This window comes from Lederbergia sp. NSJ-179, from assembly GCF_022867885.1.
Classification (GTDB): Bacteria; Bacillota; Bacilli; order Bacillales; family Bacillaceae_C; genus Lederbergia.
In genome coordinates this window covers 1-90,947 of sequence record NZ_JALIFP010000015.1, presented here as the reverse complement: position 1 = coordinate 90,947, position 90,947 = coordinate 1, and the positions used below count along the sequence as shown (strand labels likewise).

The following is a 90,947-nucleotide window of genomic DNA, read 5'->3' as shown; positions in this document are numbered from 1 at the left end:
GCTTCCTTCAGATTCACACCTCACGATGGACACCCTTGCCTTTGGCTAACAGTTCCTACTGCCAAGCCTGTAGTGGACTTTCACCACCAAGTTATAGCCCATGCCGGGCGCACCTAAAACAAAAGACGACCTCAATGTCGTCTTTTGTTGATCTAGGATGCGTATTTGTTCTTAACACGGGCTGGAGCTTTGCTTGCTAATCCATAAAAGGAAAGGGAGGCAAGAAAAGCGGCGGAAAAAATAACGATGCCCATGGGTCGAGCTGAATATTCTCCTGCAATTCCAACAAGGGGAGCGGAAACGGAACCGAGAACAAATGGAAGTAATCCTAGTAAAGCCGCTGCACTGCCGGCAATATGTCCCTGTGTCTCCATAGCCAGTGAGAAGGAGGACGTTGAAATAATCCCAATGGATGAAACGAAAAAGAAAATCGGAATCACAATTGTGACAAGGGGTCCCTTAAAAAATACAGCTAAAAGTAATGCGCTACTTGCAAGCAACGCCATCGATAAACCAATTTTTAAAAAGCGTGTTTCCGATATCTTATCAGCAAAACGTCCCACTACCTGTGTCCCGATCATAATGCCAATGCCATTCATCGCAAATAAGACACTGAATAATTGTGGGGAGGCTCCATAAATATTTTGATACACAAAAGGTGTTCCAGAAACATAGGCGAAAATGCCAGCCGTAATAAATCCTTGTGTAAGCGCAAAGCCTAAAAACTTGCGATCCATTATAAGAGAGAGAAAATTTTTAAAGGTTTGCCCCACATTACTCGGGACCCTATTTTCCTCAGGTAAAGTCTCATTTAATTTTAATAAAACAAACGTAACAAGGAGAATCCCGACCAATCCAAGGACAAGAAATACTCCAGTCCAATTTGTGAACATTAAAATACTGCTGCCAGCGACTGGAGCCAGAATGGGTGCTAAATTATTAATCAGCATTAGCAAAGCGAAAAATTTTGTTAATTCCCGACCATGATACAGATCGCGGACGATCGCACGTGAAATCACAATACCGCCTGCAGCCGCAAAACCTTGGGTAAAGCGTGCCAAAATAAATACCGAAATAGTTGGTGCAAATGCGCAGAAAATGGAAGCAACAAAATACAAAAATAGAAAGAGTAATAATGGTTTTCTTCTTCCTTGTACATCACTCATTGGACCAACAATAACCTGACCTAATCCTAGTCCTAGTAAACAAGCAGTTAAGCTAAACTGCACAAGCGAAGCATTTGTGTGAAAGTCATTTACGATGGTTGGAAATGAAGGTAAATACATATCGATGGTGAGTGGCCCTAAGGCTGCCAGTGAACCAAGCAATAAAGCTAATTTCACTCTTGAACTTTTTTCGAAACGTTTCAAATTATAAACACCTTTCCTTCAAAAAAAATATAGATACTTTTAACCATAAAAAAAGAGACATTCCTTAGCAATAAAAGATCCTTGACAGCTAAAAAATTGTTAGCATCAAGGATCTTCCTTATGATGATTCTGACTGGTCTCGAACCAGCGACCTCTACCCTGTCAAGGTAGCGCTCTCCCAGCTGAGCTACAGAATCAAAAAATATAAGGGTTCAACGTATGTAAACCACTTTCTTATTCAATTGACAATATTAATTATATAGTGGTCGCAGGGAAAAGTAAAGTGGTTTTAGTTTTTTCTATATTTTTGTGATGATTCAAGTACTCAAACAAGATATTCTCAGTAGCGGTTTAGTGGTCTAATATTTTCTCCATGTGTTTGAGATGACCAAAAGTTAAAAAACAACAGATTGTTCGATTTCAACAAACGCTGGAACCCTTGATATATATGGTTTTGTGAGAAAAACTGTAATTTGTTTAATATGATAGGGATATAGAAATGAGAAAAAATCAAGAAGGTAGCGAAATAGAAAAACCCTGTAACCATTGATGTCACTGGGTTCATAAGGAAAACTGTAATTTGCTTAATATGATAGAGAGTAGTAAATGTTAGCATTTAGAAAAAACGTCGCATCCTTACTCTCCCAAGGGATTCAGCCATTTTTTCTAAAAAGTTCATTTTAACAAAAACGCCACACCCTTACTCCCCCAAGGGATTCAGCCATTTTTTAAAATTTGAGATAATCGTCTTTAAAGGCGGTACAAAACGTGGACAGTTAGAAAAAACGTCGCATCTCTACTCTCCCAAGGGATTGGGGTAGTTTTTTTAAAAAAGTGAGTTTTCTAAAAAACACTTAGTTAACCCTTATTTTAAAAGGGTTTAGTGAAGCAATTTTGTACTTTGAGATAATCGTCTACAAAGGCGGACATTCCGTCTTTTATATATTTTTACCATTATTTGTTTTCTTCTAGGGGGATTTAGAATCGTCCCCCTTTATTTTTTTGTTTATTAATTCAGTTTTTATATAACTATTTAAGTAAAGGTGGTCAGCACATGGCTAACATCAACGAATATGGGTATCAGTCGATTCGGCAGTATGTCATTGACAGTTGGAAATTTGTGGAACTACAAGATGAAGATGGAGAAACAGTAAAACGTTTTATGGAAAAAAGAGTGAAGGTTGGAACAGATGGAATGGGTAGACCCATCTATGAGACGGAGCCAGGCGCAACAATCTCAGGTGACCCTACTACGCAGACAATAACGCTTACAGTCGTGGCTAGTGGTGATGAATTTACAGGGAAGACAGTTGCTAAAGTTGCATTGTTTGATGTTGATACAGGCGGAAAACCAATCGCTAGTGAATCTCTCTCTAACAGTTTTACATTCGAAAGCGCAGAAGATGAACTAACAGTCAACTTTAACTTACAAATTCCGAAGGTAAACTAACATGGCACAAGAAACGGTAACTATTACATCATTTGCAAAACCTTTTCAGAGTGTCTTAGAGCGTTCTGGGCGCAAGTTGGAGGTTATCCTAGATTTTATAGACGATATTGTTTGTGGCGTTGAAGCATTAGGAGAGAGAGTAGAAACAACTAACGTAGAAACGCATGAGATTGATTTTTACATCAATGAAATCAGTTTAAATGTAAATCATTCAGGCGTGAACAAAAAAATCCGGGCAACTCAGTTAGTAAAAACTACTATAGATCAATTTTGGACGTCAATAGATACATCCATTTCTGTAGCACCCAAAAAGCCAGTGTACTGTTTCGTGTATCTTATGGAAAATCAATCTAATACAAATAAAAAAGAAAACGCAACAGAAATGAGCGTGATTTAATGTACGCAAAAGATACAGTTCGACTTTGTGTTGAATTCAAAGATTTTGATGGAAATCCCATCAATCCAGAAAATGTTAAATTGACTATTTATGATACCAATCAGGCAGTCATCGAAAAAATCACAGATGGAATAGTCGATAACGAAACTGGACAATATTTTTACGATTATATAGCCGCTGATTCAGATTTTATTTTTGAATTTAGTGGTTTTTATTTTGATAAACCTGTCCTCTCTCGTCAATTGGTACAGGTTAAATTTAATTAAAAAGGAGAATCAAAATGGAAAAAGAACAAGCAGTAAATCAAGAAAGCCAAAAGGAAGAAACAGTGGAGGAAGTCAAAGAATCAGTTGAAGAAAAAACTGAAACAATCGAGGAAATCGATGAGAAAACACATCAAGAGGAAATCGCTGAAAGAATGCGAGAACTTGAACAAATGAAGAAAGATTTTTTTCAACGTGATGTTGAATGGACACTCAAAAAAAATGGGCTTGAAGCATTTGCGGAGATTATTCACGTAGAGGATGATGCGCAACTAGATCACGTGGTCAAACAATTAACTAAAATTGTTAATGACATTAAATTGTCCGTTGGTTACGTACCGAAAGAAAACGCAAAGCAAGATGACTATGATCTACATACCAAAAACAAAGACACTAAATCTATGATTGGTTCAAAACTTTCAAGAATTTTTAAATAAGGTGGATATTTTATCTACCAAAAGAATAAACTAATAGAAATGGAGATTAAAAATATATGTTCGAATCTACTAATTTTACAAACGCAGAAAAAATTTCATTAAGTCAAGAAATCGCATTGGTCGGGGTGCAAGCTACACCTTTCACTTCTTTACTAATGGCAAAAGGAAATATTGAAAAAGCACTATCTACAGTATATACATGGAGAGAAAAAACTTTAGACAACGCAGATGACATTTCAGCGGTTGAAGGTTCAGATGACATTGTGTTCTATGAATCTGCTAGAGCCGAATTGTCTAACATTCTTGAAATCTTCAAAAAGGGTGCAAGTATTTCTGGAACAGCAGTCGCAATGAAATCTGCTCAATTTGCAGAGGAAGTCAACGATCGCCTACTGGAATTGAAAATCAATATGGAAAAGAAACTCATCAATGGAATCAAAAAGGATGGTTCCGCTACTCCATTCAAACGTCAAATGAGTGGCTTGATTGAGTTTGCAGACAAAGGAAACGCTGTTGCTGTAACAGGCAATATTACAGAAGATAACATTAAACAAGCTATGCGCAAACTTTGGAACAATGATTTAGCAGAAGGTCAAGTATATGCTTTCCTTAATGCTGATTTGAAAGAGCAAGTTGACGCTATCTACAAAGATAAATATGGCTATACTCATGCTACTACTTCTTTTGGATTGCTAGTTGATGAGATCAATACTAACTATGGAGCAGTTAAATTTGTGCTTTCTAAGCATGTTCCTGCTGATAAGATTGTATTCTTTAATGATTCATACGTTGATTTAGCTTATTTGCGTGAACCAATTTTTGAACCACTTGCAAAATCTGGCGATAGCATTAAAGGTCAAGTGATTGCGGAAGCTACACTAAAAGTTGGTAGTCCAAAAGCTGTAGCGGTTCTTTCCGTAGGCAAAGACAAAGAATAAATTATATCCTCACGTCTTTTGGCGTGGGGATACTTTAATACACTAAAGGAAATCACATAAGAGAAGGAGTTGAAAAAATGAACAATACAGGTTAATCCTTTTTCTCTATCAAACTAGGCATTTGCCTGTTTCTTGGTTTATAGAAACCATGTGAGAAAAAGGAATAAAAGGAAGTAACAAACATTTGAAAAAGGAATGACAAGTATGTTCATTCGCAATGAAAAAAGATTTATTAGAAAAATACCCATCTTGGGTACACGAATTAAAGAGCATAAACAGAAATTTAACTTTAACAAACGATTTGGATTCGTTGATTAGTTGTTCCCTTTTGAGTCATCTATTTGGTTTAAAAATAAACTATTTTTATTCGTTCAATAAAATATCTCAACTGAATCAATCAGATCAACGTCAATCAATTGGTGTGGATTGTGCTTTAAAACAAGGATTATGTTTCGATAACCATGTCACAATGCTTGACTTTACAAGCTATATTAATCCCCTATCAGCAAACATTAACGCCATTGAGAGTGTAAATAGAAACCGTTACACAGACAAATTTGCCATGAGTACACTCATTCAATTGTGGAGCTTATATAATCTTCCTCTACCTTCTACTCTTGAAGGAAAAATGATTCTACTATGTATTGACGTGGGATTTAAGGCATATTATGACGAAGAATTTAGACCTATCTTTCTATCATATCTTGAGCAATTAGAAATGATGGAATTGGCTGAGGTGCTTGAATCGCATATTAGAGATCAAATGTATGATTTTATGTTAAACCATGAATTGGACAGTGGAATCATTATGAGAAATTCTGGCGAGCTTTCTATATATACCACTGGAAACAATCCTAACTCCTTTTTGTACGGGCTTGATCTCAAATGGATAGGTAAACATCTAGGATTTAATATCGAGCTACCACAAGGCGTATTTGACGTTATAGAGCGTTTTGAAACTAGAACAATAGATTGGCATGAATTGAACCAGAAAACAATTGACAGAGCGTTTAGTTACGCTTTTATTAACAAAAATAAAATTATGATTTCATTAAAGGAGAATCGGCATGAAGGAAATTGAAAACTTAAATAGCAGTCACTTATTTTTTTGTTATACGAAGTCCCTTTCTTTATTTTTAAAGGACAAAGGTATTCCGTACATACTAAAAGCTAAAAGTATTAAAGATGATAATATTTTTACTTTGTATGCCAAAGGCGAAAAATTACAGCAGGCATTAGATGAATTTAATTCCAAAAATAAATCATTAATCAAAGAATAAAGGTTGTCCGAAAAGTGTATCATTTTTAGTACAGATTTCGGACAGTTTACAGATAAACACTATATAAAGATAAACACATAAGTAAGTGGTTATGAAACTTTCTATAAGAACAGGAGAATGATACATGAGAATCAAAAAAAAACCACCATACATAATGATTAGCGACAGATTAATTACAGAGGATAATGAATTTCATCTAAATGAAAAGGAATTATATTTGTATTCTCTTTTAAAAAGAAAGATGAATTATGAGGAACTTACAGAAACAAGTATGTCATTTTTAAATTTAACGTCTCCAATTAATTTTGGTTCTAACCCAACGAGAGCCAATGAAACAATCAAACGAACTCTATTAGATTTAATTAATAGAGGATTGATTAGAGTTATGAATCCTGATGGCGAGATAATCAATGACTTTAAGCCAAGTGATCTACTAATCATCCAATTTGCTGAATCGGACATCAAAGGACACACAGAAATTCCTTTTAGCAAGTTTAATAATTTTCAATCCATGACTGATTATTATATTTATGTTGCTACGGCTAGATGGTTTAATAGTGGTGATGGTTCATTTAATTGCTCATATAGTAGATGGGCTAAATTGCTAGGTGTATCAGAGTCCACAGCAAAAGAAAAAATAAAAGATGCAGTCAAAAAGAAAGTCATCTATAAAAATATTGGTGACTACATAGAGGACGAAAAGAAACAAAGAATTAATTCCTACCGTATTACTCCCTACAAAGGAGAAGAAAAATCCTTTATGACCAAAAGGGAGGAGTCAGGAGTTAATAATCCTAATGGAAAGTTTCATTCTCAGTTCCATGAGAAAGATTTGCAAGATGTCACTACCATTTTTTCCACCTTTAAGGATTCAAATGGGAATAACGTATTCCCCATTGCTGAGGATTATGCTTTTTATATGGAAGTTAAAAAAGATATTGAGCACAGACAACCGAGCGAACTAGAAAATAAGCTTATCCTTGCAGCAGAAAAGCGAATTAACATTTTGAAGAAAGCTAACACTTCTAAATTTCAAGTGGAATGGCGAAAAGGGATAGAGATGTTTGAATGTCAAGATACTGAAAGTATGCATGAAGTACATAAATCGCAAGATGAGCCAGAAAATGTAGCTTCATTATTCTAGAGAGTGAGATACGTAGTCACTCTCAAACTAGGACAGAATGGTCTAGGTGATGTTGCAGAAACTATCGGAGAAACTGAGCGTAGTTTTTAAAGGAGTATTGGGGCGTTCAACGAGGTAATTTTTATGGCAATCAGGTAAAGGACAAAATGTCCAACACCAAAACCACAGCAGACATTGCGGAAACTATCGGAGAAACTGAACGGACAACTAAGCGTATTCTCAAACTAAACGACCTAATCCCGGAAATCCAGTCGCTCATATCGGAAGGTTCAAGCTAGTACATTAAGATTGGGAGGTGTCACATTTGACCCTCCCTTTTTTGCGTTCAATAACAATCAAAAGGAGAAGATAAAATGGACATTTACGAAGAATTAAAAAAGTTAAGTTACAAAAAGCAGACATATTTTAGATGGAGACACGATCTCGAATACGACAAACGGAAAGAAAAGCATAGTGAGCAAGAGTTATGCAGGATTTTAGGCGTTAAGACGCTGAATGAATACATTAAGTGGGAACAATCAGCACAATATCGTGAGTTAGTAAATTTAGTATTAGAAACCAAATTTGCAAATGATCTTGAAGAAGTTTATAAAGTGACATCAGAAAAAGCGCGCCAGGGTGATGAAAAAGCAATCAAACTACTTTTGGACTTGCAGAAAAGGATTAGTGAGGTTAACAAAGCCAACAGATCGAAACAGAATAATAAGTCAGATGAACAAGAATCAGCGTTTAATGACTTGGAGTTGTGATCTAAATGGCTAAAAAGAAGATGACAGCAGAAGAAAAGATAAAAAAAGTATTATCAGATTTTGAATTATTCTCCAAGAACTTCCTTTACATAACCGACAACGAAAATCAGGTCATTAAATTTGAATTAAATGAAGCCCAGATTGAAATTGATAAACTAATGAATAAGAATCGTTTTATCATCATTGGTAAAGCACGTCAGTCAGGAATATCTACATTTGTTCTAGGTAAAGCATTGTGGAGAGCATTGACGAAACCAAATGAAAATATCCTTATTGTAAGCTATAAAGGTGATTCTGCTAAAGCATTATTCGAGAAATTGAAGCAGATGAATGATTACATACCTAGAGATAAATTTAAGGGGATTTTCCCTACTGTTCGCAGAGATAACCGCTCAGAATTGTTCTTTTCAAACGGTTCAAGGATTAGTTCTGTGACAGCAGGTTCAAAGTCCATTGGGCGTGGTTCTACATTTACATACATTCATTTGTCGGAGTTCGCTTTCTATCAAAATCAAGAATCACAATTGCTATCGGTTGAGCAATCACTTGCAAAAGGTGAATCCTCTCAATTAACAATTGAAACCACATCTAACGGAACTTCTAACCATTTCTATCGCTTATATATGCAAGCCATGAAGGGAAAATCTAAGTATGTTCCCTACTTTATTCCTTTCTATCATAAATTGTATAAAAAACAGTTTGCCCATGATTATAATGAGGCGGAAGAATGGTATAAAGCTACTCACAAAGGAGTTAGGTTAAACAAAGAGGATTTAGATGATGCAGAAAAGATTCTATATGATGCAGGGGCAAATTTGAAGCAATTGATGTGGCGATCATGGAAGATCATGGATATGGAGAATGAACAACAATTTATGCAGGAATATCCTTCTACACCTTTAGAATCATTTATAAGCACAGGTAGGAGCGTGTTTGACCAGCAGAGAGTGTTACAACGTATGTCTCATTTGATTGAACCATTAACCAAAGATGAGCTTACAGGAGAGCTACCAGACCATTTGATTAAGTATGTTGGAAAAGGATTAGATATATTCCATTTACCGCAAAGAGGAATGAAATATTATGGTGGAGCTGATACGAGTTCAGGAAGCGGAAATGACTATTCAGCTTTAACTATATTTGATAGTGACGGACAGCAAGTTATGAGTTTTTATCATAATAAAGTTGCTGTCTATTTATTTGCCGAAATATTAAATGATCTAGGAAGATATTATAATTATGCCTTTTTGACGGTTGAAAGAAACAGTTATGGATTGCCTGTGATTGAGCGGTTGCGAAAGGATTATGAATACATGAATTTGTTCAAAATGAAAACCTTTGATGAACGTGGTAGAAAGAAATTGCAGTTAGGATTCACAACAAGCGAAAAGACGAAAGCAATCATGATTAGTGATTTTAAGGAGCAGTTTGAAAAAGGACTTATAAATATCGAATGTAAAACAACTCTCCAACAAATGCAAATGTTTGTTGAGACAAATGGACGAATGGGAAACAGGCGAGGAAATAGTGATCTACACCATGATGACAGCGTTATTAGTTCTGCTTTGGCTGTACAGGGAATGAAAGCCAACAAGTGGTATGTAGATGTAGATTGAACTTCTTTGTATATGGAGAACTAAATTTCGTTTCCCTTGTTGTAGTGTCAAATTTGCCCCTAGTCAAATTAAACACAGGGGGATTAGGAAAGGAATTAGAAAATGGACTTAGAACAATACATAAAAATTAAGCATGATAATGATCCTCATTGGTTTTTTGAGGAAATTGGGACAGTGTCCAATCAACAGAGAATCCAAAAGATATTGGACAACAAAGATTATCTTGAAGGCAACCATAAAATATTAAAACGACCAAATTATATATATAATGGAGAGACAGTTGAGTCCAGGAGGATTGTATTGCAAACCGCAAAGACGTTGCTTCAATTCCAAGTGGAATATTTATTGAAAAATGAGATTCAGTTAACTGGAAAAGAAAAAGTTGTAGATACATTTGCTACTGTAAATAAGATGGGTAGATATTCCTTTGTCAACAAGGAGATTTTAGACAAAATGCTCAAATTCGGTCAATGTGCTGAATATGTCTATTTGGATAAAGGGAAAATTAAATCAAAGATTCTAGACCCATCAGAATTTACCGCAGTTTATAATAAAAATAATGAAATTATGGCTGTGGTAGAACATTTTGTTTATGATGCAATTTCCTATTATACAATTTATACTGAAAATATGGTACAGGAATATAGCAACGAAGGCGGAGAAATAAAATTAGTTGCTCAATATGCCAATCTAAGTGGACTACCAATTGTTTATTCAACCCAAGATGAATATGGTAGCATTGAGGGAAGAAGTGAGCTAGAGGACTGGAAAGGCATTCTAGACAACATGGAAGATTTACTTAGCAAAACTATGGATGCAACTTACAAAGCAATCACAGGGATTCCGGTAACCATAGGACAGCAATTAAAGGGTTCACTTCCTGCCGATATTGTAGGTGGTGGAATTAATTTAGATGATGGTGCATCATTTAGCTTTCAGGCCAACAAGACAGATATTAAGTCATTCGAGAAGTTGTACGATACTTTGAATCAGAGTTTGTTGGATATATCTATGACACCTGCTGTAAGTATGAATAAGACAGACATTAGTAATCTTAGTGAAGTAAGTATCAAGTTGCTATTTTCTTTAGCAAATGTTAAAGCAGGATTGAATGAAAGCTATTTAAAGCGTGGATTAATTGAACGATACGAGAAGATTAGGAAGCTATTAGAGTATCGTGATGTAAAGATGACAGATGATGAGTTCTATTCATTGGACTTTGTGTTCACATACAACCAACCGAGCAACGAGACCGAGACGATCAACAACTTAAAGACGCTTAGAGAGATGAACGCTGTGAGCATGGAGACAATGTTAGAAAGAAGTCCTTATACAACGGATGCTATTCAAGAGATGGAAAGGTTAAATAGTGAAGGCGTGAATGTGAGTGCTGAAAGCGGAGAAGAAGTACAATAGACACTTTAGTTGATTAAAGCGAAATTAGAGTGTAAGTTAGGAAGGTTGATTTTGTGGGGAATAGCATTGGAATAGAAAAATATGGGAAAATGATTATACGAAAAAATTTTCGCTGTTATAAATAATGCGGTGAGCCATCAAAAAAAAAAAGAGACAGAAAAAGCCAGTGATAATCTCCCTTCGCTGTTAAGACGAAAATCCAGTGACAACAAGGGTTGCTGTAATATACAATAAAAGCAAAATTTTATCTCAATTTTGTACTGAAAATTATGGAAATTATATGGATAAATATACATATCCTAAAAACGTTGATATTATAGGGTTTTCAATTTATATCGAGTCCACTATATTGGTAGTATAATGACTATTATGTTACGATCATTGACAAATATCAGTAAAATATAGAATAAATATACAACAATATGCATGATTACCCCTAAAATGAAAGTGAAGCCGCTACCTTACCACTTTTTTCACGAACAGAAAAATATTTTCAGTTGGCGCTATCTTTTTACCCATCCCCCTTATTAATTATGGTAAAATATGCCTAATTAAATTTTAAGGGAGGAGAAAAGTAATTGTTAAATTCCAACAAATTATTTTTATTGTTGTTATTGCTACCCCTGATGGTTGCCTGTTCTAATAATTCTATAGAGACAAATACTAAACAAGATGCAAAAAGTAAGATTGAAGAAGTGTCTGAACAAAGAGAACTTACCGAAGAAGATCAAAAGTACATACAATTACTAAAAGAAGAAAAATATGACAAAGTAATAGAAGAAACAAAAGAATTAAATGATGATGATTTGTTAAAAGATTATTATTTCTTAGCTGTAGCATTTGATACAGCAGACAAGATTGATATGAAAATACAAGATGTTGATAGCGAATTAGTGGTCGCTTCAATACTCCAAAACCAATACGGAAATATTAAAGATTCAATAGAAAATGTTTCTTTCATACCAGACGAGTTAAAAAAGAAAGTTAATGAACTGAACGAACTAGCAACAAGTAAATATACCTATTATACTGATGCTACTGAAGAGCAAATGAATGAAGCTAAAGATAAGTTTGCAGAAGAAGAAAAAATAAAAGAAGAAATAGAATCCGCTAATAAACCTAGAACTGTGAGAATAGGAATGACTGAAGAAGAAGTAATAAATGAAGGTTGGGGCGTACCCAAAAAGAAAAATAGAACCACAAATAAATATGGTACTAGCGAACAATGGGTTTATGACGGAAATAACTATCTCTATTTTGAAGATGGTATTTTAACTACCATTCAAAATTAAAAGGAATTTCCTCCTACATGTCGAAATAGGTAGATATGGGGGAGGTAAGTGTGATGGACATTAAAAACGAAGAACGAGAAGCACAATTGAAAGTAGCAGAAGTGAGACGTGAGCTAAGAGATTTTTCCAAGAAGTGGGAGAAGAGCAAAGAGCCAGCTTTTGCGCACCAAAAAGATGTTGATGAGTTGAAAGAAGTTGTATCAAAAGTAAATAAGATTGCAGCAGAGTTCGAAGCAAGTTTTAATAAGTATCAAAAACTAAAAAAACTAAGAAAATCTGAGGATAGAATGAACAATCACAAAATAAATGCAGAAAGTGCTATTGCTCTTAACAAAATTTTTAATGAGCTTAACAAAACAAACGGGGCATTTGATGAAGGTTATGATTACATCGAAGATAGATTTAAAACTATCGGATCAATGAACGAACTGTTTAATATGCCAGCGCTTGTAGAAAACATGAGGAAATTCCTCGAGGTAGCAGACAAGTCACATTCTTAGGAGTGTGGCTTTTTTATTGCCAATTTCATCATATGGAGGTGTTCATCATAGAAAAAATAATTTTAATCTGCTCATTCCTCCTATCCTCCATTTCCTTTCTAATTGGAACGTGGCACATCTCATTGACAGTCCTAGCTGTCTTCATGGCAATTGACATTATAACAGGTATATTTAAAGGAATTGTCACAAAGAAAATGGATTCTAAAGTTGGCTATAGGGGATTTATCCGCAAAGCAGGGATTATGTTAGTTATAATTATCGCAAACTTATTAGATTTGCTAACTGGTGCAGAGTTCCTATTCCGCTCAATGGCTGTCCTTTTCTACATTGGCTTAGAATCCTTATCAATCATAGAAAACTTAGGACATATTGGTGTTCCGTTGCCACAACAGATCAAAAAGTATTTAAAACAACTCTCAGAGGAAGGGAAGGATAAAAATAATGAATAACTTGCAACATGTTGAGATGGAGACAAAAGGTATTGAATTATCTCAGCAGGAACTAATAGTTTACCTTCAAGAGAATGGATTGAATCCACATGAAGCATATCAAGCTGATTCTCATAGTTCTAAAAAAGCTATCTGTCAAACAGCTCTATCAATTCTTGAATCAGTCGCAAATAACCCTGAATTAATGAAGAATATCAAATTAGATGACATGACAGTGAGCGAATTTCACGACAATTTAACGAAAAGAATTGACCAATTGACAAGAAAGATCAGGGGAATGCGCACAGATAAAGCACAATCTGACATTTTCTTTTTGTTTAGATAAGGCGGTGAATATAGATGAAGCTATTCGATAAAACACTTATTGCTGATACTTTTAATTCCATTTCTAAACCTGTCTTATTTAATAATACAGGGGGTCAAGGATATTATTTGGATGTAGTTATTTCAAATGCTCATTTGGGAATGCATGAAAGGCGGCATATTCATTCTCTTTCTAAATTTAATCAGGGTGATATGGTACATTACGCAGATGCCACTTATCTTGTAATGGAGGATGTTGTTTCGGGTCGAGGTGGAAAATTTAAGTCCACAATGGAATATTGCAATTATACAATCATTATGCCACCAATTGAAGAAAAAGTAAAAGTTGGTACAGATGATTTTGGTAGACCTATCTATGAGACGATCTATTTTCCTAATAGGGATGTTCCTGCAATTGTCAAGTATAAAGACATTGCTGTAGTGGGACAGTATTCCATTTCCTTTGCCTACAAAACAATGAATGTATGGATTCAAGACAACGCAAAAAACAGACGTGATTTTAAAGTTAACTATGTATTTGAAATGTTTGGTCGCAATTATAAGGTGACAAATGTTGATATTGTCAGGAATGGATTGTTGGAAATATATGTTACCACATCTGAAACATCTCTACCTGAGCTACCTGAATTTGAGCCACCAGGCGATTTAGTACCAGAAGTTCCAGAAGATAAAGATAAAAAATAAAAAAGGTTGGACAATAAGCCCAACCTTGAAATTTGATACTATAAATCCATATTGTTAAGTGGATTAAATTTATTGTTTTGATCTCTCAATGCTGTTCCCCAGATGGCTAAATACTTTTCTGTCATAGAGAGTTTTTTATGTCTTAACATCCTTTGTAAAGTGAATACATCTCCACCATTCATTAAAAATCTGTGGGCAAATGTATGACGGAATGTATGAGCCGATAGACGAACATCTTTAAAATTCATCACTTTTGATAGACGTTTGAAAATATTTTGTACAGCATTTTCGGTTAATTTTTTATTGTAGGCATTAACAAAAACAAAGTCGCTGATTTGATTGAAGTTTCGTTCACAAAATATCTTGTATTCGACTAATTCTTTGATTAATTTTTCTGTAACAGGAATTGTTTGTTGCTCTCTACCTTTACCGAAAACGGCAATAGCGTAGTTATCAAAATCAATACTTGACCATTTGAGATTGCAAAGTTCGCCTAAACGAATGCCCGTTCCCAACAGTGTAATGATTATGGTATGATCTCTAAAAGCATAGAATGTTTTATCTCGATTTTTTAGACGTCTGTAATAGCTTAACATTTGCCTAATATGATTATCGTTAAACACTTCAATTTTGACGTCTGTTTTTAATGCTTCAATTTTTTTGCAGGGGCTTGTCTTGATATATTCGCAATCAACCATAAAATTAAAGAATACTCTCAAATTCTTTAACTTAGTATTTACAGTGTTAGGACTGTTTTCCCTTTCTTTTTTGCAATACAGCAAATATTTTTTAACAAAATTTGTGGTTATTTCATCGACATCTACAATATCCCTTTCAATACAATATTCGTGAAATTCTTTGAGCGTAATCATATACGCTTCAATTGTTCTGTCAGATAAATTTTGGAACTCTTTTTCATCCTTAAATTCTTGAAGTGCAAATTTGAACAACATAAAAAAACCACTCCTTTTTAATATGTTTATCAAATAAGAAAGTGGTTTGAAGTGTTCGTTTTATTTGTCATTACGACAACTATACTATTTTACGTGAAAACCCAGTATTATCAACGATTCAAGCTAACTGGTTGATTTCCTTAACTGTCAAGGTAGCGCTCTCCCAGCTGAGCTACAGAATCAAAAAATATATCAGAACAATTATTAATATACATGAAAATGGGCTTCCAGTCAATTACTTTTCAGGCTAAAAAATCGGTGCCACAAAATATATAAATTTTGTAGGCAGAGCTATTGGGGTTTTAGAATTAGCCAATCCGGAGAATGATAGAAAGGAAAGTGGGAACAGAAAAAATGAGGCCTATTGACGTGCTGTACTTTCTCACAAGCCTCATAGTATAATGATAAAATAGGGAATTTTCGTACAATAAGGGGATAAGTAAAATGGGAATAAGAAATTCGGACGAAGACAAATCAGGGTTGAATGGTTAAAGCTGTCAGAATTATTGGATTATAGACTGTACCCGCAAACCATGCGGAAGTATATCATTGATTATTTGACAGGTAAGGAACTTCCAGTTTATTTGGGGGATATAAATTACATACATAGTCGGGGAGGGAGATAGCAAATGCAAAAGATTGCTATTATTGGATCAGGAGGTTCAGGGAAGTCTACCTTTGCAAGGAGATTAGGAGAATTATTGCAGATTGAGGTATATCATTTGGATGCTTTATTTTGGAAACCTGGGTGGGTTGGCGTTTCTAAACAAGAACAGAGATTAGTTCAAAATGAATTAGTAGAAAAAGAAAAATGGATTATTGATGGAAATTACGGGGGGACCATGGACATTCGCTTGAATAAAGCGGATACAATCATTTTTCTTGATATTCCTCGAATAATTTGTGCTTACCGAGTAATAAAACGGTGGATTCAATACAGAAATACGACTCGACCTGATATGGGAGAAGGATGTGAAGAAAGGATTTCGATTGAATTTCTAAAATGGGTATGGGAATATCCCAAAACTAAGAAACCTAAGATATTGAAAAAATTGGACTTACTTTCAAAGGGGAGAGAGGTTATTATTTTAAAATCTTCCAAAGAAGTAGAGCAATTTTTGAGTAAAATAAATGATTCTCAACTCCTATTTGCTGAGAAAAGCAAATAGGATGTTTTATTTCCATTTATAATTTTCAAGCATTTTACTTAAAAGCTTAATAGATGAATTGTCATTGTTTTTTAGCCATACTAAACACATATCTAGATAAACATTCTCAGAATTAAGGTCAACGAAAACAATATTAGGGTTGTCAGCTTGTTTAAAAGAGCGAGGAAAAAAGCTAATTCCAAGTCCAGAAGCTACTAACGCTAACGCATTTTCATAACTGGATACATAATGGATTTTTTTTGTATCAAAACCTGCGATTGAAAGCCGCTCACTGATTTTCTTTAAACAAATTGGAGCAGATTCATTATTAGTCATGATCAGATTTTCATTATATAGCTGCTCAGGGTTCACGTTGTTTTTTAATGATAGTTTGCTATTATCTGGTACTGCTACACAAACAAGATCGCGAAATAGTTGCTGGATTTCAAGTTGTGGAATATGTTCTACTTCTGACTTTTCAATAAATATTACATCAAGGGAGTTATTTAAAATTTGTGAAACAAGAGTTCCCCAACCGTTAATATTTACTTCTAAATGAATATAAGGATACTGTTTTTTAAAATCCCTAAAAATATTGGGAATATAAGCCCAATTTACAGGTCCGTGATAGCCAACCCTCAGGTTACTATTTACTTGTGAGGAAATGTGTTGAGCTCTCCATATAGCTTCTTTATAGTTGTCTAAAAGTTTAATGAAATCTGTTTCTAAACTTTTTCCAGCTTCGGTTAATCGAACGGATCTTTTATCACGTATAAAAAGTTTTACCCCTAATTCTTCTTCCAACTTATTGATATGCATCGTCATCGTCGATTGAGACACATATTGTTCTTCGGCAGCTCTTGTAAAGTTTAAACATTTAGCTAAACTTAAAAAACATTCCATTCTGTGTATATCCAAGGCGCTTCACCTCTTTATAATCCATATGTTAATTTCATTGATAGGAATTTGTACTTTCGTATACTGGTTAGAAAACGATAGCCAGTTTTTGTGTGAAAGTTGGGTTGATAAATAGTATGGGTAATTACTTTTTGCAAACATGAAACCGTTCTAAGATGTTTGGTGAATCGCTTGTGAAGTTCTTCACTTAATTATACGCTATTTCTTTTTCCTAATTCAAGTTAGGTTTCAAAAACATTAGAAGCTCATCATTTATTCATTGTATTAATCATCTTTTTCGATTACTTCATCTGTTTTTTGAATTTCCGATTATTGTTGTTGTAGATTACAATAAAGTAGTACTAAAAATAGAAGGGAATGAGTTGAATGAACCTAGATGAAAATAAAATGAGTGTATGGGCTATAGCTCCTGACCCCATTAAAGAAGCAGAAATTAGTTCCAGTTTAAATACAGAAGTACTGGTGGTAGGTGCAGGAAATGCTGGATTTTTTGCCGCAATTGCTGCTGCGGAAAAAGGTGCAAAAACAACTCTGATTGAAAGAGAGAGCCACCTTAGTTTAATCAGAACTTATATTGGTGGTGTAAAAACAAAAGCCCAGAAAAGGGCTGGGATTGAAATAGATAAATACGAACTAGTAGAAGAAATTTGTCGATATGCCTCACATAGAGTAGACCAAAGATTAATTAAGCTATGGGCGGATAAAAGTGGTGAAGTTATTGATTGGTTAGAGGAAGAAATATTAAAACCAAATGGAGCATATCTTCATGCAGAATCTGATACTGGCAACCCAAATGATTTTTATAAAGCATATCCGACACAGCATGATGCGCAAACAGATGCAGATGGTTTTTCATTTGCACCATGCCTTGAAGATAAGGCTTATAAGTTGGGTGTCGATATAAGATATAATACACCAATGGTACAACTTATTAGATCAAAATCTGATGAACGAATTACAGGGGTTATTGCAAAGGATGAGGATGGAAACTATATTAAAATCAATGCATCCAAAGGGGTTATCCTTTGTACTGGTGGATATGCAAATAATGTAGAGATGTTAAAAGAAATAAACCCTATTGCCTATAAAGAAAATGTTTATTGTGATGCTCCAGCTAACTATGGAGAAGGTATCTCAGCAGCTACTTGGGTAGGTGCAGATAAAGATGAAGTTCCTACTGTTTTGGTATTTGACCGTGGAATTGTTCCTCCGGGTACAAAAGCAAGTGAAACCTATATTCAGCAGCCCTTTAAAAACTTTTTCTGGTTTGGAAGTCAGCCGTTCTTAAAAGTTAATTTAAGGGGAGAACGATTTGCGAACGAATCTGTTCCTTATGATTGGATTGTTAATGCTGCAGGTTTGCAACCTGGAGATCTGTATTGTCAAATTTGGGATTCAAACTGGAAAGAGGATGTTGCTCGCTTCCAAACTCTTGGGTGTTCAAGAATCCAATATCCTAGCCCAACAGGAGGCTTGCAATCAAAAGTATCAGTGCGGGGTTATGAGGGCGCAGAAAGAGATATTGAAAAGTATGTAAACATGGGATATGTTAAAAAAGCAGATACAATTGAAGAATTGGCTGAAAAACTACAAATCCCTGCCGACTCTTTAAAAGCAACCGTTGGACGTTATAATGAATTAGCTGAAAAGGGGATTGATGAAGACTTTGGAAAAGAAAAACACCGTTTATCTAAAGTAGCAAAAGCTCCTTTCTACGGATGTGTATTAGGAGGGAGAATTCTATGCACACTTGATGGTTTACGGATTAATACAAATATGCAAGTATTAGATAAAGAATCAAATCCAATTGAAGGTTTATACGCGGCAGGAAATGATAGTGGCGGTTTCTTTGGGGTCAGTTATCCTGAACATATACCTGGACTTGCTTGTAGCCGTGCTTTTACATTTGGTCGTCTTGCAGGTCAAAAGGTTGCTTCACATTAATTTGATCCAACTCAAGAACGAAAAATGAATTTTATCAAAGATAGAAAGAAATTCACCTATATTTGTGAAAATAACCACTAACGACTCGTTGTATTAAGACATTTAATAGATTAATTTTTTTAGCTATACTTGTGAAAATAATCACATGAATGAAACGGATTGATTTAATATAGGGTGTTAGGTTGAGAACATCGTCCAACTCGTCTAACACCTCTATTTAACAATCAATCACTGTAGGAGGACCGTATAATGGATGATCGTCAATTTAGAAATGCAATGGGGAAATTTGCAACAAGTGTAACAGTAATCGCAACAGAGGTAGAAGGACAGATTCATGGGATGACAGCAAATGCATTTATGTCTATATCAATGAATCCAAAACTTATCGTCATCTCAGTTAGAAAGCAATCAAGTATGCTAGATCTGTTAAAACAAAGCAAGTTCTTTTCGGTTAATGTATTAGCGTCCAATCAAAAAGATGTTTCGGCGTATTTTGCAAACCAATTAAAAGAATTAGAAGTAGAGTTCGCTCGACTGGATGGAAAACCAGTAATCAAAGGGGCAATTGCTCAAGTATCATGTGAGATAGCTGGGGAACATGTGGAAGGTGATCATACGTTAATAATTGGGAATGTAACAGATGTTCATCTTGAAGATGAAGCACCTCTGATTTTCTACGAAGGTAAGTATTGTACTTTAGCTAAGGAAACATTAGTTTAACAAAAAGGGAAGGTGATACTGTGTGGAAACCATTTATTTAAACCGGGAGAATTTGCCTTTTTGGCATGAAAAGGCAAAACTAAATGTTGTCGCGTTAGGTTTCTTTGACGGTATTCACAAAGGGCATTGTAAAGTAATCAAGTCAGCTGCACAAATAGCCAAAAGTAAAAATCTTTCTCTTTCCGTTATGAGTTTTTTTCCTCATCCAAAAACTGTTCTTTCAAATGGAAAAAAACAAGTAAACTATTTAATGCCACTCTCCAAAAAAGAGGAGGCACTTCAGAAGCTAGGTATCGATACCTTTTATATTGTTGAATTTGACAAAGAGTTTGCTTCTCTTCAGCCTGGCCAATTTGTTGTGCAATATTTGCTTAATCTTGGGGTTGTTCATGCAGTAGCTGGTTTTGATTATTCTTATGGCTATAAAGGTGTGGGAAGTATGGATCGCCTAAAAAGTGATTCCGGTGGGCTGATTGAGGTAACGAAAATAGAAAAATTTGAGTTGAATGGAGAGAAAGTAAGTTCTACCTTTATTCGGGAAAAGCTTTTAAATGGGGATGTGGATGAATTGAGCACATTCCTAGGCCATCCATATGAAGTGGAATGTGATTGGAATGGCCATGCATTAAAAGTTCAACCTTATTACACACTTCCTGCACCAGGGATTTACGATGTTACACTTAAAGGAAAATTCGGTTCGATTAAGACTTTGATGATTGTAATGGAAAGTGGAGAAGGTCATTCGTTGCATTGTTTAAGTAAAGTCCCAAAATATTTTACGGGTACACTATCTATAGTGTGGCATCGTCCCGTAAAAAAAGTCTACGCCCAGAAGTCGACAAAAAAATTAGTAGGAACTATTTAATAGAAAGATTCAAGAATATCTCCATATGAATTTTTCTGCGATCAGGTTTGACGAGGGGGTGTAGGGTCAAAGCCCTTTCCCTTTATATAGAGGTCAATGTTTATAACCATAAGGAAATTGGAAAGGTGAGCAATACCGCGAGCGGGGATAACGCTCAGTTAGAATGGAAGGGTCTTGAAAAAGGGACGACGTATAACTGGTATGCCATCGCTGAAGATCAGTACGGCGGTCGAACGGTTTCTGATATTTGGCAGTTTTCCACAGAAGCGCCAATTGATGCAGCGTTGATAAAATCTCTAGTCGAGAAACTAGAAACAGATGGGGAATTCGAGAACGAACAAGCGGCGCATGCCCTCACACTCCATTTGACGACTGTCGATCACTACGAAAAGAAAAACGCGGCCGACAAGGTGATCAAGCATATGAACAGTTTTCTACAATTGCTCGATCATCAGAGGAACGAGAAGTTGATTTCCGAGAAAGCCTATAACACGCTCAAGACAAAAGCAGATCAATTGATTCAAAAATGGCAACAATAATGCTGGCAATCTAGCACTGAATTTCACGAAAATCTCTTCACCCCAGTAATTCGAGGTGAAGAGATTTTGTTTAATGGAAATATGAGGTTTGGGGTATTTACTGTTGCTGTAGAGTTAATTCAAGAAGTTTTTCCTCATGCTGAGCTACCTTGCTTAGTAAAAAATTCGTGGTTTTCTGTGTATCCGTTACGTCCAAACGCACTCCATCAACCTTTTTTTCCAACCGATCGAAACGCTTGTCCATCTGCTTAAACCTTTGATCAATCTGCTCAAATCTTTGATCAATCTGTTCAAACTTTTGATCAATTTTTTCAAACCTTTGATCCATATGTTCGGCATGAAGTTTGAGTGCATTTAATATTTCCTTTAGTATTGTTTCTTGTTCCACGCTTTTCACCTCCTTACGTATAGTATAAAGGAAAAGGGAAAAATGACAAGTGAAGAAATGGAGGAAAAATTCTAAATGAGTCTTAATTGGATTTAGTCAAAGTGGGAATCTACATCAGCTTATGGATTTTGGGCAGGACTTCATCTTGTGAGACGACTTCAGTTGTTGCCAGCCACGGCAAAATCCACCAGGGTATCTCTAGGACTTGCCTCTAATGATAGAATTGCAGCCGTTTACATAGAGATGACGATAGAGAAGTCAGGCTCTTTAACTACTCTTTCCTGTCTAATAGGCACGGTTCTAGCTGCAAATAAATCCACAATCAAAAGCCCCCTTTCAAAAAGAGGCTTTTGATTGATTGGTCTTAATCATGAATGACTTTCCAATTATGATTGACAGTTGCGGTAACTGTTTTCTTCTCAAGGAAATAATTGGCAATGAGCTCAGACACATCAATAGGAATATCTTTTATCACTGGCTTTCCTTTATACATAAAGTATTCTCCACCACCGCCTGCACGGTAATTATTCATTACAACATTGTATTCGGCATCCGGATCAATCTTAGCGCTTTGATACTCAAGCTTCACAATCCGTTCTCCTTCAGGCCTTGATATATTCATTAAATAATCAATACCTTCCCACATATCATAGTTATAGTGCTGCGGTTTAGGAGTGGTAAAAGCGGGATTCACTTTAATTTTTTCTCCATCATACTGCATAAAATAAGCGGCCGAACGCTCAAGGGCAGCTTTCATGTCATGTCCGGTAATGCGGATTACTTTTAACGTATTGGGATAAATATAATTTGAGACAACATCTCGCATTGTGACGTTTTCAGGAAAACCCGGTGATTGATTGTCAAAAAGGGCTGTATTTGATATATCGACACCGGCGGCTTCCATTTGAACACGATTAATAAATTCGATTAAAGGATTATCCCCTAATCTGATTTCTAGAGGATCCTTTACAATCATATCCCCTTTAATCTTGCCTATCGGCTGATCCAGCCATTTTTGTGTATTTTTTTCGTATCTCTCTACTTTCTTCAATAAGCTCCTATCTTCCTTTATTCCTTCTACGGAAATCAACTCAGACTGCTTGCTCACAACTTGCCACGACCCGCTCTGATCGTTAAGATCCAATGTTACCTTACCAAGTACACGTCCGTTGTTCCCAGGTTGAACAACAATGACACCATTTATTTCTTTTCCGAAAATTTGCCGATGCTGATGCCCTGTCAATAAGACATCTACTCCCTCTACTTCCTGACAAATTTGATAACCCTGATTTTCGCCTGTTAGTGTTTCTGTTGGTTCTCCTGTGTCCAAATCTCGTTCAAATCCTCCATGATAAGCAACAATCACCACATCTACTTTTTCCTTTTCTTTTAAAATACGAACCCACTTCTGCGCCGCTTCCACCGCATCTTCAAAATGCATGCCTTCAATATGTTCAGGTTGTTCCCAATTAGGAATATACGGTGTTGTAAGGCCCAAGATACCAACTTTAAGGCCTGCTTCCATTTCTTTAATAAAATAAGGGTTGCCATAATACGGATTCCCTGTTTTCACATCTAAAATATTCGCCGACAACCATGGAAATTGGGATTCAGAAACGGCTGCTTTCAATAGTTCCTTCCCATAATTAAATTCATGGTTGCCGAAAACAGCAGCATCATATTTAAGCTCATTGGCAAGAATAATCATTGGATTATCCTGTTGTTCCTTCATTATTCGTGCATAGTGATAGGATAATGGCGTCCCTTGAATTAAATCACCGTTATCAAGTAAAATGATATTTTCGTTATGAGAGCGTTCTTTTTTAATAAGAGTAGCAATTTTCCCTAAACCCACGTCAGCCTTTCCGTTCGTTCCATAGTTAATCGGAAAGATACTCCCATGAATATCGCTTGTTTCTAAGATGACAAGTTTCATTTTTTTCATCATATGGTCCTTTCAAGTTTTTTAATAAGTATATACAAAAAAATTTAGTATTATTTTCTATTATGTTATATGATATAAGAGGTTTCTTCAAAATTCTACATCTGGAGGTAAATATATGTTTAAAAAATTTGCATCACTATTTTTGGCCCTTGGCGTAGCTGTCCTTATAATCTCGGGTTGCGGCAAAGGAGAGAGCACAAAAGAATTTGTTCCAACTGAACTAAAAATAGGCTTCGTGCCATCGCAAAACGCTGAAACATTGGAAGCAAGAGCGAAACCACTTGCACAGCTGCTTGAAAAAGAACTTGGCATTAAAGTAAATGTTCAAGTAACAACGGATTATAATGGCGTGGTAGAAGCAATGGGATCGAAAAAACTTGATCTTGGATTTTTGCCGCCGACAGATTATGTTTTGGCGCATGAAAAAGGTTATGCAGATGTACTTCTTCAAGCACTACGTTACGGAGTAAACCCAGAAAACGGTGAAGAAACGGATGAGCTTGCTGAATATTATTACTCAGGAATTCTCGTTAAAAAAGATTCGGGGATTAAGACCCTTGCTGATTTGAAAGGCAAAAAAATCGGTTGGCAAGCACCAACTTCTTCTGCAGGCTATGTATGGGCTGCTGTTGAAATGAAAAAAGAAGGAATTGACGCTCTAAACGATATGGAAGGTGTTACCCTTCAAGGGCATGACAAAGGAGTGTTGGGAGTCATCAATAATGACTTCGATGCAGCAGCTACATTTGTTGATGCTCGGAATATCGTAAAAAATGACTACCCAGACATTTTCGACACGACTACTTATATGTACTTAACGGATAAAATTCCAAATGACACGATCAGTGTTCGCCCAGACATGTCGGCTGAGTGGAAAGAAAAAATTGCCGATGCTTTCATTAAAATCGGCGAAGATCCTGAAGGTCAAAAAATCATTAAGGAGATCTATACTCATGTGGGATACAAAAAATCCGATGATGCTAACTTCGACATCGTTCGTGAATACGCTGATGAAGTAAAAGAAGTCGGTAAATAATAATAGCTACTAGAGTTAGACGTAGTAAGGGAGTTCTCATAAGCTTAGCTTACGGAACCCCCTTTTTCTATACTAGTCTTTTTCTTATCGAGCTTGAAATTAAATCAATGACCGTAACCATCACAATAATTCCTAAGAGTATGATTCCAACTCGGTCCCAAGAATGGCCATTTAAGGCAAAGATTAGTGGAGCACCGATTCCCCCTGCACCGACGATCCCTAGAATGGATGCAGAACGGACACTGATTTCAAAACGGTATAATGTATAGGACATAAACTCCGGCAAAACCTGCGGGATGACCGCAAACCAGATTGTCTGTATTTTGTTTGCGCCAGTTGCTGTTAAGGCTTCGGTCGCACTAAAATCCATATTCTCTATGGCTTCCCCAAAAAGCTTCCCGAGCATTCCAATCGAGTGAAATCCGAGTGCTAATATACCGGCAAACGGACCAAGACCTACAGCTTTGATAAAAAGAAGTGCCATTATCAACTCAGGGAATACACGGATTGAACTTAATGTGACTTTTCCTGAACTAGAGAGCCAGCGATATTTGCTCATATTTCTGGCCGCCCAAAATGCAAATGGTATGCAAAAAATAGCCGAGATGAATGTACCAAGAACAGCAATCGCCAAAGTTTCTAGAAGTGCACGAAGTAAATCTTCACCATCTGGATGATAAATATAGCTCCAATCTGGATGGAGGAATCCGTTTATGATCCCTTTCATTGCTTGGTGAGCCGTGTCCTTAAAAACGATTTGTTCCGCTCCGGCGAATGCCCAGACGTAAATAGCCAAAACAATCACAAGTATGGTCCATTTTTTAATCCTTTTTACAAGTGGTTTTTTAACTGTCATAGCAATTTCTCCCGTATCCGATTACTTATGCCATCTACAATAATAACGACAATAAACGTATAAATAATAATGGTTAGGACTCGATCATATTGGAAAAATCCGAGTGCGTTATTCAAGTATAAACCAATCCCGCCAGCACCGACATAACCCAATATTGCAGCTGCGCGAATGTTTATTTCAAAGCTATATAGAAAATAAGACATAAAGTGTGCTGTTACTTGCGGAACAACCCCGAAGAAAATCCATTGAATTTTGTTTGCCCCGACAGCAGTCATAGCTTCCAATGGACCATTATCAATTGCCTCGATCGATTCATACAAAAGTTTACCGATTATCCCAAAAGAGAATATAGTAATGGCTAAAATACCTGCAACCTCACCTATTCCAAAAATTGGAACGAACAAGGCGGCAAGAAGGAGTTCTGGAATCGTTCGAATGGTATTCATGATAAATCTAGATAGCTGATAAAAGAAGGGGACTTTGACAACGTTGCTCGATGACATAAGGGCTACTGGGATTGCAATAATCCCGCCAAACGTTGTCCCAAGCACTGCCATCCTTATGGTGACAAGCATTGGATCTGTGACCGACCAAAAATACCCCCAATCAGGCGGGAACATCTCGGCAAGAAGCGCCCCCATATTCGGCAATCCTTGAATAAGATCACCAAGCGAGACTCCTGTCTGGACTGCGCTCCCCCATAAGATTAAAAGAAGGAATATAATCGTCAAATATGTTTTTAGACGTGACGGCTTTTTTAAAGTGACAGTTTCCATTATTCTGCTTCTCCCAACAATTCATCATCTTTAATTTCGCGGCCATAAATTTGCGAGAACACTTCATCTGTTGCTTCTTCAACCGGACCATCAAAGACGATTTCTCCAGCTCTAATCCCAATGATTCTCGTTGCATATTGCCTTGCTAGATCAACAAAGTGAAGATTTACGACAGTGGTGATCCCAAGCTCTTGATTAATTCTTTTTAAGTCATCCATGACCTGAATCGTCGTAAGTGGGTCCAGAGATGCAACCGGTTCATCGGCCAAAATTATTTTTGCCTCCTGAGCCAGTGCTCTTGCGATGGAGACACGCTGCTGTTGCCCACCAGATAGCTCATCTGCACGTGAGTATGCTTTTTCTTTAATATTAACTCGATCTAAGGCGTTTAACGCCAGCTCCACGTCCTCTTTCGGAAAAAGTCCGAGAATGGTTCGAATCGTTGAATGATAAGCCACCCTGCCAGAAAGTACGTTGCGAATGACAGAGGAACGTTTTACAAGATTGAAGTTTTGAAAGATCATCCCGATATCGCGGCGGGCCAGCAAAAGCTCCTTGCCCCGAGCTGCGGTTATTGACTTCCCATCAATGATTATTTCTCCATTCGTAATTTCATGAAGCCTGTTAATGGAGCGGAGAAAAGTCGACTTACCTGCGCCTGAAAGACCTACGATTACAACAAAGTCACCTTTATTTATCGTAACGTTAATATTGTTCAAGCCACGTGTCCCATTTGGGTATACTTTTGAGACGTTTTTAAATTCAATCATAGTTCATTTAATTTCTCCTTTATGAGTAGTTACAGACAATATATTTTGCCAAAAAGGGACCTCATTCATCATTAACTGTACCAGTCTCCCTTTATACATTCAAGACAGATGAAGAAAAATATCGAAAAATATATTGCTGAAAGCCGCAATCAAAATTGCAGGATGGTTGTGAAAATATAAAAAATGGCGCTTAACCCTAGTTTTGCAGCTCATTCAATTAAAATATTAACCCGGACTCATTGGTTTTATTAATGAATTCGGGTATTTTATTTTAATTCCTTGTCATATCTTCTAACACTTCTAATCTACTTCCTGCTAGTTATAATCCAACAGGAGTGGGTATCGTCTTTCTTTGTGATTATGATTTTGGCTAAGCAATTGTTAATAGTGCTGCTGAAGTGGAGTCTGTAAAGTGGATGGCAGCTCAACAAGTATATGAACACCCGACAGTTCCCAACTATTTAAAAAAGAACTTTAGTTGTGCTGAGGATAGAAAGTAATAAAATCTTCCGTTTAATGTTAATCTGGAAAAAGAAAAGAGCAGTTGGCCTTGTAAACTAAATTCAATCAATTCAAGGCAATCTAGTAAAAAGCTTTTAGTGGTAAGAGGTGGTAAGATTATGCCTTGTTGCAAAAGAAATATACTATTTTATTAACTTTTGAAATAACGAAAAGGACTTTGCGGAAATCCGCTAACAACATTACGGTGATACCGCAACAATTTATGATAACATGGATAAAAGTATAGCTAAGGAGATTGACTTATAGAATTCAGGAGGAAAGCAACTGATGGCCATAGCATCCGAAAGAATCAAAAAATCAGTTGATACTATTATCAGTGATGGGATAAAACAAAGCGAATTGAAAGAAAAGCTTTTAGCATTTGTTGATTTTCAAGCGAAAAAAGGCTTTCCTTTTGGAGAATTGCTTATGTTGCATTACAAAATATTTAACGGATCCGAAACGGAAGATATTTATTTGGCCGCAGCCGCGGTAGAAATTTTAATATTATCTTTTGATATATTAGATGATTTTGAGGATGGCGATATAATGGAAAGACCGTGGTCAGCCGAATCTCATTTATCATTAAATGCTACGACAGCACTCCTTTTTTTATCAACAGATGTGTTGAGGAAAACACTTTTTAAGAACAAGGATAGAGGCGTTTCTATTCTAATAAAATATGCTCTTCAATCGATCAACGGACAGCATAAAGATCTCTTAAATATTTGTAGAAATGAAGCCGATTACATAGAGATGACGATAGAGAAGTCAGGCTCGTTAACTGTTCTTTCATGTCTAATAGGCGCGGTTCTAGCGACAAATGACTGTTCAGCTCAAGTGGAATAATATTCTACCTATATCGGTTTGATTGGGCAAATAAATAATGATTTAGCAGATATACAATCATGGGAGGAAAAAAATGATATAATCAATAAAAAATATACTCTTCCTATCATCTTTTTATTGAATAACCTAGATGAAGAAATCATGTTTATTAATGAATATTATAACAACAAGATCGAGAAAAATGTGATCTTAAAGAACCAAGGGCTGATTTCGAAAAAGTTTGTTGAGACAGGAGCAATACTATATACTAAAGTCATTAAGAGGTTCTACCAAAACAAAGTGTTAGCTGAACTAAAGGGGATTCATATTGAACCATGTTATATGGATCAATTATTAAAATATATTAAATAAATAGTATATTAAGAGGGAAAAGAAAAATGCAGAATATGATTCAGTTTTTAAGTCATAATTCCGAGGTTCTAAACAAGGTGAAAGAGGGGACAGCGAGTTTACTTGGAATTAACCCAGAAGAGAAAAAAGCCATTTTGGATGTGTTTTTTGATGGGGGAACGACTCCTGAAGATTATTATTGGAAATAAACACTGTTAACCATCTTTTAGCTAGTGATTGCTTTCGGAGTATTGTACAATCGGGATGATCATCCCGGTTTTTTAAAGGAGTTAAAATGGAAAAGTTTAGTAAAACAAATGTGATTGGCTTACTTCCGATTTTAATCATAATAGGGTTAGCCGCTTACTTTACATCCATTGTCGTGAAATTTCCATTAATTGGAATGAAAGTAACGGAAGAGCAAAACCAATGGATTGTAAAAAAAGTATACGATAAGGGTTGGGCTGCCAATCACCCGATTGAAAAAGGCGATATCGTAAAGCTTGTCAACGGAAAAAAAACAGAACAGCATTTAACCGTTATTCTGTTTAACCGGGTAGAAATGGCAGACTCTATAACAATTTTAGATAAAAACTCAAATACTAACTCTTTTTCGATTTCTTATAGTGATTTGGACACGCAGTATGTCATCTATTTGCTATCACCATTTCTACTTACTATGACAACATTAGTATTAAGTGTTTTCCTTTATCAGAAGAAAAAGGGTGACAAGTCTGCTATAATCCTTATCTACTTTTTAATGGCAATCGGCGTTAGTTATTTAAGTGCGTCTGCTTCTGCTCGAGGGGATGTAGTTGGAAGAGTAGTAAATACGATTACGTTCCCAGGCTCTGTCATTCTCTTTGTACATTTTATAAGAAGTTATCTATGGAGATCGGGTTTAATATTTATAAAAAGTAGATCACTGATCGTATTGTATTTACTTAATGTGATTGTTTTATTAATTATGGCCAGCAATCTTTTATTTTATAAATGGGACTTCCATAGTGAAATCATTGAGATCATCATCTTCTTATTATTAATAAGTTATTTGCTTTTTCTTTTAATTCGAGTTTATTTAAAATATAACAACTCTGAGGTAAAAAGCGTTTTAAAAATTCTTTTATTCACAATATTTTTAGCTTTCAGTCCTTTTATCTTTTTATCTGTGCTTCCAGATCTTTTTTTTCGCAAAGAAATAATTTCAACGGAAATCACTGCTCTATTTTTAATTTTTATTCCTATCTCATTTGCTTATTTGCAGCTGGCTGAAAGGTTATTTGATATTGAATTTGTATTGAACCGTTTACAGTATTATACTTTACTTGCACTTCCCTTTGCGGTTATAAATGTTCTAATCTTAAGTATTGGCATTCACTTTCCAGTTGTTTCTCATCAGGCATTTATCACTTTTTTGCTTTTATTTATTTGTGCAATATTGTTTTTATTTGCGAAGGAATCTTTAGATTACAAATTTAGGTATCATTTATTCTCACCTAAATATAATTTTGAAACCAGCCTATACGCTTTTTTTCAAAGAGCAAAGTACGAGTCCAAAGTCTCTAGTTTGCTTAGACTACTTGAGAATGAGATTAAACATGTGTTAATGGTAAAACAAGTTGTTGCAGTTGAGCTATTTACTGAAAATAATGGGAACAACTGGAAAGTTAAAAATGGTAATCCTTCTGTTGGTTGTAGTTTTCTAGAAAAAATTGATTGGTCACATCAACGAATAGGTTCTTTGCTTGAGGGAAAGGATGGATTTGGAATCGTCGTAGAGGAAAGTAGTGAACATAAAACACTAATCCTCTCTACTATGAAAAAGTCAAAAACAAAACTAAATATCCAAGAAAAAATATGGTTGGAGACTTTGGCCTATTTTTCAAGTGTTTTGCTTGAAAACTTTCTAGTAATTGAAGAACTCTTTGAGGAAATTGAAAATTATAAAGATGATAAAAAATTCCCAACTTGGTTTTCAAGATTAATGTTTTCTATTTCGGAAAAAGAAAGGGCTACTTTATCCATTGACTTACATGATTCCGTACTTCAAGATCAATTACAATTTCTTAGAGATATTGAAACGATAAGCGGAAAAATTGTAAATAGCCCAGTTAAAAAAGACTTATTTTATCTCAAGGAAAAAGTACTGGATAATATCCATCTAATAAGAGAAACGTGTAATGAACTTCGTCCCCCTTTTTTGCATGAATTAGGGATTGTACAGTCTGTTCAAAACTTAATTGAGCAAACAAAACTACGTTGTGATTTTATTTTAGATACTGATCTGGATCCGCAGATCAAATGGCTTGACCAAAACTCTGAATTAGCTTTATATCGTGTTGTTCAGGAACTATTAAACAATGCAATGAAACATTCCGAAGCCTCAAAAGTAGTCATATCCCTACAACATCACAAAGAAAGTATATCATTAATATACTCGGATGATGGGATCGGGTTGGATGTAGAGAAACTTAATGACTCGTTTAAAACAATGGGGATTATCGGGATGAAAGAACGAATAAAAAGTTTAGGAGGAACAATGACCATTCAATCCACGTTGGGAAAAGGAACGAAAATATCGATTGAAATCGGGAGAGAGCAAAATGATACATGTGTTAATAGTCGATGATCATCCTGTCGTTAGTGAAGGAACGGAAAGCATGATTGAACAAGAGGAAGATATGCAGGCGCATATTATTTTAGAAGCGGATAAGGTTTTAGACCTACTAACTGAAAACAAATATGAAATTTATCTTATCGACTTATACATGCCAAAGTTAAACGGGATTGAATTAACCAAACTAATTTTAAAAGTGGATCCTGAGGCTATTATTCTGATATATACTGGATTTGATATATTGCCACATTATAATTTATTAATAGAGGCAGGTGTATCAGGATTTATTAGCAAAACTGCCACACAAGAACAAGTGATCAGCTCAATCAGATGCGCATTAAGAGAAGAAGTCGTGATTCCGCTTCAATTATTAAAGCAACTCAGGAGAGTTAATGCTGGACCGTCAACTGATGAGGGAAAACAGAATTTAGGGGATATTACCCTAACAAGTAAAGAACAAGAAATACTACTTGGCGTATCAAAAGGTTTAACAAATAAAGCGTTGGCGGTAGAGTTATACATGAGCCAACGTACGATTGAATATCACTTAACAAAAATTTTTTCAAAACTTAAGGTAGGTTCTAGGACCGAAGCCCTCTTAAAAGCAAAAGAATTTGGATTGATATCTCAGGAAATAGTTAATAATTAATAGCTACTCTTCTTAGTGATTGTAGAAGAAATTGATATATTTCGAAGAAGCAGTTTATCGTTATTATTTTAAAAATATCAGATACAAAAAGGTCGATTGCGGTACAACGCAACTGGATTAGCGGTGAAAGTAGGGAGAAAGTATGTAAGAATTATAGTTAAGATTCATTTAAGAGGGTGTTCCTAGTCATAAGAAGGGAGGGACATGTTTAAAAGAAGGAAATATTTTTATATTACCTTTTAGAGGTAATATGTAATCGCTAAAAACTAAGAGAAGATGGAACCGCTAGTTTATGTAGCAAATCCAAAGGAATACACCTTTTAAAAGTAAATGAATCTTGAGAAAATATGAGGGGAGAGTATAATGCAAAAGAGTAGGCTGCAGAAAAAATCTTTGACACTTTTTGCTTTGGTATCGTTCGTTACTATCATGTTATCTAGTCAAGTTTTAGCAACTTGGTATACTAGCACAATTACATTACCTCGTAACGGTTGGTGGTACACTGTTGATAGACCTGCTACATCAAATGTACAAAAAACCAAAGTAACGAATCCCACATACGATGTTGTTTCGAATATTGTCAGTTTGAAAAATGTACAATTATCTACAAATAAAACACATAAAAAAAATCAGAACTCTATACAAAATCATAATACTGGTGCTAGAGGGGCAAATGTAAAAGCGGCTTTTCGATCATCTCTTGTTAATCAACATACAAACAAAGTAAACCTAGGTTGGGAGCCTTAATTAACCGCGAAAAAGCATTCGAGGGTGTTTGAATGCTTTTTCGTTTCCTTGATAAATTACAATAAGGAGAATGCATATGGTTTATACTTTAATCCAAGAAGATTTAAAGAGATTGTTCGTGAAGAAGTTTACATGGATGGCGATTATACTCTATTTGCTTATCGCTGTGGCAAATCTAATGTTTATTCGTAGCGAAGAGCCCGTTGGTAACCCTGATTTTACACCTACTCCGGCATTTGAATATTTTGTCATGATCCAAGGTGGAGGGTCTGGTGTTTTAATGATTTTTTTGCCTTTGCTGGTCACATTAGCCACGGGAGACTTCTTTATCAAAGAGAGACGCTCTAGTCTATTATCGTATAGTTTAATGAGGGCGAGCATGCGGCAATATATTTGCTGTAAACTCGCATCAATTGGCGTCATCAGTTTTTTATTCCTATTTTTGTGTCAACTCCTTTTGTTTATTGGTTTGCTAACGGTTTTTCCATTAACGAAACCTAGTGTAGATAATGTTTTTTATGCAACCGATTTATTTTTACATAGTCCATGGATGTATTGCATACTCATTATCTTTAACAGTGCCCTCATGGCTTTTTTCTATAGCTGTTTAACGATTATTGTAGGGATTGTTTTTCGGAACTTCTATGTTTCTATCATGCTTCCGTATGTTTCTTTCATCGGATTATCAGAAGTTTTTATGTCACTCCCGCTTTTGATTGACGGTCAACTGGGAGGACTGTTCTATGATCTCGCGCCAATGTCTATGGCTGGAGAGTACATCACAAACACATTCTATTGGGCTGTTATCCCTCTATATTGGATTGTTCTAGGAGGTCTAAGCTTTCTATTAGCGATCTGGTTGTTTGAATGGAAATTTCAAAGGGAAAAGCTTTTGTTACTGTAAAAGGAGAAGATATGAATGGCAGCAGAGAAAAGAATTGTCTTTCACCAGGTTGATAAACGTATAGGCGAACAATCGATTTTAAAAGACGTTACATTTGACGTGCGAGTTGGAGAAGTGGTGGGGATTATTGGCGCGAATGGCTCTGGAAAAACAACGATCCTTCGACTAGCTGCAGGGTTAAGTTATCCATCAGCAGGAGACATTATTATAAACGAAAAACGTGTCCAACCAGGATTAGTAGGGAATTTACCAGGCGGGATAGGGGTGCTTATTGAATCCCCGACATTTTTAGACAATTTAACTGGTTTTGATAATCTTTATTATTTGTCAAAAATTAGAAAACAAATTAATAAAGATGATATTTATCAAACACTCAAACAAGTCGGACTTGATCCAAATAATAAAAAGAAGGTGAAGGCATACTCATTAGGAATGAAGCAACGTTTGGGAATAGCTCAGGCAATTATGGAGAGACCGGACATTATTTTATTTGATGAGCCGACAAATGCGCTAGATCGGGAGGGAATATCATTATTCGGAAACATCATTGACGAGTGTAAAAAAAGAGGAACAAGCTTTTTATTTGTCTCTCATAGTATGGAGGATATTCAAAATTATTGTGATCGTGTTTTTAAGATTGAAAATCAGACCGTTGTCTCACAAGAAAACATTCGTTATTACGCAGTGATGCTAAAAAAATTAGAAGATGTAGAGACAGTGTTACGAATGAAGGCTGACGCCCGTATCGGTGAAAGACTGGATGGAAATCCGGTTATTCGCATCCCTTTTGAAGCAGAAAAAAAGATACATTTGTTTTTTGATGATTTGCAAATGGACTATCGTATATTAAAGGATGAATGATTGTGTTGTTTCTATTTGAAGTCACAAAATATTTAAATAACCATTGGAAACGACTTTCCGTTATCACAGGCATACTTATACTTACAGCCATTTTTAGTAAGAAAAATGTATATGTTCTTTTAGAACTATATGATTTAGTCCCAGAGGGAGCTATTCTAACTGTACAGGATTATTTAGTTGGTCTTTTTAATTCCGCACAATTTGTGATGTTTTTTATATTTCCTGTTTTGTTTGCGGTGTTAATCGCTGATTTAATCACGGTAGATTTTGATGATGGATTTATTCATATGATTCTTGCAAGGGCGGAAAGTAGGTTTCATTATATTATAACAAAATGCGGTGTTATTTTGATGATGGCGGTCCTCTTTACATGCTTAGTTATTGCTACTGCGCTCTTGGTAGCGACTGTTTTTCGTATCCCTTTTTCAGGGGATCGATATCACTATCTTTTTTTAGCAGACCACAATGCCAGTTCTCTCTTTATATATTTCATTATTTTAAGTTCGTTTATACTTGGCCTAACCTTTATTGGAATGTTGACCTTAGTTCTCTCCGTTTATACGAGAGGTGCTGGGGTTGCGGTAGGTGTGATGATCCTATTAGGATTTATTCACAACGTTTTTTATGTAATCGATAGTCCTTTTTTACTTTGGCTACCCTTTACACAGTATGTTGTAGGAATACATGAAGCTTATGCTCCATTTGGAATTCCGGTTTCTTATTTTACCAGCGCATTCTCTAGTCTATATTTGCTAATTGGGATCATTTTCACCTTTGGACTATTGATGGGAAAAATGCGTTCATGCGATATAAACAGAGTGAGGTCTAGTGAATGAAAGCACTCATCCATTTACAATTTAGGTCCGTATTTACGAAACAAACGTGTTTAGTAACGCTGCTTTTTTTCATTCTTTTTGCTTTTTTGCAGGGATTCCGATTGCGGCAATATTTCCTTGTCTACGAATTAGCAGGAAACGTATTAGACTTTCTATTGTTTACGGTTGGGGGTTGGCAAAATCCGACGGTATTTATGTTTATCTTATCATGGATACTTCTCATGTTTGTTTTTCTTTATTTCTCCCTTCTGTCCGCAACCTGCGTCGATCAGTTATTTAACTACGTGTTGACCCGGTTGCAAAAACGCGGGAATGTGTGGATTGCCAACTGTGTTATGCAATGTATCTTAAGTGTCCTGTTTTTCCTATTATTTGCTTTGCTCCATCTATTGATCGGTTGGATGTTATTTGAGAACAACTGGAGCTTTAGTGAATATAGTTTGGAGTTTTATCCAGAATGGGTGAATCCTTCTCTATCTATACAAACCATTTTATACCGGATTAGTCTCATATTTATTAGCGGATTATATGCGCTATTTATGATGTTCCAAATGATTTTACTTTTACCATTTAACAAAACCTATATGTACCTCAGTTTTGTTCTACTTTTAATGGGCACAAGTGTGGCATATGTATATGCGCGTATACCGAGAATTTTTGTCCCATTCTTTTATTCTAGTACAATATCTTTACAAGCAGACCAAGCAGCTTTTATCTCGGCCTTTATAAGCAATATTTTTATTCTCATTTTTTGTGGGTTGATGGGATACTTCCTGTGGAGGAAACGGGAGATACGGAATTAAGGAATAGAATATTTCAAGGGTTATATTGTTGAAGGCTAATGCAAAGTAGAGAATTTTAACTAAGATCAGATATAAACATGACAACCATAAAAACAGATATTCAAATAAACGGGAAGCTCTTTTACTGCTAATATTATATGATATGGCGATGAAAACGAGAGATCAACCATTGAAATACGATACAAGCGGTAAAAAAGTAACAAGTTTTAATAAGGTATCTCCAAAACATAGCACTGGTCTTCTACTTGGACATTCAGTAATACACAAACATATTGGACTTCTAAGAAAAATACGAAGCAGGCTCAGGCTTATTCACAAGCAAAATTTGTTTTAGGTGTTGCAACGGATAAATTTTCGATTGGAGTTCAAAGTACAACAGAAGGTATTACATCAACTGGAAAACCTTAGACTGAATTGAAACAAACAATATATATTATTAAGCTGCCATACTTATTAATATAGATTGTTTTACACTTATTTATAGAATAAAGATACTAGGGTGAGACGTTATGTCAGAACAAATTATAAAAGTGGAACGTTTAGAAAAAAAGTATAAAAAAAGAATAGCATTAAATGATATTAATATAGAAGTTAAAAAAGGAAAAGTTGTCGGCTTGTTAGGTAAAAATGGAGCAGGCAAAACAACCCTTAATCGTTTAATCGCGGGACTTATCTTTCCTACATCAGGTAATATAAAAGTATTCGGTGAAAATCCAAAAGGTGGTCAAAGAAAAATAGGTTTTTTATCGGAGAATATTTCGTTATATCCTAACTTAACTGCAAGAGAAAATTTAGAAGTAGTCATTTTGCAAGAAGGAAAAACCCCTGACAGAGAGAAAATACAAAAGATTTTAGAAACAGTGGCGATAGAAGATAGTAGGAAAAAGGTAAAGGATTTTTCCCTCGGAATGAAGCGCAGATTGCAAATTGCAATGACGATGCTAGCAAACAATCGTGAACTCCTTATACTTGATGAACCAACAAATGGTCTAGACCTAGATGGCGTTTTATGGCTAAAAAATATGATTTTGCAATTAAAAAATGAAGGAAAAACAATTTTACTTTCAAGTCACTCTATTTTACAAATGGAAGATATATTAACAGATTATCTAATTTTGAACAAAGGTAAAATTGCTGATTATGGAAATATATCTAGAATAATTGAGGAAGTTTTACATACTAAATTAAATTATGAGGACATAGAGAAGGCGAAATCTTTATTAACTACAAATAATGTAGAATTTAGACAGATTGACAATGAAATGATCATTACATTGGATGAAGAGTACTCACATTACTTACAGATTCTAAATAACTGTGGCATATATCCTATTTCTTACGATGTCAAGAAAAAATCTCTTGTAGATAGATTTCATAAATACACAGGGCGGTGATGGATATATTTAAGCAAATTCGAGGGGAGTATTTAAAGCTTAAAAGATTACCAGATTTAATACTAATTTTGTCTTTGTTTTTCGCCTTTTTAATACTCATGTTTTTCCAAAAAGGTATAAATGGTTCATCAGGTTTTTACACTCCTGAGTTATTGTCTGTGCAGTATTTAATCTCATTTAATTTACTCTTATTATCATTAGTTGGATTTATACCTAGTGCAGTTATCGGGGCCTATATTTCTGGTGTGGATTATAAAAATAATACAAACGTATACATGATTACAAATTATGGACGAATTCAATCGATTATGATCAAGTTAATCGCTTTATGCACTTTTTTACTAATATTTGTCAGTTTTGTTGTATTCCTAAGTGCTGTAGAAGCTTTGGCCATTAATGGTCAAAACTCTCTACTTTTTAAATGGAAAATGATCATTCCGCAGTTCTTTTCAAGCTACATGATCTTATTAGTAACGGCTAGTATAGGTTTTATGGGAGCAACACTAATGAAAAAAGTTTATGGCGGTATTGTCATTGCAATCATTTTACCTTTATTACTTGAGCAACTAACTACTATTGTATCAATACTTAACAATATAACCCTAAGCCAATGGACATCTTCGCTTATTGCCCATTCATTCCAAAATATTGAAAACGATCCACAAGTTCAATTTAGTCAGGTAACAACACAATCATTTACAAGTATCGTATTTACAATATTTGCGTTCCTGTTAATTATGTACTTTTTAACACTCTTAATTACTATAAAAAGAGACTTCAAGTCTTAGGAGATTCTATATGAAAAAAATAATAATAGTAATATGTTCAATTTTAATTGTTGTTTTTATTGCACTTAATCTTATTCCAAACACTAATAATGCTACAAATACAGATGGCTTAGAAATTAATACATCGTATCTAGATGATTCAACTAAATTTGTAAGTGACATGGAATTTAAGGGGAATTTACAAAATAAAAAAAGATTAAATATAAAAACAATTTTACAGCCAAATAATACAATCACGATAGAAAACACATATTCAGAAAGCGGAATGGACGTAATTATAACGGATAAAAGTGGAGAGAAGGTACTCTCAGAAGCTGTTAAAGGGTGTAAAGAGCTATCATTCGAATCTCAACCTGGAGAAGGCACTGTCGAATTGCTATTAAATATTGGGAAACACGAAACCAACATCAAAATTAATGAAGGCGTTCAAAATGATTAAATGGATAAAGGGAGAAACATTAAAGGTAAATGGTAATATCTCCCTTAGGATTAGTTTATTGCTACCTTTTTTGTTTATGATATTTATTACATTTGATCCATTTCCATATATGGAACTTCAAATTCCAAGTTATTTTAGTTCAACTTTCTTACTGTCATTAACAATTTTTGGAATTATACCCTGTATTGTTTTGGGAGCTTTACTAGCGTATGGGGAGGTAGATTCAAATACTCTTCATTTGCTGATTAACTCTGTTGGTAGAATCCGTTTATTTTATTATAAAACGATATTCATTTTTTTAGCTTCATTTTTATTAATATTGGTAACGACATTGTTTGGTATTGCAGTCCATTTATTTGTCGGGGCCCCTGGACAAATATTCAATATGGAGACACTGGGACAAATATTTATAGTGAGCATTATTTGTTTTTGTTGGGGAGAACTCGCTTTTATTTTTTCTCTCATTACGAAAAATCTTATGTACAGTGTAATAATTCTCTTTATGATTAGTTATTTTGAACCAATTCTTTATCCCTATATAAATGAAAATATGTTGAAATATTTAATGGTTTTTAACCAAAAGGCAATACTGTCACCTTTCTTCCCAAATTTAATTGAAGGAAGTTACATCATTGTTCCTGATCTAGATTTCCCTAGTATAATGTGGAGTAGTGTTTATTTATTTGTACTAATCGCAGGCATCATTTTATTGGGAGATCAATATATTAGAAAATGTTCAATTATTAGCTAATCTTCGTACGTGGTCGGTGATTATGCGTGTTAAGAAAAATGTCGTATTCTGCATGAAGATGTTGACCGAAAATCAGCACTAAACCATTGACACCTGTTTCAGAAGCATGTCATAATATAATATATTTATTTTTAACCATTATCTAAAACATATTTTCATTTAAGTGAGTGTTCAAAAAGGAGGATAAAAAGGACCCGTCGGCCAAAGGCGCTGACACTAGCACATCCTGTGCGTCGAAAGTTCGAGGCGGCGCAGTTTCGAGTAGCAGAATGTATGCTTTTAAATACATGAGCAGCGGAGAAACAAGCCAACGAAGAAATTCGCTTATGTCTTTTTACCGGACTTTATGAACATCCTCTTTAAAATAAATTGTGGAGGTTCGCATTATGACGACAAGCGCAGATCCGGGAAAATATACAGTAAACTCAACCATCTCGTTGAAAGGCATTGTAAAAGCTATTTTCAAAGATACTGTTCATGTCCAAATAGGCGGAAAGATTATTACCCTACCTCTTTCCAAAATTAATAAAGAGCTAAACTAAATAGGTCATGGTCAGGAGCCCAAGGATTTTGGGTTCTTTTTTTATGTTATGAAAAAATGTTAAAAGTCTTTGGTGGATCTTTGAGGAAATGGTATTCTTAATGGTAATGAAATAGTTTACTATTATTTAATCGTTAACGAGGAGTGATTGGTATGGATGTGTATGTGATTACCGGTGCGTCAAAAGGAATTGGCTTTGCCTTAAGTAAACAATTATTACAGAAAAATCATCGACTGATTTGTGTTGCTCGTACAAAAAATACAGGATTATTACAGATAGCAAAAGAGAGACATTGTCCATTGTTATATATTGAGCAAGATTTAGCCCAAACGGAAAAGCTTCCACAGCTCATGGAACAAATCTTTGCAGCTGTTCCAGAGGAGTTTCAATCAATCACCTTGATTAATAATGCAGGTTTGATTGAACCGATTGGTAAGGTGGAAAATCTGTCGCCTGAAGCGATTGCGACAAATATAGCTGTTAATTTGACCGCTCCAATGGTGCTAACTTCACTATTTATCAAAAGACTAGAAAAGTTTGCTGTGACGAAGAAGATTATCAATCTTTCATCTGGTGCAGGGCGGACCCCCTATAGTGGCTGGAGTAGTTATTGTGCCGGAAAAGCTGGGCTCGATCATTTTACAAGAGTGGTATCAGTAGAGCAAGCGAATGAAAAATATGGGGTGAAGGTGATCTCCATTGCCCCCGGGATTATTGATACTGGCATGCAGGAAAAAATACGATCCAGTAAGAGAGATGAATTTGCATTGGTTGATCAGTTTATCGACTATAAAGAAAAGAACCTGCTGCAGTCGGCCGATCAAACAGCGGAAAGACTAATAAAAGTAATCCAACATCGATCATTTTTTAAGTTGGAGCCTGTTTTGGACATACGGAATCTATAGAGCCAGTAGCTGTGTTGTACTAGTTACTCTTTTTCTAAGAGAAAATAATTAGTATTTGTCGAAATTTATTTCAAGTCATTGTAAAATGGAGGAAGGGTCCCTTTGCTTTCAAATTTGTTGATTATTTTTACAGAAATTATTTTGCCGGTTTTTGTCTTGATCATCATTGGGGTTATTTTGCAAAGAAAATTCAAACTGGATTTGTATACGCTTGCCAAAATTAATATTTATTATTTAAGTCCTGCTCTCATTTTTATAAAGCTATATGAAAGTGTGTTTTCTCCCACGGTTTTTTTCGGTGTTATTTTATTTTGTTTGTTGTTTGTTACAATAATTTATATGTTAAGTTCTTTAGTTGCAAAATTATGGAAGATGGAAAAGTCGAAAAAACTAACATTCACCAATAGTACTGTTTTTTATAATTCAGCAAATTACGGGATTCCAGTAAATGATTTGGTTTTTAAGCATGATCCGTTTGCCATGTCCATTCAAGTTATTGTTGCGGCCTTCCAAAATACCTTGGTATTCTCCTATGGGGTCGTTTCAATGAAATCGATGACGATTGGAAAATGGAGAGCCATTTTAGATTATTTTAAAATGCCTTTGTTTTATGCAATGACGATGGGCATATTGCTGAATATATTACATGTTTCTCTGCCTGACTTTTTATTAACACCGATTACCTATATATCTGATGCTTTGATCGCTATTGCCCTGTTAACATTAGGTGCCCAGATTGCTCATATTCGAATTTCATTTGCTTATATGCCGTTGTATTTAAGTATGGTTTTTCGGTTGTTGATTGGACCGGCTATCGCATTAGCAGGATTGTGGATTGCAGGTATAGACGGAGTGATTGCGCAAGCATTGCTTATTTCTACAGCCATGCCAACATCTGTCAATAGCTCGATTATTGCCCAGGAATATAATAATGAACCTGAATTTGCGGCACAAACTGTTGTTGCGTCAACCTTATTAAGTTCATTTACTTTAACACTGGTGATTTATATTGCCTTAAACGTTTTTTGAAGAGGGAGAGAGAAGGGATTAGATGAAAAGACCACTACGGGAGATTTTATCCGAAATGTCCACGAAGGAAAAAATGAATTACATATGGGAGTATTATAAGTATTTTATTATTGGTTTTATTGTGTTGGTTATTTTTATTGTATATACAGTTTATAGCATCGCGAATAAAAAAGAGGATATCTTAAACATTGTTTTGATCACGGATTATGCGAGCCCGGAGCAAGTTGAACAGGTGAAAGAAAATTTGTATCATAACTTTTTAACAGACGAAGAACGGGATACCTCCAATATTATTATCCAAACACTTAGGCTGAAGAGTGAAGATATGCAAGCAGGAGTGGAAATGCAAAAATTAGCTGCGCAGCTGTCGGCTGGAGATATTGACTTTTTTATTGCGGATCAAGATTTTTTTGAGCAGATGAATCAAGAAGGGCAGTTATTATCCTTCCAAGAGCTTGAAGGAATAGATGATCTTCCGTTTCAAAAAGAGCAATTATTTTATGCGGATGATAATGATCAGAAAGTAACTGGGGTTAACATTTCTTCTAATCCCGTTTTTCAAGACCTTATTCAGAAAGAGGAAGAAAAAATCCTTTTTATTCCAATCAATGTAAAAAATAAAGAGGTCATTTCGCGTTTTGTTCAGTTTTTAATTGAGAATGAATAAGTGATATTATGAAAGGAATGAAGAAAATGAACCTTCAAGCGAATAGTAAGGAAATTTTTTTGCTGATTAAGAATTTAGTGTCGATTCCAAGTCCTTCGGGTCATACGAGGAAAGTGATCGATTATTGTGAACAATATTTGCAAGGTCTTCAGCTTGAAATGAAACGGAATCGAAAAGGCGGACTGCTGATTACCATACCAGGAAAAGTAACCAATCAGCACCGGATGTTAACGGCCCATGTCGATACTTTAGGGGCAATGGTAAAAGAAATTAAACCAAATGGAAGATTGAAATTATCAATGATTGGGGGCTATCGCTGGAACTCGGTTGAAGGGGAATACTGCGAAATTGAAACAGAAACCGGAAAAACGTATACCGGTACGATTTTAATGAAACAAACTTCCGTGCACGTCTATAAAGATGCTGGAGATGCCAAGCGAAATGAAGACAATATCGAGGTTAGAATCGATGAAAGAACGGAATCAGCTGAAGAGACTAGCAAGCTCGGCATCAATGTCGGCGATTTTGTTTCTTTTGACCCACGGGTTCAAGTGACGGAAAGTGGTTATATCAAGTCCCGACACTTAGATGATAAGGCAAGCACCGCGATTTTATTACGTTTGATAAAATGGATCCAAGAGAATGGAGTGGAGCTGCCCTATACGACTCATTTCCTTATTTCTAATAATGAAGAAATTGGCTATGGCGGCAATGCCAGTATTTCACCAGAAACGGTTGAATATTTGGCAGTGGATATGGGGGCATTAGGGGAAGGCCAAGCTTCAGATGAGTATACTGTTTCTATCTGTGCCAAGGATTCTAGCGGTCCTTATCATTATGGTTTGCGAAAGCATCTTGTCCAACTAGCCCGTGAAAACAAGATTGATTATAAAGTGGATATTTATCCTTATTACGGCTCTGATGCCTCCGCCGCCATTCGGTCTGGTTTTGATATTGTTCATGGATTGGTTGGACCAGGAATAGAGGCTTCCCATGCATTCGAGCGAACGCATGAAACCTCGCTAATCAATACGGAAAAGCTCCTTTATGCGTATCTGCTTTCCCCTATTACGACAATATGATAAGGAAATATATTATCGCATTCGCTTCACATTAATCGTACCCGGAACGCTGTAAAAGCGCAAAAGAGTAACAGCGAAGGGCTTGGCCGTGCCCGAAATCGCTGTAAAAGCGGAAAAAGGTAACAGCGAAGGGGTTGGCCGTGCCCGAAATCGCGATAAAAGCGCAAAAGGGTAACAGCGAAGGGCTTGGCCATGCCCGAAATCGCAATAAAAGTGCAAAAGGGTAACGGCGAAGGGGTTGGCCGTACCCGGAACGCTGTAAAAGCGCAAAAGGGTAACAGCGAAGGGATTGGCTGTGCCCGAAATCGCGATAAAAGCGCAAAAGGGTAACAGCGAAGGGGTTGGCCGTGCCCGAAATCGCTGTAAAAGCGGAAAAAGGTAACAGCGAAGGGGTTGGCCGTGCCCGAAATCGCTGTAAAAGCGGAAAAGGGTAACGGCGAAGGGGTTGGCCGTGCCCGAAATCGCGATAAAAGCGCAAAAGGGTAACAGCGAAGGGGTTGGCCGTGCCCGAAATCGCGATAAAAGCGCAAAAGGCTAACGGCGGAGAGGTTGGCCATACCCGGACTCGCTGTCAAAAGCACAAAAAGGTAACAGCGAAGCCCTTGGTCGTGCCCGAAATCACGTCTAAGGCCCAAAATGGAATTTCTAATGATTATTCTGTCGTTAGGAATTCCATTTTTGCATTGAAATTCTATCCCTAAGGGAATATGATAATACAAGACTGAATTTGGAAGGATAATGAGAATGAAGAAACGATCTTTAAAGGAAGAAATAGAATCAAGAAGAACATTTGCCATCATTTCTCACCCGGATGCTGGGAAAACAACGATGACGGAAAAACTTTTATATTTTGGCGGAGCCATCCGTGATGCCGGAACTGTTAAGGGAAAGAAAACGGGAAAATATGCGACGTCAGATTGGATGGCCATTGAAAAACAACGGGGAATTTCTGTCACTTCCTCTGTGATGCAATTTGATTATCATGATGTGCGGATAAATATCCTTGATACACCTGGACACCAGGATTTTAGTGAAGATACGTATCGAACGTTAATGGCGGTTGACAGTGCTGTCATGATCATTGATTCGGCCAAAGGGATTGAAGAACAGACATTGAAATTGTTTAAAGTTTGTCGAATGCGGGGCATCCCGATTTTCACCTTTATTAATAAATTAGATCGTCAAGGTCGGACTCCGCTTGAATTGTTAGCGGAATTAGAGGAAGTATTGGGAATTGAATCCTATCCAATGAATTGGCCGATTGGGATGGGAAAAGAATTTTACGGAATTTATGATCGCTATCACAAACGAGTTGAACAATTTCGGGTAGAAGAGGAAGAGAGATTTCTAAAATTGGATGAATCGGGAGATATTATTGGGGATCATCCAATCAAAGAAACCTCCTTGTATCAGCAAGTATTAGAAGATGTGCTGCTTTTGGATGAAGCGGGAAATGAGTTTTCTACTGAAAAAATTAAAAACGGTACATTAACACCGGTATTTTTCGGAAGTGCCTTAACGAATTTCGGGGTACAAACATTTCTCGAAAGTTATTTAGAATTTGCTCCAGCTCCACAGCCACGCCAAAGTACGGAAGGACTGGTCCCTCCTTCCTCTGATCAGTTTTCTGGGTTTATTTTCAAAATTCAAGCGAATATGAATCCAGCTCATAGAGACCGGATTGCTTTTCTGAGGATTTGTTCCGGACAATTTGAAAGAGGAATGAATGTAACGTTAGCTAGGACCGGAAAACCGATCAAATTATCGCAATCCACCCAGTTCTTAGCAGATGATCGGAGCACGGTCAATACAGCAGTGAGTGGAGATATTATTGGTCTATATGATACGGGAACCTATCAAATTGGCGATACGCTTTTCGAAGGAAAGCAAATGATTCAATATGAAAAATTACCACAATTTACACCAGAGCTTTTCGTTCGAGTCACCCCGAAAAATGTAATGAAACAAAAGAGCTATCATAAGGGGATCGAGCAGCTTGTGCAAGAGGGCGCGATTCAATTATATCGAACATTTCGGACAGATGATTATATCCTTGGGGCTGTTGGTCAGTTGCAGTTTGAGGTATTTGAACATCGGATGAAAAATGAATACAATTCTGATGTAGTCATGGAATCAATGGGTACAAAGATTGCCAGATGGATTGAAAATGACAAAATAGATGAATCTCTCTCAAGCGGAAGGAGTATGCTTGTCAAAGATCGTTATGATCGTCCACTATTTTTATTTGAAAATGAATTTGCCCTTCGTTGGTTCCAAGATAAAAACCCAGATGTGATCTTAAGCAACCCGATGGATGCCCATGAATAATTTTGCCATCCCCCTGCTCATCCTATTAGATGGGCAGAGGGATTTTTTTAAAGAAAATAAACGAACTTCAGTCCCAAAAATGTTAAAGTGAAAGGGAATCTTGCTATAATAGATGAACCAACCATGAATGAAAGGGGGCCTTGTAGTGAATGTAAGTCATTTTTCGATTAGAAGACCGGTGTTTACAGTGGTGACGATGTTTCTTGTCATCATCCTTGGAATCGTCTCTGTCATGAAAATACCATTAACCCTTATTCCGGATATGAATCCTCCGATTGCCGTTGTCGTGACGTCTTATCAGGGAGCAAATCCAGATGAAGTCGTAGAAAAGGTCACGAAACCCCTTGAGGCTAGTTTATCCACCTTACCAGGTATCAAAAATGTTCAATCTTTTTCAGAAGAGGGCTCGAGTCTCGTTCTTCTTGAATTTTCTTGGACAACCTCAATCGATGATATTCAGAATGATGTGCTACAGCGAATCGATATGACACCTGTTCCCGCGGATGCAGATAAACCGAAATTTATGAAATTTGATCCAGCCCAATTTCCAGTTATTCAATTGTCACTAAAATCAAATCAAGGGGAAAAGAGTTTACGCCTCATAACGGATGATTTGGTCAATGAGTTGAAAAAGGTGGACGGAGTTGCAAATGTGAATGTATCAGGGACATTAATGGATCAAATTAGGGTTACTTTAGATCAAGATCAATTAAAGAGAAAAAATCTAACTCAAGCTGATATTGTTCAGGCCATTCAGGCAAATCATATCTCTATGCCAGGTGATACGGTTCTAACTGATGAACAAGAACTGACAACAAGAGTCATGAGTACGCTTCATTCTGCAGAAGAAATTGCCGATATTCCTATTACCCGGAACCCCTTGACAAGGGATAAAGTTTTAATAAAAGATGTGGCGGAAGTGAAAAAGCAGCCGCAGAGGTCCACTAGTATCACACGGACAAATGAACAACCATCTGTCTTATTAAGTGTTTTACAAGAAAGCGATGCCAATACAGCCAATGTGTCGAAAGCATTTCAAAGAGAATTAGACGCACTTTTGCAGAAAGATCAATTTCAACCTATTCAGGCTGATGTTTTATTTGATCAAGGAGATTATATTCAATTAGCCGTTGGAAACATTGCTTCTTCTCTTATCATCGGTGGATTATTAGCCATGCTTGTTTTATTTTTGTTTTTACGGAATGTGAAAAGTCCGATTATTATTGGGATAGCAATACCCTATTCTGTTATTGTCACCTTTGTATTAATGTATTTTGCCGATTTTGCCCTTAATATCATGACATTAGGTGGATTGGCTTTAGGTGTGGGGATGCTGGTCGATAATGCCATTGTTGTCATTGAAAACATTTATCGGCACTTATCCATGGGGAAAGATCCAAAACAAGCCGCACGAGATGGCGCAAAAGAGGTTGCTGGTGCGATTACCGCATCTACTTTAACGACTGTCGCTGTGTTTCTACCTGTTGTATTTATTAGTGGGATACTAGGCCAGCTATTTAAAGAATTTGCTTTTACCATATCCTTTAGCTTGGTAGCTTCTTTGTTTGTTGCCTTGACCGTTGTTCCCATGATTGCGAGTAGATGGCTGAAAACACCTAAAGGAGATTATGAGGCAAAAAGGCGTCGTTCCAAGTCCTTGAATAGATTGGATCGTTCTATTCGCTGGGCATTACACCACCGGTTCATTGTGATCCTCATTTCCTTGGTTCTCTTTGGTGGAGGAATCGTAGGAATGAGTCGATTAGGTACACAGTTTTTACCCCCTACAGATGAAGGTTTTTTTAGTATCAATGTACAATTAGAAAATGGCGCAGCATTAAGCAAAACGGAAAAGGCAGTCGAGATCCTGGAAAAAAATCTTAAAACGGAAAAAGATGTTGACGTTTATGTAAGCTTAATTGGGGCTACACAGGAGTCCTCTTTCCAAGGTGGAGGAAAAGCGAATATAGCAGAAATGTATGTGAAATTAAAGCCGCTTGCAGACCGTAATCAATCGGTATTTGAATTTGTTGATCAAATTAAACCGAAAATAGAAAAGGAAATTCATCAAACGAATCCTGCTGCCACAATCAATTTTAATGTAGAAGCAGTTTCCGGATTAGCGCCACAGACACTAACGTTTCAAGTGCATGACACAAATAAACAGAGATTAGACAAAAATGTCGAAAAAATATATACGGCTTTAAAGAACAAGGAACATTTGCGGGAATTGGCCATCAGTACAGCGGAAAGCGTAGAAGAGGTACAGCTTCAAATTGATCGCGAGAAAGCCTTTGAAATGGGACTGGCTCCAGCGCAAATTGCAACAACCGTTCATGATCTGACAAGAGGCGTTCAAGCCTCACAAATCCTTTCAAAGGACGATCATGTATACGAAGTTTTTGTAGCATATAAGGAGGACATTACAAGGGATCTTGATCAATTGAAGAAACTACAAATCAGAAAACCTGATGGTTCCTATGCAAAACTGGAGGATGTCGCAAAGATTGAAAAGGGAAAGGGACCTGTTAAGATTCAGAGAATCAATCAGCAGGATGCTGTTCAATTTACATTAAAATATAACGCAGATACGGATTTGGGCACGGTAACAAGGGACGTAAACAAAACGATATCGGATTTAAATCTTTCTGATGAAACAGCCATTAGCTATAGTGGAGAGCAAGAGCTTTTGCAGGACTCTAAAAACGATATGATCATGGCTTTGATATTGGCGATCATTCTTATTTATATTGTGATGGCTGCTCAGTTCGAGTCATTTAAATATCCTTTTGTTATTATGCTTACCGTTCCTTTAATGGTTATTGGTATCGCGATTTCGTTGATTGTCACCCAACTTCCATTAAGCATTCCCGCCTTTATCGGCTTAATTATCTTAGCTGGGATTGTGGTGAACAATGCGATTGTGATTGTTGATTATATAAACCAAAGAAAAGAGAAGGGCCTTTCAAGTTATGAAGCACTTGTTGAATCTGTTAAAGTCCGGGCAAGACCTATTTTTATGACAGCCTTAACAACCATTCTTGGACTTGTCCCCATTGCGTTAGGTATTGGTGAAGGAACGGAAATGAATCAACCAATGGGAGTCACAGTGATTGGGGGACTTTTGAGTAGTACTTTATTAACCTTGTATGTTATCCCTGTTGTCTATAGCCTGCTCGATCCAGAAACAAGAAAGATGAATAAAAAAGTACAAGAAAATAGTGACAACTAGAATGACTAGAATGAAAAAGTCTTTTCATGATGCTCTTTTTTCTATATGATAGAGGAATCGTAGAGTTGTTTGGAGGATCATAGGGAATGAAACAATTAAAGAAGCAAAAATTGACGAAGATTACCCCGTTTCGAATGCTGGTCACATACTATGTCATAACAGTGGCTTTATCTGCTATTGCTTTAAGTTTGCCATTTGCTCGTAAGCCTGGGGCCGAGTGGTCGGTCATGGATGCTATCTTTACAGCAGCCAGTGCAGTGAGCGTCACTGGTCTGACAACCGTGAATATTGTGGATACTTTTACAACTCCAGGTATTTTTTTACTCATGGGAGTTCTACAAATCGGTGGGATTGGCATCATGTCGATTAGTACCTTTTTTTGGTTATTAATTGGTAAAAAAGTGGGTTTAAGGCAAAGGAAATTGATCCGGACAGACCAAAATCAAATTAATCTTTCTGGGTTAGTTGCTTTATTAAAACAAATTGTCTATATTATCTTCATTATTGAACTGATTGGTGCGTTTGTATTAGGCACTTATTTTCTAAGAATTTATCCGGATTGGCAAGATGCTTATTTGCAAGGTTTATTTGCTTCCATAAGCGCAACAACAAATGCCGGGTTTGATATTACCGGGAATTCCTTAATTCCTTTTACTCACGATTACTTCGTCCAATTTGTCACAATGGTTTTAATCATTTTGGGTGCAATTGGCTTTCCAGTTTGGATTGAAGTTAAAAATTTTCTTTTCCATAAAGAGGAAAATATTCGTTTTCGTTTTACATTGTTTACAAAAATTACGACGACAACGTATTTCCTATTATTGGGCGTAGGGACGATCGTGATCTTATTGATTGAATTTGACGGTTACTTTGCTGGTAAAACTTGGCATGAGGCCCTGTTTTATTCTTTATTTCAATCCACCTCAATGAGAAGTGCAGGGCTGTTAACGTTAGATATCAATCAGTTTTCACCTTCTACTGTTTTATTTTTGTCCACTTTAATGTTTATTGGGGCTTCTCCCAGCTCAGTTGGTGGTGGGATACGAACAACAACATTCGCTTTGAATATTTTGTTCTTGTTTCACTTTGCAAGGGGACGATCAGATATAAAGGTTTTTAAACGAGAAATTCACCATCAAGATGTGGTAAAATCTTTAGTTGTATTAATGCTTGCTGTTATTTTGGGAGGGCTATCCATTTTTATTTTAACCCTAACAGAAGAGGCCAGTTTACTATCGATCATTTTTGAAGTGGCTTCTGCTTTTGGAACATGTGGCGCTTCTATGGGAATTACAGCAGATTTATCAACTATAGGCAAGTCTTTACTGATCTTGCTAATGTTTATTGGTCGAATTGGGATTCTTTCCTTTTTGTTAACGATGTCCAATAATGAAGATGCCCCAAATTTTCATTATCCCAAAGAAAGGGTCATTATTGGTTAGCAAGGAAGAAAATAAGAACTTGGAGGTTATGATGATATGGATCATAAAATGAAGATAGGAATCGTTGGATATGGGAATTTGGGTAGGGGCGTAGAAGCGTCTATTCAAGTAAATGAAGATATGGAACTTGTGGCTGTTTTTTCAAGAAGAGATCCAGCGACTGTCAAAACGGTGGCATCGAATGTAACAGTACACTCTATTACAGAGATAGAGCAGTTTAAAGATAAAATTGATGTGATGATTTTATGTGGGGGGTCTGCAACAGATTTACCAGAACAGGGACCTGAAATTGCCACCCTTTTCAATACGATTGATAGTTTTGATACCCATGCAAAAATTCCTGAATACTTTGCTAAGATGGATGAGGTGGCGAAAAAATCGGGAAAAACAAGCGTTATTTCTGTTGGATGGGATCCTGGCATGTTTTCCATAAATCGTTTATTGGGTGAAGCTATTTTGCCAGTAGGTCATACATATACATTCTGGGGAAAAGGTTTAAGTCAAGGGCATTCTGATGCGGTTCGCCGTGTGGAAGGGGTCAAAGCGGCCGTTCAATATACGATTCCGATTGAGGAAGCCGTAAACAGGGTCAGAAATGGGGAAAACCCCGATCTTGCCACAAACGAAAAACATTTACGTGAATGCTATGTTGTTCCTAAAGAGGGAGCCAACACAAAGGAAATAGAGGAAACAATAAAAACTATGCCACACTATTTTTCTGATTATCATACAAATGTTCATTTTATTTCAGAGGAAGAATTCCAAGCGAACCACTCAAAAATGCCACATGGTGGTTTCGTCATTAGAAGTGGAAAAACAGGGGACGATCATAAACAACTGATGGAATTTTCTTTGAAACTTGATAGCAATCCAGAATATACAGCAAGTGTTTTAGTAGCTTATGCAAGGGCAGCCTATAAAATGAATCAAGCCGGCAGTAACGGGGCAAAAACAGTCTTAGATGTTCCAATTGGTCTTTTATCAGCAAAATCAGCAGAAGACCTAAGAAAAGAGCTACTTTGAGCAATGTGCTTTAAAAACACCACAACTGACTTTTAGTCGGTTGTGGTGTTTTTAAAGGTGCTATTTTTTGTTTCTTTGAGACTTTTAAGCAATTGTTTCCATCTTGACCATTTTAATTCGATAAAAGGCTGGACAATCGTTGTTATTAATTTGCTTGAAAGGAGCAGGGTAAGCAAAAAAGAAACAATGATTAGAATTAACATGCTTTGCATCGGATCCAAGTAATTTTCCACATTGCTCCCTCTGAACGTCCGGATGATAAATCCATGTAACAAATAGACATACAGTGTATTTGTTCCCCATTGTGTAAAGAATACTCTTTTATGTGGAACAAAAGCGAAAAAGCAACTGGCCATTACGAAATTAATCGCATAAACTCCTGTTCTTGTAAATATGCCAAGGATCGTAATAGACTGTAAATCACTATACGGATTAGAACCAAGCAGCCATTTTTCATCTAAGTTAGGAAAGTTGACAAGTAAAATAGCGACAGAAGTAATAATGATCGCTGCAAATACCTTTGCTTGAGAAGAAGATATTTTTTGGAAATGTTCCTTTTTTAAATAGTATCCTACAAGAAAAAAAGGAAAAAATACAAAGGTTCTTGATAAACTTAAATAACCGGAAATCCAATCAATATAACCAACAGCTAAGCCTAAAGTAAGAGCAAGAACAATCGCTCCTGCCGGTTTCCATTTGTTAAATGCAAGGATCATTAAATGCCAAAAAAATAAGCTGACTAAAAACCAAAGTGACCAATGAGGGTTCAATAGGTCGAAACTTATCGTGGATTCACTAAAAAGAAAATAATAGAAAATAGAGTAAATTACCTGAAAAATGAGATAAGGGATAATCAATTTTTTTAATATTTTCTTTATATAACCTTTTTCATAAATCCCTTTAGCAAAATAACCAGATATCAAAATGAAAGCCGGCATATGAAAGGTGTAAATGAATTTGTAAAGGTTTGCTACGAATGTATTTGTATCAACGTATGATTGAATCAAATGACCGAAAACCACTAAAAAAATTAAAATAAATCTTGCATTATCAAAATAAGAGTCTCTTTTCGTCATAAGTTTCACCACTTTTTGACTTGTTAGCACTATTGTACCCGACTTTAAGGAAGGATAACATTACGTTTCGTTAAAGTTTGTATGACAGATGTTAAATTCTTAGAAATGTCTGTAAAGAAAGGAAACGATTAGGGCTTTTATAGAACAATCGACAAACTTCGATAGATTCATTAAAATACGTAAAAATGGTATAATTCTTTTGGGTGTAAGGGATTCCATAGGGAAAATTTTAAGGAAAATGTGAATAATTGATGATAAAAGTTAAAAAAATTGTCTACTTTTGCGAATCTATTTACATTTAATAGTAATGTTGAGATAATGTCATAGTTGAGTTTTCAGGAAATTAATTGGAGGAGAACGGGGTATGTACTATGGCGCAAAAGAACCAAAAAAATTATTAGCGCAAATTCAAGAAAAGCGTAAAGAAATGTACTTATTTGGTGAGTTATATGGCTTGAACGCAGAAAAAACGATAATTTGCAGCCAAGAACTAGATTCAATGATGAATCAATACTATAAAATGTGTCAAGTGGTAAAAAACTCCAATCAAAGTAAGATTCCAAGAACAAGTGTGGCCAATCAATTTGTTAAACAACAACGGCTGCAACCCGCAAAATAGACTGTTTTACATAAGAGATGTATAGGCGATCAAAAAAGGATCGAGAAGGATGAAAGGTAGCTTCTCTTGAAATAAATATGTCTATTGTCTGGAACACGGTTCACGCAAACAACTTGTTCCCTACCCGATGACCGATCGATTAAATTCATTTCGCATAGGGGGTGCTTGAAGAAAACGAGAGCAAATGATATGAAAAACTCCGCTTAACTTAAACCGTAAAGGCGGAGTTTTTGCTTGAAAGATAAGAAAGAAAGTTTTTTTAGATATTTTTTTGAACGAAGGCTGTTGATGTCTAGCTCCAGCATTAGCTAAATTTCTTTCTTACCTTGTAAAAAAGAGATTGCCGATGGGTTACAAAACGGCAATCTCTTCTTATTTTAGGACTGAGTAATGATCGAAATTTTATTGTCATTCACAACGGCCTTTAATTTTTTCGCATCCGCATGGTCAAGGATATAATCTGCGATTTGGTCTTCAAGCTGTTCTTGGATCGCTCTGCGGAGTGGGCGAGCCCCAAAATCAGGATGATATCCTACTTCGAGGATTTTTTCTTTGACTTCATCAGTTATTTCAAGCCTCATGCCTTGTGCCGTCATTTTTTGCTCAAGCTCAATTAATAGTAATTGAATGATTTGAAGAAGATCTGTTTTCTCCAAACGATTAAATTCAATAATACTATCAAACCGGTTTAAGAACTCAGGTTTAAAGAAGGAACCAAGATTTTGAAGAATACTTGTTTCTTTCATCGCCTCGCTTTGATTAAACCCGACATGGATAGGTTTTACAGTCGTTCCTGCATTACTTGTCATAATAATGACCGTATCTTTAAAACTTACCGTTCTACCTTGGCTATCTGTTAGACGACCATCTTCAAGAATTTGTAAAAACATATGTTGAACATCTGGGTGAGCTTTTTCGATCTCATCTAAAAGAATGATACTATAGGGATTTCGCCGAATTCTTTCGGTCAATTGTCCCGCTTCCTCATGACCAACATAACCAGGAGGAGAACCGATTAATTTGGACACACTATGTTTTTCCATATATTCACTCATATCTAAGCGAACAAATGCGTCCTTTGTACCAAATAATTCTTCTGTTAGTGTTTTAGCTAATTCGGTTTTCCCGACCCCGGTTGGACCTACAAATAAGAAAGAACCAATCGGACGATGTTCGTCCTTTAAACCAGCACGGCTGCGACGAATGGCTTTCGCCACTTTTTTCACGGCTTCTGTTTGTCCAATGACTTTTGCAGCCAAATTTTTCTCAAGGCTTTTCATTTTTTGCTGTTCATCACTTTGTAATTTTCCTACAGGGATTCCTGTTTTACTTTCAATAATGTTTTGAATATCTTCAACATGGACCGTTAGTTTTGACTCTGTAGAAGTCGAATGTAACTTTCTTTCAAGCTCAGCTTCTTCATCTCTTAATTTCGCGGCTAGTTCATAGTTCTCTTGTTTTAGTGTGTTTTGTTTTTCCTTCTCGATTTCAGCTAGACGTTGATGAATAGCCTCATGGGATTCTTCTTTAATCGATAAGTTTAGTTTAGAGCCGGCTTCATCCATTAAATCAATGGCTTTATCAGGGAGATATCGATCTTGAATATATCGAGCCGAAAGCTCCACACATGCTTTAATAGCTTCATCACTATATTGGACTTGATGATAGCTTTCATATTTACTTTTAAGTCCCATCATGATTTCGAGTGTTTTTTCTAATGAAGGTTCTTGGATTTGCACGGGTTGGAAACGTCTTTCAAGGGCGGCATCTTTTTCAATTTGTCGATATTCTTTTAAAGTTGTTGCCCCAATTACTTGCAATTCTCCACGTGCAAGTACCGGTTTAAGTATATTTCCGGCATCCATCGAGCCTTCAGCAGATCCAGCTCCAACGAGCAAATGAATTTCATCAATAAAGAGTAAAATATTTTTACGCTTTTGTAATTCTGTAATTAATTGCTTCATTCGTTCCTCAAATTGGCCTCGAATCCCTGTGTTGGCCACTAATGAAGCGACATCTAGCAAATAAACCTCTTTATTTTTCAATTTTGCTGGTACATCTTGTTCAATAATTTTCAGTGCCAAACCTTCGGCAATAGCTGTCTTACCAACACCAGGTTCACCGATTAAAACGGGATTGTTTTTATTGCGGCGATTGAGAATTTCAATCGTTCTTTTGATTTCTTCCTCTCGTCCAATCACCGGATCAATTAAGCCTGCCTTTGCGGCTTGGTTTAAATTATGTCCAAATTGATCTAGAAAACCATTGCGCTTTGTTTGTGTTTTTACGGTTTGGTGTGGATGAGCCTGCCCGTTTTGGGAGAAGTTTTCAAATAAGTCTTCGAATCCACCATTAAATCCCGAACTCATCATAGGGTTTCCCAAACTGGTGCCCAATTTTTCTTTTTCTTCTAAGTAGCATTGATGGCATAAAGCCAATGTTTGTTTTTGTCCGTTGATATTAAGGTGAAGATGAATATTCGCTTGATTCGTTTGGCATTTCGCACAAAGCATAAATATCAATCCTCCAATATATATTTTATAAAATTGACTTTGACTAACTTTGACCAAAAGTTGATGAAAGAAAAGGCGAATAGGAAGAGGAGAGCTTGACCTTATTCGACCTTATGGGTTCATTATACACTGACCTTTTTTGACTTTCAAGCATAAAATCGCTATTTTTATGATTTTTTTTAAATAATCCCATATAGATATAAAAACAAGTTTTTTCAATAAAGGGTTATATCACAAAGATTATTAAGCGAAGTGGGGCAGTGAATTGAATAAATGGACAGGGGCATTACAGATAGCTGCGGTATATGTTGGTACAGTTATTGGCGCCGGATTTGCTACAGGTAAAGAAATTGTAGAATTTTTTACACAATATGGTTTATACGGATTAGTGTCTATATTGATAGCGGGATATTTATTTATTTTTTTCGGGATGAAGGTGATGATCAAATCCATTGATATTCAGGCGGCCTCGTTTATGGACCTAAACAATGATTTATTTGGACAACATTTGGGGAAAGTCATGAATATATTTATGACACTGATGCTAGTAGGAGTATGTGGGGTCATGCTCTCAGGGGCAGAGGCCTTGTTTTCAGAGCAATTAGGATGGGATAGGGCCTTTGGTTCTGTTATGACCATCATCCTTTGCCTCGCTGTATTATGGGGTGGTGTGAAAGGGCTATTTGCTGTGAACACATTTGTAGTACCCATCCTCATTCTGTTTAACTTCTTACTGATGTTTCATTCCCTTTCAGATCCATCCTTATGGGTGAATTTGCTGTACGTACCAGACTTTAGTAATGTCTGGAAATCGATTGGTTCAGCTTTTTCATATGCGGCTTTTAATCTTACACTGGCCCAAGCTGTCCTTGTGCCAATTGCAACGGAAATCAATGATAAAACAATGATCAAGCTTGGTGGGTTCATAGGAGGTCTGTTATTAACGATTATTTTAATATCCAGTCATATTATTCTATCTACGCTTCCTAATCTCTTAGCCTACGATATTCCGATGGCCACGATAGTAAAAAATTCCATTAGTGGTATTTATTTTATTTATCTATTCATTATTTATGGAGAGATTTTTACTTCATTGATTGGGAATATGTATGGAATTGAGAGGCAAATAAGTTATTTTGTCCATTTCAAACAAATTTGGATTCATATTGTTGTCATTTTCGTCGTTTATATGATAGGTAGGATGGAATATGGGCAGCTTCTCGGTCTCCTGTACCCTTTGTTTGGATATATTAGTTTAATTTTTTTACTATTACTATGGATCAAGCCATTGATAGAAAAAAAATAGACACGGAAGATCTGTTATCCTGTGATACACTTCCGTGTCTTTGACACTTTAGGCAAGCGGGAATAATACAAATAAAAGCAAATCAAAAATAAGATGAGAAATGATTAAGAGTGGTAAGCTTCGCTTCCAAACATACAGAATACCCCATACTAAACCGCTAAAAAAAGCAGCTAAGATTAAAAGGAGATATCCAGTTAGACAAAAAGCTAGAGCATTCAATGAGGCTCCAATAATGACGGCTGCTGTAGGATGTATATATCTTAGTATTCTTTTTAGTACAAATCCTCTCCAAAAAAACTCTTCACCCGGAATAATGACGAAAATAAGTAGAAGATATTGCCACAACCATTCTAAAGAAAAATACTCATACAACTTTGTAATTTGATTCAAGGCATTCACGGGAATAAAAGATAATAACCACTTTCCGAATGAAAATAAGACATATAATAGAATCCCAGAGGGGATTCCCCAAAAAATCGCTTGTTTAATAGAAATCTTATCCTCCGTTTTTTCGGCAATGATCGTGATACTAATGAGAAATAACATCGTTGCTGTATATAAATACCAGAAAACTTGATGCTTGTAATCAAAAGTAATGGAAATGAGGCAACAGGCTAAAATAAGACTTCCAATAAGTTTCCAATCTTTCAAACACCTAACCATAATAAAATCCTTTCTTAAAGTTTCACCAATATAATTAAAATCATCAGAATAAATGCAAGCGATGTCGCTTGCATTTATACATGGATAGATTCCTTAATGATTTTATAGTTTTTATGATTGATAACTGTTTTCTCCTCTAGCTCAAAATCACGGTAATTTTCCATATACGTTAAATCTACAATAACGGAATTTTCATTCACCTTTTCAACTACCCCTTGAAGACCATTTTTGAATTCAATGATGTTACCGATTTCAGCAATTTTCAATTCAATCTCTCCCTCGCTCATTCATCTGGTTTCATAAATTTCCAAGGTGCAATCGTGTTGTTTCTAAGATCATGATTCAATGATTATGGATTCTCCATATTTTGCACTATTTTTTAGAAAAGCGCAAGAAGAAAAACCGCCGATATGTTTCAATAAATTTAGGGAAAAAGGGGAAAAGATAAAAAAAGATAAAATTTATTCGATTTTCGTTACTCAATGATTGACGAAACAGGCAAAATTAGCTAATTTTGTATAGAGGGTACTTTTAACTTAGAAAAAGGAGACGATATAAATGATCGAAAAACAATTTACTGTTACAGCAGATACTGGAATTCATGCGAGACCAGCAACTGTACTTGTTCAAACAGCAAGTAGATATTCATCTGATATACAATTAGGGTTTAAGGATAAAAAGGTAAACCTTAAATCTATCATGGGTGTTATGTCACTTGGAATAGGAAAAGATACTGTCATTACAATTAGTGCAGACGGTAGTGATGAGGAAGAAGCAATGGCTGGTATTGAAGAATTGCTTGAAAAAGAAGGACTTGCCAAGTAATGTCCAGCATTTTAACAGGGATAGCAGCTTCTAATGGAATCGCCATCGGAAAAGCATATCTGTTTATTCAGCCAGATCTTTCTTTTGAGAAAATTGCTATCTCGGATGCTGAGGAAGAAATAAACCGTCTTTACTCAGCATTAAATGCCGCTAAATCAGACCTAGAATTCATACGTCAACAGACCATAAAAATTTTGGGGGAAGAGGAGGCGGCTATTTTTGATGCACATCTCCTTGTTTTACGTGATCCTGAGTTATTGACAGCGATTACAGAAAGGATTCGGAATGAAAAAATAAATGCTGAAAGTGCGTTAAAAGAAACAACTGATCATTTTATTCAGATATTTGATCAGATGGAAAACGAACGAGGAAGTAATCGAACTGTAATCAAAATGTAACCGGGAAGAATGTGTATATATTGTTAATTAGTGGTATACAATAAAATATGATTGAATGACAATATTCATTCATTCTCATTTTTCCCCCTTTTTTGCGCTGGAATAAAATCCAGCGTTTTTTTTAATGGGATAGGAAAGGAAATTTTGGCTAATGTTGGATCTAGCTCCAGGCGCCATCGGCTCGAGGTCAAATAACCTGAGACAATAAAAGTCAAAACCGGACTTTTCTTGTCTCAGAACATTTGCTTGTCGGGGCTGAACAAGGCGCTTGCGCTTTTCTTACAGGATAGGAAAGGAAATTTTGGCTAATGTTGGATCTAGCTCCAGCGCCCAGCGACTAGCAAACTTTCGGTGCCTGCTTGCGTAAGTCAACATCGATTCACCCTTCGGGTTCATCGTGTTTCCTTTATCTCGTCAGGCCCCTAAAAAGTTTGTACGTCGCTAAACGGGCGCTTGCGCTTTTCTTAATGAACAATCACCCATTCTTTTTAGAAATGTATGCCTTTTTTTAGCGAAAGTTGTATGATTAAGGTAAGATTTTAACAAGGGAGTGATGTCAGTGGAAATGGGATTAAAAGGGAAACGAGTATTGGTCGTCGCATCGAGTCAGGGTTTAGGTAAAGCCATTGCGGAATTGTTTGTCAGAGAAGGCGCCAATGTGATGTTGGCGAGTAGGAATCAAGATCGCTTGAAAAGTGTTCAATCACAACTTGAAGAATTTCGGCAAGGCAAGGTTGGGATGGTCACTTGTGATATTACGCAACCAGACCAAATTCAACATATGGTGGATGAAACCGTAAAAGAATTCGGCGGAATCGATATATTAGTGAATAATGCTGGTGGACCACCGGCTGGCGGATTTGAAGAAATAGATGATGACGCTTGGCAAGCTGCATTTGAGTTGAATTTACTTTCCTATATACGTATCATACGAGCGACATTACCGTATCTTAAGGAAGATGGTGGACGAATTATTAATATCGCTTCTTCGTCTATACGAGAACCAATACCAGGGCTTATTTTATCCAATACATTCAGAATGGGAATTTTGGGGTTAGCGAAAACACTTGCGGACGAATTAGCCCCATTTCATATTTTAGTCAATACGGTTGCGCCTGGACGAATTTTAACAGATCGAATCTCACAACTCGATGAAATAAATGCGAATAAAAAAGAAATATCAAAGGAAGAAATCAAAAAACGCGCAGAAGAAAGGATTCCATTGGGAAGATCAGGGACACCAGAAGAATTTGCTAAAGTCGTTGTTTTTCTAGCGTCAGAGGCGAATACATATATGACAGGTAGTAGCTTTTTTGTTGATGGAGGTAAATTAAGATCCGTTTAGCAGGAGGGGAATGATCAATGAGTGATAAAAAAGCGGAAATTGGTTTTATTGGGTTAGGTGTCATGGGGAGAAGTATGGCAAAGAATTTATTAGCCAATGGATATTCAGTCTCAGTGTTTACGAGAACGAAAAAAAAAGCAGAAGAGTTAATAGCTAATGGGGCGATATGGAAAGACTCCCCTAAAGAAATGGCGATAAATACCGAAATAATCATTACAATGGTTGGGTATCCGCAAGATGTGGAAGAAGTATATTTCGGCAAAGAAGGAATCTTTTCGGGGATAAAAACAGGTTCCATTGTGATTGATATGACTACATCTACCCCGTCTTTAGCGAAGAAAATTTATGAAGCTGGTAAGCAGAAAGGGATAAGAGCATTAGATGCTCCTGTATCAGGCGGAGATATTGGAGCTAAAAAAGGGACGTTATCGATCATGGTCGGAGGTGATCAACAAACTTTTCTAGACTGCAAACCTATTTTTTCCATACTTGGTGAGAATATTATTTTCCAAGGAGCGGCGGGAGCAGGACAACATACGAAAATGTGCAATCAAATTGCGATCGCATCAAATATGATGGGGGTCACAGAAGCCTTTATTTATGCCCAACATGCAGGGCTAGATCCTGAAACGGTATTAAAATCAATTAGTAGTGGAGCGGCAGGCAGTTGGTCCATGTCAAACTTAATTCCTAGGGTGATTAAGGGGGATTATTCGCCAGGTTTTTTTATTAAGCATTTTATTAAGGACATGGGGATTGCTCTTGACGAAGCAAAAAAAATGGATCTTTCTTTACCCGGTTTGGAACTTGCTAAGAAATTATATGATATTCTCGCTGAGCGAGGGGAAGAAAATAGTGGTACACAAGCACTAATCAAATATTGGGATCAACCTATGCAAGATATTGGCAGCGATGAAAGGTAGGAAAGCAATGGATCAGAATCAACCAGACATAGTATTAGAATGTGACACAAATGAATTAGAAATTATCCAATTCGAAATAAATGGCCATCTATTTGGCATCGATGTGTTAAAGGTGAAAGAAATTATTCTTCCTAGCGCTACAACTTCTCTTCCGCACTCACATCCATATGTATTAGGAATCATCCAACTACGTGGAGAGGTATTGCCAGTAGTCAGTTTAGAAGATGCCATAGGGATGGATAGAGTAGTAGATCGTGATCTTTCAGAGGATAAGTTTATCGTAACAGAATTTAATGATAAGCAGGTTGTTTTCCATGTTCATAATGTGGAGCGAATTTTACGAATATCTTGGGATAAAATGGAAAAACCACCATCGGATTTATCGAATGTGATTGGCGTCGTTAAAGAAAACAATCATAAGATCCTGATGTTGGATTTTGAGAAAATTATGTTGGATATCAATCCAGAAGCGGGCATTCATCCTGTATAGTTCATTTTGCTTGTAGGCAAATACAATCAGAAAAACGGATACCATGTTAGTGGTTATCCGTTTTTAATTGGAAATATAAAACATAGGATTCAAAGAGGTAAACAGCTTAGAAAAAGCTATCCCCAAGTTTCTTGAATACAGGTTTTTGTGTATTCATTGGTCTTGGATCATTGTTCTCTTTGATGCCAGTGTATTTTTGAAGAAGTCGCTTTGCTGTATTAAGGGACATGCGGGTTTTAGGGTTGCGGGAATGCTGATTAAGATGCCCAAGATGGGGTAGCTCTTCAAAATCTTCTTTAGTAGGTGGTATGTGGAACAAATAATCTCCGCACTGAACCAAGACATCTGATTGCTGCTGGCTAAACTTGGGATTTCTCGAAAAGTGGAGACCAATTTTTGTGGCTTTTCGCTCCTGGATCATTTTGGTCAGAGCGTTCTTTTTCAAGATGTATAAATATTTAGGATTTATTGCCGTTTTGGCGTGGCGGTTAACCGTAAAAATGGCCTGTGAAAGATTTGTTACAGACAGTTCCAATGCTTTACTGGTTTGATCATCCATATAAAGTACACCTTTCCAATTTTATTTACTTTTTATTATATCACTGATCGTCCCAGAAAGGAAGGTAAGGAAGGTATGAAACCTTTGCAAATCCTTAAATAAACGAAGTTTCTCCTCCTCTTTTGGTCAAGACAGTTCCCAAGTCTTTTATAATGACATTGTCTTTTAAGAAAGGAGTTTGACAATGTCACAACTAATCAGCATTATTCAAAGGCTTCAAACGATGCAAAATATAGGAGATCAGGAGGAGAATCCTCAAAGATTATTTGAAGTAAATCAGAAAGTTCTTTGTCAAGTGAGATATTTTCCGGCTTCCCATACATATGAGGTGGAGGAGTATAGTCAGGATCATGATAAACAGAAATATCAATTCGATGATATTGATATGGCTGCTATTGAGATCTTTGATATGATTCAGGAGGAAAAAGAGCGTTCTTAAAACAAGTGTTCAACGGTATAATAAAATTGTGGTAATAAAAGCGTTTTCTCACGTGGTTTATGTTAAAATAAGAATGAGTAAAGATTATAAAGAGATGAGGGACTGAAATGATTTCCTTACAAAGTCATCAAAACATGAACCCGCATATCAGTGATTATATAATCCCATCTGAAAAAGTTGCCCATGTCCAAATTGGAAATAATTTGGAACATGCTTTGCTTGTCCTAACAAAAAGCGGCTATTCTGCTATTCCGGTATTAGATGCACGTTTTAAGTTACACGGCTTAATTAGCTCCCCACTTATTACAGAATCGATTCTTGGATTAGAACGAATTGAGTTTGAGAAATTGAGCGATAAAAAAGTGGAAGATGTCATGCAAGTTCAAATTCCCAAAATACAAGTAGATGACGAGTTTGAAAAGGCCCTTGATTTATTGATTGATTATCCTTTTTTATGTGTTGAGGACCATGACGGGTATTTTGAAGGGATATTCACAAGGAGGGTACTCTTAAAGGAATTAAAGAAACAAATTGGCAAGTTCCATCATGTCTAAATATTAGCTCCCATTTCGGGAGCTGATATTTTTTAACGCGCTATTGGAAATTTCACTATATGTCATAATATGTCCATAGGAGAAGTCAAAACTGTATTCAAACAAAAATTGGCTGCCACATGTAAAGGAGCTGGTTACCTATGTCTCTATCTGACTATCAGTTATTAGTGGTGCTTGCAGAGGAAGCAAATATGCGTAAGGCAGCGGAGCGGTTATTTGTCTCACAGCCGGCACTCTCACAGCGACTGCAAAATATTGAAAAATATTGGGGGGTCCAATTATTTATCCGTACCCAAAAAGGCTTGGTATTAACACCCTCTGGAGAGCTTGTTGTGAATTTTGCAAAAAGTATAATGGAAAAACAAGAAAATGTGTTTGAAGAACTGCAAGCACTCCATTCAAAAGTACATGGTACATTAAAAATAGCCTGTGCTTCTATTGTGGGTCAAAATTGGCTTCCGAAGGTTTTAAAAGAATTTGTTCGAATTTATCCGCATGCAAAGGTTTCGTTAATAACAGGGTGGAGCAGTGAAATATTAAAAAGTTTATATGAAGGAGAAGTTCATATCGGTATTATCCGTGGAACAACAGACTGGAAAGGAGTAAAACACCATCTTTTTGAGGATCAATTGTATCTCGTCGATCGAGAAATACAAAAGGTGGAAGAGGTATTAGAAACGGATCGCCCTTTTATTCAATTTAAAAGCGATTCAAATTATTATCAGGAAATCCAGGATTGGTGGCATCGTCAATTTCAAACTTTTCCAAGACGTACCATTGTAGTCGATCAAATCGAAACTTGTAAACAGATGACATTTAATGGAATTGGGTATGCGATTTTACCGGCTATTACTCTTTCTGATTCGGAAACAGATGTATATAGAATTCCTTTAATGGACGATAAAAATCATTTTATTAAACGGGACACATGGCTACTAGGATATGAATCCGTTTTTGAACTGCGGCAGGTACAAGCATTTTTTGATATCGTTCAGTCCTTTATTTCACATAAATACGACTGATCTTGTTTTTGATTGTATAAGGGGGTCTGTTCAATGATTCAAAAGAGAATCCGTTTCTCTATTGTTGTATTTATTTTCATGTTTTTATCCAGCTTCTCTTTCCCTGTTCACGCGGCAACTGCTGCGATAGATCTTACTATTGAAGAAGGTTACAACGGCGAAGTAAAAATGAATAGAGGGTATCCCGTTAAAATGACTTTAAAAAATAGCGGGGCTGATTTTAGTGGGGATTTGTTGCTCCCGTATACGACTGGGTATAATCTTGGCGGAAAAAAAGTGATCCATATAGAATTGCCTAAGGGCAGTGAAAAGACGTATGAAATCACCCTGCCTGGGAGCGCAGAAGAGCCGTTCAATTATAAACAAAAACCGCCTCTTCTCTATGAAATGAGTTGGAAAAGCGGTAAAAAAATCCCGTTCAAGGCCGTCCATCATTCCAATAAAAGAACGATTGATTATAATCAAGCAACGATTGGTTTGATCAGTGAAAATCCAGACCGATTAAAAAAATTACAACTGATCCAATTAATGGGCGAGCCTGTCATCACAGTCCCATTAAATAAAACAAATTTACCTATAGAGGAGCAAAGCTTGGAGTTTTTCGATTTTCTACTGATTGATGATTATCCAGTAAGTGAGTTGTCTGATGAACAGCAAGCGGCCATAATTGCTTGGATCCATCAAGGGGGAACACTGATCGCAGGGGGATCATCGAAAGGACATCATGCCTTTGGCCAATTGGAAAGTCTTCTGCCTATGCAGATACATAATCAAAAAAACATTCAAGATCTTTCATTTTTAACAAGCGACAAAGAAACACCGATCCATTTTTCATCGCTAACGATTCATACAGGCTCTACGCAAGCAGACGCCGAAATTATTGAACATTCGGGTAAAATACCGGTCATTCTAAAACGACCATTAGATCAGGGAGAAATATGGCAAACAGCCTTTTCCATTGGGGAAGAGCCGCTTTCATCATGGGAAGGCTTTGAGAAGTATTGGGAAGATTTTTTTGCATCGATCCCATCGGGGCTTTCATCTAAATTTCAATCTGATGGGCTCTATCAATCCATCTATAATGAATTAGGATCGGTTAATGAGCTATACCCCACATCCAATTTCTCACTGCCAATCGTACTTTTTACTCTGTTAGGCTATATCATCCTGATTATCCCGATACTGTATGTTCTTCTACGTAAAATGGATAAAAGGGAACATGCATGGTGGATCATCCCAGCGATATCGTTGATTGTTTCGGTTAGTATTTTCAGTATTGGGGCAAAAGAGAGAATGGCCAAACCACATTTGTTTGAGCTGGGACTATTTGAGGCCGATCCAAAAGGGAATTTAGTAGGTTCCTATTCTGCGAGCATTTTTTCAAATCGAAGTGGGGACTATCAATTATCATTTCCAAAGGCGCACATTTCGGGTGCCCCAGTGAAAACCGGGGAGAGTTTGCTGGATGGACAAAGTTTAACAGACGCAATTGTTTCAGAAACGAGAGGAAGTCAAAATTATGAGTATCCAGATGTGGGCTATTGGTCAGCGAGAACGATGGTTGGATACGTGAATAAGCAGGAGGTCGGTCAATTTCAAGTCGATTTGAATCTAGAGGGTGAAAAATTAAAAGGGAAAATTACCAATCAATTTCCTTTTCATTTCGAAGAGTTATTTATTTGGAGTGGTGAACATATTTATGAGCTTGGTGAAATAAACCAAGAGGAGACATTAGAGGTTGATTTAGACTTACAAAAGGGCATATTGACAAGACCGATCAGCCTTGGGTATACAGGAAATCAAGCAGATACCGAACTGGAAGAATTAAAAAAAGAGGAACTACTAAATGCTTTAGTTACATCTGATAAAATTGTAAACAATAATGAACCAATTGTTTATGGATTTACAAAGGATAATATTGTCGAAGCAAATATTCGCCATAAAAAAGAAAAAAATGATCGCGTGCAAATCATTTATCAACCATTTGAAGCAACGGGAATGGGCACGGGGCCATTTACGATTACTCAGGCGGAATTAACGACTGAACTTCGTGCGATTACGGGAAATATACTATCTCCAATGGATATGTATAATGAGTTAGAATTGGGGACGGGCGTTTATGAAGCGGTCTTAACATTACCAGGCCAAATTGACTTAAAAAAGGCATCGTTCGATTCCATCAGCTTTACTCTTGATCCATATGCAGAACTGACATTATCACTAATGGATTATAAAACGGGTGAATTTGTAGAAGTCGATGAAAATAACGAATCAGTAGTATTAAAGGACCATCCAGAACGCTTTATTTCTGAACACGGGCAATTAACGGTCCAGTTAGAAAAGAAGAATGGGGAAGAGAATCCTTATATCAGCTTCCCAGAGTTTACGGTGAAGGGGACCATGAATCAATGATTGAAATCAAAGAATTAACGAAAAAATATGGTTCATTTACAGCCTTAGATACTCTTACACTTCAGATCGAAAAAGGTACAGTGTTTGGAGTAGTAGGTCATAATGGTGCTGGTAAATCAACGACCTTTTCCATACTAGCCACATTACTTGCCCCTACTTCAGGAACAGCCTTTATCAATGGGGCTAGTGTTACAGAGGAGCCGGAAAAAGTTAGAAACTATATTGGCTATATGCCCGATTTCTTTGGGGTATACGATCAATTGCGAGTAAATGAGTATTTAGATTTTTATGGAGCTAGTTACAAAATCCCTGTCAGCGAACGAAAGGAATTAATTGGACAGCTCTTGGAGTTAGTAAATTTATCATCCAAATATGATGCTTATGTTGATTTACTGTCACGCGGGATGAAGCAACGGCTTTGCCTCGCAAGATCACTTATCCATGATCCTGATGTTTTAATATTAGATGAACCCGCTTCAGGACTTGACCCAAGGGCTCGGATTGAAATGCGTGAAGTGCTAAAAGAATTAAAAAGGATGGGGAAAACGATTCTTATTTCCTCTCATATTTTACCTGAGCTTTCGGAAATGTGTGATGAAATCGGTGTGATTAACAAGGGGAAATTGGTTGCACATGGCTCTGTTAATGAAATTCAGCAACAACTTCAGGCGGACAAAATCATTACCGTTATGCTCTTAGGTGAAGCCGGTAAAGCGATCGCCTTTTTTGAAGATGATCCAGATGTTTCAAAAATGACGGTTACAGAAGAAGGTATATTGCAATTTCATTATGCTGGTGATCAACAAAGGCAAGTTCAGTTACTGAAAAAGGCCATGTTAGCCGATCTCCCGATTATTAGCTTTAAACCATTAGAAACAAATTTGGAAGATGTGTTTATGGAAATTACGAAAGGAGTGGAGTGAAGTGAATATGAAGCAGTTTTGGATTAATCCAGTACTTAATAAAGAATTTAAACTAAGATTCCGCTCTTTTCGGACATTTATAGGATTATTGGCTTATTTGGTTGCCATCGGGATCGTTGTGATTGGCTATATTTTACTGAATAGGGTTGTAACGGGTGGATCTTCGTATGTCCGTCCGGAGGAAAGCCGACTGATGTTCATGGTTCTTGCTTATATTCAGCTTGGCTTAATTTTATTCATTACTCCTGGTTTAACTGCGGGTGTCGTTAGTGGGGAAAGGGAGAAGCAAACGTTAAATATTTTATTAACAACCATTCAGAGTTCCACGAGCATTATTTTTAGTAAACTTTTCTCTTCGATCGTCTATTTGGTGTTAATGATTGTCGCAAGTCTCCCTTTTTATTCGATCGTGTTTCTCTATGGGGGTGTATCCCCTACAACCCTTTTTAAGATTTTTGGTTTTTATTTGTTTACAATATTTGTTTTTGGCTGTATCGGAATATTTTTTTCGACATTCATTCGAAGAACGATTGTCGCGATGGTTTCATCTTATGGCATCTGTTTATTCCTTGCAGGAGGAACAGCCTTTTTGTTTTTGATTCTGATAAGCTATACGTATTCACAAAATTCTACTTTATTATTTCCTTATATATTGGCTATGTTTAATCCGGTCATGGCTTTTTCAGCGATTTTTCAACCTGAAATAAATGAAATCATCGCCAGCCAAACAGGTGTCCCCTTTCCGATTATCTGGAGTTATTTTATTGTCTATTCGCTTTTGGCGCTTATGATGCTTTTTTTAAGTATTAAGAAATTACGTCCTAATATGAAACGCAAAAAAGGGTGATGGACGGTGGATACAAAACAAGCATTTTTAAGTTTATTAATAAAGGTAAGGTCACAGCTAAGGTTAGGACTATTTTTGAAAAGGTTGCAGCAGTTTCTATTCACTTCGGCCTTATCGTTGTTATTGCTTAGTCTGTTCGCTCGTTTTTTCGTTATTCCGTATCTATTTATCTATGTTTTGACCGTGATTGCGGCTCTGTTGATTTGCTTTTCCATATCGGCTTGGAAGAGTGCTCCCTCGCTCCAAGCAGCGGCGAACCTTTATGATATTTTTTCGGGAGAAAATAGAGCTACAACCGCTTTATCTTTCTTACAAGAAGACGATAAAATCTATGAGTTGCAAAGAAAAGATGCCCTCTCACATATGAAAAATGTGGAGCAAACTGTTTTAAAAAGAAAAAAGCAGTATGTTCATCCACTTCTAGTCTGTCTTATTTTTATGGTTGGGATGTTCGCCATTCTTAGTTTATCGTTCCCAAATGAAAAAATAGAAGAGGCGAAAAAAATAGAAATAGAGAGAAACATCGTGAAAAAGACGAAAAAAGAGTTGCGAAATGAGATAGAAAAGTTAGAGAATGCTGGGGCAAGGAAAGAATTGGAAAAGACGCCTGAAGCGTTGCAGGATGTGAAACAAGCAAATGAAGCGTTAAAAGAACTGGTAAAAAAACGAGAAGAAATAGAGTTAAAGAAAATAGAAGCAAAAGAAACCCAGGAAAATATAACCGAACTTGTAGAGCAATTGGAAGCTCAGCAATTAGAAAAGCTCGCTCAAGCTCTTCAAGAGGGAGATGCAAAAGGTGTGAAGGAAGAACTCAATCAGTTAAAAGAAAAGTCTTCCGCCCTGAATCAAGAACAAAGAAAACTACTATCCGCATTAAGTCATCAGGATGATCCTTTATCGGATCAAGCGGTTGAGGAGATTGCCCAAAAATTTACGGAGTTAGCAGGCAATCACGATCAAAAGGGTTGGGAAGAGGCACAAAATCTTTTAGATAAGGAAATAGCGGATTTAGCTTCGACGATGGAAAGTCATCAGTTGAAGCCATCCGCAGAATTTGCAAATCAAAAGCAAGATGGAACAGGCGCTGCACCGAATACTTCCAAACAGCCTAAAAAAACCGGACAATCTGCACAAGGAAGAGAAGAGGGACAATCAGGAGAGAAAGGAAATAAAGGCCCAACCCAAGAAGGGCAGGGGAAAAAAGGGACAGCAGGAACTGGTGGGATGTCCAATAACGGCGGTCAAGCAAACTCTTCCAGTAGTGGTGCAGGCCAAGGCTCAGGCTCTAGGGAATTGGCTATTCCGGAATCCATCGATGGAAAGAAAAATATGGAAATTGATTCAGGGAAACAAACGGGTAAAGGACAACCTGCTGAAAAAACAGAAGGGAATGGACCTGTGCTAAAAGGCTCTGTCCGCCCTTATGAAGAGGTCTATCAACAATATGAAGAAGCATCAAGACAAAGTATCGATCGAATCGAAATGCCAGAGGAAATCGAGTCGATCGTCAAAAATTACTTTTCAAAGATAAAGCCAGAGAAGGAGTGAGGATTTCGTGGCACATCTCCAAGAAGAAGATTTTCAACAAGCGGCAGGGTTGCTGAAGGAGGTAAAGAAGGAAATACAGTCATTTATTGTCGGACAGGATTCAGTTATAGAAGAATTGCTCTGGACCATTTTTTCCGGGGGACATGCCTTACTGGAAGGATTGCCGGGACTTGGAAAGACGATGCTTGTTCGAACGATAGCGGAAGTGATGGATTTATCCTTTTCCCGGATTCAATTTACTCCGGATTTGATGCCCTCCGATATTACAGGCACAATGATGATTCAACCAAATGAAGAGGGGAAACAAATTTTTGAGTTTTTTCAAGGGCCTTTGTTTGCCAATATTATACTGGCAGATGAAATCAATCGAGCTACACCAAAAACGCAAAGTGCTTTATTGGAAGCAATGGGGGAGAAAACGGTCACCGTTATGGGGGATACGAAAGAGATGTTGGTGCCATTCTTTGTTTTGGCGACACAAAATCCGATTGATCTAGAAGGAACGTATCCATTACCGGAAGCGCAAGTCGATCGCTTCGCCACAAAAATTCTGGTTTCCTATCCTAATAAGCAGGATTTAAAAACAATCATTCTGAGAACGACTGGTTCCGAACAGCCGCTCTTAAAGAAGATGATGCAGAAAGAAGATGTTCTTCATATTCAAAAGCTTGTGAAACAAATATTGATTTCAGAGGATATTTTAGAATTAGCTGTCCGTATCATTGCGGCCACCCAACCAACGGATGAGGACGCATGTGATGAAGTGAAAAAATATGTACAATATGGGATCGGTCCTCGTGGATTGCAGAGCTTAATTATGGTAGCAAAAAGTCGCGCCTTAATGGAAGGTCGCTATCATGTCTCTATTGGCGATTTGAAAATGGCTGCTAAGCCCGTTTGCCGCCATCGTATTTTAATAAATTTTGAAGGGGAAGCGGAAGGTGTCACCCAAGATCAGATTATCGAGCAAACGATAAAAACGGTTCAAGCGACTGGTGCTGTCCAATGACAAGGATCTCTCCCCAATTTCTAGCAAGATTACGCAGGTTAAGAATTGTCTATGATTCGAAACGAACGGGAATGCAGAAAGGAATTCGCTCTTCTCATCGTTTTGGCTCCTCCCTTGAGTTTTCTGATTTTAAGGAATTCCAACCAGGCGATGATATTAGGCAAATCGATTGGAACGTTTATGGAAGGACGAGACGCCATTTTATTAAAAGGTATCTGGATGAACAGGAAATCAAGGTGGCCATTTATCTGGATTGCACGTCATCCATGAGAGCGATTGAATCGAAATGGACTCAAGCGAAATCTCTAGCCGCCTGTTTAAGTTTTATTTGCTTAGAAAATGAGGATCGATTATCTTTTATCCCCATTTCAGCACCAAGCGCTAAAAAGATTGAGAGAAAAGGAAGGACTCATGCGCAATCCGTTTTACTTCAAATTTTACGACTGAGTATGGAGGAGACCACCACTTCTTTCATCCGCGGGTTAGAAGGAAAAATGGAAAAAAACACACAAATCGCATTCATCATTACAGATGGGATGGAGCCAATCGAAGAATATGAGAGATTACTAAAAAAATGTTCTCCGTTACATACAAATATTATTTTCATCCAAATCTTAAGCGAAAAAGAGGGAGCTCCAGAGGTTCATGGAGATGCCAAACTAATCGATAGTGAGTTACAGACTGAAATCAATTTAAGTGTTAGTCCAAGGCTTATAACGGCCTATCAGATGAGATTACAAGAGCATAATGAAAGATTAAAACAGCTTTGCGTTAAAACGGGAGCAGAGTATTTTCTGATCAATGATGTGAAAAAGATGGAAGAAATTTTATTAAAAGATTTTGTACTTAAAGGGCTTGTTCAAAAAGGAGGATAAAAAGGACCCGTCGGCTAAGGGCGCTGACGTCAATAGCCAACTGCCGACACTAGCACGTCCTGTGCGTCGAAAGTTCGAGGCGGCGTAGCTTTGAGCAGCGGACTTGTACAGGATGTACTGACTTCTGCGTTGCCCACAGGACGTGGGCGGTTTTAGCAGAAGAACCTTCATCCCGATACGTGAGCACAAGGAAAGCTTCCCTGAATCCGCATCGCACGAAGGAAAAGTGGTTTTCTTTTCCAAGGAGCGGAAAAGAAAGCCAACGAAGAAATTCGTAGTGTCATTTTTACCGGGGACCTGCAGGACGCAGGTCACAAAGGCGTTGCGACAGGATGTCGCGAATTTAGCCTTTGATCCTTACTTTTTGAACATCCTTTTAAAGGGCTATTGCAATGAGGTGACCAAATTGGGTGTAACAAATCCAGGATTTTTATTACTAACAGCATTTATTGGGGCAGTATTGCTTTTTTATATGTTTCGTAAACAATATGAAAAAATGATCATCCCGTCTAATTTGTTGTGGGAGCAAGTGATGAACGAATGGCAAGCATCCCCTTGGTTGAATAAATTACAACGCAATCTATTATTATTGCTACAGCTTATGATTTTATCTTTATTGATGCTAGCCCTTGTCCATCCTATTATTAAGACGAAAGGCATTCCTGGGGAACACCTTTTATTTGTCATCGATGATTCAGCCTCCATGGCAGCCATCCATAATGAAATGACCCGATTTGAAGAGGCTAAATCAGATCTAAACGAGTATATAAACCAAATGGATGATCAGGAGATTACATTGATTTCTGCTGGGCGAGAGCCACACCTGCTGCTAAATAAGGAGACAGATAAAAAAGTGATTCGACAGGTAGTCAATGAATTAGAGCTCTCTTATGAACATAGTGATATGAAAAAAGCGATACGATTGGCGGATTCGTTAGCCAATGCGGAAGATTCCTCTCTTTATATATTCTCTGATTCTTTGAAACAAGAAGAATTAACTCATTTACCAGAGACACTGCCGGTTACCGTTGTGAATCATGGAGAGAATGGGCCTAATCTAGCGATTAAGTCTTTCGGTATTGGAATGGAAGACAAGCAAATTTCTGCAGTCGTTCTCATTGAAAATCAAATCAATCAGCAGGAAGCGGTCGAATTACAGGTGCTTTCTGACAAAGACATTTTATTTTCAGATACCATTTCAATAGAAGCGAAAGAAGAAAAAATGATTGCGATTCCCGATTTGCCGCAGAAGGATTATTATAAAGCCCAGATTTTGGTGGAGGATGATTATCAGGTTGATAATCAAATGATTGCGATTCATCAAGTGCCTTTTTCAAAAATATATGCCCTTGGCGATGTTAGTCCATTTGTATTGAAGGGACTTGAAAATATCGGCTATGATGTGATCCAATTGGATTCCGCTACGCAGGAGATGGATCTCACAGACGGAATGGTTGTGACGGAGAATATCGGGGTGCAAGACTGGCCTGATCGGCCAATATTAGCGATTACACCTGAGCAGCATGAAAAAGTGCCATTGAGCGAGCAAATAACCGTCACGAATGACCCGCTTTTTCAGTATGTCGATTTTGACAAAACCTTTATTCAATCGGTTGACCGGACAGAAGCCGCTTTATCTCTTCCCGTTATTGCGGAAAGCGAAGGATTCCCACTTATTCAAAAAGGGATTTTGAATGACACGGCATCCATTGTCATTCATTTCCCTATTGAAGAATCGGATTGGCCACTGCGCCCTGGATTTCCAATTTTTCTTTATCATGCGGTACAATGGCTTTCTTCCCAAGATGCTTTTTTAGGCTTTTTTCAGCCAGGTGAAGAAAAATGGATGAATGTGAAGAAAGAGACGGCACAATGGAAGCTCTTTAATGAGGAAGGAGAATTTATCCGGACTTATTCCCTTGATAAGGAGAGTTTTGTGGCACCGCGAAAACCTGGTTTATATCAGATTATGGTCCAAGATAAAAAGAAATATTTAGCGGTTCAATTAGATGATCGAGAAAAATCGATTCCCTTTCAGCCTTCGTTTCATGTCCAACACGGAGAAGACAATGGTAAAAAAATAAAACAAGCCAATGAGCGTCTATATGATAAAGGTTGGTTTTGGCTCGCTTTTGGAGCTTTGATTCTATTGTTTGTAGAGTGGGAGGTGACAAGACGTGGGACTAGAGTTTAAATATCCCATCTTGTTTGTTCTCCTTATTCCGGTAGCGGTTGTTGTTTTTTTATTTTATCTACAAGCACAATCATTTTCTATAAAAGATAAGAGAATAATCGCTACCCTTAGAAGCCTCTCTTTTCTATTTTTGATTGCAAGCTTGACGATTCCACAGCTAGTTCACAAGATAGATGAGAGAAATGTGGTTTTTGTGGCGGATGTCTCAGCAAGTATGAAGGGGACAGACGAACAAATGCTAGATTGGATTTCAAATAGTTTGGATGAGAAACGGGAAAAGGATGGCTTTGCCATTGTGGCAATGGGGAAGGAAGCTGGTGTTGAGCAAGCCTTTCACCATCAAAGCGAACTGATCCAGAAGTTTTCTGGGGAAATAGATCCTTATGACACCAATTATGAAAAAGGGATACAGCTTGCCCAGTCGATTCTACCGACACAAAGAAATGGCAGAGTCATTCTCTTATCTGATGGAAACGAGACAGCCGGAGACTTACTCGCAACAGCTAGACTTTTAAAACAAAAAGGCATTGTTTTAGACTATGTTCCCATTGCAGGAGAACATGAGTCGGATATGGCGATCACAGAAATGGAGGTTCCTCCCATTCTTTATGAGGGGGAGACCGTACAAATAAAGCTGAAAATCACAAGTAATGACGAGAAAAAAGCCCGTTTAAAAGTTTTTTTGAATGATAGTGAGTTGATTCGGAAGGAATTGGAAGTAAAAGAAGGAACAAATTTATATACGTTTACCCATATAGCAGAAAATACTGGTTTACACGTATACAGGGCCGAAGTAAATGCAGAAGAGGATGCCTTTTCAGAAAATAATCAGCTTTTTTCCGTTTCAAATGTAAAAGGGCCTCCAAGGGTATTAGCTGTTCAGAATGAGGATGAACCAGGTCATTTTGCTGCATTGAAAGCATCAGACATGGTGGTCGATCAAATCACACCAGAATTGTTACCATCCAATCTTTCTGGGTTTATCCAATATGACTCTATTTTGTTTGACAATATTTCTGCTACAGATGTTGGAGAAAATAAAATGATGTTGATTGAACGGGCGGTAAAAGAATTTGGAGTAGGTTTTGTCATGGCTGGTGGAGATGAAGCTTACGGACTTGGCGGTTATTTCAAAACGCCCATTGAGGATTTATTGCCCGTACACATGGAAATAAAGGGAAAGGAAGAATTGCCCTCCCTAGGATTGGTTATTGTGTTGGATCGTTCCGGTAGCATGGAAGGGAGCAAGCTATCACTGGCGAAAGAAGCAGCGGCGCGATCTGTTGAATTATTACGAGACAAGGATACACTTGGGTTCTCTTAATAGATTAATAGACATAAAAAACCAATATTACCAATGTCCAAAGGCACATTTCACATGTTATTTCTAATAGTATCAAGAAAAGAAAGAAGTGGTTTTTCGCTTCGCTCAAAACAATATAAAAAGCACCTTTCCGGGTGCTTTTTATATTTCCATACCTCTATCCATTTCATGACGATTTTCAACCTTGTTTATACGCTCAATACGCTCAAATTTGCCTTTAGGGGTTTTGCTTTTTATTCATTTAATTATTTTTTTACCCGTTTAACAACGAAAAATATCACTGCAATAATTCCACAAACTAAAAGTGCCAAGATACCAAAAGTAATCAACAAATTAGTCATTGAGCTCTACTCCATGAAGGAGATGTAACTGTGTACTGGTCTCCCTTAGATGTAGTTACAGTTGCTTGGCTATACATAGTAGTGTATGAAGGTAATACAGATGAATATTTTTTTGTCTTATCCATTTTAGTTGAATTTAAATTACTAGTTTTAGACATACTAACACTACCTTTATAAACTCGTCCTACAGTTGGATATTTACCACTCCACCCAATAATTCCATAAGCTGAATGGTGTGTTGCTAATGAAACTTTTTTTAAAGATCCTGAATTTCTAGTTAATGTTAAGTTTCCTCTAAAAGTAGATGTTCCAGCAACATATGCTATATTTTGATACATAGTACCTTTTAGTGTCACTTTAGTTCCAAATTTACTTAAAGTCTTTGAAACAGCCTTAGAACTACTGCCAGCACGTAACTCGATACCCGAATTATTTTTCAGGTTTTTGGCTTGATTTAATAAAAAAATAGTATCTTCCTCGGACAGAATAGAACCTTCATCATAATTTTCAGCTATAGAAATTTCCCTTTCATTTTTTTCCTCATCAGTCATAGATTTGTATAATTTTTCATCCTCTGCCGTTAAAACTTTAGACGCTTCTTCTAAAGTCACACCCTCAATAGCCTCCGCATTTACATTAATAACTGGAAAAACAAACGGTAACATTAACAGAAAGCTAAAAAGTAAAAAATACATTTTCTTATTCAATTTTAAAATCCCCCTTAACATTTAATATAAATACAAATAAATTTAACCATAATTTTCTAAAAAAGTAAAATTGTAATATACCATCCGATTCAAAAATAAATTCCAAGACCAAAATGCACATAGAAAGCCTGCACTTTATAACCGGCCACATCCAAATGCTTGGCACCTGATTTTTCAAGCCAAAATCAACGATATTCATAGGATGTACTCCCCTACCCCCATACTCTATAAATCCTTATAATATATCTTTCTCTTTCAAACACTAAAATACCATTATTGGTTTCTATCTTTCTCCAACATTTGGAAACTAGTTCGCCGGTTCTTGCTAAGTGGCAATATGGCTTAGGAAAAACAATTGCTTATACTTCTGACTTAAGTGGAAAATGGGCAGGAGAGTTTGCAAGCTGGGATAACTGGCCATTGTTTTTGAATCAACTTATTACTGATACCTTACCAAATGGGAATAGTGAACCCTATTCTATCACTGTTGATACCCAAAATAGTGAAACCCTTGTTCACTTAACGTCTTCAAATAATAATGGTTTACCAATCAAAACACAAATCGTTTCCCAGTCAGGAGATGTGGTGGACACAAGTATGAAGATGACCGCACCTGGGAAATATAATTTGACAATGGAACAGAAACCAGGATTGTACTTTTTGAGCGTGAAGGAACGAACTGAGGATGGGGAATCAAAAGTGTTTAAAACGGGTTTTACCGTACCCTATTCCGAAGAGCTTTTAATGAAAGGGAATCGTTTTTCCCTTTTACAGGAGGCTGCTGAGCTAACAGGCGGAAAACAATTAGAAAACAGTAAAGAGGCATTTGCTGCCTTACCGGAAAAAACAGAAAGAAAGCAATCCATTGCTCCATGGTTCATCCTACTGGCTTTTCTGTTCCTTTTTATCGAAATTGCCGTTCGAAGATTTGGATGTCCTTCTTTCGGTATTCTAAAGTGGAAGTTTGCTTCCTCAAAAGAAAAGCGAAAAGGTTTGGTTGGTGGGGAAAATCGGCGACCGCGAATGCCAACCCACACAACGGATAAAAATCAAGCAGACGTAACCAAGGATAATAATCTTATAAAATCAAAAGTTTCACATCAGGTGAATAGAAAACAAACACAAGGACCAAAGGATCAGCAAAACAACCGCCAAGAAAATATGAAAAGATTATTAGCAGCAAAGAAAAAGAAGCGGTAATCCGAAAGACATCAGGCAAATTGGTTTATAAAAATTGAAACAAATGATAGGATAAATACAAAGACACTTAGGAGTACATTTTTAAACAATAATCACTTCTTGCTTATAGTTATTATAAATAGGTTTGACAAGACTTTTTAGAATAATTATAATGTGAAATATCAATAGTTGAGAAGATATTATGATTTTCTCAATTAAATAAATACCAAGAAAGAGGGATTTTTGCTATGGCAGATCGTATGGTAGGTAAACAAGCACCACGTTTTGAAATGGAAGCAGTTATGCCTAATAAAGAATTTGGGAAAGTCAGCCTTGAAGAAAACATGAAAAATGACAAATGGACCGTCCTTTTCTTCTATCCAATGGATTTTACATTCGTATGTCCAACAGAAATTACAGCAATGTCTGATCGTTATGATGAATTTGAAGATCTTGATACAGAGGTTATCGGAGCATCAACGGATACCATCCATACTCATTTAGCTTGGATTAACACAGACAGAAAAGAAAATGGTTTAGGAGAATTAAACTATCCACTTGCTGCTGATACAAACCACTCAGTTGCAAAAGAATATGGAGTGCTTATTGAAGAAGAGGGTGTTGCTCTTCGTGGTCTCTTTATCATTAATCCTGAAGGTGAACTAATGTATTCTGTAGTGAACCATAATAATATTGGTCGTGATGTTGACGAAACACTACGTGTTTTACAAGCCTTACAAACTGGTGGTCTTTGCCCAGCAAACTGGAGACCTGGACAAGAGACACTTAATGTTTAATTAGATTTCACATTTTATTTTGATTATATAAAGTGGGACAAGCCATCTATGCTTGTCCCCATATTTTGCACATTTCTTGGAATAGATCCTAATTCATTGAGGGAGGTTTTTCATTATGAAACTACGTGCACCCATGCCTGCTTTAGAAGGAGCAACCGCTTGGATAAATGGTGAGAGAACAAAAGATCAACTAGTAGGTGAAAAGCCAACATTAATTCATTATTGGTCCATTAGCTGCCATCTTTGTAAAGAAGCGATGCCACAGGTGAATCAATTCCGTGACCGATACAAGGATAAATTAAATGTGATTGCTGTCCATATACCAAGATCTGAAAATGATCTTGATCTTGATGAGATTAAAACGGTTGCTGAAGAACATGGAATCACTCAGCCAATTTTTGTTGACAGTGAATTAAAATTGGCTGATGCTTTTGAAAATCAATATGTTCCCGCCTACTATGTGTTTGATAAAGAAGGCAATTTGCGTCACTTCCAAGCCGGTGGTGGCGGGATGAAAATGCTTGAAAAAAGAGTAAACCGTGTATTAGGCGAATTGGAAAAATAAAAAAACTCTATTCATTATTTTTTGAGGATGCCCATAAGATTTCATGGGTATCTTTTTTTATTTTTATAATCAATTCCCTCGCAACCTGGCTTGAAAACGATTATAATAATCAGGGTGAAAAATACACAAATAATTTGAGGTGAGGAAGATTTCTTCTTGAAAAATGGCGATTCAGACTTTAGATGTAGGGAGATCGGATATTCGAATGAAAAAACGATAATTTACAAAAAACAGTGGAAATTTATTTCGGAAACCGATATATTATGTAGTACGGTTGCAAGCCTAAAGGAGGGATCAAATGCAAACGTTCAAAAAGTTAAAGCAATATTATTGGCCATATAAAAAATTCTTTATTATCTCAACATTTTTCTTGTTTGTTGTTACGGCCATCACTGTGGTTTACCCAATCGTTCTTCAGCTGACCATTGATAATGTTGTATTAAATCAGCAATATGATTGGATCGTCCCTTTGACGTTAGCATTTTTTGGAATTATGCTTATAAAAGCAATTGCGACATTTTTTCAGCAATATATGGGGGATTTATTCGGAATTAGCTCTGTGTATCGACTACGAAATGTTTTATACGAAAAACTTCAATTTTTACCGTTTCGATATTATGATAATGCAAAGACAGGGGACTTAATGTCACGACTTACAGCCGATGTTGAATCATTTCGATTCTTTTTATCATTTGGCTTTGCGGAAATTATAAGACTTGTATTATTATTAATCGTTACCTTTGGTGTCATGTTTTATTATTCTGTTCCACTAACTTTGGCAACCATGGTTTCACTACCTTTTTTATGTATCGTTGTTTATAAGTTTGATAGGGCTGTTCATCCAGCGTTTCGGAATATCCGTCGATCTTTCGGGAGATTGAACACAAATGTTCAAGAAAGCATTTCGGGTATTAATACGGTGAAGTCTTTATCGCGTGAGGAATTTCAAAATCAAAAATTTAATGTTTCCAATGAAGACTACAAAGACCGTAATATCTTCATCTCGAATATTTGGGCTAAATTCTTTCCGTTAATGGAGTTCCTTGGAGATTTCTGTGTAATTGCGTTACTGTCCTTAGGAGGATATTTTGTCATCAAAGGTTCTTTACAGCCTGGTGAATTGGTCGCTTTTTATAGTTTAGTTGGCTTTATTTTATGGCCCATTATGAATCTAGGATTTACCATCAATCAGTTTTCACAATCTAAAGCATCTGGTGAACGCTTATTAGAGATTCTTGAGGCTCAAGAGGATATTACGGATAAAGAAGATGCGTATTCCCCTGAACGTCTTGAAGGAAGAGTGGAATTTAGAAATGTCTCCCTGCGCTATGCGGGCGAAGATATTTCATCCTTAAAAGATATTAATTTTGCAGTCGAACCGGGTCAAATTATTGGACTTGTCGGCGCAACCGGCTCAGGGAAAACGAGTATCACTCAATTGATTACTAGATTTTATGATGTTGAATCTGGTGAGGTGCTTGTTGACGGTAAAAATGTAAAAGACTATTCATTGAACGCCCTGCGGAGTAATATTGGATTTGTACTCCAGGAAAGCTTTCTCTTTTCCTCTTCAATTAAAGCAAATATTGCCTATGGTCGGCCTGATGCAAGTATGGAGGATATTATCGATGCAGCGAAAAGAGCAGATGCCCATGAATTTATTACACAGATGCCTAATGGGTATGATACTGTTCTCGGTGAAAGGGGACTTGGATTATCTGGTGGTCAAAAACAACGTATAGCCATTGCACGTGCCATTTGCTTGGATCCAAGTATTTTAATTCTGGATGATGCCACAAGTGCTGTAGATATGGAAACTGAATTCAAAATTCAAGGGGCGATGAGAGAGGTCATGAAAGGACGGACTACTTTTATCATTGCTCATAGAATTTCATCTCTGAAACATGCAGATGAAATACTTGTATTAGAAAACGGAAGAATTGTAGAAAGAGGAACCCATGAGCAATTGATACATGGAAATGGTTTGTATGAAAGGGTCTATAAAATTCAATTTCAAGACCAAAAGGCGATTTTGCAAGGGCAGAGAGGGTGAGTAATAGGTGAAAAAAGCAAAAAAGGTAAATCCGCTTGTGATGGAACGTTTTCAATATTCCACAGAGCAATTGATTGATAAACCATTTAACTGGAAACAACTCTATCGTTTATTGAATTATTTAGGTCCTTATGTGAAAAATCTTCTGCCAGCATCTATTATCACTGTCTTGATTACGACCGCCATCCGATTGGTCATTCCGATTATGATTGGTGTCTATGCCTTGGATAAAGCGATAAATACTGAAAAGAATATTGCTTATTTAATGTGGATCGTTTCCGGTATAGCAGTCCTTTATATTATCAGTTATGTGGCCAACATTTATAGAATTAAATGGAGTAACGAATTAGGACAAAAAGTGATTTATGATTTACGTAAACATTTGTTTACCCACGTACAAGGATTGTCCCATCGCTTTTTCGATCAGCGCTCTGCTGGATCGATCCTTGTAAGAATTATGAACGACACGAATTCGCTTCAAGATTTGTTTACGAATGGGGTTATTAATGTATTTATGGATATATTGATGCTCTTTGGTGTCATTATCATCCTATTCACATTAAGCCCACAGCTAACATTGGCCGTTTTAGTGGTCCTTCCTTTGATGTTTTTTCTTTCTACAACACTTAGGAGAAGCATTCGCCGATCCTGGCAATATATGCGACTAAAGCAATCAAAATTAAATTCGCACTTAAATGAAAGTATCCAAGGGATCAGGGTCACGCAAAGTTTTACACAAGAACAAGAAAATATGGCTTATTTTGAAGGGGTTAATACAGAAAACTTTGAGGCTTGGCGGCTGGCAACGAAAAAAAGCGCCATGTTTCGTCCGTTAGTTGACGCAACGAATGCCGTTGGAACTGGAATATTATTATGGTATGGTTCTCATTTAATTCAGATTGGTTCTCTCTCCCTTGGACAATTCGTCTCTTTTGCTTTTTATATTGGCATGTTTTGGGAACCAATCTCAAGACTTGGGCAACTATATAATCAATTATTAATGGCGATGGCTTCTTCGGAAAGGATTTTTGAGTATTTAGATGAACTTCCGATTGTTGGTGAAAAAGAAAAACCGCTTAAACTCGGGAACATTGAAGGACATATTCAGTTTGATCAAGTAGAATTTTCCTACGATGAAGATAGAAAAGCTTTAAACGGAATTTCTTTGGAAATGTTGCCTGGCCAAACCATCGCACTTGTGGGCCATACGGGTTCAGGGAAATCAACGATTGCGAACCTCATCACTCGTTTTTACGATCCGACAGCCGGTGCAGTTCGCATTGATGGGAAAGATTTAAAAGATGTTTCTCTAAGAGAACTACGTCAGCAAATAAGCGTTGTGCTTCAAGATACATTTATCTTTTCGGGAACGATTATGGAAAATATTCGCTTTGGTAATCCTTCAGCAACAGATGAACAAGTAAAGGCTGCTGCAGAAGCGATTGGTGCCGATAAATTCATTAAAAATTTACCGATGGGCTATGAAACGGAAGTCGAAGAAAGAGGGAATATTTTGTCGGTGGGTGAGCGACAACTATTATCCTTTGCAAGAGCACTTTTGGCAAATCCTCGTATTATTATTCTAGATGAAGCGACTGCTAGTATTGATACAGAAACAGAAGTGCAAATTCAAAGAGCTTTACGGACTTTACTTGAAGGAAGAACATCGATTATTATCGCCCATAGACTTTCAACGATTAGGGATTCGGATAAAATTTTCGTTCTTCAACAGGGAGAAATTATTGAAGAAGGGAACCATGATGAATTAATGGCGTTAAAAGGCGAGTATTATCGTTTAATTGAAGCACAGTTTAAAGTAATGGAGGCTATTTAACTTTAAAAGAAAAAGGAGGTTGACCGGACTTACGGTCTACCTCCTTTTTACGCCTTTTATTTAAAGGAGAAAACATAATGATACGAATCTCGTTATTTAACTTTTTCTATTATTGGGTCATTTCGCTTATCAACGCCTTTTTACCATTATTATTTCGATTCAAAGGTTTAAGTCCTGGGCAAATTGGGATTGTTCTTTCCGTTGGACCGATTGTGGCCATTTTTTCTCAACCCCTCTGGGGAATTATTTCAGACAAACGACAATCCGTAAAAAGTGTCATTTTATTTCTTCTTGTAGCTGCTTTTATAACGGGACTTGCTGTTTTTTTCAGTCCAACGATTGTCTTGTTGGTCATTATGATGATGATTTTTCACTTCTTTATGTCTCCGATTCAACCTTTGCTTGATAGCCTATCGACTATTTTTGCAAAAGAGAATGGTGTCAGTTATAGTTCGATACGGGTGTGGGGGTCGATAGGTTTTGCAATGGCTTCATTTGTATTGGGTACAGTTTGGGGGAGGCTTTATTTATAAAATGGGCTCCATCTCAGCATTGGTTGGGGCGATTCTCTTTTTTGTATTACATATGAAAGATAGAGGGAGACAAAAACAAGCACAGAAAGCTTGATATTTTTCCTAACAAGTTTTGTTTCTATTTAAGGCATGATATAATTTGTTCTACTCCTTCGTGAGAGTGAATGAATTTAAGAGTGGAGGATCAAATATGGAAGCTGGGACAACAGCCATATTAGAAGTAGTACGAGAGGCCCCTTTTGGTTATTTTTTATCGGATGGGGAAAATGATGTGCTTTTACACCATCTAGAAGCGAACAAATCCATTGAGCTTAACCAAAAAATAGAAGTATTTTTATATCAAGATCATCAAGGGAGATTGTCTGCCTCTCAGACAATTCCTTCTGTCCAAGTAGGAAAATATGACTGGGTTGAGGTGGTCGGCGTTAAAAAAGGCCTTGGTGTTTTTATTGATATAGGGCTCAAAAAGGATATTCTTGTATCATTAGATGATCTACCAGATTCCATGGAACTTTGGCCTAAAGAAGGGGACAAGTTATTCTGTACATTGGTTAGAAATAATAAAAATCGCCTATTTGGGCTGCCTGCAACAGATGAAGTGATGCGAAAACAAGCAAAACCAGCGGATAAAAGTTATTTAAATCGATCTGTCGATGGGACTGTGTTCCGCGTACTGCTTGTCGGGTCCTCGATCGTGACAGATGAAGGTATAATAGGATTTATTCATGAATCAGAGCGAACGGAAGAGCCACATTTAGGAGAAAAGATAACGGGCCGCGTCATCGCTGTAAAGGAAGATGGCACAATCAACCTTTCTTTACTGCCAAGAATACATGAGAGGCTTGATCAGGACGCACTTCTCATTTATGATTATTTAATGGGGCGGGGCGGAACAATGCCCTATTCAGATAAAAGCCAGCCTGAGGATATAAAGAAGCGTTTTAATATGAGTAAGGGGTCATTTAAACGTGCATTAGGAAAATTATTAAAAGAAGGAAAGGTCTACCAAGAAGATGGTTGGACGCATGCAAAAAAATGATGGAGAATATGTAAAATGAACGCATAAATGTAGAGCAGAATGGCGAAGACATATGGGTGTGGCGACCCTAGCCATTCTTTCTATACCAAGGCGCCTTGCGCTTTTCTAATAAGGTAAGTATAAATATAGGCTAATGCTGGATCTAGCTCCAGGCGCCATCGGCTCGAGGTCAAATAACCCTGAACCTATGAAGGGATAGATCGCCCTTCCTAGGTTCAGGAACATTTGCTTGTCGCCGATAAGCGGGCGCCTTGCGCTTTTCTAATGGGGGAATGATTTGTGAAAAAACAATTTGCTGTTATTGGTCTCGGGCGTTTTGGTGGAAGTATTTGTACGGAATTATTAGAGCAGGGAATGGAAGTGTTGGCAATTGATAGGGATGAGGAACGAGTAAACGAATATGCCTCCATTGCCACTCATGCAGCGATTGCTGATACGACAGATGAGGCTGCTTTAAAAAGTTTAGGGATAAGAAACTTTGACCATGTCATCGTGGCAATTGGTGATGATATTCAATCCAGTATTTTAACGACCCTTATTTTAAAAGAGCTAGGCGTACATTACATTACAGTCAAAGCGCAGAATGATCATCATGAAAAAGTGCTTCGAAAAATTGGTGCTGACCATGTGGTGCATCCGGAACGTGACATGGGAAGAAGGATTGCACACTATATCGTTTCTAAAAATATTCTCGATTACCTAGAGCTCTCCGAAGAATATAGTATTGTGGAAATAAAAGTGAATGAGTTGCTCGCAGGGCATTCATTGATCGATTTAGATGTTCGCGCAAAATATGGAATCAATATCGTTGCGATAAAAAGAGGGAGAGAAATTATTGTTACACCTCCTGCTGAAGCCCCTTTGCAGAAAAATGACATTTTGATTGTCATTGGGGCAGATACAGATATTAATCGCTTTGAAAAAAAGGTGTTAGGATAAGAAAAGCGCAAGCGCCTTGGTCAGCCCCGACAAGCAAATGTTCTGAGACAAGAAAAGTCCGGTTTTGACTTTTCTTGTCTCAGGTTATTTGACCTCGAGGGGCTAGGTGCTGGAGCTAGATCCAACATTATACTTTCCTATCCTGTAAGAAAAGCGGAGGGGCAGCCCTCCGCTTTTTGCGTGATAGGATTAGACTTCCATGATAATGGGTAATATCATTGGACGTCTTTTAGTTTTTTCGTATAAAAAAGGTGTCAGTGTATCGATAATCTCATTTTTTATTTCGGCCCATTGAGTTGTCTTCCGATCCATCACTTTATTTAAATGCATTGTAATATTTTTTTGAGCTTCATTAATAAGATCCCCGGATTCTCTCATGTAGACAAATCCTCTTGAAATAATATCCGGTCCCGCCATAATCTGATGATTTTCCATATTAATGGAAACCACCACAATCACTAATCCTTCTTCAGATAGAATCTTCCGATCTCGTAACACAATATTCCCAATATCACCAATTCCGCTACCATCAATATAGACGGAACCGGAAGGGATTTTTCCTGCTACCTCTGCTGCATCACTGCTAAGAGCAAGCACCTCACCGTTATCCATCACAAAACAATTTTCCTCTAACACACCACATTCAACGGCTGATTTTGCATGCATTCTTTGCATCCGAAACTCACCGTGAATAGGCATGAAAAACTTTGGTTTCATAAGACGAAGCATGAGTTTTTGTTCCTGCTGTCCGCCATGTCCGGAGGTATGGATATTATTCAATGATCCAGCTATGACATCAGCCCCAGCTCTATATAATAGATTAATCGTTCTATTAACACTAATTGTATTTCCAGGAATAGGTGAAGATGAAAAGACGACCGTATCACCAGGCTGTATTTGTATTTGACGATGCGTACCATTCGCAATTCTTGATAAAGCTGCCATTGGTTCACCTTGACTTCCTGTACAAAGAATAGTCACTTTATTGGCAGGAAGACGATTTAATTGTTGTGGGCTAATAAATGTTTCCTTTGGTGCCTGTACATAGCCTAACTCTTGGCCTATTTCAATTGCTGCATCCATACTCCGTCCAAATACGGCAATTTTTCGGCCGTTTGCGACTGCCGCATCGGTAACTTGTTGCAGCCTATGAATATTAGAAGCAAAAGTAGCAAAGATCACTCTGCCATCGACCTTGCGAAAGATATCATCAATGCTATCCCCCACTTGCCTTTCTGACATTGTAAAATGAGGAACTTCCGCGTTTGTACTGTCAGATAAAAGACAAAGTACACCTTCTTTTCCGATTTGAGCCATCTTCGTTAAATTTGCAGGCTCTCCAACGGGTGTAAAATCAAATTTGAAATCCCCTGTATGCACAATATTCCCAGGTGGAGTTTTCACTACAATGCCGTATGAGTCAGGAATACTGTGTGTCGTTCTAAAAAAAGTAACAGAGGTTTTCTTGAATTTAATGATATCTTCCTCATGAATTTCGAACATTTGCGTTTGCCTTAATAACCCATGTTCTTCGAGTTTGTTGCGAATAAGTCCCATCGCAAGTTTCCCTGCATAAATAGGAACATTTACCTGGCGAAGCAGGTAAGGAATTCCACCGATATGATCTTCATGTCCATGTGTGATAAAGAGTCCCTTAATTTTATCGCTATTTTTTACTAAATAAGTATAATCTGGAATAACATAATCAATTCCAAGTAGCTCATCTTCCGGAAATTTAATTCCTGCATCGATGATAATAATTTCATCTTGAAATTGAACTCCATAAGTGTTTTTTCCGATTTCACCTAATCCTCCAAGAGCAAATACTGCTGTTTGATCATTTTTTACAAATTTCATGATGAATGATTCTCCTGTAATTTAAATTGCGGGCTGTTTTTTTCATACTCTAAATGCGCCCCCTCTAAAACTTGTACAAGTTCAATATTAATTGGACGTTCTTTTAGCAGACGTCTCACCTCACGCTCATTTGCAGCCTCTATATATAGGGTCTGCGTGTTTTCGCGTACGGGCATTTCCTTCTGCTCTGCTTGATAATAAACTTTAAAAATCATAATACCTCTCCTTTTTTACTGATTGTCTTTTTATAAATAGCAATATTGTTGAAGGCTCTATTGGGTTCTAATAAAGAATAAGCCCTCCGAATAACAGAGGGGCTTGATTGAAAAATAATAATCAGGTCAAGCTATCGTTTTCTTTCTTAGCAAATCCTTCCACTGTTTTAAAAGCTTTTTCTTGAGCTTCTTCAACATTGTGGATCACTCCCTAATTCTATTTTAACCGATAATAGGCGAAAGTAAAAGTAACTTATCGATTAAGAGGTCCTTTTTGTGCATTTTATCTAAGTTTATTATATGCTTTTAAAGAGAGTCTATCATCATTCATCAGGTGGAAATAACTGGAGGAATAAAAAAATGAGCAAAATTGTTTTCTTCGATATAGATGGGACTTTACTGGATGATCAAAAAAACCTATCTATATCTGCGAAAGAGGCGATCACCAACTTACAAAAAGATGGAATTTACACAGCTTTGGCAACAGGAAGAGCACCTTTTATGGTGGAGCCGTTATTAAAAGAATTAAATATGGATTCATATGTTAGTTTCAATGGGCAATATGTTGTATTTAAAGGAAAGGTTATCTATAAAAATCCTTTACATCCTAAGCATTTAAGTGGATTGGAGGAGGAAGCCGGAAAGCATGGTCACCCAATTGTTTACATGAATGAATCCATCCTAAAAGCAAATGTCGATTATGATAAACGAATTGCAGATAGCTTGGGAACTTTACATTTGGAGCATCCCGATTTTCAATCTGATTTTTACTGGAAAACGGAAATTTACCAAGCCTTACTTTTTGCAAGTGAGGGGGAAGAGGATTATACCCATGAGTTTAATGAATTTCGTTTTATTAGATGGCATGAAAATTCTATAGATGTTGTTCCAAAAGGTGGATCTAAAGCGGAGGGGATTAAAAAACTTATGGAAAAACTAGGTTTTAAGATGAAGGATGTATTTGCTTTTGGCGATGCCTTAAATGATATCGAAATGTTGCAAACGGTTGGTACCGGAATCGCTATGGGAAATGCGTTAGATCCAGTGAAAAAAATTGCGGATATTGTCACAACCAATGTGGAGGATGATGGAGTAGCCAACGGATTAAAAAAAGTAGGTTTGCTTTAAAAACATATAAAAATGAACCTTTCACCAAAGAAATATATTTGCACTTTGATGAAAGGTTCCTATTATCCAATTGGGATCGCATCTTCTGGCGCTAGTAAAGGATTTTCTTTATCAATACGATCATAAAACATAATCCCATTTAAATGATCTATTTCATGTTGAAAGACAATGGCTGGCATCCCTTTTAATCTTAGTTTTACTTCTTTTCCGCGTTCAATATCAAAACCTTTAAGAGTGATACGCGCATGGCGAAGAACAACACCGGGAACATCCCGATCAACAGACAAACAGCCCTCTCCAGAAGTCAAATATGACTTTTCGACAGAATGGCTGACGATTTTTGGATTTATTAGGGAATAGTAGAATTCCTTCCCATCTTCTTCTTCAAGTCGAACAGCGATCATTCGTTTTGATATATTAATTTGTGGAGCGGCAAGACCTACTCCCGCACGCAACTGATATTTTTCACTAATTTCAGGATCCTGACTATTGGCCAAAAATTGTTGCATTTTTTTTAATGTATCGATATCTTCTTGCGAAGGAGGCATTTCTACTTCTTGTGCGATTTCTCGCAAAACCGGATGGCCTTCTCTCACAATATCTTTCATTCGAATCATAGAACCATTTTCCCCCATTCTGGTTGCCTTTGAATAAAATTAAGGTTATAAGAAAAGCGCAAGGCGCCCGTAATCGTCGACAAGCAAATGTTCTGAGACAAAGAAAGGCGTTTTTTTGCCTTTCTTTGTCTCAGGTTATTTGACCTCGAGCCGATGGCGCCTGGAGCTAGATCCAAACATTAGCCAAATTTTATACTTTTCCTTATAAAATTATCTTATTTATTCTCAAGAATGTTGTCAAATTATAGCTGAAAGGGTATAGTTTTTAATGGAAGATGTTAGGAGGGTTTAGATGAAAAAACTGATTTCTTTTCTAGTCATTGGTCTATTTGTAGCTACGATTGTTGCATGCTCATCTCCTGAAGAAAGCGCTTATCAAATTATGGAGGATGCTGCTTCAAAAGAGGCCGATTTTGAAAAACAGCAAGAACCAATGAACAAATTAGAATCGAACGAAAAGGCTTTGTTTGATCAAATCATGGAACTTGGAATGAAAGAGTTTGAACAAATTCAAAAATTAGCCGACAAGGCTTTGACGAATTTAGACGAACGAGAAAAGCTTATGAAAAAAGAAAAGGAAGCTCTTGAAAAATCCAAGGAAGAATTTCAAAAGGCAAAGGCAGAATTGGACAAAATTAATGATGAAAAGTTAAAAAAAGAAGCACAACAGTTGGAAGACATAATGAATGATCGATTTAATGCTTATGATGCCCTTCATTCTGCTTATCTTAAGGGGCTTTCTGAAGATAGAAAGATCTATGAACTGGTGAAAGATGAAGAACTTTCAATGGATTCACTTCAGGAGCAAGTTGAGGCCTCTAACAAAGCATATGAAGAAGTAAAAGAAGCGAATGGCACTTTTAACGAAAAAACAGAAGAATTTAATAAGAAAAAGTTGGAATTCTATAAAAAGGCTGGATTTAAAATTACCTCTGACAACAAAGAATAAAGGGAAACAACGGTTGAGTTCCTGTTTTCTGCTTGAAAGTTTTGCTTATTTCATATCTGCTCACATAAAAGGTAATCTATAACAGATTCAAAAGAAAACTATTTATATAACAGGGAGGCTGCCATTTGTAATACAGTTCACAAAAATGATTATCTGGACTTCCTGTTCAGTGCAGATTTATTGACGCGTTCTACCTTATCATGTAAACTGAACAAGTGAAAAGTTGTTTTAATTTTTTTGTGGATTGGATTAATACAGTTTGTTTTTTCAACATGGATATTCTTTTTTTGTTATTCTTCATAAAATGAAAGTTTCTTTTTATGTACTCAAGTTTCGGACATGCTAAATAAGCCTTAACGCTTGGTATGAAAGGGATAGGTACAATTCTATTATCATGCTGTCCCAGCATGAAGTAGTGGATTTCGCAAATAGTCAGGTAATTTG

Annotated in this window: 90 protein-coding genes, 1 tRNA gene and 1 pseudogene; 73 read left to right on the top strand and 19 right to left on the bottom strand. The window is 36.8% G+C overall.

Annotated features, from left to right (window positions below):
• Nucleotides 1-152 precede the first annotated feature (152 nt).
• Both MUB24_RS12870 and MUB24_RS12865 read right to left on the bottom strand, forming a co-directional pair.
• Nucleotides 153-1,370 carry a multidrug effflux MFS transporter gene (locus MUB24_RS12870; RefSeq protein ID WP_244704664.1) on the bottom strand — a complete coding sequence of 406 codons (1,218 nt, stop codon included), beginning with the start codon at nt 1,368-1,370 and terminating at the stop codon, nt 153-155.
• 124 nt (nt 1,371-1,494) lie between these two features.
• Nucleotides 1,495-1,567, bottom strand: a tRNA-Val gene (locus MUB24_RS12865).
• A gap of 857 nt (nt 1,568-2,424) precedes the next feature.
• Here MUB24_RS12865 and MUB24_RS12860 point away from each other — a divergent pair.
• The 16 genes from MUB24_RS12860 to MUB24_RS12785 all read left to right on the top strand — a co-directional run bounded on the left by MUB24_RS12860 (nt 2,425) and on the right by MUB24_RS12785 (nt 14,309).
• The gene (locus tag MUB24_RS12860) at nt 2,425-2,820 is read left to right on the top strand and encodes a hypothetical protein (protein ID WP_244704662.1); all 396 of its coding nucleotides are present in this window, start codon (nt 2,425-2,427) and stop codon (nt 2,818-2,820) included.
• Nucleotide 2,821: 1 nt separating this feature from the next.
• On the top strand, nt 2,822-3,217 hold the full coding sequence (locus MUB24_RS12855) for a hypothetical protein (protein ID WP_244704660.1): 396 nt from the start codon (nt 2,822-2,824) through the stop codon (nt 3,215-3,217).
• A complete protein-coding gene (locus MUB24_RS12850; protein ID WP_244704658.1) occupies nt 3,217-3,483 on the top strand; it encodes a hypothetical protein in 267 nt (88 codons plus the stop codon). Before MUB24_RS12855 ends, MUB24_RS12850 begins: the two co-directional genes overlap by 1 nt.
• A 14-nt stretch (nt 3,484-3,497) precedes the next feature.
• Nucleotides 3,498-3,917, top strand: coding sequence for a hypothetical protein (locus tag MUB24_RS12845; RefSeq protein WP_244704656.1), 420 nt, complete (start codon nt 3,498-3,500; stop codon nt 3,915-3,917).
• 56 nt (nt 3,918-3,973) lie between these two features.
• A complete protein-coding gene (locus MUB24_RS12840; protein WP_244704653.1) occupies nt 3,974-4,855 on the top strand; it encodes an SU10 major capsid protein in 882 nt (293 codons plus the stop codon).
• A gap of 217 nt (nt 4,856-5,072) precedes the next feature.
• On the top strand, nt 5,073-5,936 hold the full coding sequence (locus MUB24_RS12835) for a hypothetical protein (protein WP_244704652.1): 864 nt from the start codon (nt 5,073-5,075) through the stop codon (nt 5,934-5,936).
• Nucleotides 5,923-6,135 (top strand): hypothetical protein, encoded by a 213-nt coding sequence (locus MUB24_RS12830; RefSeq protein ID WP_244704650.1) that lies wholly within the window; start codon nt 5,923-5,925, stop codon nt 6,133-6,135. Before MUB24_RS12835 ends, MUB24_RS12830 begins: the two co-directional genes overlap by 14 nt.
• 124 nt (nt 6,136-6,259) lie before the next feature.
• Nucleotides 6,260-7,279 carry a hypothetical protein gene (locus MUB24_RS12825; protein WP_244704647.1) on the top strand — a complete coding sequence of 340 codons (1,020 nt, stop codon included), beginning with the start codon at nt 6,260-6,262 and terminating at the stop codon, nt 7,277-7,279.
• Between the two features lie 353 nt (nt 7,280-7,632).
• Complete coding sequence (locus MUB24_RS12820) at nt 7,633-8,028, top strand: phBC6A51 family helix-turn-helix protein (RefSeq protein WP_244704645.1); 396 nt, start codon at nt 7,633-7,635, stop codon at nt 8,026-8,028.
• A gap of 5 nt (nt 8,029-8,033) precedes the next feature.
• Entirely contained in the window at nt 8,034-9,644 is a 1,611-nt protein-coding gene (locus MUB24_RS12815) for a terminase large subunit domain-containing protein (protein ID WP_244704643.1), read from the top strand.
• A 102-nt stretch (nt 9,645-9,746) separates the two neighbouring features.
• Complete coding sequence (locus MUB24_RS12810) at nt 9,747-11,060, top strand: phage portal protein (protein WP_244704641.1); 1,314 nt, start codon at nt 9,747-9,749, stop codon at nt 11,058-11,060.
• A 578-nt stretch (nt 11,061-11,638) separates the two neighbouring features.
• Complete coding sequence (locus MUB24_RS12805; RefSeq protein ID WP_244704639.1) at nt 11,639-12,352, top strand: DUF2845 domain-containing protein; 714 nt, start codon at nt 11,639-11,641, stop codon at nt 12,350-12,352.
• 53 nt (nt 12,353-12,405) lie between these two features.
• Nucleotides 12,406-12,852: a hypothetical protein gene (locus MUB24_RS12800; protein WP_244704637.1), complete on the top strand. Its 447-nt coding sequence runs from the start codon at nt 12,406-12,408 to the stop codon at nt 12,850-12,852.
• Between the two features lie 32 nt (nt 12,853-12,884).
• Nucleotides 12,885-13,301: a phage holin family protein gene (locus tag MUB24_RS12795; protein ID WP_280516976.1), complete on the top strand. Its 417-nt coding sequence runs from the start codon at nt 12,885-12,887 to the stop codon at nt 13,299-13,301.
• Nucleotides 13,294-13,626: a hypothetical protein gene (locus tag MUB24_RS12790; RefSeq protein ID WP_244704633.1), complete on the top strand. Its 333-nt coding sequence runs from the start codon at nt 13,294-13,296 to the stop codon at nt 13,624-13,626. Before MUB24_RS12795 ends, MUB24_RS12790 begins: the two co-directional genes overlap by 8 nt.
• Before the next feature lie 14 nt (nt 13,627-13,640).
• Nucleotides 13,641-14,309: a hypothetical protein gene (locus MUB24_RS12785; RefSeq protein ID WP_244704630.1), complete on the top strand. Its 669-nt coding sequence runs from the start codon at nt 13,641-13,643 to the stop codon at nt 14,307-14,309.
• A 38-nt stretch (nt 14,310-14,347) separates the two neighbouring features.
• On the opposite strand, the gene MUB24_RS12780 is transcribed toward MUB24_RS12785, so the two are convergent.
• The gene (locus tag MUB24_RS12780) at nt 14,348-15,262 is read right to left on the bottom strand and encodes a tyrosine-type recombinase/integrase (RefSeq protein WP_244704628.1); all 915 of its coding nucleotides are present in this window, start codon (nt 15,260-15,262) and stop codon (nt 14,348-14,350) included.
• Nucleotides 15,263-15,891: 629 nt separating this feature from the next.
• Between MUB24_RS12780 and MUB24_RS12775 the strand changes: the two genes are divergently transcribed.
• Nucleotides 15,892-16,431 carry a DNA topology modulation protein gene (locus MUB24_RS12775; protein WP_244704626.1) on the top strand — a complete coding sequence of 180 codons (540 nt, stop codon included), beginning with the start codon at nt 15,892-15,894 and terminating at the stop codon, nt 16,429-16,431.
• 6 nt (nt 16,432-16,437) lie between these two features.
• Here the strand turns inward: MUB24_RS12775 and MUB24_RS12770 are convergent, their stop codons facing one another.
• Nucleotides 16,438-17,328 (bottom strand): LysR family transcriptional regulator, encoded by an 891-nt coding sequence (locus MUB24_RS12770; protein WP_244704624.1) that lies wholly within the window; start codon nt 17,326-17,328, stop codon nt 16,438-16,440.
• Nucleotides 17,329-17,694: 366 nt separating this feature from the next.
• On the opposite strand from MUB24_RS12770, the gene MUB24_RS12765 reads away from it, so the two are divergent.
• From MUB24_RS12765 to MUB24_RS12750, 4 genes are all read left to right on the top strand, one after another.
• A complete protein-coding gene (locus MUB24_RS12765) occupies nt 17,695-19,272 on the top strand; it encodes an FAD-dependent oxidoreductase (RefSeq protein ID WP_244704623.1) in 1,578 nt (525 codons plus the stop codon).
• Between the two features lie 249 nt (nt 19,273-19,521).
• Nucleotides 19,522-19,992, top strand: coding sequence for a flavin reductase family protein (locus MUB24_RS12760; RefSeq protein WP_244704621.1), 471 nt, complete (start codon nt 19,522-19,524; stop codon nt 19,990-19,992).
• A gap of 22 nt (nt 19,993-20,014) precedes the next feature.
• Nucleotides 20,015-20,857: an FAD synthetase family protein gene (locus tag MUB24_RS12755; protein ID WP_244704619.1), complete on the top strand. Its 843-nt coding sequence runs from the start codon at nt 20,015-20,017 to the stop codon at nt 20,855-20,857.
• 125 nt (nt 20,858-20,982) lie between these two features.
• Complete coding sequence (locus MUB24_RS12750) at nt 20,983-21,396, top strand: FIMAH domain-containing protein (RefSeq protein ID WP_244704617.1); 414 nt, start codon at nt 20,983-20,985, stop codon at nt 21,394-21,396.
• A gap of 97 nt (nt 21,397-21,493) precedes the next feature.
• Here the strand turns inward: MUB24_RS12750 and MUB24_RS12745 are convergent, their stop codons facing one another.
• Together MUB24_RS12745 and MUB24_RS12740 are read right to left on the bottom strand one after the other, a co-directional pair.
• Complete coding sequence (locus tag MUB24_RS12745; RefSeq protein ID WP_244704615.1) at nt 21,494-21,784, bottom strand: hypothetical protein; 291 nt, start codon at nt 21,782-21,784, stop codon at nt 21,494-21,496.
• Between the two features lie 364 nt (nt 21,785-22,148).
• Nucleotides 22,149-23,729 (bottom strand): bifunctional metallophosphatase/5'-nucleotidase, encoded by a 1,581-nt coding sequence (locus MUB24_RS12740; RefSeq protein WP_483869169.1) that lies wholly within the window; start codon nt 23,727-23,729, stop codon nt 22,149-22,151.
• A gap of 115 nt (nt 23,730-23,844) precedes the next feature.
• Here MUB24_RS12740 and MUB24_RS12735 point away from each other — a divergent pair, with 115 nt between their 5' ends.
• Nucleotides 23,845-24,765, top strand: a complete 921-nt coding sequence (locus MUB24_RS12735) for a phosphate/phosphite/phosphonate ABC transporter substrate-binding protein (RefSeq protein WP_244704611.1) — start codon at nt 23,845-23,847, stop codon at nt 24,763-24,765.
• Nucleotides 24,766-24,832: 67 nt separating this feature from the next.
• On the opposite strand, the gene phnE (MUB24_RS12730) is transcribed toward MUB24_RS12735, so the two are convergent.
• The 3 genes from phnE (MUB24_RS12730) to phnC are packed head-to-tail and all read right to left on the bottom strand — an operon-like array spanning nt 24,833 to nt 27,167.
• Nucleotides 24,833-25,621 (bottom strand): phosphonate ABC transporter, permease protein PhnE, encoded by a 789-nt coding sequence (gene phnE / locus MUB24_RS12730; RefSeq protein WP_244704609.1) that lies wholly within the window; start codon nt 25,619-25,621, stop codon nt 24,833-24,835.
• The gene (gene phnE / locus MUB24_RS12725) at nt 25,618-26,397 is read right to left on the bottom strand and encodes a phosphonate ABC transporter, permease protein PhnE (protein WP_244704607.1); all 780 of its coding nucleotides are present in this window, start codon (nt 26,395-26,397) and stop codon (nt 25,618-25,620) included. Before phnE (MUB24_RS12725) ends, phnE (MUB24_RS12730) begins: the two co-directional genes overlap by 4 nt.
• The gene (gene phnC, locus MUB24_RS12720) at nt 26,397-27,167 is read right to left on the bottom strand and encodes a phosphonate ABC transporter ATP-binding protein (protein WP_244704605.1); all 771 of its coding nucleotides are present in this window, start codon (nt 27,165-27,167) and stop codon (nt 26,397-26,399) included. The genes phnE (MUB24_RS12725) and phnC overlap by 1 nt, the downstream gene beginning before the upstream one ends.
• A 789-nt stretch (nt 27,168-27,956) precedes the next feature.
• On the opposite strand from phnC, the gene MUB24_RS12715 reads away from it, so the two are divergent.
• The 23 genes from MUB24_RS12715 (at nt 27,957) to MUB24_RS12605 (ending at nt 51,886) form a co-directional block, all read left to right on the top strand.
• Nucleotides 27,957-28,517: a polyprenyl synthetase family protein gene (locus MUB24_RS12715; RefSeq protein ID WP_244704603.1), complete on the top strand. Its 561-nt coding sequence runs from the start codon at nt 27,957-27,959 to the stop codon at nt 28,515-28,517.
• A gap of 141 nt (nt 28,518-28,658) precedes the next feature.
• Nucleotides 28,659-28,868 carry a hypothetical protein gene (locus MUB24_RS12710; RefSeq protein WP_244704601.1) on the top strand — a complete coding sequence of 70 codons (210 nt, stop codon included), beginning with the start codon at nt 28,659-28,661 and terminating at the stop codon, nt 28,866-28,868.
• 26 nt (nt 28,869-28,894) lie between these two features.
• Nucleotides 28,895-29,056, top strand: a complete 162-nt coding sequence (comX, locus tag MUB24_RS12705) for a competence pheromone ComX (protein WP_244704599.1) — start codon at nt 28,895-28,897, stop codon at nt 29,054-29,056.
• 86 nt (nt 29,057-29,142) lie between these two features.
• A complete protein-coding gene (locus MUB24_RS12700) occupies nt 29,143-31,476 on the top strand; it encodes a sensor histidine kinase (RefSeq protein WP_244704597.1) in 2,334 nt (777 codons plus the stop codon).
• Entirely contained in the window at nt 31,451-32,113 is a 663-nt protein-coding gene (locus tag MUB24_RS12695) for a response regulator transcription factor (RefSeq protein WP_244704594.1), read from the top strand. Before MUB24_RS12700 ends, MUB24_RS12695 begins: the two co-directional genes overlap by 26 nt.
• Before the next feature lie 363 nt (nt 32,114-32,476).
• Nucleotides 32,477-32,860, top strand: a complete 384-nt coding sequence (locus MUB24_RS12690; protein ID WP_244704593.1) for a hypothetical protein — start codon at nt 32,477-32,479, stop codon at nt 32,858-32,860.
• Between the two features lie 76 nt (nt 32,861-32,936).
• On the top strand, nt 32,937-33,764 hold the full coding sequence (locus MUB24_RS12685) for a hypothetical protein (protein ID WP_244704591.1): 828 nt from the start codon (nt 32,937-32,939) through the stop codon (nt 33,762-33,764).
• A gap of 15 nt (nt 33,765-33,779) precedes the next feature.
• A complete protein-coding gene (locus MUB24_RS12680) occupies nt 33,780-34,625 on the top strand; it encodes an ABC transporter ATP-binding protein (protein ID WP_244704589.1) in 846 nt (281 codons plus the stop codon).
• 2 nt (nt 34,626-34,627) lie between these two features.
• Nucleotides 34,628-35,461 (top strand): ABC transporter permease, encoded by an 834-nt coding sequence (locus MUB24_RS12675; RefSeq protein WP_244704588.1) that lies wholly within the window; start codon nt 34,628-34,630, stop codon nt 35,459-35,461.
• The gene (locus MUB24_RS12670) at nt 35,458-36,264 is read left to right on the top strand and encodes a hypothetical protein (protein ID WP_244704586.1); all 807 of its coding nucleotides are present in this window, start codon (nt 35,458-35,460) and stop codon (nt 36,262-36,264) included. The genes MUB24_RS12675 and MUB24_RS12670 overlap by 4 nt, the downstream gene beginning before the upstream one ends.
• 509 nt (nt 36,265-36,773) lie before the next feature.
• The gene (locus tag MUB24_RS12665; protein ID WP_244704583.1) at nt 36,774-37,658 is read left to right on the top strand and encodes an ABC transporter ATP-binding protein; all 885 of its coding nucleotides are present in this window, start codon (nt 36,774-36,776) and stop codon (nt 37,656-37,658) included.
• Nucleotides 37,658-38,446 carry a hypothetical protein gene (locus MUB24_RS12660; protein WP_244704581.1) on the top strand — a complete coding sequence of 263 codons (789 nt, stop codon included), beginning with the start codon at nt 37,658-37,660 and terminating at the stop codon, nt 38,444-38,446. Before MUB24_RS12665 ends, MUB24_RS12660 begins: the two co-directional genes overlap by 1 nt.
• Before the next feature lie 10 nt (nt 38,447-38,456).
• Complete coding sequence (locus tag MUB24_RS12655; RefSeq protein ID WP_244704579.1) at nt 38,457-38,885, top strand: hypothetical protein; 429 nt, start codon at nt 38,457-38,459, stop codon at nt 38,883-38,885.
• Entirely contained in the window at nt 38,878-39,636 is a 759-nt protein-coding gene (locus MUB24_RS12650; protein ID WP_244704577.1) for a hypothetical protein, read from the top strand. The genes MUB24_RS12655 and MUB24_RS12650 overlap by 8 nt, the downstream gene beginning before the upstream one ends.
• A gap of 386 nt (nt 39,637-40,022) precedes the next feature.
• On the top strand, nt 40,023-40,178 hold the full coding sequence (locus MUB24_RS12645; protein WP_165589567.1) for a hypothetical protein: 156 nt from the start codon (nt 40,023-40,025) through the stop codon (nt 40,176-40,178).
• Nucleotides 40,179-40,330: 152 nt separating this feature from the next.
• Nucleotides 40,331-41,083, top strand: coding sequence for a (S)-benzoin forming benzil reductase (locus tag MUB24_RS12640; RefSeq protein ID WP_244704575.1), 753 nt, complete (start codon nt 40,331-40,333; stop codon nt 41,081-41,083).
• A 102-nt stretch (nt 41,084-41,185) separates the two neighbouring features.
• Nucleotides 41,186-42,112, top strand: a complete 927-nt coding sequence (locus MUB24_RS12635) for an AEC family transporter (RefSeq protein ID WP_244704573.1) — start codon at nt 41,186-41,188, stop codon at nt 42,110-42,112.
• Nucleotides 42,113-42,134: 22 nt separating this feature from the next.
• A complete protein-coding gene (locus MUB24_RS12630; protein WP_244704572.1) occupies nt 42,135-42,779 on the top strand; it encodes a hypothetical protein in 645 nt (214 codons plus the stop codon).
• A 26-nt stretch (nt 42,780-42,805) separates the two neighbouring features.
• Entirely contained in the window at nt 42,806-43,861 is a 1,056-nt protein-coding gene (locus tag MUB24_RS12625; RefSeq protein ID WP_244704570.1) for a M42 family metallopeptidase, read from the top strand.
• A 744-nt stretch (nt 43,862-44,605) separates the two neighbouring features.
• Nucleotides 44,606-46,189, top strand: a complete 1,584-nt coding sequence (locus MUB24_RS12620; protein WP_244704568.1) for a peptide chain release factor 3 — start codon at nt 44,606-44,608, stop codon at nt 46,187-46,189.
• Between the two features lie 145 nt (nt 46,190-46,334).
• Entirely contained in the window at nt 46,335-49,421 is a 3,087-nt protein-coding gene (locus MUB24_RS12615; protein ID WP_244704567.1) for an efflux RND transporter permease subunit, read from the top strand.
• 86 nt (nt 49,422-49,507) lie between these two features.
• Entirely contained in the window at nt 49,508-50,863 is a 1,356-nt protein-coding gene (locus MUB24_RS12610) for a TrkH family potassium uptake protein (protein WP_244704565.1), read from the top strand.
• A gap of 36 nt (nt 50,864-50,899) precedes the next feature.
• Complete coding sequence (locus MUB24_RS12605; RefSeq protein ID WP_244704563.1) at nt 50,900-51,886, top strand: diaminopimelate dehydrogenase; 987 nt, start codon at nt 50,900-50,902, stop codon at nt 51,884-51,886.
• 32 nt (nt 51,887-51,918) lie between these two features.
• On the opposite strand, the gene MUB24_RS12600 is transcribed toward MUB24_RS12605, so the two are convergent.
• Nucleotides 51,919-52,962 (bottom strand): acyltransferase family protein, encoded by a 1,044-nt coding sequence (locus tag MUB24_RS12600; RefSeq protein ID WP_244704561.1) that lies wholly within the window; start codon nt 52,960-52,962, stop codon nt 51,919-51,921.
• A 364-nt stretch (nt 52,963-53,326) separates the two neighbouring features.
• Between MUB24_RS12600 and MUB24_RS12595 the strand changes: the two genes are divergently transcribed.
• A complete protein-coding gene (locus MUB24_RS12595) occupies nt 53,327-53,581 on the top strand; it encodes an aspartyl-phosphate phosphatase Spo0E family protein (protein WP_244704559.1) in 255 nt (84 codons plus the stop codon).
• Nucleotides 53,582-53,958: 377 nt separating this feature from the next.
• On the opposite strand, the gene MUB24_RS12590 is transcribed toward MUB24_RS12595, so the two are convergent.
• Nucleotides 53,959-56,094, bottom strand: a complete 2,136-nt coding sequence (locus tag MUB24_RS12590; RefSeq protein ID WP_244704557.1) for an ATP-dependent Clp protease ATP-binding subunit — start codon at nt 56,092-56,094, stop codon at nt 53,959-53,961.
• Between the two features lie 265 nt (nt 56,095-56,359).
• On the opposite strand from MUB24_RS12590, the gene MUB24_RS12585 reads away from it, so the two are divergent.
• Nucleotides 56,360-57,400 carry a YkvI family membrane protein gene (locus MUB24_RS12585; RefSeq protein ID WP_244704555.1) on the top strand — a complete coding sequence of 347 codons (1,041 nt, stop codon included), beginning with the start codon at nt 56,360-56,362 and terminating at the stop codon, nt 57,398-57,400.
• A gap of 48 nt (nt 57,401-57,448) precedes the next feature.
• Here MUB24_RS12585 and MUB24_RS12580 read toward each other — a convergent pair whose 3' ends face one another.
• The gene (locus MUB24_RS12580; protein ID WP_244704553.1) at nt 57,449-58,051 is read right to left on the bottom strand and encodes a CPBP family intramembrane glutamic endopeptidase; all 603 of its coding nucleotides are present in this window, start codon (nt 58,049-58,051) and stop codon (nt 57,449-57,451) included.
• An 86-nt stretch (nt 58,052-58,137) separates the two neighbouring features.
• Complete coding sequence (locus tag MUB24_RS12575) at nt 58,138-58,329, bottom strand: YkvS family protein (RefSeq protein WP_244704551.1); 192 nt, start codon at nt 58,327-58,329, stop codon at nt 58,138-58,140.
• A gap of 292 nt (nt 58,330-58,621) precedes the next feature.
• Here MUB24_RS12575 and MUB24_RS12570 point away from each other — a divergent pair, with 292 nt between their 5' ends.
• The 5 genes from MUB24_RS12570 to MUB24_RS12550 all read left to right on the top strand — a co-directional run bounded on the left by MUB24_RS12570 (nt 58,622) and on the right by MUB24_RS12550 (nt 62,044).
• Nucleotides 58,622-58,888: a phosphocarrier protein HPr gene (locus tag MUB24_RS12570; RefSeq protein WP_244704549.1), complete on the top strand. Its 267-nt coding sequence runs from the start codon at nt 58,622-58,624 to the stop codon at nt 58,886-58,888.
• Complete coding sequence (locus tag MUB24_RS12565; protein ID WP_244704547.1) at nt 58,888-59,286, top strand: phosphoenolpyruvate-utilizing N-terminal domain-containing protein; 399 nt, start codon at nt 58,888-58,890, stop codon at nt 59,284-59,286. The genes MUB24_RS12570 and MUB24_RS12565 overlap by 1 nt, the downstream gene beginning before the upstream one ends.
• Before the next feature lie 559 nt (nt 59,287-59,845).
• Entirely contained in the window at nt 59,846-60,631 is a 786-nt protein-coding gene (locus MUB24_RS12560; RefSeq protein WP_244704545.1) for an SDR family oxidoreductase, read from the top strand.
• Between the two features lie 17 nt (nt 60,632-60,648).
• Nucleotides 60,649-61,554, top strand: coding sequence for an NAD(P)-dependent oxidoreductase (locus MUB24_RS12555; RefSeq protein WP_244704543.1), 906 nt, complete (start codon nt 60,649-60,651; stop codon nt 61,552-61,554).
• A gap of 7 nt (nt 61,555-61,561) precedes the next feature.
• Nucleotides 61,562-62,044 carry a chemotaxis protein CheW gene (locus MUB24_RS12550; protein WP_244704541.1) on the top strand — a complete coding sequence of 161 codons (483 nt, stop codon included), beginning with the start codon at nt 61,562-61,564 and terminating at the stop codon, nt 62,042-62,044.
• Between the two features lie 106 nt (nt 62,045-62,150).
• On the opposite strand, the gene MUB24_RS12545 is transcribed toward MUB24_RS12550, so the two are convergent.
• Nucleotides 62,151-62,603, bottom strand: coding sequence for a YkyB family protein (locus tag MUB24_RS12545; protein WP_244704539.1), 453 nt, complete (start codon nt 62,601-62,603; stop codon nt 62,151-62,153).
• Nucleotides 62,604-62,787: 184 nt separating this feature from the next.
• Here MUB24_RS12545 and MUB24_RS12540 point away from each other — a divergent pair, with 184 nt between their 5' ends.
• From MUB24_RS12540 to MUB24_RS12490, 11 genes are all read left to right on the top strand, one after another.
• Nucleotides 62,788-63,042: a YkuJ family protein gene (locus tag MUB24_RS12540; RefSeq protein ID WP_244704536.1), complete on the top strand. Its 255-nt coding sequence runs from the start codon at nt 62,788-62,790 to the stop codon at nt 63,040-63,042.
• Between the two features lie 107 nt (nt 63,043-63,149).
• Nucleotides 63,150-63,596 carry a cyclic-di-AMP-binding protein CbpB gene (cbpB, locus tag MUB24_RS12535; protein ID WP_244704534.1) on the top strand — a complete coding sequence of 149 codons (447 nt, stop codon included), beginning with the start codon at nt 63,150-63,152 and terminating at the stop codon, nt 63,594-63,596.
• 140 nt (nt 63,597-63,736) lie between these two features.
• A complete protein-coding gene (locus MUB24_RS12530) occupies nt 63,737-64,618 on the top strand; it encodes a transcriptional regulator CcpC (RefSeq protein WP_244704533.1) in 882 nt (293 codons plus the stop codon).
• Between the two features lie 33 nt (nt 64,619-64,651).
• The gene (locus tag MUB24_RS12525; RefSeq protein WP_244704531.1) at nt 64,652-67,030 is read left to right on the top strand and encodes a type 1 glutamine amidotransferase family protein; all 2,379 of its coding nucleotides are present in this window, start codon (nt 64,652-64,654) and stop codon (nt 67,028-67,030) included.
• Nucleotides 67,027-67,953 (top strand): ABC transporter ATP-binding protein, encoded by a 927-nt coding sequence (locus tag MUB24_RS12520; RefSeq protein ID WP_244704529.1) that lies wholly within the window; start codon nt 67,027-67,029, stop codon nt 67,951-67,953. The genes MUB24_RS12525 and MUB24_RS12520 overlap by 4 nt, the downstream gene beginning before the upstream one ends.
• 7 nt (nt 67,954-67,960) lie before the next feature.
• Nucleotides 67,961-68,800 (top strand): ABC transporter permease, encoded by an 840-nt coding sequence (locus MUB24_RS12515; RefSeq protein ID WP_244704668.1) that lies wholly within the window; start codon nt 67,961-67,963, stop codon nt 68,798-68,800.
• A gap of 6 nt (nt 68,801-68,806) precedes the next feature.
• The gene (locus MUB24_RS12510) at nt 68,807-70,348 is read left to right on the top strand and encodes a hypothetical protein (protein WP_244704527.1); all 1,542 of its coding nucleotides are present in this window, start codon (nt 68,807-68,809) and stop codon (nt 70,346-70,348) included.
• Between the two features lie 7 nt (nt 70,349-70,355).
• Nucleotides 70,356-71,357 (top strand): AAA family ATPase, encoded by a 1,002-nt coding sequence (locus MUB24_RS12505; RefSeq protein ID WP_244704526.1) that lies wholly within the window; start codon nt 70,356-70,358, stop codon nt 71,355-71,357.
• Nucleotides 71,354-72,232 (top strand): DUF58 domain-containing protein, encoded by an 879-nt coding sequence (locus tag MUB24_RS12500; RefSeq protein WP_244704524.1) that lies wholly within the window; start codon nt 71,354-71,356, stop codon nt 72,230-72,232. Before MUB24_RS12505 ends, MUB24_RS12500 begins: the two co-directional genes overlap by 4 nt.
• 406 nt (nt 72,233-72,638) lie before the next feature.
• The gene (locus MUB24_RS12495) at nt 72,639-74,426 is read left to right on the top strand and encodes a vWA domain-containing protein (RefSeq protein ID WP_244704522.1); all 1,788 of its coding nucleotides are present in this window, start codon (nt 72,639-72,641) and stop codon (nt 74,424-74,426) included.
• Complete coding sequence (locus MUB24_RS12490; RefSeq protein WP_244704520.1) at nt 74,410-75,750, top strand: vWA domain-containing protein; 1,341 nt, start codon at nt 74,410-74,412, stop codon at nt 75,748-75,750. The genes MUB24_RS12495 and MUB24_RS12490 overlap by 17 nt, the downstream gene beginning before the upstream one ends.
• Before the next feature lie 337 nt (nt 75,751-76,087).
• On the opposite strand, the gene MUB24_RS12485 is transcribed toward MUB24_RS12490, so the two are convergent.
• Together MUB24_RS12485 and MUB24_RS12480 are read right to left on the bottom strand one after the other, a co-directional pair.
• Nucleotides 76,088-76,798, bottom strand: coding sequence for a hypothetical protein (locus tag MUB24_RS12485; RefSeq protein WP_244704518.1), 711 nt, complete (start codon nt 76,796-76,798; stop codon nt 76,088-76,090).
• Nucleotides 76,791-76,997, bottom strand: a complete 207-nt coding sequence (locus MUB24_RS12480) for a hypothetical protein (RefSeq protein ID WP_244704516.1) — start codon at nt 76,995-76,997, stop codon at nt 76,791-76,793. Before MUB24_RS12480 ends, MUB24_RS12485 begins: the two co-directional genes overlap by 8 nt.
• Before the next feature lie 77 nt (nt 76,998-77,074).
• Here MUB24_RS12480 and MUB24_RS12475 point away from each other — a divergent pair, with 77 nt between their 5' ends.
• The 8 genes and pseudogenes from MUB24_RS12475 to MUB24_RS12440 all read left to right on the top strand — a co-directional run bounded on the left by MUB24_RS12475 (nt 77,075) and on the right by MUB24_RS12440 (nt 85,737).
• Nucleotides 77,075-77,998, top strand: a complete 924-nt coding sequence (locus MUB24_RS12475; RefSeq protein ID WP_244704514.1) for a hypothetical protein — start codon at nt 77,075-77,077, stop codon at nt 77,996-77,998.
• A gap of 227 nt (nt 77,999-78,225) precedes the next feature.
• Nucleotides 78,226-78,774 carry a peroxiredoxin gene (locus MUB24_RS12470; RefSeq protein ID WP_244704512.1) on the top strand — a complete coding sequence of 183 codons (549 nt, stop codon included), beginning with the start codon at nt 78,226-78,228 and terminating at the stop codon, nt 78,772-78,774.
• Nucleotides 78,775-78,889: 115 nt separating this feature from the next.
• Nucleotides 78,890-79,339 carry a TlpA family protein disulfide reductase gene (locus MUB24_RS12465; RefSeq protein WP_244704510.1) on the top strand — a complete coding sequence of 150 codons (450 nt, stop codon included), beginning with the start codon at nt 78,890-78,892 and terminating at the stop codon, nt 79,337-79,339.
• 298 nt (nt 79,340-79,637) lie between these two features.
• Nucleotides 79,638-81,392, top strand: a complete 1,755-nt coding sequence (locus MUB24_RS12460) for an ABC transporter ATP-binding protein (protein WP_244704508.1) — start codon at nt 79,638-79,640, stop codon at nt 81,390-81,392.
• A gap of 40 nt (nt 81,393-81,432) precedes the next feature.
• The gene (locus tag MUB24_RS12455; protein WP_244704666.1) at nt 81,433-83,226 is read left to right on the top strand and encodes an ABC transporter ATP-binding protein; all 1,794 of its coding nucleotides are present in this window, start codon (nt 81,433-81,435) and stop codon (nt 83,224-83,226) included.
• A 59-nt stretch (nt 83,227-83,285) separates the two neighbouring features.
• Nucleotides 83,286-83,759 (top strand): annotated as a pseudogene (locus tag MUB24_RS12450) (MFS transporter); the annotation flags it as partial.
• A gap of 190 nt (nt 83,760-83,949) precedes the next feature.
• Nucleotides 83,950-84,798 carry a CvfB family protein gene (locus tag MUB24_RS12445; protein ID WP_244704505.1) on the top strand — a complete coding sequence of 283 codons (849 nt, stop codon included), beginning with the start codon at nt 83,950-83,952 and terminating at the stop codon, nt 84,796-84,798.
• A gap of 279 nt (nt 84,799-85,077) precedes the next feature.
• Complete coding sequence (locus MUB24_RS12440) at nt 85,078-85,737, top strand: potassium channel family protein (protein ID WP_244704503.1); 660 nt, start codon at nt 85,078-85,080, stop codon at nt 85,735-85,737.
• A gap of 189 nt (nt 85,738-85,926) precedes the next feature.
• On the opposite strand, the gene rnjA is transcribed toward MUB24_RS12440, so the two are convergent.
• Nucleotides 85,927-87,594, bottom strand: coding sequence for a ribonuclease J1 (gene rnjA / locus MUB24_RS12435; RefSeq protein WP_244704501.1), 1,668 nt, complete (start codon nt 87,592-87,594; stop codon nt 85,927-85,929).
• The gene (locus tag MUB24_RS12430; protein WP_244704499.1) at nt 87,591-87,809 is read right to left on the bottom strand and encodes a DNA-dependent RNA polymerase subunit epsilon; all 219 of its coding nucleotides are present in this window, start codon (nt 87,807-87,809) and stop codon (nt 87,591-87,593) included. The genes rnjA and MUB24_RS12430 overlap by 4 nt, the downstream gene beginning before the upstream one ends.
• A 360-nt stretch (nt 87,810-88,169) precedes the next feature.
• Here MUB24_RS12430 and MUB24_RS12425 point away from each other — a divergent pair, with 360 nt between their 5' ends.
• Nucleotides 88,170-88,937, top strand: a complete 768-nt coding sequence (locus tag MUB24_RS12425) for a Cof-type HAD-IIB family hydrolase (protein ID WP_244704497.1) — start codon at nt 88,170-88,172, stop codon at nt 88,935-88,937.
• A gap of 62 nt (nt 88,938-88,999) precedes the next feature.
• Here MUB24_RS12425 and def read toward each other — a convergent pair whose 3' ends face one another.
• Nucleotides 89,000-89,554, bottom strand: a complete 555-nt coding sequence (def, locus tag MUB24_RS12420) for a peptide deformylase (protein WP_244704495.1) — start codon at nt 89,552-89,554, stop codon at nt 89,000-89,002.
• Nucleotides 89,555-89,846: 292 nt separating this feature from the next.
• On the opposite strand from def, the gene MUB24_RS12415 reads away from it, so the two are divergent.
• Nucleotides 89,847-90,503, top strand: coding sequence for a YkyA family protein (locus MUB24_RS12415; protein ID WP_244704493.1), 657 nt, complete (start codon nt 89,847-89,849; stop codon nt 90,501-90,503).
• Nucleotides 90,504-90,947 lie beyond the last annotated feature (444 nt).

Coding starts and splice junctions, on each gene's coding strand:
- MUB24_RS12860 (WP_244704662.1), top strand. CDS start 2,425: ATGGCTAACATCAACGAATATGGGTATCAGTCGATTCGGCAGTATGTC.
- MUB24_RS12855 (WP_244704660.1), top strand. CDS start 2,822: ATGGCACAAGAAACGGTAACTATTACATCATTTGCAAAACCTTTTCAG.
- MUB24_RS12850 (WP_244704658.1), top strand. CDS start 3,217: ATGTACGCAAAAGATACAGTTCGACTTTGTGTTGAATTCAAAGATTTT.
- MUB24_RS12845 (WP_244704656.1), top strand. CDS start 3,498: ATGGAAAAAGAACAAGCAGTAAATCAAGAAAGCCAAAAGGAAGAAACA.
- MUB24_RS12840 (WP_244704653.1), top strand. CDS start 3,974: ATGTTCGAATCTACTAATTTTACAAACGCAGAAAAAATTTCATTAAGT.
- MUB24_RS12835 (WP_244704652.1), top strand. CDS start 5,073: ATGAAAAAAGATTTATTAGAAAAATACCCATCTTGGGTACACGAATTA.
- MUB24_RS12830 (WP_244704650.1), top strand. CDS start 5,923: ATGAAGGAAATTGAAAACTTAAATAGCAGTCACTTATTTTTTTGTTAT.
- MUB24_RS12825 (WP_244704647.1), top strand. CDS start 6,260: ATGAGAATCAAAAAAAAACCACCATACATAATGATTAGCGACAGATTA.
- MUB24_RS12820 (WP_244704645.1), top strand. CDS start 7,633: ATGGACATTTACGAAGAATTAAAAAAGTTAAGTTACAAAAAGCAGACA.
- MUB24_RS12815 (WP_244704643.1), top strand. CDS start 8,034: ATGGCTAAAAAGAAGATGACAGCAGAAGAAAAGATAAAAAAAGTATTA.
- MUB24_RS12810 (WP_244704641.1), top strand. CDS start 9,747: ATGGACTTAGAACAATACATAAAAATTAAGCATGATAATGATCCTCAT.
- MUB24_RS12800 (WP_244704637.1), top strand. CDS start 12,406: ATGGACATTAAAAACGAAGAACGAGAAGCACAATTGAAAGTAGCAGAA.
- MUB24_RS12795 (WP_280516976.1), top strand. CDS start 12,885: ATGGAGGTGTTCATCATAGAAAAAATAATTTTAATCTGCTCATTCCTC.
- MUB24_RS12790 (WP_244704633.1), top strand. CDS start 13,294: ATGAATAACTTGCAACATGTTGAGATGGAGACAAAAGGTATTGAATTA.
- MUB24_RS12785 (WP_244704630.1), top strand. CDS start 13,641: ATGAAGCTATTCGATAAAACACTTATTGCTGATACTTTTAATTCCATT.
- MUB24_RS12780 (WP_244704628.1), bottom strand. CDS start 15,262: ATGTTGTTCAAATTTGCACTTCAAGAATTTAAGGATGAAAAAGAGTTC.
- MUB24_RS12775 (WP_244704626.1), top strand. CDS start 15,892: ATGCAAAAGATTGCTATTATTGGATCAGGAGGTTCAGGGAAGTCTACC.
- MUB24_RS12765 (WP_244704623.1), top strand. CDS start 17,695: ATGAACCTAGATGAAAATAAAATGAGTGTATGGGCTATAGCTCCTGAC.
- MUB24_RS12760 (WP_244704621.1), top strand. CDS start 19,522: ATGGATGATCGTCAATTTAGAAATGCAATGGGGAAATTTGCAACAAGT.
- MUB24_RS12740 (WP_483869169.1), bottom strand. CDS start 23,729: ATGAAAAAAATGAAACTTGTCATCTTAGAAACAAGCGATATTCATGGG.
- MUB24_RS12735 (WP_244704611.1), top strand. CDS start 23,845: ATGTTTAAAAAATTTGCATCACTATTTTTGGCCCTTGGCGTAGCTGTC.
- phnE (WP_244704609.1), bottom strand. CDS start 25,621: ATGACAGTTAAAAAACCACTTGTAAAAAGGATTAAAAAATGGACCATA.
- phnE (WP_244704607.1), bottom strand. CDS start 26,397: ATGGAAACTGTCACTTTAAAAAAGCCGTCACGTCTAAAAACATATTTG.
- phnC (WP_244704605.1), bottom strand. CDS start 27,167: ATGATTGAATTTAAAAACGTCTCAAAAGTATACCCAAATGGGACACGT.
- MUB24_RS12715 (WP_244704603.1), top strand. CDS start 27,957: ATGGCCATAGCATCCGAAAGAATCAAAAAATCAGTTGATACTATTATC.
- MUB24_RS12710 (WP_244704601.1), top strand. CDS start 28,659: ATGTTTATTAATGAATATTATAACAACAAGATCGAGAAAAATGTGATC.
- comX (WP_244704599.1), top strand. CDS start 28,895: ATGCAGAATATGATTCAGTTTTTAAGTCATAATTCCGAGGTTCTAAAC.
- MUB24_RS12700 (WP_244704597.1), top strand. CDS start 29,143: ATGGAAAAGTTTAGTAAAACAAATGTGATTGGCTTACTTCCGATTTTA.
- MUB24_RS12695 (WP_244704594.1), top strand. CDS start 31,451: ATGATACATGTGTTAATAGTCGATGATCATCCTGTCGTTAGTGAAGGA.
- MUB24_RS12690 (WP_244704593.1), top strand. CDS start 32,477: ATGCAAAAGAGTAGGCTGCAGAAAAAATCTTTGACACTTTTTGCTTTG.
- MUB24_RS12685 (WP_244704591.1), top strand. CDS start 32,937: ATGGTTTATACTTTAATCCAAGAAGATTTAAAGAGATTGTTCGTGAAG.
- MUB24_RS12680 (WP_244704589.1), top strand. CDS start 33,780: ATGGCAGCAGAGAAAAGAATTGTCTTTCACCAGGTTGATAAACGTATA.
- MUB24_RS12670 (WP_244704586.1), top strand. CDS start 35,458: ATGAAAGCACTCATCCATTTACAATTTAGGTCCGTATTTACGAAACAA.
- MUB24_RS12665 (WP_244704583.1), top strand. CDS start 36,774: ATGTCAGAACAAATTATAAAAGTGGAACGTTTAGAAAAAAAGTATAAA.
- MUB24_RS12660 (WP_244704581.1), top strand. CDS start 37,658: ATGGATATATTTAAGCAAATTCGAGGGGAGTATTTAAAGCTTAAAAGA.
- MUB24_RS12655 (WP_244704579.1), top strand. CDS start 38,457: ATGAAAAAAATAATAATAGTAATATGTTCAATTTTAATTGTTGTTTTT.
- MUB24_RS12650 (WP_244704577.1), top strand. CDS start 38,878: ATGATTAAATGGATAAAGGGAGAAACATTAAAGGTAAATGGTAATATC.
- MUB24_RS12645 (WP_165589567.1), top strand. CDS start 40,023: ATGACGACAAGCGCAGATCCGGGAAAATATACAGTAAACTCAACCATC.
- MUB24_RS12640 (WP_244704575.1), top strand. CDS start 40,331: ATGGATGTGTATGTGATTACCGGTGCGTCAAAAGGAATTGGCTTTGCC.
- MUB24_RS12630 (WP_244704572.1), top strand. CDS start 42,135: ATGAAAAGACCACTACGGGAGATTTTATCCGAAATGTCCACGAAGGAA.
- MUB24_RS12625 (WP_244704570.1), top strand. CDS start 42,806: ATGAACCTTCAAGCGAATAGTAAGGAAATTTTTTTGCTGATTAAGAAT.
- MUB24_RS12620 (WP_244704568.1), top strand. CDS start 44,606: ATGAAGAAACGATCTTTAAAGGAAGAAATAGAATCAAGAAGAACATTT.
- MUB24_RS12610 (WP_244704565.1), top strand. CDS start 49,508: ATGAAACAATTAAAGAAGCAAAAATTGACGAAGATTACCCCGTTTCGA.
- MUB24_RS12605 (WP_244704563.1), top strand. CDS start 50,900: ATGGATCATAAAATGAAGATAGGAATCGTTGGATATGGGAATTTGGGT.
- MUB24_RS12600 (WP_244704561.1), bottom strand. CDS start 52,962: ATGACGAAAAGAGACTCTTATTTTGATAATGCAAGATTTATTTTAATT.
- MUB24_RS12595 (WP_244704559.1), top strand. CDS start 53,327: ATGTACTATGGCGCAAAAGAACCAAAAAAATTATTAGCGCAAATTCAA.
- MUB24_RS12590 (WP_244704557.1), bottom strand. CDS start 56,094: ATGCTTTGTGCGAAATGCCAAACGAATCAAGCGAATATTCATCTTCAC.
- MUB24_RS12570 (WP_244704549.1), top strand. CDS start 58,622: ATGATCGAAAAACAATTTACTGTTACAGCAGATACTGGAATTCATGCG.
- MUB24_RS12565 (WP_244704547.1), top strand. CDS start 58,888: ATGTCCAGCATTTTAACAGGGATAGCAGCTTCTAATGGAATCGCCATC.
- MUB24_RS12555 (WP_244704543.1), top strand. CDS start 60,649: ATGAGTGATAAAAAAGCGGAAATTGGTTTTATTGGGTTAGGTGTCATG.
- MUB24_RS12550 (WP_244704541.1), top strand. CDS start 61,562: ATGGATCAGAATCAACCAGACATAGTATTAGAATGTGACACAAATGAA.
- MUB24_RS12545 (WP_244704539.1), bottom strand. CDS start 62,603: ATGGATGATCAAACCAGTAAAGCATTGGAACTGTCTGTAACAAATCTT.
- MUB24_RS12540 (WP_244704536.1), top strand. CDS start 62,788: ATGTCACAACTAATCAGCATTATTCAAAGGCTTCAAACGATGCAAAAT.
- cbpB (WP_244704534.1), top strand. CDS start 63,150: ATGATTTCCTTACAAAGTCATCAAAACATGAACCCGCATATCAGTGAT.
- MUB24_RS12530 (WP_244704533.1), top strand. CDS start 63,737: ATGTCTCTATCTGACTATCAGTTATTAGTGGTGCTTGCAGAGGAAGCA.
- MUB24_RS12525 (WP_244704531.1), top strand. CDS start 64,652: ATGATTCAAAAGAGAATCCGTTTCTCTATTGTTGTATTTATTTTCATG.
- MUB24_RS12520 (WP_244704529.1), top strand. CDS start 67,027: ATGATTGAAATCAAAGAATTAACGAAAAAATATGGTTCATTTACAGCC.
- MUB24_RS12515 (WP_244704668.1), top strand. CDS start 67,961: ATGAAGCAGTTTTGGATTAATCCAGTACTTAATAAAGAATTTAAACTA.
- MUB24_RS12500 (WP_244704524.1), top strand. CDS start 71,354: ATGACAAGGATCTCTCCCCAATTTCTAGCAAGATTACGCAGGTTAAGA.
- MUB24_RS12480 (WP_244704516.1), bottom strand. CDS start 76,997: ATGAATATCGTTGATTTTGGCTTGAAAAATCAGGTGCCAAGCATTTGG.
- MUB24_RS12470 (WP_244704512.1), top strand. CDS start 78,226: ATGGCAGATCGTATGGTAGGTAAACAAGCACCACGTTTTGAAATGGAA.
- MUB24_RS12465 (WP_244704510.1), top strand. CDS start 78,890: ATGAAACTACGTGCACCCATGCCTGCTTTAGAAGGAGCAACCGCTTGG.
- MUB24_RS12460 (WP_244704508.1), top strand. CDS start 79,638: ATGCAAACGTTCAAAAAGTTAAAGCAATATTATTGGCCATATAAAAAA.
- MUB24_RS12455 (WP_244704666.1), top strand. CDS start 81,433: ATGGAACGTTTTCAATATTCCACAGAGCAATTGATTGATAAACCATTT.
- MUB24_RS12445 (WP_244704505.1), top strand. CDS start 83,950: ATGGAAGCTGGGACAACAGCCATATTAGAAGTAGTACGAGAGGCCCCT.
- rnjA (WP_244704501.1), bottom strand. CDS start 87,594: ATGAAATTTGTAAAAAATGATCAAACAGCAGTATTTGCTCTTGGAGGA.
- MUB24_RS12430 (WP_244704499.1), bottom strand. CDS start 87,809: ATGATTTTTAAAGTTTATTATCAAGCAGAGCAGAAGGAAATGCCCGTA.
- MUB24_RS12425 (WP_244704497.1), top strand. CDS start 88,170: ATGAGCAAAATTGTTTTCTTCGATATAGATGGGACTTTACTGGATGAT.
- def (WP_244704495.1), bottom strand. CDS start 89,554: ATGATTCGAATGAAAGATATTGTGAGAGAAGGCCATCCGGTTTTGCGA.
- MUB24_RS12415 (WP_244704493.1), top strand. CDS start 89,847: ATGAAAAAACTGATTTCTTTTCTAGTCATTGGTCTATTTGTAGCTACG.